Genomic DNA, 94,959 nt, shown 5'->3' with positions numbered 1-94,959 from the left:
TTAGTTGGCGCCGTTGGCGGTGTCACGTCTGGCACACTTCCACTGTCGGTAGTCACTTGTATCGTAACTGCTGGGGAGACGTTACCTGCCGCATCCTTCGCTGCAATTGCAAATGTATAAGCTGTATTGGCGCTTAAACCTGTTATGGCTGCGCTTGTTCCAGCAGCAGTCACAGTAGTCGGGCCATATGTGACCGTGTACCCTGTCACGCCTACATTGTCTGTCGATGCCGTCCAGCTCAAATTCACGCTATTTGACGTCTTGGATATGACGGTGACATTAGTTGGCGCCGTTGGCGGTGTCACATCCGGTGGTGTAACTCCTCCACTTAAGTCATTTATTAATTTATTTTGCAGCGTCTTATTCCGGTCGCCGCTTAAATCCCAGATCATCGCTCCCCCAAGGCCCTTCGACTTCAGGAAGCTAACTTTGTAACCAAATGACTCCACATCATCGTACGAAATATAGGTTTTATTTGATTTGTTGTACAGATAGGGAACTTTGGAAGCATCATTCCAATAACGCACATACCCATTTTTATTGATATAGTTCGCCTCAAGATCGTAGAAATCAAACGACCCCTTCTCCCATGTGCCTACCTGAGCAGCTCCCGTACATTGCTGATATTGGCCGTTAGCTGCATCTGTACATCCGCTCATCCCACGTCCATAAAGAGGCATGCCCAGCACAATCTTGCTCGCAGGGACACCTGCATTCAAGTGCCCTTGAACGCCTTGCTCTACGTTAAAAGTTTGCGCATTAGGCAGACCCGCTGCAGTTGCAAGCGGATCATAATAAAGAGGCGCGTTATGCCCGCTCATCTTCTGCCATCCACCATTGAAGTCATAAGTCATAATGTTGATCCAGTCTACGACGTTGGCAATCTGCCCAAGCTCAGTATTGCTTGCATAGGTTGGGCTTGCACCTGAAGCAATCGTGAGCAGATACTGTTTACCATCGACTGTACCCGCGGCGTCCAGCTTCTCACGAATTGCCTGTAAGAGCAGGGTATAATTATGTTTATCTTCAGGCCGAGCGCTGTTGCCGATCAAGCCTCCCCCAACAGGGTATTCCCAGTCCAGATCCACCCCGTCAAAGTTGTAAGTGCGTATGAAGTTAACAGCAGAATTAGCAAACACTTCTCGTGTCGCAGCGGTTGCCGCTACATCAGAGAAACGGTTCGACCACGACCACCCGCCTACAGAAATGATCGTCTTCAAGTTCGGATTGGCCTGCTTGAGCAGCTTTAATTGTTTAATATTTCCACGTATAGGTTCATCCCATTTATCTCCGGGAAAGCTCTTCTGCACGTCAATCCACGGATCACCCAAAACAATCGTTCCATTAGGTACGTTAATATTGCTGTTAGCATCTTGGCAAGCCCAAGTTTGTGTATTCGGACTTGTCGGATCTGGATTGCCGTGACGTCCATTCCAGCAAATGTCCGCAAAGGCATAGTTAATATGCGTGACTTTAGTGGTATCAATAGAACTCACTTGATAATTCCGGCCATACGCTCCCCATGAAGGATAGTAACCGATAACCTTGTACGATGAAGCAGCCGCAGCCACCGTCTGTGCAGGGACAAACGAAACTACCAATACGGATAACATCATGGCAAATGCGAGTAGAGTAACGGCAGATTTACGAATCAAAGCCGTTCGAGCAAACATCATTAAATTCCTCCTTTGTAGTTGTAATGCACGCTGTTGTCCCTCTTGGAACAACTGCAAAATAGTGTAGAGTTAGTCAAAATCACCTCCAATTTTGAGTGGGCGGCACAAGCAGCCTGCCGCTTATATGCAGCAGCCTGCTCACTCAGACGAACCTATTAACTGAGATCGTCTGGCAAACGGGCTGATCAGCATCAGATGTGAAAAGCACAAAAAAGAATAACTGGGACAAGCGGTTGTAAGCGATTACAAAGATACTTAGAAGAAGTCGCATTTTTAACAGGAGTGTCAACACATTAATGTATTTATTGAGGGATTTAGCTTTCTTGCGAGAAGAAGCTGAGTTACGGTTTACACCTTCATTTTCAATGAATATCGGTCTCAGCGAAAGGGATAACATTATATAAACAGGGGTAACTTTATCCAGTTCCGGTTTTTTATCGACATGTCAAAAAACCTTTCTTGCATGCACCAAGACGATGCCTTGCAGAAAGGTTATTAGATGACAGCCTATCCGTGACAGGAAGGTTATAGAATGATTTATTTATTGCTTGAGGTCAAATTGTCCAGACGTCGTCTTTACGTAGAATAAAGCTGCACCTGCTGGTGCGTTGTTCAGTATACCTTCAACTTGTCGCTTTTCTTTGTTCGTAATGGTAAATGGAACGTCTATTTTCATATTGTCCCACTTGGTATCAGCTTTCAATTTCGCTTTGGCGTCTTTTGGCACAGTTATTGTAACGTTACCAGAACTCGTCTCCGCTGACAACGGTTTATCTAGCTTTGCTAAAGTGATCATGACGTTGCCTGATGTGGCTTTGATGGCAGCATCGGCGGCTAACTGATTTACTTCGATATTACCGGAACTCGACTCAGCCTCGAATTTATCCCCTTCAAACTGGTCAATCTTGATGTTACCTGAGGATACATGCGTACTTAAATGATCGGTTTCCAACCGCTGCAAGTCAATGTTGCCTGAAGAAGCCTGAACTGACAATTGCTTGTAGCGACGACTTGGCAGCTCGATATCCAGCGTAAGATCATTAGCTGTAACTAGCATGCTGTTTGAACGTTTCAACTGGATATTCAGATTAGACCCTTCGGCATCCACACGAAGCAGCTTCTCCATTTCTTTCTCGTCTCCACTTAATTTCCCAGTTAGGTGCACCTTTGCTTCCTCTACATTCGCAGCTGTAACCTTTATATTGGCACTAAACGCTTGGATAGACACAGCGCTAACATTTGTGACATTGGCATTCATTTGCACATCAACAGTAGTGCTGTTTAACATCGTGATGCCATCACAGGAGGACAAACTAAGCACGATAACAACAAACAAAATGAAATGACCTATTTTCTTAACAGCACTGGTCAATTTCATCCCCCTCTCCCATGTAATTTCCTTCATTTCAAGGATCAAGCATAAGACGACTGCCTTACATCTCGCCCCTTCAACCTGATCTGACAATTAGTAATGACTTATTACCTATACTATATGTCTAGACAAAATATATTTTCATTTCATAGTTGGATATTAATATAAAATTATAAGCACAAAAGAAACCCTATGAGTACCCATTAGGGTTAGTACGGTAATAACCCAAATGGTGAAGGGTATCTGCCTAAACCGAGACACTTGAACTTACATACACTGCTGTTAAAGGAGTGACCTGTATGCCGAACTACCGCATTATTATCGACTTATCCGATCGAAGTTTATATTTATTGGACAATAACATTGTTGTCCGCAGCTTTCCCGTAGGAATTGGCAGGATGGTGACAGCAACACCAGAAGGCGATTTTGTCATTATTAATAAGCAGCCGAATCCAGGCGGACCTTTTGGCGCATTTTGGATGGGGTTATCCAAGCCTCATTACGGCATCCATGGTACAAATGATCCTTCTTCCATCGGACACATGGTGTCTCACGGGTGTATCCGTATGTACAACCCCGACGTACTACTGTTGGCGAGTATCGTTCCTGTTGGGACCCGAGTTACCATTCGCCCCTGATAAACGGAAGGGGTCGCCTGTAAGCCTTGAACGCTTACCCAGGCAACCCCCTTATTCGTCACGACGTGCAGCAAACTTACTTATGCTTGCGCCAGTCCATGCTGCTGTTATTCAGCAAATACTCAAAGTTGTTATCTAGCTGCTTCTGCTCTGCTTTGCGGGCTTCTTCAAGCCGCTTCCGCTCGTCTTCCTTCTGCTTCACTTCTGTTGCCTTCAGTTCTTCAGACTGCGCCTTTAACTTGTTTAACACCTCGGGACTGAGCAAGTCTTTAAGTGTGGCCGGCTTCTCTTCCGAAACAGGTTTAGCATTCGGTGCTGGACGCTTACTCTTAGCCTTTGCCATTACGAAGTTCACCTCAATTCATATCTACTTATTATATCAGTATATACACGGCAATCGGAAGGTGCAGATTCTTTGCTTTTTCTTATATATTAAATAAAAAACCTTGGCAGCTCATGCTGACCAAGGTTATCTTTATTTAAAGGAAGATAGTCTGTGATTAGATGACTAAAACATGCGCAGTAATGCGATAAGCAGTACGCCTGTCACCATCGCCCAAAGCGGGCTCTTCGCAAGCCATGAAGTTATTGCGGCTACAATTACGGCGATGTAAAATGCCCATTCAATCTTGCCATCCACTGTTGGATGATAAAAAACAGAAGGAGCAACCAACGCGGCAAATACACCAATCGGTACATAACGGAAGCCTCTTTCGATGTCAGGCGACATCTTGATATAGCGGCTAAGCGCAAAACCTGGGTATCGGGTCAAATATGTAGCAGCAGCCGCTACGCAAATGACAACTAATAGAGTCGAGGATATCACTTCGATTTCACCCCTACTACAAACGCGGCAACGGCTCCGGCAAATACAGCGCCGGATGTTCCTACCCATTGGTAAGCAACCACTGAAGCAATAACTGCTAGCGCCGCAGCCAAGTAGTGGCTGCGCTGTTTTAACAGTGCAATAAGTAGACCTAGGAAGGCGGCAGTGAATGCAAAGTCAAGACCATATCGAGTCGGGTCTTGAATCAGACCACCCAGCTGATACCCTGCAACCGAACTTAATATCCATGACAGAAATACAATAATTCCTGCTCCAGCAAAGTAACTTACGCTAAGCTTGCTCTCCTGCGCTTGAATCGTTCCTACACTGTAGCTCTCGTCCGTAATGATATGTGACATCCATAAGAGGTGCCCTCGGCGGCAATCATCTAGATCCCGACCTAACGACAAGCCATAAATAACATAACGGGCATTAATAAGAAACGTGCTGATGGCAATCGCCCATAACGTAGCATCCTGCTGAAGCAAAGACAAAATGGTAAATTGTCCTGCCCCGGAAAACACAAACATAGACATTGCAACCGTTTCCCACAATGTGAAATGATTAGCATTGTTTGCAAGCGCTCCAAATGCCAGCCCATACGTAAACACGCTAAGAGCAAGCGGAAACACATCAAAAGACGCCTTCACAAACCCTTTTCGCGAGGGGACATCTTTTGTTATTCTAGATGATACATAGCCTGCCATCCGTGACTTCTCCCTTGATATGCTATAATAACTGCCAAGATATAATATAGCATACTTAAAGGAACGGTCAACCCATTTTATTGACTAAATATAATCATTTTTTCAGGTGCCTGTTTATTATTAATCATATCGTCATTTAATGGAGGTAATTATGGAAAAAGACCTTATTTCAGATCGAATTGGCAAGCGGCTCCGCCATTATCGACAACAGCTAAACATGACACTCGATGATCTAGCTGAACTTACCGGAGTGAGTAAGCCGATGCTGGGACAAATCGAACGCGGCACCTCCAATCCGACGGTAGCTACTCTTTGGAAGATTGCATCTGGACTACAGGTTCCATTAACGGCATTTATTCTTGAGAATCCTTCATTGAAGGTCGTGCGGGCAGATGATCAGCCTCAGTTTCGGGAAGACAACAAGCGCTTTGAAGCTCATAATACCTATGCGGCGCCTGGCATCTCAATGGAGACGTTTCGTGCACGATTGCTGCCAGGGTGCGCTTACGTTTCCGAACCGCATGGACTTGGTGTCATTGAGTCCATAACGGTGTTTACGGGTACGCTCACACTCGAAATTGGGCCAGAGACCAGTACATTAGAAAAGGGAGATGCAATCTCCTTCTCGGCGGACACGGGGCACGTGTATCAAAATAATACCAACGATGTGTGCGAAATATCGGTAGCTATACTGTATTCAAACGTCACGACTACAAAGACGTCCATCTAGCCCTTGTCTCTGCTCGACGGTTTGCACCCCCGTTCACACAACGAGCCCTTGGATGATCGCTATTGATCCTCCAAAGGCTTGTTTGTCATTTCGTGTAACTTGAGTATTACTTGATATCTCAGCCGTTATCACAATCTTTCACATCCGAATCATAACCTGCTATTAGATGACTACTGAATGCGGAATCGCCTCCAATGGATAATGACAAGCAACTTGGCGATCCGCTGTCATCGTGACAAGCTCGGGCGATAGGACACGACACTTGTCCTGCGCGTAAATACAGCGCGGATGGAACCGGCATCCCGACGGTGGGTTGGCAGGAGAAGGAACATCTCCTTGCAATACAATCCGTTCCTGCTTCCGGTGCGGAGAAGGTCGTGGAATAGCCGACAACAATGCAGCTGTGTAAGGATGCCTCGGATTAGCAAACAACTCCTCCGTACGGCCAACTTCTACCAGCCTGCCCAGATACATCACGCCGATGCGATCTGATATATGACGGACTACATTTAGTCCATGCGCAATAAAGAGGAACGTTAATCCGAGTTCCTTTTGGAGCTTCATCAATAGATTTAATACTTGCGACTGGACGGACACATCCAATGCTGACACCGCTTCATCCGCTACAATAAAGCGTGGATTTAACGCTATTGCCCTGGCGATGCCGATACGCTGCCGTTGTCCACCTGAGAACTCATGCGGATAACGATTGCGCCTTGTCGCATCCAAGCCTACCAGTTCCATAAGTTCCACTACTCTTTTATCAATCTCCGCAGCCGATACTTGTTGATGAACACGTAAAGGCTCACCGATAATATCCCGAATATGGAACCGTGGATTAAGCGATCCAAACGGATCTTGGAAAATAATTTGCATATCCTGCCGCAAATGACGCAATTCCTTCGCATTCATTTGCTGTACGCTTCGGCCATCAAAGAACACTTCCCCGCTCGTCGGCTTCTGCAGCTGTAAAATTGCCCGCCCCAGCGTTGACTTCCCGCAGCCGGATTCGCCAACAAGCCCGAAGGTCTCCCCCTGATGAATACCAAAGGTAACATCGTCCACTGCCTTCACATGACCGATTACCCGATTCAACAATCCTGTCTTGATTGGAAAATACTTTTTAAGATGTTGGACATCAATAAGCGGCTGTTGTGTCATGAGCGGTGCACCTCCGTAACGGAATCAACTGGATTCGTTGCTCCCTCAGAGCCATAAAGCAAGCAGGCGACGTAATGATCCGATCGATATTCATTTAGTCCTGGCTCTTGCTGGCGACATTTATCTTCCGCCTTTACGCATCGAGGGTTAAAGCGACATCCCGCAGGAAGGTTATTAATGCTGGGTATCGTTCCTGGGATCGTATACAACTCCTCGCCTCGTGTGCCCTCCAATCCCGGAATGGAATTAAGCAGGCCAATCGTGTAAGGATGGGACGGATGATCAAAAATATCCAGAACCGTCCCCTCTTCCACGATCTTGCCTGCGTACATTACCGCGATCCGGTCAGCCATTTCTGCCGCTACTCCCATATCGTGGGTAATGAGCACAATCGCCATACCTAGCTCATCCTGCAAGCGTCGCAGCAGCTCTAGAATCTGAGCTTGGACCGTTACATCTAGTGCGGTCGTAGGCTCATCGGCAATTAACAGCGCGGGCTTGCATACCAGCGCCATCGCTATCACAACCCGCTGCCGCATTCCGCCCGACATTTCATGCGGGTATTGCTTGGCGCGCAGCTCCGGGTCCGGTATCCCGACCATATGCAGCATATCAACGGCTTGCCGCCATGCCTCTGGGCGGCTAATCCGCTGATGCAGCTGTAGGCTCTCCGCGATCTGGTCGCCAATTGTAAAGACAGGATTAAGCGCAGACATCGGGTCCTGAAATATCATCGCAATTCGCTCGCCGCGAATCTGAATCATATCTTTCTGTGACTTGGCAGCCAGATCATCTCCATTAAAACGAATACTGCCCTCAAAGATCGTTCCGCCAGCATAATCGACGAGCCGCATAATGGATAGTGATGCGACACTTTTGCCGCTGCCGGATTCTCCTACGATACAGAGGGTCTTGCCCTTTTCCACGCTGAGGGATATTCGGTCCGTGGCTTTGGCAATCCCTTTCTCAGTTACAAATCCCGTGGTCAAATTTTGGATTTCAAGAAGTTTTCCCGCCATTGCTGTAACCTCCTGCGTGGAATTTTCACTTTCTTGCGCGGGTCAAATGCGTCGCGAATGCCATCCCCGATAAAGTTGACAGCTAGGACGACTAAAAAGATGCACAGCCCAGGATAAAGCGCTTGCATGGGATCTACCAACATAAATTGCTGTGCGTTGCTTAACATGAGTCCCCAACTCGTATCCGGAAGCTGGACACCTAATCCCAAATAAGATAATCCTGACTCGGCTAAAATGGCCCCCCCTACCATTAACGTAGCGTTAACGATAATTGGAGCTGTTGAATTACGGAGCAAATGCCGCCCAATAATAGACCAGCTTGATACACCAATTGCTCTCGCCGCCTCTACATACTGCATCTCACGAAGCTGCAGGAACGTACCACGAACGAGCCGCGCAGAACCCATCCAGCTTGTAAATCCCATGATTATGATCATGTAGCTGAACTTGGAACCAAAAATAGAAAGTACCAAAATATTTAGAAACAATGTTGGAATGGAATTCATCACATCTACGATTCGCATAAAAAAAGTGTCTACGAATCCGCCAAAATAGCCTGAAACCGATCCGATGATCGTTCCGATCACCACAGAGATGATTGCCACAGAAAAACCAACCAAGAGGGATACTTGACTGCTGTAGATGAGTCGCGTCAAGATGTCTCGTCCCAGTTCATCTGTTCCGAACAGATGATTGGGACTGCCTGCTGGCAGGTTCGCATTTAATAAATCGATGGCAGCCGGATCGTAAGGAGCGATAACACGAGCGGAGAGGGCAACGATCACGAAAAATAACAAAACAACTAGTCCTGACACGGCAAATGGATTGCTCATAAATTTCTTAAATGCCATTTGCCACAAGCCAATTGGTTTCTCAGAGGGAGGAACAGGGAGGACGGGTTGAAGATCTGTGTCACGTCCAGGCTCAGGCTGAAGCTCTTTGAGGTTGGCCACGCTCATGATGAGACGCCCCCTTTACGACCAATCTGTACACGAGGATCTACGATAGCATACAAAATATCTGCGATTAAATTTCCGATAACCACGATAACGGCTGTAATGAGAGTAATTGCCATCAAGACTGAGTATTCCCGGGCAACTGCCATTTCGATAAACAGTCGTCCCATGCCAGGCCAGTTAAATACACTTTCTGTAATAGCAGCACCCCCTACTAGAATAGGTAAATCCAGCCCTAAAATCGTAATAATCGGTATCATCGCATTTCGCAACGCATGACGGAACACGACTCTTCTTTCCTTCATTCCTTTAGCCCGTGCTGTTCGAATGTAGTCTTGATCGAGTACCTCCAACATGCTTGTGCGTGAATATTTAACATATGAAGCCAAAAATCCCAATGTCAGAACAGAAACGGGAAGAATTAAATGCATAAAAAGGTCGCCAATATTGCCTTCTTTCCCCATCGTGTACATGTCGGACAAAGGAAGCAGATCCCACTTGATAGAAATAAGCTCTTGCAGCATAATACCAAACCAAAATACAGGCATAGCAAATCCGATGTAGGAAATCATCGATGCTGACTGATCAGAGATTCCATATTCAGACGTACTATTATAAATTCCCCAAGGGATTGCAATTAACATTGCGAGCAGCCAAGCAACTCCCATTAAAATGACTGTATTCTGCACAGTGGGCCAGAGAATATCCGAGACGGGGAGATTGTTCTTAAATGTCTGTCCAAGATCTCCTTGCAGCATGTCGCCCAGCCATCGTGCATATTGAATATATACCGGCTGATCCAATCCCAGGTTATGTGCTTGAATTCTGCCCGCTTCCTGAGATAAGCCCGGTGATAGAAAGATCTGTGTCGGTCCCCCTGGGGCCGCATGTATGAGACCGAAGGTCACGATCGAGATCAGAAATATAACTAGCAGCGACTGAAGTACGCGGCGGATCAGGAATTCCGTCATGAAATAATCCTCCTAAACCATAAAGGGGAGGGAGTTGACTCCCCTCCCCTCGTCCGGTGTTGTCTAATGGTTGTTGACCTTATTCAACCCACCAGTTGATAATGCGGAACATATAACCGTATGCAAGTGAAGGTTCTGGTTTATCTTCTTCTGCATATTTGACTTTAGGACCTAAGCCTTGCGGTGTTCCGTATTGATATAGGAATACATAAGGAAGATTAGTAGAAATTTCTTTTCCAATTTCCTGATACACTTTCTTGCGCTCATTCTGATCAACGACAGAGTACCCTTTCACCCACAATTGATCCAGCTTATCATTTTTATACCAGCCTGCATTTTGTCCTGGCGGGAAATATTTTGAAGAGAAAATACTTTCCGAGTTCGGATCAGGATCTGTCAAAGACCAAGCAGCTAAAATAGCTTGATATTTCCCTGGATTAATGTTCTGTTCCTGCCATGCCGAAAAGTCGATTCCTCTTGGCTTGACCTCGATGCCTACATCTTTTAAGTTCTGTTGAATAACAGCAGCCACTTGTTCGCGGCGGTTGTTGCCTGTATTGTACTGCAGCTCAAAGGAGAAGCGATTGCCATCCTTCGTTAAAACACCATCGGCACCGACTTTCCAGCCGTCCTCTTCCAGCAGCTTCTTCGCTTGTGCCCCATCATAGCTATAATTGACGGCAGCCTCTCCAGGATCAGCCCACGAGCCTGGCAAGAACGGCGAATTCATCAGCTTGCCGGTTCCTTTCAAAATGTTGTCAACCATACCTTGGCGGTTAAGCGCATAGGCGATTGCCTGTCTAGTCTTCTCCCCCGTAAACAAGCTTACGTTGCCCGGGAAGTTCTCGCCCTTAAAGTTAAAGCCGAGGTATTCATACAGTGGCCCTGGGGCAAGCACGACATTCAGATTTTCTTTGCTCTGAACAGCGGCAAGCTGTGTAACCGGAATAGCCGAGACGCTATCAATGTCACCTTTAATCAGCGCCTGTACTTCCGTATTTTGATCGGCGTATATTTTGTACACGACCTTAGCGATATGAGGCTTCTTAGCCCCCCAATAGCTTGGATCGATATCAAAGCTTAAGTACTGTTTCTGTTTCCATTCGGTCCATTTCCAGGGTCCGTTGGTTACCGTCTTCGCTGGGTCTGCACCAAATGGGTGCTTTTTGAGTTCTTTTGCAGGGACATCTTTTAAGATGTGGTTAGGGATAAGACTGAGTCTAAGGGAGTAGAGGAATGGGGCATATACTTGCTTCAGCTTGATTTGAACCGTATTGGCATCCACTTTGGTCACAGTGTCTACCTTATCGAAGGAGCTAATACCTGGTGAGCCAACATCCGGGTTGCGGGTAGTATTAATGGAAAAGATAAGATCGTCGGCCGTAACCGGTTGGCCGTCGCTCCATTTGGCTTCCGGCTTTAATTTAATCGTATAAGTCTTGGAGTCCTCACTGATCTGCGGCAGTTCTGCCGCTAGCGACCAAGGCTCTGCTACAACATTGGCTTTACGATCAACATCGTACAAATTAGCAAAAATCAAGTTAATGGCATCGCCTGAAGAAGTGTCGCTGGCAAATAGCGGATTCGCTGTCACGATGTCTGTGAAGGTGCCTAGCGTAATGGCGCCTCCGTCTTTCGGTGTCTGCGCCGTATTTTCCTTTACTGGTTCGGTCTTGGTGTCGGATGGCTTAGGTTGTTCCTTAGGTGGGTTCGTAGTTGAATTTGAACTACTGCACGCGGATAACAAGCTCCCAATAAGTACCACAATCAGCATTAAGGACGTCCACTTCTTTTTTACCACATTATTTCCCCTCTCAAATTTGTACTTTGTGTGAAGGTTATATTTTCCTCAACATTGTACCACCTACTCTAGTGCACGGGTAGTAAAATGATGGAAAATATTTATAAATGATTAATATTATTTTAAAGATTGTTACGAGATCTATTTTTACAATGCGATAAAGCTGATGTTCCTTATACTAGAGCAGCATTCAACACAAGTCTGGTTCATCATATATGGACACTATTAACGCCCAAATACGCTAAATCGTGAGATATCGATACATATTCGCGTCATGGAAAGCGCATTCATAAAATTTGTTACAGCCAACAAATCCGTGCAGCTTCACCATTGCAGAAAGTAAATAAATGCATACTATCCACCTCTTGCGAACGATTTGCAGCGTCGTCGCTTTGCACTGTTTATGCGTAACACTGGTAAAATATTTATGAGAGTAAGTAACATGGATAGTATGATAGATGAAGAACGCGATTTACTCCTTTTTATGATATGCGCTTGCTAGTTTCATCACATCACGGGTGGTTACAACGTCTCCTTCACTATACAAATGCAGAAAAACTAGCTGAATCAGCTAGTTTTTCGCTCGTTCTAATTTGATATTGTCCGCATATGCTGTCCCAGTTGCCCCGCTATCTGCAACCACTCGTACGAGCACATGAACGGTTTTACTATTTGTCACGAATGCTACCGTGCCATGATTCCACTTATGCTGTTCCCCCGAATAATAGCCTGCATGATCCAGAACTACATTATTGCTTTCATCCAGTTCTAACATATCAACGTAAAAGCTGCCTTTCGTTAAACTGTTAAAAAGGCTTGCACTCAGGACGTACTTTTGCGAAGAGAGTACTGGGATAAGCACGGAATCTGATGTAGTACTGACGACTTCATTTTCTGCTGCAAACTTAATTGACTTACTGCCGTCAGTCGACTTTAACGAATCATAACTCATATGAGGGGATAATTGCCATAATTCTGACCGCTCAAAGCTGTGATTAGGAATGAGGTTACGACTGGTAGATGTAGAGCGCAGCCGACCTAATTCATCATATACATACTCTTTCTTCTGATTAGCCGATATTATATACGCCAATTGGTTATTGGGATCATAATAATACGTGCTTAATTTGTCTTTGTTTTCATTTACTTTCTCTCTTACCCTAACTTGCTTGGTCACCGTATTCCCGAACCAAGTTACTCCATCTTGCACCATACGCCAGTCCGTCGTATATACACCCGGTTTATCCGGTGCTTTCATTGGAAATGTAAAGGTATATGTATCCCCATACTTGATCTTTTGTCCTATAGGAATAAAATGTCTACCTAACGCAAATGGATCTCCATCGTCTACAGCACCTAAGCGCACACTCGTCGACTCTGACCACTCGTGAGTGCCCGTATTTTTCACCGTAATGCTTGCCGTATATTCTTCCCCTGCATATAGAATATCAGGTAATCTATACGCCGTTATCTCGGCATTTAAAGCTTCCCTCTCCTTCACTCTGACCTGCTTAGCTACCGTATCACCAAACCAACTCACTCCATCTTGAACCATACGCCAATCCGTCATATATACACCCGGCTTATCTGGTGCCTTCATTGGGAATGTAAAGGTATATGTATCACCATACTTAATCTTGTGTCCTGCAGGAATCACATGTCTCCCTAGCGCGAAAGAATCTCCATCGTCTACAGCACCTAAGCGAACGCTCATTGACTCCGACCATTCTTGAGAGCCCACGTTTTTAACAGTGATATTAGCCATATAATCTTCACCAGCGTATAGAACATCAGGCAACTGACTAGTCAAAATCTTGGCATCTAGCGCTTGTGATGGTCCAATATAAATATCATCTAAATAGGCTCGGAAGGAGCCTACTTCATCATTTGTGAGGTCATCATAGCCAACTAACACCTTTTTTATCTTCTTGCCGCTGAACATATCCAGCTTTATTTGCACAAAATGCCACTCATTTAAAGACATATTTCGAAATGCAGGATGAACTCTACTCCCAGTCTGGTCTGTTACACCTGAATCACGTAATGTCGTGTTATCGTCAAATATGAGGTCAATCGCGATTTTTTTACTTTGCTGCCCTCCGTGATGATAAATCCAATAACTAAGAACCATTCCCTGGTCTACCTTAAGATTCAGCCCATCATATAACTTATAATATATAAAACTATCTTTAATCGAGCTATTATCTGTACCTGCTATCCTGTAAAAATACTGTCCATTCTTCGCATAGACCCCCATATCCGGACTTGGAACTGTAGAACCCTCAGGCAATATGCCTGTCAAATATCCTCCAACCTCACTTTGTTGCTCAACTACCATCCCTAAGCTGTCATTGACATCTTTCTCAAATGTATTATGCAAAGTATTAGCAGATACTGTGGCATAGGCTGTATGATCAGCAACTAAGAACATAATACTCAAGACAAATACCATTACTATTTTTATATTTCTCATAGATCCCCCTATTTTTTACATAGTGCTCTATTCTAATATATAGTATGCTGATACGTTGTAACAGGTAATATTATCTAACTATTACATGAATTCAGGAGGAATAAATTTTGAAGAGATTTATATCAAGCTTCCAGGGAAAGAGCACAATACTATTTATCCTAGCACTATTTCTAATATGTAATTCCATAGTCTACGCCGGCCCAATTTATCAATACAAATACGATGCCAATGGCAATCTTCTCAAGGTGATCAAAGTGAATGAGGATCGCTCTGGCTATTCTCCTTCACCACAACTATATAAAACTTTTCGTCATGATCTCAAGCTTCCCATCTCGGTGCCCACGGTTAGTCAACAAGAAGGGGCCATGACAACCGTTCAGTTTTGGATGAAATGGAACGGTGTTGATGATGTCATGCCATTTACTTGGAACTCTGGATATAACATCTGGTTGAATAGCGGTGTTTTAGGATTTAATACTTCCAATGGAGATCTATATGGTGTCCCAGTTAGTAATATTGAAAACAAGTGGGTACTAGTTACCGCAGTATTTAGCAATGGAGATGTTAAAAAAAGTAGATTATTTATTAACGGCAATGAGCAAAAACTGCAGTCTTACGGGACACATGCTAAGATATCCGTGTCGCAAGAAGCTCTTGTTGGTGGATGGGAACGGAATGATGCGTATCGTTACGGAGGGAATCTCGCTGGGCTAAAAATTTGGAGTACAGAACTCTCAAAAGGCGATATATTAACTTATATGCAGGAGCTAAACACACCAATTCAGCAAGGCTATCTATTAGGTCAATGGGATATATTTGATGCCCCTAGCGCATCGCATTCCTTTAAAATGAACAGTAGATACATGCTGGACAATCTTCCTGTAAATAAAGAACCAACTGGTAAAACAACCGTACAGTTCTGGATGAAATGGGATGGAACTTCATCTCAAATGCCCTATAGCTGGGATTCCACCTATACTTTGTTTATACAGGGCCACTTATTCGGCTTCAATACTGGCAAAGGCGATGTATATGGAACTACTAGTGAACCTCTGCAGAACAAATGGGTCCATGTAACAGCTATTTTTTCTAATGACAATGTGTACGATAGTGAATTGTACATTAACGGAAAGAAGCAGAGCCTTACAAAGTATGGGGAGGCGGCAGCTCCAAAAGTATCCGATAGTGCCGTAATATCTGGCTGGATCCAAGACAGGAATTACCGGTTCAAGGGTAATTTATATCAGCTCAAAATCTGGGGTAGAGACTTGTCAGAATCAGAAATTAACAACGAAATGTTCACTGCAAATACAACTGCTGAGTACGTAGACTTTGAAATGAACGGAAGAGGATAATCATTGCGTAGTATTTAAGAGAAAAACATTAGATAATATTAAGGCCGATCATGAATGAAGCATTCAAGACGGCCTTTTGCAGTTTTGTACAGTTACTTCACTTCTCTACGCACGATATTACCATTTGCATCATAAATATATGTAATCTCCGATCTATAAGGAAACGAAACCGATTTAAGTCTATTGTTCGAATCATACTGATATTCATTCTTTTTGATGATAACATCGTCGACTGACAATGCCCCACCATTATGTATCCCCCATATTAAGAAATAATTTGCCTCATCTCCCGTCTTAAATTCAATGGTTTTGGTTCCTTTTTTTCCGGTTTTCTCGTTCCACTCTGTCCATCCTTTGTCACTTCTATAATCTGCTCCAACCCCTCGAGCTGTAAAATAAAAGTACCCGTTATTATCTTCAACTGGCTGTGTTATGGATTTATATGAAAATGTGACCGTATAAGTTGTATTTTTTTCAAATTGGACCTTATTCGAATCTGTATACATCATGTCTTTCCATTCAACTGTGGAATCTGCTTTCAGAAATGCAGAATTTTTTCCGCTTATGATTTGGTCTGGGTCAGTAGTTATTGAGCCCGCTCCCGCTAGAAATTTGGTACTGGTATAACTCCCTTGCTCAAATGATTCACTTCTTTTTTGGATGATAATATCGTCCACTGACAATGCTCCTCCATTATGTATCCCCCATATTAAGAAATAATTCGCCTCATCTCCAGTCTTAAATACAATGGTTTTGGTTCCTTTTTTTCCAGCTTTCTCGTTCCACTCTGTCCATCCTTTATCACTTCTATAATCTGCTCCTACTCCTCGAGCTGTAAAATAAAAGTACCCGTTATTGCCTTCAGCTGGCTGTGTTATTGATTTATATGAAAATGTGACTGCATAAGTTGTATTTCGTTCAAAGTGTATCTTGTTTGAATCTGTATACATTAAATCTTTCCATTCCTGTTGTGGATCAGCTTCTAGAAATGCAGAATAGTTACCATTAATGATTTGATTTGGATTATTAGTTATTAACCCTGCCCCTGCACTATAGTTTGTATGCAAATAACTTCCACTCTCAAATGATTCTATACCGTACTTATTATCATACAAGCTATCTGGGCTCTTGGATGTTAAAGAAGTTTTCATTTCTCCATATACAGTCCCTGAAAACATGAAGCACAGAAGAAGAGTTGCGTACAGTGATCTTTTAATTATTGTCATTATAAATCCCCCTACTAAAAATACTTTCATTTCTACGAATTAATAGAAGTATTGTCATAGCAATTGCCTTTGCTACTTATACTCCCAATTATTTCATAGTCCTCTATTTGGGTTTGGTAGTCCCAGGAAGCATATAGTGCAACGCCTTTTTTCAGTTCTCGTTCTCTTTGCTAACTATAATCCTGAGTTCACACGCCACTTTGGCTGCCAGTTTGCCACTCTCTTTCCGTTACTTGTGCAGGAGCTTACACTCGCAATTATAGCAATTTATAACTCCCTTTTCTCTTCTTATGGAATCCCCGTCCATCTGCTATAGGCCTTAAAATGCGATCCTTCCGATAAAGCTAAATACCATGAGCCCTTCATCGGAAAATAAACACCAGCATCCAGCTTTCCATTTACATCGCCAAGCAGCTGTTTAGCTGACATAACACCATGACCATCTACCCATTTTGAATAACTAGTAAAATAGATGCCATTGGATAAGGACGCATTCCAAGTACCGTTTCCTTCAAAATATACAATCGCATCCGACATACTGTCTCCATTGACATCAGCAATAAATTGAGTTTGCGAACCTACACCATGGCCTTCAAGCCACTTTGGGTATCCTCCAAATGAGTTACCCTCTGATCGTGAGATATACCATGAACCATTACCTTCAAAGTACACAATCGCATCGGCCCGCCCGTCTCCATTGACATCAGCGATAAATTGATTGTTAGAACCTACACCGTGACCGTCGCACCAGCGTATCGGCTGCCTAAAAGCATGTCCATCTGAAAGAGCAACATCCCAACTACCTAATGATATATCAAATGCGATCGAGTCCGCTTTATCGTCTCCGTTGACATCAGCAATAAATTGACTATGTGTATCCTTCCCATGCCCCTCCGCCCATTTCCGATAGGCTCCAAATGATACGCCATTCGAAAGCGAAACATACCATGAGCCTTGGTCTGAGAAAAACACTATCGCATCTGACATACCATCACCATTAACATCCTCAAGAAATTGCGTAGATGAGCCTACACCATGCCCCGTAAGCCACTTCGTATAAGATTGAAATCCCAAGCCACTTGAAAGTGATACATACCAACTACCATCATTCGAGTAATACATGACTGAGTCAGCCTTACCGTCCCCGTTTACGTCCTTTAAAAATTGATTATCACTTTCAGCTATTGCTGATTTTATAGAGTTCCTTTGCCATTACTATCATAGCTGTAAACTGTCATATAACCAGAAGATGGAATAATATGTGTCAGTTTATTATTAGCATCATACTTATAGGTTTTTGTATTTCCCTCATTATAATGAGCAGATGACATATCCGGTATCAAGAATATGACAGATAACATAGCTAAAAACAAAATACACCTATTTCATTTATACATGTTGCCTCCCCTTTCTGTAGAAAAATAGGTTTTTCATTCGATCCAGTCCTCCCAATCAAACTATTAGATTCAGTTAATCTGTGCCAGAAGCTTAATTTTTAGGAGAAAATGTTCTATTGGTCAGTGCCCCATTTTGTAGACATTGAAAAAAGACCCTAAGCCGAAAGCTTGAACTGTGACCATCTTACGGGTCACAGTTCACATCCCTAAGGCCTTAGATTGTTGTCTATATTTTCTTGCTTAATTGTGCAGAAGGATTCCAATTTACAGGAGATTTTCTACCTTCTGAGAACCATTTAAACCCATTTGTTATCCAGTTATCTCTCCACTTTCGATAGGAATCCTCATTATTGCAACAACAATCATCATCAAAACCGTATTGAAATCCACAGCAAGGACATATCTCGTCAGATGGTACACCTCTATCGTCATAAGGTGCTTCATACAGTTCTTGATAATTGCACACTACACAAATATTCTTCATAAATCCCCCTTTTAATTACCAGGTTGCCTATTCCAGTAAGCTAGTCCACCAGTCGGTTTATAAAATGTTCTCGTAGACCCATTAGCGTTATATGACCCGAATGTATTAGTTACCGGGTCAAACACTCTAATAGTACCATCTGAATCTGTTTTAACTCGATAATGACTTCTGTTATTATAAAAGCTATTAGCCCTCTGTGCATAATCATTCGCATCTGTCGCCCCCAAGTCCAAGTCAGATATCACTATTTTAATTATAAACTTTATATTCTTTAGCAATTACCCACCCATTAAGACCATATGAAGCTGAAATCACATAATAGTTATACTTTTCATTTTGTAAATATTCAAACAGATCCTCTATTTTTTCATAATACATCGGCCATGCGTAATCCTTCTCTTTCTCCAACAGTTCCTTGTTATGTTTAAAAAATAGGCTTACATCTAATGTACTAATGTCAAGAATAATACTTCCCCGTAGCTGTGTTTCGAACACATGAGCCAGTGCATCATTAAACTCGATTTTGGTGATCACTGAATCTCTTTTACCATCTGTTGTGTTTAATGTAATTCTAGACTTTTGGAAATCAACTTCATAGGATACAATTTTATTGTCGTGTATACTAAGCAATTTTCCTCTTACCTCCAAGCATAAATAATAGATGTTGTATTAGTGACCGCTTCTTTCTGGAGTACCACTACTCCAATTCCAAGTATGTCTATGTAGGAATGCGTGGCTATTATCCCCATTTGAGTGTTCATAATCAATGTCTTCTTTTGCCCGCCCATTTTTGTCATAATATTTTCTTTGTATCAGTTTGCTGTTTTCATCATAAAGATCCACTGAGGAATTAGGTGTACCAGTGGTTTTCAAACTTCTAAACGTTATCGTTTTCTGTACAGTTGTATGATTCACATATGGCTTTTCTTGAGAGCGTAGAGTAGAAGTATTACCCGTTCCCTTAGAATTAGCAATACCTCCAATACTTCCTACAATAGCATATGCTAAAACTTCATTATATTCATCTTGCTTATACTCAGCGTAACTATCTAGTAATTGTCCTTTAGCCCATTCTGCTCTTCCTGATGAATGATTTCCACTATTTGTCTGCGTAAGCAAGGAGTACAGATACTTAAATCTATTATTGTCCGCTTCATTAAATACTGGCGCAAACTCTGTCCCTAAATAACCTCTCCATCTCCACCAACCTTCCGACTTCGTTGATTGAAATTTCATGGCTTCATTTAGGACTAGTTCCAATACCATAACATCATAAGAATTAATTCGAGCATGTCCACTCGGATCGATAAACTTCAACGGGTTATTCTCTACATACGTATACAAATTCAAACTAAGTGGATTACCTTTATCCCCTTCATACGTATCCTAGTTAATAAACCGTTCATATCTATTAAAAGGGACGAGGACTGTATACGACCATCACCCATTTATTCCGAATTACATCTTCCTACCTGCTCATTCAATATAATAGGCTTTACATACATCGTCTTACGTTTCATAAGTGCATATACGACATCTACCAATTTCCGCATCGCACAAATAATAGCCTGCGACTTGGTCTTTCCTGCTGAAAGTTTCTGCTTATAATACGCATAGTAATAAGGATTGCTCATACACATACTTAGTATGCCAACATAAATAGGAAGCCACATGGAGCAAGTATCTCGCATGCGACTCGACTCTGTTACATTAATTAAATTGAATTACCTATTATTGATTGGAATCATCCAAACAGATCAATTTCAGAAAATAGAATGTTGATATCTGCATGCTCTGTTATAAACAATTCTTTTTCCTTCAAAAGATATCTCATCTTTTTTGTTCTTCAGTTGCAGATAAGTTATTTTTAATGGGCTGAGTATAGTCCCAACTTATCAGTTTTATTTTGTATTTATTAAGTAATTCATCAGCTACGACCGATCCACTAATAGTAGTCCCATCATCATCTTTTTCAACATAGTAAGCATTCGGAAAGCTGCTCTCATTCTCCTTAATGTTTAAATCATCCATATAGTATTCTGCACTCACGGGAGTAAAGTATTTTTTTTCGTATTCTTCACTTCTAGCAATATTATTTCTTCACTCCCACTAGCTAACCTTTTCTTCCATTCTCGATATTTTCCCCTGCCTTCATCTATGAAACGCTAAGCTATAGAGAGGACCATGCACGGCGTGAACTAGCCAGACTTACAGAGCTAAGACCTAATACGATTAGCCAATTATGTTCAAATGAAGTTGATAGAGTGCATCTAGGCACTTTTGAAGTTATCTGTACGCCACTCGATATACAACTTCATGATTTAATTATCATGGAAGATTGATCCAACGAAATTACGCTACTGGTACTTTACTCACAACAACAACTAGTATTGCATATGGTACTGCAATTGCATTTTCCCATTGCACCGCCGCAGCGCATTCAAAGTCAAGAGTAGGACGTGTACTCATTTCTTTTTCGATTTCCCTACGGTAATATCCAGTGACTTGTCGTTGCTCAAGTTCACCGTTCATTATCCCATTAATTCTTTCGAGTAATTTGGGTTTAAGCTTCTCAAATGAAACCAGATGAGAGCACAAATAGTACTTGTTAAACGAGGGAGGATACTGAACCAACATGTATATTCGAAAAATATCATAAGGGGTTGATGAGAGTTAGGTTCTTTCGTGACATGCCGCCCAATTCATTCGACACTGGGTGGGGCATCAACCAAAGAAAAAACCACAATACGATAGCAAGCCGCATTGTGGTTAAACAAAATTATTACTATTGGAGGCTAATTTAAAGATTTATTAACAGCCTTATTCATCACTCTAACTGTTTATCGCCATCTGTACCTTCTTTTAATTTATATACCTTTGGGTTAACAAAATAAGATAAAAATACAAATAACAAAATAAAAATTACTGTGATTATGGACAATAGAAACCTAGTAACAACGATACTGTTTACTTCATCCATAATGTATTTTTCTAGTTTATCACCATAGAAAGCATCCAGATAATAACTCAAAAATATACCAGTAATAAAACTAGTGTAAAAATAAACTTTTCTTTTCCAAGGCCATTCATACAACTGTGAACATTTACATTTATGCGCCTTCCATTGACCACTAAAAATTAGCCATTTCAATGGAAGCGGATTATTACATTGAAAGCATCTTAATTTTCGCAATTAGATAATCTATCCTCCTCTCATTTATCATTTTGTAATTTAGATTTAATTGTAGTGACATTTAGTTCTTTTTCTATGAAGTTTTTGATGTTTACTTGAAGTATTGCTTGTGCTCTATTTTACCTGACGGGGCAATATCAATCATAAACATAGAGCGTACACCTCCCTTATTATTGTAAAGCCAGTATACTTCTCTATTAAATGTGCCCGACTCTGTCTTTGGTGTGAATTCAGTTATCCCTGAATGTTCTGTTGCAGCCAGAGTAGTTGCCACCCAGAGACCCGCTTTCACCCCACCCGTAGTGATACCTAAAACAGTGTTTACATAAAATCCTGAAAGGAAGTTTTCAACCTTAGCTTCTGATTCTGACTTTTCAAATGAGTACCTAACCGCTTTAAATGAAGCACCCATCTTCTCATAAAATTCAGCACGCTCGGCATACATATTTCCATTTACTATTTTATTTTCATCATAGTAAAATCTTTGCGTGTCTCCAGTAATACTTATATCGGCATACTTTCTGAATATTGATTTATAAATAACTTGAGTATCTTTTGACACAAGATAATGTGGCATTGTATTACTATAGACTGTTTCATTTTTCGAAATACCATTGACAGATTTAAAGGTCACATTATATCCTATGGTTTCCTTTCCATGAACAATGGTTCCCCCGAAATCACTAACAAAATCAGAAACTCTACCATACTCATGACCTGTTGGATCACTATAGATCAGAGGATTATTTGCCACATACAAATACAAATTCAAACTCAGCGGATTCTTGATGTCCCCTTCATACGTATCCTAGTTAATAAACCGTTCATTTCTATAAAAATGGACGAGGACTCTTGAGAGCCACCGTCCATTTAACGCACTTATCGTTCCACCATTAAAACCAAGCCATATACCGGAATGAGATAACTATACATTTCATATTAATCTCACAGAATATTAGAAAATATAAAGATCAAAATCAAACTCTGCTTTTATTTTGTTTGCAAATGATACCACTTCACGTTCAATGCTTATGGCCGGGGTTTCATTATTCTCAATTCTGATTGAGAAACTAAAAGTAAAATTTAAACTATAGATATTTTGTAAATCCACTAGTTTTTTCTCTCTATTTTCTAGCACCTTTATTAATTTCTGCAATTGGTCATTAATGTCATAAGACTCCTCATAGTCAACAGTTAGAAACCAACAGCATTCTTGACGAATTACGTTTCGTCCCTCAACTTTATCACCATTTTTGTACTGTCCAGTTGGGGGTATTGCTAGCTCACGAGTGATTATATTCGGGTCAAATGCATCTCCTGTAATGATAAACTCCGCTTTTATATTAGTTTTCTCCATATTTAACTCACCTCAATCTGTAAAGTATCCAGTCGAAATACCTTCTCCCTTACCTCCTTTTTTAAAGATCATAATTTCTTTCGTTGCTTTATCTATATACAAATCGTACTGCGATATCTTCGCATTTTTACCTAAAAAGTCATACTTCAAATCATGTGCATCTATTCCCATTTTTTTTATGAATTTGTCGTCTAGCTTTTGAATGCTCTTACCAAACATCTGTAAATCTAATTTAATTAAATAATCGGTGGTTTTATCCACACTTTTTTTACCCATTGTTTTTACCGCTAATTTAGTAAGACCCTTATAGGCTAGTGCAAATGTACCATCAAAAGCATAGAATAAAGGATCATCTAGTAATGGTATTTCCTTAACATTTCCAAATAGCAGTTCGTTATACATATCTTTTGTAAGGTCTGTGTATACTATGCCGTCCTTAAAATAGTTTACCCTATCTACCCTAGATTCATATTTAAGTCTAAGGAAATTCGCTGCATCATGGGAAGACTGCATCATAAGCAAATTCTTTTCTTTCTGTCCGATAGAAAACACAGACTGATACCTGTACAATGCCTCCCTATCTGTCGCAGAAAACTGTTTGTGCCCAGTTGGATCTAAATACCTTAATGGATTATTCGTTACATAAGTATACAAATTCAAACTTAATGGATTCCCTTTATCCCCTTCTTACGTATCCTAGTTAATAAACCGTTCATATCTATTAAAAGGGACGATGACTCCATACGATCACCGCCCACCTATTTCCAATTATATCATCCTGCCTGCTCATTCAATATAATAGGCTTAACATACATCGTCTTATGTTTCATAAGCGCATATACGACATCTACCAACTTTCGCATCACACAAATAATAGCCTGCGTCTTGGTCTTTCCTGCTGAAAGCTTCTGTTTATAATACGCATAGTAATAAGGATTGTTAGGTTCCTTGCTCCCACGTTTCGTTCCAATTTGTCGACAAGCTAGCCGATAGAATAACTCGTGTAGTGTACGGTTACCCTGCTTGCATTTGTAGTACTTTCCCTTGTCACCTGAACCTCTAAAGACAGGGGCTATTCCTGCAAATCGTGCCAGCTTCTGAGCACTCGTGAATCGATGAATATTACCAATCTCCGCAACAAACCCTGCTGCTGTAACGATATCGATGCCATACATCGAGTCTAGCTGATATCCTGTATCCTGCATGATCAGTTTTAGATGCTGTTCAATAGCTTGCATTTCTTCCTTACAGTTACGTATACGACGAATATGACTTTGTATGATAAAGTCCCGTTCTGCTTGGTAATCCCGTGTTGTATCTCCATCTTCTTTAATCATGGACAATATCTTCTCCGCTGTCTTGATCGAACAGGCATAATTGCTCGGCTTTAACAGGAACTCTCTTAGTTCTTGGACAGTTGTCCCCTTTAACAAGTGAGGAGAGGGATATTGCTCAAAGAACGCCAGTGCTGTCTTCCCATCCAGTTCAGCAAAGAACTTCCGATAACTGGGGTAATGATGGCCTAATTGGGCATGAAGCTGATTAATGAGAACGGTTAAGTTCGTTGCCGCTGCTGTTCTTGTTGTTACGAGTTGAGCGATTACCCAATACTGATCCATAGGCTTCGCAGTCGGTAATGATTCGAATTTATCAATCAACACATGACCTACACATTCCGCATCCCATTCATCTGACTTCTGTACAATAGGATTGGCTTTACGAATGCCATTAGGCAGAGCAGGGTTTACTTCCTTAACAGTGTGCTTCTGTTCTACAAGATATACCGCCAAGGCTCTCCCGTAACCACCTGTATCTTCTAATCCATATACAGGAGAAATCCCTTTTCGAATATATTTCTTTGCCTCAGCAACAAGCTTAGGGAACTCGCTTGGCTTATTATCGAACTTAAACGATCCTAATTTTCGCTTAAAACCATTCAAAAACACAGCCGTATGGTGATTCTTATGTAAGTCGATTCCTATAAACACATGCTTGAGTCGTATTTCTTCTTCCAGTGCATAGTTCTCCATCTCATTCCCCCTGATGATTTCGTAATTCTACTCACGAATAAGAAGGTTAACATCCTCATTTCGAGTGGTCAGCGCCACAAAGATACCTTAGTTATATCCTTCTTCTTGTGTGTAGTTATATCATTAGATAATGGCCTGATGCAGGCCTATAGCTTCAATAGCTCCATAACGGTACAGACCTTGATACAGTTCCTTGCGGTCAAGTATCCGTTTGACTTGTACTTTCGTAAAGCACTTCCCTTGTTGTGTGGTATGGCCTTCTTGATTCAGTTGCAATGCTAATTCAGAGAGCGTCCAAGTCGGATTCTGTGCTCGCAAGTCAAAAAGTCTTCTAACTACTCGTGCTTGCTTATCATGTACTTCGATAACCTTATTCCCCTTTTGGGCTTTATAACCAAAGGCTGCTCTTCCTCCTGCATAGCCACCTTGCTGCGCTTTCTTGTTACGACCTCTGCCAAGCTTTAAAGCCACTTCAAGCCGCTGGTATTGGTCAAGCAACTCCATAAGACCATTAATTAAAAAATCGTTGGGGTCTTTCTTATAAATCGAGTATGTAGGCTGTTCGATACTTGTAATGTCAACACCGTACTTTTTAAACTCTCGATGTATCAATACCTTTACAATGTCAGACCGCCATAAACGGCTCGTATTGAGGACGATTACAGCATCTATACTTTGAGTGGATAGTGCTTCTAACATGTTCTGAAAGCCAATTCTGTCCACCTCTAGGGCTTCCTCATCAACCTTTGCTCCACTAATGCCTTCATCCGTGTAAATATGGATCAAGTTCCATTCATGTTCTTGACAGTAGGAACGGATTTCATCTTGCTGAAACGCTAAGCTATAGCCGTCCTTCGCTTGTCCACTCGTTGAGACTCTGACATAACCAATGACATTCTTCATGCTGTCGCCCCTTCAGCACAATGGATTTCACTTGATACCAAAGCTTGTGCAAGTTTAAGGTGACAATACTCAGTACGTAAATCCATCTCAATAAAATGAACGGCTAACGCAATCTTCTCTATCGCGGTGTGGTGATAACGAGTTCCTTCCTGAACAGTAAAATCTAACAATGCGGTTAAATAAGCTGTACAAGTTTCCATCTGGTCGTTAAGTATCGTTTCTTTTAGCTTCAACTGTTCCAGCTTTTCGAATAGATGATTCACGCAACTATTCCCCCTCCGTTACGATAATTGAGATTACTGTAACTCTTAAAAGATTCATAAGCTTATTATATAACCTTTAAGAGTTACGATCAATAATTTTGAGAGAGGTATATGATATAATAGCTCCATAATACCGCCTGTTCAGGAGGAAACATGAAAATTAAGATTCGATTGCAAGAAATATTGGATGAGAAAGGGATGTCTCAACGTGAGTTAGCCCGTCTAATGAACTTACGCCCTAATACAATCAATCATTTATGTTCAGATAAAGTAGATCGTGTCTATATCCGAACACTGGAATCTATATGCGAAGCCTTAAATATAAAAATTCACGAACTTATTGTTGAAGATGAGATTTAATCTATCACATGATATTTAAGCTTCATGTACCGATAGGTCTGTTAAGCCCTTTTTATCTATCAAAATGGCTATGCTGCTTTGTAAAATACCCCCTGTGATAGTACATCGTAAACTCGCATTTTTTTATCACAGGGATAGGATTCCTGAGTATTTTCAAGTATAATTAACGTGGTCTAGTTTAAATTCATCCATCATATTGGACTTTTTATCGTTATCGGCAAATAACGAAACTATCCATATGGATGTCTTATTTAATCATTAATAGCTAGAACACTCAGACAGTTTCCAGTGGGAATTGTCATTTTTTTCGCTGTTTTCTTACGATTGGCATAGGTTGATGAAGCATACAATTTGCGAAGCGTCGATTCATCAAACATACGTTGCAGCATCTGAAAGCCAAGCATCGTTTCTATCTTGGCTATGTCTGCTCTATTGTTCATTAACCACGTAAAGTCGATATCGCTAACCACATCTGGATACTCAATTTGCTCAAGTACTTTACCTGTTATATACATAAAGAATTTCTTACTTAGAAGCTCCTCAGCTTTCCTTGTTGAGGAATGCTTCTTCATGTCATACACACTAGATTTGACTTCAAGACGCAATATCCCCTTCGAACGTTCAACAACTGCAATGGCTTCCTTCTTCTTTGTTTGCTTCTGTTTATCATAGAACATAGTTCTGCTGCTCTTATTCCAATACTCCACCGTCTGGTCTTGGTTATATGTTGTTGTATTTTTAAATGGCATCTGTTGTTTGCTTAGCATACGTACATATTCGCTAACTTGGTTACCTACTTGAAAGTTCCACGATATATCACATCGAAGCACTGTCCAATCGGAATGCGGAATTTCTATATCGAGTAAATGCATAATTCTACTTTGTAAGCAATCAAAAAATAGTGGAATATCGACTTCATCAATAAGCGTTACATTATCTCCATACAGAAGCTTAGGCATAGAAACTTGTACAAAGAGAGTACGACTGCCTTCCATGTATTTGATATAAGGCAGTTTATCATCATATATCTCATATTTAGTATGTACTGCTCTCGTTTCTTTGTTGTAGTAAGTGACTGACTTAGGGCTATGACTATTCAGTATCTCGGGTTCAATATATACTGGTGAAACTTTCAACATAACTGTATCGAACATCTATAACCTTCTTTCTGTAAAATAATATGTTAAGATTTTGGATGAATTTAGACATGTTATAAGAATGTGTAGCAAAATGGCATCGTCTCACTACTCAGCAGTTAACAAGCCATACTCCACCAATAGGTGATTCAGCTTTTTAAAGAATCCTTTGTGATATAACTTGCTATAATCTGGAGATACTCCGCCCCACTCATCATACCGTTGAACGGTCAGCGCATGTAAGAGAACCTCAATTGTTCTCTTCTGAGACTCTGTACCTTCGGCCAATGTGAGAAATTGCTCAAGAAGCATCATATGGAACTTATTACTGTTTATTTCATCATCGTTACGAACAAACTGTTTAACCTGTTCAAGTAACTTCACTTCATCATATTGTTCATATAAATAATCAATAATGCCCCCTTTCTCAGAGTGTACTTCTTTAATCATGTATTCTTTGCCATCATCATCTTCATAGGGAACCTCAACTTCTTCGAAAACATCTGTTGACTGAAAATATAAAATTTGAAGGCTGATCTTTTCTGATCCGCTCAACTCTTTCTGAAACAATTCTGTATCCTTAATGCCAAATAGCTTAGAAAGCTGCTCTAATCGTTGCTGCGGGATTCTTCTTCTTTCTTTAATCCAATCCTGAAAGGTTTGTTTGGAAACACCTATTTTTTCAGCTACCTCCTTATACTCCATTTTAAAAATCTCAACAATGTGCTGTAAGCCAATCATCTGAACCACCACCATACCAAGTATGTCTAACAACTATAACTATACATTCACATACTTAGTATGTCAATATAATAAAAAAGAAGCCACATGCAGTATTTATCTCACATGCGGCTCGACTCTGTTACCTTAATAAAAATGACTTACCTATTGGAATTATCCAAACAGATAAATTCCAGAAAAATAGAATATTAACATCAGCACGCTCTGTAATAAACAATTCTTTTTCCTTAAAAAGATATCTCATCATCTTTGTTTCAGTTGCAAATAAGTTATTTTTAATGGGCTGAGTATAGTCCCAACTTATAAGTTTTATATTGTATTTATTAAGTAATTCATCTGGACGTATAATACCATCTCTGATTCTTCCATCCTCATACAAATGTTAGGGTCTATTCATAATTAACATTTACATTTTATAATTTTCTCAGTAGGGATCTCTGGGGACGGTAGCTTTTTCAGAGTTTCGATTGTTTCTTCTTTAAGTGCTTGAATAGTAGATTTTAATTTATATGGTAACAAGCTTTCAACATCCTCTAATTCACAACCCTGCTTAATCACATCAATTACTTCTTTCTTCAAAGCTAAGTTTTCTAAATACTCGACCGTATATGGATTGAACAAATATCCTTCAATTTCATCAATTCTAACTACTCCATTTTCAAGAGCAGTTAATATTCCTAGTTCTAATATTGAAAGAACTCGTTCTATCTGACTTTTTCCACAAATAGTTAATTTTAATTCCATTTTTTGATTTACCTCCGTCAATTGTTACTCCACCCCGATTTAACTTTTACATCAAATACTTTGCCTGATGAACTTTCAAAATAGTGGATTGATATTTTTTTCTTACTTGCATCATAGCCATCTTTATAAACTTTTTTCCATTGCCCAGATTCTACACTTCGCAATTCATCAATGACATCCTTGTTATTAATGTTTACTTTCTTTGTTCCATTTTGTACACCTTGAAACCCATCAGGATATTTAGGCGCCTTTTTTATTGAATCATAGACATTTTTAATTACTCCCTTCCCCTTGGAATTTTCAAAACCGCCAATACTTCCAATCATGGCATATGCTAAAACTTCATTATATTCATCCTGCTTATACTCAGCGTAACTATCTAGTAATTGTCCTTTAGCCCATTCTGCTCTTCCTAAGGAATGCTTTCCACTATTTGTCTGCGTAAGCAAGGAGTACAGATACTTAAATCTATTATTGTCCGCTTCATTAAATACTGGCGCAAACTCTGTCCCTAAATAACCTCTCCATCTCCACCAACCTTCTGACTTCGTTGATTGAAATTTCATGGCTTCATTTAGGACTAGTTCCAATTCCATAACATCATAAGAATTGATTCGAGCATGTCCACTTGGATCAATAAACTTCAACGGATTATTCTCCACATACGTATACAAATTCAAACTTAGTGGATTGCCTTTATCCCCTTCATACGTATCCTCATTAATAAACCGCCCCATGCTTGGATCGTACCATCTGGCTCGCAAATACTGGAGTCCCGTTGTCTTATCCCAGTACTCACCTGAGTACTTCAAGATATTCGGTACAGTCTCCTTCTCTTCGAGCGGCTGGCCCCAAATGTCATAGCGATATTCATTCAGTTTCTGCCCTTGCTCGTCTACCAACGCGACCACATCACCATGCCCGTTTAGTTGGTAATATTGCATTTTACCGTTGGCAGCATCCTGACGTCCGACTAACTTGCCGTTCAAATCATGGATATATACGTACTTCATCTGGGCCTTGCCGTCCGCACCAACTGATGCTTCCGCCAACAATAAGCTCTTTGCATCATAGTAATAACGGGTCTTGGACTGATTCTCCGTCCGTTCGTACAGCAGGCCCTCCCCTGTGTAAGAATACGTGACTGGATTGTGAGCACCTGTCGCCTTTACAAGCCGATTCTTTACATCATATTCATACTGCGCTTCTTGAATTGGCAGCTCACGGGAGCTTTCCAGCGTTAATCGATTGTAACGTGCATCGTAGGAATAACGTTCGTCGAATTCACTAGACGTCTTGATCTGGTTCAACGGTGTGTATGTAAAGCTTGACCCCACGTTATTCTCGTTCCGACTTGTAATGTTGCTATTGGCATCATAACCGTACTGGAACGTATTCATCACAGCGTTATTTCTCGTATACGATAATTGGAACAGCTTCACATCAGTATACTGCAACTGCGATACAAAAGCCGTGCCATAGCTTTGCTGCGCTAACTGCCCGTTGCTGAGATAATCGTAGCCAAACGTGTTGGCAGCGGAACCGCCGCTCGTTACGCCTAACGTTTTCAACCGGTTCATGTTGTCGTAGCCTGCATCCACTTTCACGTTTGTCTGTGGAGCTTGAAGCTCATAACCTGTCTGTTTGTTCAAATCATAGCTATTCGTCAACCGTACGCCATCCGGGTATTGAATCTCCGTCAGGAATCCGGATATCGGCTGATATTTATAGCTTGTTGTGCCGCGATGGTCTGTCATACTCAGGCGTCTGCCCTCGGAATCATACGCGTATTGCACATTGTCATTCCCTGTTACCGTCTGCACCAGTTGATTCATATTGTTAAAACGGTTATCCGTCGCAATTCCACTTCGATCAATGGAGCGCACCGGGTTGCTGTTGGCATCGTAATAGAACTTCTGTATTTGGCCCGTACCATTAATACTCTTAATGACTTGTCCCAATTCATCGAACTCTTTCTTGGTACTTTGCTGGTTGCCATAGGTTGTTGTCACCAAGTTCCCGAGCATATCGTACTGGTAGCTAGTCTGCTGGTTGTCTGCATCCACAACGGCTAGCAGTTGACCTAACGTATCGTACTTGTATGTCGTTCGGTTCCCATTTCCATCCGTAGAGGCTACAACAGCTCCCGCCAAGTTGTACTCTTTCTTCTGAATCGGCACATAGTTCTGCTTGTTCTGCAAGGATTCGATCATCAGTTCACGACCGAGTATATCACTTGTGGAGCGTGTTCGGTTCTGTTCCGCATCAATAGTTGTTACGGTTGAACCGACCTCGTCATACTCCACCATGGATGACGTCTGATCCGCATAAGTCGTCTGCTTGATGCGACCAAAGGCGTCATAGCTGTACCACGTCCGATTGCCATAGGCATCGTCCTGCCACAACAAACGACTTGTGCGCTCGTCGTAGCCGTACTTCACTTCACCCAAGCCTTGTGTCTCTCTCACTTTGCGGCCAAGTGGATCAAACCAAACCTGTTGGACTTCACCTAACGTATTTTTAGCCATGATATGATTGGTGCTGTCGTTGTACACATAGCTAGCCTGCGCTTGGTTCGGCATCGTGACAGATGTTGTGCGGCCTAAGCGGTCGTAGGTGTACGACGTGGTCTGATTGAGACCATCCGTATACGCGAGCACACGTCCAGTCAACGGATCGTACTGCGCTTTCTCCACTATTACGCTTTTCTGCCCATCGGCATTGGTCACTTCCACATCCTGCTGCGTGAGGAACGCATGCTGATACTCAGGCCCATACTGATATCGGAATACCGTCGCCTTACCGTTATTATTGGCGATCACCTTCATCACATTGCCAAAGCCGTCATACTCAAAGTTCGTGTGACGCAGCAGCGGGCCGCCTTCGGCATTGGCATATGTTTTCGACTCGATCACTGAACCTTGCCCGTTCCGTACATACCGAGTCACGGACTGCTGGTTCGCATCGAACTTGGTCGTTACCGTTTGCGGTAAGGCAAAGGTTGGATCGTATGTCGTGACGGAGCTGGCCCCCATGCTGTTGGTCTCGCTCGTGATGTTGCCATCGCGATCATATTGGCGAGTGACTGTCAGGGCTGGACTTTCAGCGCCTCCGCTCCGCTTCTTGGTCACGATCTGGATCGGGTATGGGTTGCCACTATTTTCGTCATAGGTCTGCTGTGTAATGTGCTGTATTGTACCCGTGTCCTGGATCGTTTCCAAGTTGTAAAATCGCGGACTTCCATCATTCCATAGCTTTTTATACTTAACCGATGTATTCAGTTCACCATTAGATACGATTGTAGTGTGCTCTCCACTTTGATAGGAAGCATACGGATCAGATTCATAGCGAAATGTGTTTGTATTGCTTTCAATCACTACTTCGTTACTGTATTCCATTACATCTTTTCGTTCAGTTACCCGGTATTGCAATTGTTTTATTCCCGAGCTTAGGTTTCGTTCAAAAGAGTCATAATTAAATACAGTCTTTACCCCCGTGGGGTGATGGATACCCTTGATTAGAGCGTAATCATTGCGTTCATTAGGAATTCTATTATAAATAACTGAATACTTTGACTCCGCAAATTGGTAGGAATAATATGTAGTTCTACCCGCAATATCCTTAACAGACTCTAGAGAGCTAAAATTTGTATCTGGAATTGTTGCTCTTGTATATACAACAGAATCTGTTCCATTAGAAACAACTACTTGAGTACCTTTGTAATCAAACTTTAATTTGTTGCCTAGTGGATCACTTATCTCTTTCAGTATGAATTCGGAGTTAGAATATTTTTGTTCATACTTAAAATTAATATAGTTTCCATAACGATCTGTAATTTGAATCAAGTCACCATTTTTAGAGAAATAATAGGATCGTCCATTCTTATACTTCAACACGTAAGCTGAATTCTGACCAAGTACGTCTTTGCTTACATCCTCCGAGAAAATGGTATCTTCCCACGGGTATCCAACAATAGAATTACCGTGATCTAATTTATAAACTCCTCCCTCAGGCATTTTGATATATTGTGAATATTTATCGATTTGCAAGTACGGGATGTTCCATTCCCATCCCTTACCTAAAGTATTGCGCTTATCTATCGGATTGGGCATATTCTCATTATCATTACCCCATCCTGCAAAACCAATAGGTTCTACAGCATTTAGTGTTCCTTTTGGATATACTTCAGCAAAATACGGTCCCCCATGTGTATCGAAATCAAATGTATACCATACTTTAGAAGTATCTGGAAATGTTTGTTTAATATATTGATTTTCTGAATCTTTTCTCCCACTAAATTCACCCAAAATAACAGTAGGAATCTGGTGATAAAAAGTAAAGTATCTAAAATGTTTATTATCTAGTTCTATAGTATCATGATAAATTTTTTCATTAGTTGTATTTTTTTTATAAACAACAACCTTGACACGTGGAACAAAACGGGTTTCATAAATTATTTTTTCCTTATAACTTTTCTCGTAAAATTCGGAAGAATTGCTGTTATATGACCGAGTCAAATTAAACGCGAGACCATTTCGTCCCGGTAACCCAATATCGGTCACCTTTAAGTTCAGCGATCCGTCTTGAGTTGAGATATCCTCCACACCTGTTCTCACACTATACGGTGCCTGATCCAACCTCACGTGTTGATTTTTCAAACCTAACTCGTCGTAACTGCTGCTTGTAAGACTTCTCTTAGAACGTCCATACACCGAACTTGTTACGGTGTTTTTGACATCTGTACCGTCATAAATACCATAGACATTCCCCGTTACGTTTGCCAATGTATCCAGGTCAAGCAATGGATTTAATCCTTCTAACCCATAGGTCACATCCGTGACTGTCGGTGGCTCATACGGCTTCCCTTTACCCGGGAACAATTGCTGCAACGTCTCGAACAGCTTGGATACGTCTTCATTTTTGTCCAACCCTGTAGATATATCCTTTAAGCTGTAACCCGCATTCAGCATTTCAATAATGCTAGACGGTGACACCTTGTACTTTGCTGCTACGCTATCAATGGTCAGCAGTTCACTCTGCTGCTGTCCCTCCAATGCATTGACCGATTGCTGCACGCTTAGAATGCCAGGTGACAATATCTCCAGGCAAAGTGCCACGATTAGGACCCATGATATCTTTCTCACTACTCATTTCCCCTTTTTTTATATGTACTATATTAATCTTTCGCCTTGCTGCTTATTCTATGATTCTAGTTCGATTACTTACTCCATGTTCATGGATAAGAGCAGAACTCAATTGAAAACGAAAGCCTAAGCACGCTTAATTACGAATCAACTTCTACGCGCCCTCCATGATAGGACTTTTCATCCACATAAATATGAGTGATATAAGAGCCTATTTCTCCATTGTGTTTATCAAAAAATATCCTTCCCCGCCAAACCCCTTCACTTACACGCTCACCATTAATCCATTCAAGGTCATCTTGATCATTGGCTGATGTCCAAGTAGGAAACTGAACGTTTTTAGTTGCAGTCGGCAGACCATAAACGTAAACATCGTACCATTTCTCTATTAATTTAGATTTAGTAGGATACGAAGGGCTTGCAGCAACAGAAGTAATATGACCCCCGATCATTCGCTTGTTACCATGTTTGTCTTCTGTATAAACATGAGTGATATAATTACCCGCTTCATACTTATGATCACGATAATTCACGGTATATGTCCAATCCCCATTCACACTTTTGTTACCTTTAACATAAGGGATTTTTAAATCATCCTGCCAATTTTGTTCGGTCCAGGTTGGAAAATAGACGTTGCTCACCTTATCCGATAGACCTGATACCGTAACTTGATAAGGACCGTCTTTTAATTCAGCTTGCTTTGGAGCTGTGACAAGGGATTTATTTTCGACAGTCACATTTGCAATCTGGATCATGTTTTTGTCAGCGTAGACATGGGTCGTGTAAACACCTAGATCATCGTTGTGCTTCGCATATATAACTGTACCTCGCCATACTCCAGGTGCTTCTTTGATTCCTTGAATCCATTCCACATCATCTTGTCCATTATTTAACGACCAGGTGGGGAAATAAACCTGCTGTACCGACTCCGCTATGTCATAAACAACTAGATCGTAGGAAACATCTGAAATGTCCACCTTTGTAGGGGCCTTAATGCCTCCTTGTACTGTATACTCAACCCAACCAATTACACAGTTATTCCCATACTTATCAAAGGAATAAATATGAGTGATATAATTTCCAGTTTCATAGTTATGGTCACGATATGGAATTTTAATCTCCCATGTATCTATATCCTTCTTAGATCCTATAATCCAAGGAGATTTCAGGTCATCCTGACCATTAGCTTTCGTCCAAGTTGGAAATCTCACTTCTTTTACGGTCGGTGACACACCCGATATCCGAATCGTCACCTCGTCATCATTTAGGGAGAGATTAGGACTGAGCTCTATTTTCCCAGTATCTACAACTTGAAACTCAAGCTGACGTATATCTTTTCCATCAATCTGGATCATTGCGTGGTACTTTCCCGTACCTGGCGATAATTCGCTAAACTTAATAATTGCTTTCCATAATCCATTACTCATCTTCTCTGCAAGAACAAATGAAGAGTTATCTCTACTTACAGCATCTGACCAGTAAGCCACCTTCAACTCACGCAAATCAGGATTCTTTTGTTGAACAAATACCGTTAAAGAGGCATTGGATAAAGAATACACAGCATGCTCTCGTTGGAGATATGTTCTCTTTAAATTGCCTTGCAAATCATATTGTTTAATCAAGATCTTCCCGTTCTGGTGCACAGCCTGCAGCTTCTGATCAATATCATAAATGTTAACGCTCCCCTTAGAACCATCCAGATTAACGACCATGCTATCTCCCCACTGCACATGCTCGTCCAATGCAGCTTGTGCTGTGCTTGCCGGTAACTGCAAATACCATACACAAATCAATAACCCAACTGTTATCGTTACCTTACTGATATGCCATTTTAACATTCTCAACTAATATCTCTCCCTCCCCACCATCCGAAATGCCTCTAATTAATATATACACAAATGCATATGCTGCCTGCTCAGGCACCTTCCCTGCAGTTGTAAGTGTAGTTGGTGTAGTTCCTGTCACCTTATCCCCCTCAACAATACTTGCCCCTACAAATTGGTTATCTACATTAAAAAAGTCGATATAAAGCTGAACTTTGGCATTGTATAAATGACTTATTCTCACATCACTAGTAGCTTTGAAATTTCGTAATGGCACAATCACTGATTTTTGCACTACACCTACAATTCCATTTGCCTTGATGGCTTTGCTAGATATATATTGAGCAATCGCTTTGTCTTTTTGCTGACGCAGTTGAAAATCATATGAATCAGAGCTCCATACTACCTTATCCCAATAATCTGACTTCATATCTCCATTAGGGTATACATCAAATTCTTCATCTGCAGTTATACTTGATTCGTTGTATGCAAATCTCAAATTATCCACTAGAATGTGGCCTGCACTGTTATCTTTTTGACCTCTAATCAATGCATAAATGATTGCATGCGTCGCTGTTGCAGGGACTTGTCCGTATTCCGAAATCGTAATAGCGTTACCATTTGTATTGGTAAAATAAGGAGCAGAATACGCTCCCACAAAGCTCCCGTTGTCATCCTTAAAATCCACGTAGAGCTGCGCATAAGCGTCCTCCAGTCTCAGAACGTTAAAGCTAGCCGAGACTTTAAATGGAGTACCTTGTTTAGATGAGGGAATATGTACCGCCTGACTTATCCCCGAAAATCCATTTTCGCCAATTTGAGCTGAGAACACTTCTTGAATATTATTTTGATCATGTTCCCGCACAAGGCTATTACTCTGTTTCACATTCCATCCTACCCTCGTCCATAAATCAGCGATTTCCTGACCACTCGTTCCATCAACTGATCCGTTACTTAACAGGTTAGAATCCATCCCATACCGAAATTCCGCATTCCGTATATAGAAAGCAGCCTGCCCACTATCCGATTCGCTTCTCGACAAAACATAAACCCGTGCTGTTGAAGCATTAGCTGGAATGCTCCCCCTAAGGCTGAACGTAACATAACCTGTCTTAATTGGACCTTTAAGTTCTTGGACATTGACACTGATAAACTTCTGTGCTTGATCATAATAGTCCACATATAATTGCATTTTGCTTTCACGGAGTTCTTGAATATCCATCGACACACGCAATGTGTACGGTTGACTTGGATGTACAGCTACCACTTGGCTTATTCCACAATATCCATTGTTTTTCATCTCCGAGCATCGCACTGATTGCGCCTTTGCTCCGAGATGTTCAACTTCTTTAAATTCAGCTTTGGGGACATCCCACTTTGAAATTTCCCATTTTTCAACAACTCCATTTATAAAGCTGTTAAAGTTAGAGTTGCTCAGTCTATTAAATGCTGGAACCGGGGCGTCAACTCTATGCTTCTTTAACGTAACGTTTCCATTCGAACTATAGTTGTATTCTACTTTGCTTCGATTGTCATAATTATATGTAGACTTCATCTGTCCATTAGAGTCATATATATACTCGTTAACGGATAAAGCGTACGCTGACTCACACATACTTATTGCAAATAAACTTACGAGGAACCAAATGATCATTTTTCTCATGCTTTCACCTATTTCCATCATTTATATGTAACTTACAAAAAGACCCTGCACTCTAACACCATACGCCATGGTCAAAGAAGATTCCAAACAATATTTGGATATACAATTAAATAATGCCTAGAAAATCAAAAGGAAACTAACTTCAACAACTAGTTTCCTTTATCTCAACGAGTATACGGTTTTCAGATATACAGTTCCTTCCTATCAAACTCCTATTTCAAGTATTCTAACTCGAAATAGGGTGGTAGAATATCATTCTCCATACCACACTTCATACAACCGCTCCACTCCCTCTACAATCTGCTCCAGCTTAATGCCGCCAAAGCCCAAAAGAAATTCCTTGTGCGTATGTTGCGGCGGTTCCAGCCAAGTATAAGCAGCAGAAGCTATACGGATATCCGCCTGCTTGGCCAGCACGACCAGTTCCTGCTCCGTTTTGGTATGATCGATCCGCAGCAGGATGTGAAATCCGGCATCTTTACCGATAATTTGCGCCTTCCCTGCAAAGACACGTTGGATCGTTTCGATCACCAAATCGTGCTTTTGTCCGTACCATTTGCGCATCTTGCGAATATGGCGCTCCAAATGCCCCCCCTCCATGAAAAGTTGGAGCGTGTATTGATGAAGCCTGGATGAGGATTGCTCCAGCAGCGTATAATATTCCAAGCGCTGATAGGCATCTATCAATGAAGCAGGCAGCACCATGTAATGCACACACAAAGCAGGGGCAAGCACTTGAGAGAATCCACCCAAGTAGATGACATTGGCATCCGTCACCAAGCCTTGCAGCGCAGGCACTGCTCGACCATGATAGCGGAACTCACCATCATAATCGTCCTCAATGATATAGCCCCCCGCTTGGCGCGACCACTCCAACAATTGAATCCGCTTGCCGATCGGAATCGTCATGCCGCGAGGATACTGGTGTGATGGCGATACACAGACGGCTTGTACTTGACGGCTGACCAATTCCCCGATACAGATCCCATCCGCTTCCAAAGGGATGGCGGACACCTGAAACCCATTTTGCTTAAACGTCTCAGCATGAAGTAAATAACCCGGATTCTCCACACCGATATGTTGTACTGGTAGTTTTAACAAGCTGCTTAGCAAAGTTAATAAATGATGCTGGTCCGAGCCAACAACAATCTGATCTGGTGTACATTGGCAGCCACGGAAGCGATGCAAATAACGGCTAATTTGCACACGCAGTCCATATTCTCCTTGTGGGTCTCCATAGAACAACAAATGTTGATTTTCAGGACGCAGTGCTTGATTGGACATCTTTCGCCATAGCTGAAACGGAAATAGAGCGAAGTCATTTTGGGATAAGTGAAAATCGTATTGGTATGAGGCACCATCTCTTGCTGGATATGCCCTTGATGCAGCTCTTTTGGTTATATCTACAGGGGCACCTCCCCCCTTGTCCCGCACAATGTTCAATTCCAGATCACCTAGAGGCTGAACATAATACCCTCGCTTTGGCTTGCTCACCAAATAACCCTCTGCCTGGAGCTGACTATAGGCGGATTCTACTGTGGTTGGGCTGACTCCTAAGAAGTCCGCTAATGATCGAATAGAAGGCATGCGGGTATGCTCAGCCAAGCCGCCCGTCACCATTTCATGCTTGATATGCTCATAAAGCTGCACATACTGCGGCTTCGAGTGCTGCTTATCTAACTTAGAAATAAACATGGTACACTACACGCCTCTCATATCTGTCCTTTGTATTTATTCAAATCTGTATATTTTCAAGTATACAGATTATAGGTATAGTGAGTCTATATTTGGGTTTATTACGATAACTACAGGAGGCACTAACGATGTCAGCAGCAGAACAACCATACGAGCCGATACGTTTTTTGGAAGGACAGCACGTCTATTTAAGACCCGTCAATCAAGAAGATACAGAGTCCTATTATCATCTGTTATTTCATTCGGAAATGAGAAGATTAACCGGTACACAACGGCATTTTACTAAAGAGCAGATCCACAGCTACATTGAGAGTAAAGCACAAGATTCGACCACTGTGCTGCTGCTTATCGCCGAAGCCTCTTCCGACACGCTAATCGGTGATATCGCACTTCAAGATATCGATTCTATTAACCGCAACGCTAATCTACGAATCGCAATTGATGCCCCATCCCATCAGGGTAAAGGATATGGTTCAGAAGCAATCCGGCTAATGCTGGAGTACGGCTTTGGTATTTTGAATTTACATCGGATCGAGCTTAACGTATTTACGTACAATGACCGCGCCATGCACGTATATAAGAAATTAGGTTTCAAGCAGGAGGGTGTCCAACGGGAGATTATATTCTACAATCATCAGTACCACGATTCGATCTTAATGAGTATGTTGGCTAGTGAGTATCGTGCTTTGTACAAAGGGAACGAGTAACACAAACCATACAAAGAAGGAGAGAGCACCGATATGGTCTCCCTCCTTTTATTATTTCACAGCATAAGCTTTGTTATTTGTTACATCCAGCGCATTTAATTGCCCGCCATAGACAGCCCCGCCATCAATACCAATGATCCGATTCGTTCCATAGTATATTTCATGATTGTCAACGTCCCTATGAAGCCCATTCGTTGTGGTGTGGCCAAACACGACCGTCTTCTGTCCTTCATATCCCTGATGAAAATCCTCCCTGATCCACATTAACGTGTAAGGATCTGTCTTGTGAATAGGGATGGTAGGATGAACACCTGCATGTACAAATATGTAATCTTCCGTTTCAATATAATGATCCAATTCTTGTAAAAACGCTAAATCTGCCAATAATTCCACAGCACGTTCGGAGGGGGCAAGTTCATAAGTATCTTGCTCTGGCTTCTCAATCAAAAGCTCTTGACTAATCCCATAACTCAGCAGTGTTTTGTCGCCGCCATTCCGCTTGAACCAACGATTCCAAGCGTCATTCCCCGCTCCTGTCAACGCTTTGATCATCATATCCTCATGGTTCCCTTTAAGAGCAAGGGCGCCTGCAGCCTTTAACTCCATCACTTTCTTGATGACACCTCGCGGATCCGGGCCTCGATCCACATAATCCCCGAGCAATATTAATTGATCAAGCTGTGAATCATAATTCACCAATTCCAGAAGCCGATTCAGCTTGTCCAGTTCACCATGAATGTCACTTACAACGAGTGTACGTTTCATACTAACAACCTTCTTCCTTAAGTAACAAATTACTACCATTATACTAACGAGTCCGCATTTCCAACAAGTTTCGATCTGCTGTTTACTCTATTATTTCCCGAGGAATAATCCGAACACACAACTCTGATATGAACGTGCACTTATTCGACTATAATTTACTGCATTCTGAACAGATAGGCATATTTTATAATAGCGTCAATCGATTAGACACTCCATTCAGTCCCAGTCTGCTTCAGCTCAATCCTCCTAGTTACGTCCTACTTGGCTTGACGAGCATTTAGTAATAAAATAATGAAATACATGTTCTTCATTGCGACATCTAAACTGATTGAAACGTGAGGTCCATCATCTATGCCAAAGTCTTCTCCTTACAGTACGGTTGAAAGAGAACGGTGGGCCAGTCTAGGCAGCCGTATGCATACATCCGTGACACCGGAACAATTTGAACAATTAAAAGGACTTAATGATCAAGTGTCCATTCAAGAGGTAAACGACATTTACCTTCCGCTCGCTGAAATGATTCATCATCGTGTGATGGCGTCTATGCAATTGCATCATACCTTATCCTCATTCTTGCAGCTGGATGGGCCCAAAGCGCCCTTTATACTAGGCATCGCCGGCAGTGTTGCAGCAGGCAAGAGTACCACCGCAAGGCTGCTGCAGGTTCTGTTGTCGCAATATGACTCGCATCCGCAAGTCGACATGGTGACAACAGACGGTTTCTTATATCCAAATGCAGTTCTGCAATCTCAGGGAATGATGAATAAAAAGGGCTTTCCCCAAAGCTACGATACAAAGCGGCTGCTTCGCTTCTTGACGGATATCAAATCCGGTAAACCTAATGTCACAGCACCGATGTATTCCCATCTGGTCTACGATATTGTTCCTGATCAGGAGCAAACCATTAACAGTCCAGATATTCTCATTGTCGAAGGAATTAATGTGCTGCAGGTTAGTCGGGAAGGCAGTATTTTTGTAAGCGACTTCTTTGATTATTCCATCTTTGTTGATGCAAGTGAGCAGCATCTGGAGCAATGGTACATTGAGCGATTTAATTTGCTGAGAACAACCGCTTTTCAAAAACCAGAATCCTACTTCCATCGTTTTGCTGACCTGCAAGAAGAGGAAGCGCAGCAGCTTGCACAGCAAATATGGAGAGACATCAACCTGGTGAATCTTACGGAAAATATACTGCCAACCAAGCCTCGTGCTGAGCTGATTCTCGTAAAAGGAGAACGACACGGGGTCGAGAAAATATTAATGCGAAAATAGCGTTACGAGAAAAAGGTCGAATTCATTTCATAACGGGGAGAAATTATGGACAACCTTGCTGTTTTTGATTATTTGAGACCTATTTATATTTTTTTTATCATTATTCTCGCTATTTTATGGATAACTATTATTTTTCAGAACAATCGAATTAAGCTGTTTAATAGTTTATCAATCATAAGTATCTCATTTATATGCACAGCGGTATCTGTTTTTATGACATATCAAATGGGTTACATTGTAGACGAATTATCACTTAAAGGCGATTCTGTTTCCTTTTACCTGTTAATTGCTGTAACCTTGATGTCAATCATTAATATTGCTGCTTACTTTATAAAAAATGTACAAAAATGAAACAGTTTAACCATGCTTCAAGTAATCAGTGCAGCCCAGTTCAGATCTGTAAAATAAGAGTTGTCTTTAAGTTATTTACTGTACTTGCCAAGTTTCACTGTAATTTAATAAAAAAAGAGACGGCTCCTGTTGAATCGAACAGCCGTCTCTCTCCTATTATGATAATACCTAATTTGTATCTGGCACTTGATATCTATGAATTCCCTACTTCTCGCTGATGCTCGTGATCCAAGCAGCAAGCTCCTCTGTCTGCGATAACGTTGCAATTGGATCAAAGTACCATGATTTCTCATGCTTCCATATGTATACTCGATCTTGTTTAACAGCATCAAGTGTTTTCCAGACGGGATCCGCTTTCAGGTCTTCCATCGTAATGGTCTCTGAGCTTAAAATGATATAGTCACCTGCAAAGTCAGGTAGTACCTCTTGCGACACCTCCATGGATTGCTGCTCCATTATTTCCTTTGCTTTCTTTGCAGGCGGATGGAGACCCAGTGCACGGTATATCGCTTGCCCGCCCCTGCCAAAGTTGTCGCCAAATACGCCCGTGCTCTTGCCCCAGTCCTCCATGATGGAGAAGGTAGCCTCTTTCGGTACAGCTTGATTTACTCGCTCTTTTAATTCAGCTACTCGACGGTCATACTTTTCCAACCACGCCTTTGCCTCGGTCTCCTTGCCGAGTACCTTGCCAAAATACGTCACTTCCTCATGCGTATCTTTAAGCTCGCCAAACGGAACCAATATCGTAGGTGCTATCTTGCTGAACTGCTCGTACGCTTCCGCATTTCCTGTAATAATCGTGTCCGGCTGTAGCTCCATAATTTTTTCAAGCGAAATTTGTTCATATTCCCCTATATTTTCAACACCTGCAAGTGCCTTCGTAAAATATGGATTTTTTAAGTTAAGCTCTGGTGTGCCCACTGGCTTGACCTCTAATGCAATCAGACTTCCGAGATACAAATCCACAACAATGCGCTGTGGATGTGCAGGAATGACAACGTCACCCTTGATCGTGGACACTGTCCTCGTCTGTGCTGTGGCATTTGTGTGCTCGGAAGAAGAGACTTCATTTCCTGATGCAACTGGTGTAACGCCTGAATGGCTTGGCGATGCTGAAGAACACCCCGTCCATACGACGGTCATGAGCAGCATAACAAATGCCGCGTACAAATGTACATATTTACGCATATGATAAACTCCTTTATGTATACCGAAATCAGGGTAACGGCCGCTTCCCACAAATATTGCACAAGCGCGTGCAGTGATTCTACATCTGTACGATATGGCATAATGGTTTTATTCCAGTTCCATCTATGAGAATCATTATCAACCCGCTCTAAGCCTACTATAACAGCCACCCTCAACGCCGTATATTCACAAAAGGACATCGTTTCGTGTATGGATAAAAGTCAGATCAGGCTTGTAGCTGACAATATATCCTGTTGAACCTGCAGCTGCCGTTCCAATGCCAAGCCTTCACTGTGCCAGAAATCCTCCAGCCTAATAAAATATATACGTTGGTACTGATACGCGCTCAGTGTGCTCCATATCGGATGACGTGAGATCGATTGCTTCATTTTGTCCAGCCAGCCCTCCTCTTCTGGAACGACCACAAACATGTGATCAGCCGCATACTCCGCCAGCACCGACTCATGAATATAGAGATGGCGATGACATTCCAGTACCTCCTTGCGCACACGCTCAGGCGGTTTCAGACCGATCAGCTTATACAAATTGTAAGCCCCTCTTGTGGTATGATTCCATATATAGAGATGTTCATCATCACGAATCTCATACACCCCAACCGTGTCTCCAGCATGAATTAGAGGTGCCAATTGCCGCCTCGCCTGAGATCCTTTCTGCCTGTAATCCGCGATCCAGGCTTCCGCCTGTTTTTCCAACTTTAGTAATTTTCCGAATAGTCGAACCTCCTCTATCCGGTCCAGCTTGTCCGCTTCAATCGTAATTAACGGGCCTGCAGTTTCCAATAATTCGCTTAACTTTGGATCAACATAAGTCGGTGCAATGACCAGATCAGCTTGCAGTGCAGCCCAGTCATTCAAAGAAGGATGATCCAAATCTAACTCGATAACTCCTTCCCATTCCGGACTCAATAACAAAGAATTGCGCAAATAACTTTTATCCACGGCAACAGGTGTAATGCCAAGCGCCAACAAATCTCCAGCAAACTGCAAGCACACAATACGACGGGGAACTGGCATGTCCCTGAATTGACTAGGTGTCATACCCGTTACTTGCTTAAATTTGCGGCTAAGGTACAAGCCATCTGCATAACCAACTAGATGGGCGATGTGACTAATCGTATGTTCGCTTGTAAGCAACTGCTTTTTCACTTCATTAATACGGATGCGGCTCACATACTCTGTAAATGTCCAGCCCATCTGTTTTCGAAACCACACAGAAAAATAACGGGGGTTAAATCCCGTTAACTGGGCGATCTTTGTGCGCGAAATATCCCGATCAAAGTGTTCATGAATGTAGGCAAGCAGCTGTTCCAACGTAATATCCTGCCTCGCGCTGCCAGCTTGAATCGCTCCTTTAAAAATAGTGTTTGACAATAAGCGCAGCAGCTCGTTTGCATCATCCATCTCTCTCGTACCTATCCAGCACTCGCGTAGGTCACGAAACCAAGACATCACCTTCTTATTCACACCAACGGACAAGACTCCGTTTATTGGAAGCTCCGTATGGGCTAGTTCAAAGGTGACGGCATCTCCGTCCCAGCGACTGCACAGGTACATATCATACTGCACATACGGGAGTAGAAGTTTCTTCCTCTGCCCTGTGTAGGAGATCTCATACGTCGATTCCGGTCTCATAAATACGATACTACCCTTTCCCACTGGGAAGCACTTGCCATTGATAGAGAGTGCAACCTCTCTATCGTCTACCACGAGTAATGTCGGAGCACCGACCCTCGCGTTTATTGGCTCTTGATTGGATTGTAAGCACATTGTCCCTGCTTCTCTTAACATGTAGAGACGCTGCACACATTTGCTATTCAACTTGCCACCCCTCCTGCCTGAGCCTGTTCACCTTGTTCACCGGATAGCTCTGTTCCCTAAGCACATCTATTCCAGACTACTCTTATTCAACAGATGTTGATGTTGATTCTCATTATCAATGTTATTATAACGGCAACCTTTCCCCAGCTCTACCTTTATAGCTGTAAATGCATAAGTTTCATCTGGCGCCTGGCATTATTTAGGATGGATGCCATTCGACACGATGCTAGCTAATTGGCCGCAGCTCAAAATGGCAGCCAACCTAATTGACGGCAGATGGAATTATGATGGTCCGATTATGAATGATCGCTTGCTAAATGAACTGACCGCGCTCCTAACTTGTATATCATGACATACGGCTTGCTAAAACCATTTGGATGTCATTCCGTCCCCCTCCGTTTTCTTTATTGAAAATAGGTAAACACTAGTATGGAAGTCACATTCCAAGGAGGACACGATGAACAAGTTAGCAATGACGAGTCTACTATTGAGCGGATTACTGTTAAGCGCCTGTGCTAACAGTACAGCTCTAGCTGAAGCCAAGCAGCCCGAAATAACCGTGAATATGATCAACAACGAAGGAGCAGCAATCGGAACTGCTCGCCTTACGCAATCAGGGGATACCGTACATCTCTCCATCGAGGCTCGCAATCTGACGCCTGGCATACACGCGATCCATTTTCACGAGACAGGTCGATGTGATACTCCTGATTTCAAGACGGCCGGAGCCCATTTGAATCCCCAGCACAAAGAGCACGGATTTCACAATCCTAAAGGATTCCACAGCGGAGATCTGCCCAACATTGAAGTAGGGACTTATGGCACCGTAAAAGCAAGCCTCTCCACCAAAACGGTCACTTTAGTGAAAGATCAACCCAACTCTCTACTGAAGTCTGGGGGGACCTCTATTATTATTCATGCCAAAGCGGATGACTACATAACAGACCCTTCCGGAAACTCCGGTGATCGAATTGCGTGCGGGACTGTTCAAGAGCAGTAATATGTGACCAGTCAGTGCTTCTTAAACTTTACAGTGCAGCTGGATACAGCAAATACCGTGTCTTTCGAACTGATCGAAAGACACGGTATTCTGTATCCGTTATAGGTTGCATGTAGATACGGAGTCCGCTTCAAAGTAAAGATGTGAATGGTTCGCGCACTTCGGATTAAACTGAAACTGACACACAGGACAGCGATAATTGCTGTTAAGATACGTCTGGATCGTCAGCTCAGTCTGGCAATTACCGCAGTGTATCGCTTTACTGTCCCACTCTTGCTTAGGCCAGGTAACCGCAGGGTGATTCGCTGAATCCTCATGACAAAAATAACAACCATAATAGATGTTACAACATTTAAATTTAATAGCTACAACGTCCATTTCTTGATGATAATGCTTACATCTTCCTTGCTTATCAATAGCGCCTGTAACCTCAATCATTGTACATGCTCACTTTCCCATCCTTTACTTAGATAGATCGACTTTAAACGGATTAATACCTAGCATAACATCCAACGGCTTAGGCTTACCATATAGGCAGCGAAGAAGACGAGTTTTCCGCTTTACTTTGCAGTTCCCACTCATCAATTCTGTCGCTGCTCATTGTTCCTCCGTCAACGCAAGCGCAAGCTTCTACATGCGCACATTTCTTTTCACTTCAATTAATTGTACATGATCCCCTTTATTCTCTTCTATCCTTCACCTATTCGTTAATCTTCTGCTTGTATCTCAATCATCAATCCTTCCACATGCTTGCGGCTCATCAGTTTCCGCTTCTTACGGTTCTCCTTCGTATCCAGGACGATGCTCAAGTCATAATTGTCCGGGTAGAGATCCTTTGCCTCCACATGAAGCTCCAATCGCTTTTTGTTGATTTTACACTTCTGCTTCATAATCAACACGCCGACAATCCCTTTGCTGTCTTCCATCTCACATACGATTCCAGTCCTGCCCAGATAAGGAATGCGCACGCTGTCACCCAGTTGATAGCGAACCTCCTTTTGCATTTGAGCTTGCTTTTCCTGTTTCTGCTGGAGCTTGTTGCTGGCCTGTATATGCTTGCTGCCTGCTGGTGTTTTTGTGGCTTCACGTTCTGGCTTGGACACAGCATCCGATATAGCTGCTTCTAACTTTTCATGTGATTCTAAATTCTTGTGTATAACTTGTATTTCTTGTTTCATGTCTTGTACTACGTGTATTTCGTGCACATCTGGGTGATCTTCTGCTGTTGCTTCAACTCCTGTCTCTTGTGCAGCTCCTATTGCTTTTGACTCTGCTGAAGTGAGCTCACGTGACCGATTAATAATGCTTACAGGCAATCCTAATTTTAAGGCGATCAAGAAGGCGTAGCTTTGCCCCGCCTCGCCGATCACTAAACGATAGGCTGGCTGCAATGTATCGGGATCAAACGCCATGCGTGCATTCTCGAAACCTGGCGTCGTACCGGCAAAGTTTTTGATTTCTGTAAAATGAGTCGTTGCCACCACGGTGGCTCCTCTGCGATGCAGCTCTTCCAATATCGCAATCGATAGTCCTACCCCTTCGCCAGGATCAGTACCCGACGCCATTTCATCGATGAGCACTAACGTAGCGTGATTGGCAACCTGTAAAATGTCGATCACATTACGGATATGCGCTGAGAATGTACTGAGCGCATGTTCAATGCTCTGTCCATCCCCCATATCAACTGCAATATGATCAAATACGGCGAACATGCTGCCTTCTGCAACGGGAACTAGTAGACCCGACTGAACCATGACGGTCAATAAGCCTACCGTCTTAAGTGCAAGTGTCTTGCCACCAGTGTTAGGCCCCGTAATGATAAGCGACTGATAAGTGTCTCCGATCGCAAATTGAAGCGGAACCATACTTCCGAGCAAAGGATGCCTTGCTTCCTTCAAGAGTAAGCGGCCGGCCTCATTTAGTTGAACATTACTTCCCTGAATGGAGATTGCATATTTCGCTTTTGCAAATAAGTAATCATAAGCTCCTACCGTATCCACATTAATACGGATCTCATGTGCGTATTGCTCGGCGTAAGCCGTCAGTTCGCTCAGCACTTTAGCTTCAATTCGAGCTTCCTCCGCCCGATAGGCAGCAAGCTCCTGCTGGAGGTGCATAATATCTGCAGGTTCGATATATACGGTCTGGCCACTTGCCGATTCATCCAGCACCGTACCTTTCACTTGCTTCCGATGCTCCTTGCGGATCGGCAAGACATATCGTTCATTACGCATGCTAAAGATCCGTTCTTGCAATATAGAACTGTATCTGCTCATTAACGCTGCTAATCTGCCTTTTAATCGCTCTTCCATCGCTGCGATCCGTTTGCGCACCTTCATCAAGTCTTTACTGGCATAATCAGTAACACGACCATGATGAATACAACGCTCAATCTCGGACTTCAGTGCGGTTAGCTCAAACATCGCCATCGCATAGGCGCTAACATGCGGGGCAATCGCAGCTTTAGCCCTCATATACTTCATGAGCTGCGCACAGCTATGCAGAAACTGATGCATATGCATAAAGTCCTGTTCGCTGTACACATAGCCAGTGTCCAACAGACTTAAAATATGATCGATCCCCTCTAGTGAAGGAATCGGTACACTGGCCCCAGATTGCAGCATGAACTTAGCCTCAGCCGTTTCATCCAGTTGCTGCCGGATTACCTTCAGATTGGTAAGTGGCTTCATATCTGCAATATGCTGCCTGCCAAGATAAGAAGCTGCATGAGACTCAAGTGCCTCTTTGATCTTTCCGTATTCCAAGCGCTGCAAATGCGTGTTATTCATTGTCTATTCCTCCTTGTCAAAATAAAAAAAGGCAGAGAATGACATCGTCATTCCCTGCCGTAAATAGAGCTGCCTATCCTAAATAAACTGCCATAATAACAAAAAAATCCGCGCTGAACACAGCACGGATGATGGCGTCAATAAGATAGGTATACACCTAGGGCATTGTATGATATCCGCTGTTCTTAACTAATTCCGAGGTACTCTTCTGCGCAATAAAAATAAACGTTGTCATCTGTAAAAATTAGACAACATCAATATACAGAAGCCTCAATATGGAATTTGATTAGTTAAGAACGGTCACCAACATTAAAGTCTCTCCCTTAAGTGCAATATAATTGTTATTATAGCGAAGCTAACCTTCTAAAGCAATAACTATGCAATTTAACCTTATTGTAGCCCTTTTCACATATCGAATAGTCAAAATCATGCTACAGCACATCTGCTAACCACTTCTTGCTGCTCGGGCCTAATTCATCCATATTAGCAATCTCACACTGTCTCCCTTGAGCATCCGTTAACAGAAGACGAGAAGCTCCGTGCATTTGCATATGTTCATGCAGGTTAGGCATGATCAGCCGCAGCGGTCCTGCGTCCGTAACAAGCTGCCATATCCACATTTCATGGATATACCTCACACTTTGAATGCACGTTACATGCGGCATAAAATACCGCAATCGCATTTCCTTAGCAAGCTCAAACCGACTCTCCTCGTCCAATTCCTGGGGCTCCACGATAATACCCAGCTCAATTCCGTTACCGTCTCGAACCGACACATAATGGTCTGGGTCTGTAACTGGAAAAGTACGATACAAAATTAATTCGTCATACGCTCTACCTTCAATACAGCCGGATAATATACCGCCGATCGAACGTGTCAGCGACATGCTTGCGGGAGACAATTCCTTGATTTCACAATTCGCACGTTGTGATCTCACACCAGACGCCCCCTTGCGCTTGATAGTTCTTGTTGAGCTTGCACGAGGCTAAAATATTTCCCCCCAATGCTCATCAGTTCTTCATGCGTACCTATCTCAGCAATACGACCTTGGTCCAGTACGACTAACCGATCTGCATCTTTTAGTGTGGACAATCGGTGGGCGATGGCAAAAGTAGTTCGACCTTTGATCAACTGTGAAATGGCTTCTTGAATTTGCCGCTCTGTAGTCGTATCAACTGATGCCGTAGCTTCATCAAGAATCAGAATACGCGGATTATGTATAATGGCACGCGCAATCGCTACCCGCTGCTTTTCGCCTCCTGACAAGCGATGGCCTCGCTCACCGACTCGCGTATCGTAACCATGTGACAGACGTACGATAAAGTCATGTGCGTTGGCGATGCTGGCAGCGCGTATAATATCCATTGGTGAAGCGTCCGGTTTGGAATATGCGATATTTTCCGCAATCGTTCCGTCAAACAGAAACGTCTCCTGCAAGACAATACCGATGTGCCGACGCAAATCCTCCTGCCTAATATGCCGCAGATCCGTGCCGTCCAGCAGAATACGGCCGCTGCCAGGATCATAGAATCGACACAGCAAATGAATAAAGGTAGACTTGCCAGCTCCGGAATGGCCGACCAAACCAATCATCTCTCCTGCTTTGACGGTGAGATCAATCTCTTTCAACGCAGTACGGTTCGCTTCATATCCGTAGCTGACCTGCTCAAATCTCACTTCACCGCGTACTTGATGAAGTGCAAGCGCATGCGCTGTGTCAGCGACTTCTACAGGGGTATCCATGATCTCAAATACCCGATCTGCAGCCGATAATGCCTGATTCGTCCAATTTACAGCTTGACTGAACCACTGGAGCGGTCCAAGAAACATGCCTAAATACGCAATAAAAGCCATCAAGACACCGAGTGTCATCTGATTTCGCAGGACAGCGTCCCCTCCGAAGTACCACGTCAGCAGCACACCTGAGCCCGCAAGCCAAGCAAATATCGGAAATACAGCAGACCATAAACCATCTACCTTCACATTTTGCACAACCGCATCCTTATTAGCTGCTGCATACCGCTCCTTCTCCGCTTGTTCCTGGCCAAATGCTTTAACAACACGAATGCCAGAAAGAGAATCGCCAACCTGACCGTTAAGTCTAAAAATAGAACGCCACTGTCGATACCACATCCGCCTAACCTTAGGCCATATTCGCACAGAAAATAAAATAATCAACGGCACAGGCAGCACCGCCAACAAAGTTAATTTCCAGTCCAGCGTAAGCATAACCAGGATAATGGCGATAAGCTTTAATGCATTGCCTCCTACCCACATGAGACCATCCGTCAGAAATTGACGCATCGCTTCCGAATCGTTATTGACGCGGCCAATAAATTGGGACGTCTGTCGCCTGTCAAAAAAAGCGAGCGACATCCCCATTAACGCATTATAGATGTCGGTTCGTATTTCTCCCATCAGCTTAGCGCCGATCCTGACACCTATAAATCCACGAACAATTTGTCCTAGTGCCAGCACAAGCTCTGTACTCGCGAGCGCAATGACAAGCCATAATAAAGCACCACCTAAGTTCATAGGCTGAAGCACGTCGTCTACCATTATTTTAGTAATATAGGGCGGAATAAGCTCGATTAACGTTGTTACAACAAGCAATGAGGCCGCTACTGCCATTTGCTTCTTGTAGGTCTTGGCATATCCGAGCATTCGCGACAACACTCTGCGGTGGTCTCTACATGCTGGACAAGACCTGGCCCCACTTGACCATGTTGCGCTGCACACCGAACACACATGTGGTGAATCGTTCTCTGAGGCTTCGGGCAGCACGTCATCTTGAACGACTGCCATGATCAGCTTGGCTGCATAGCCAAACATGGCAGCAAGCCCTGCCGAATATCGCAGCAGCACCTGCGAGCCTGAATGCTGGTCAACGATAAATGAGCCGCCGCCTATAGCCTCAACCGTGCGCGCATTGATTATATCCGCTAGCTGGATCTGATTGGCCAGTGCTGCACTCGCTGACCATATTGTCACTTCGTCCGCTGTCACGGTTAACCATTGCTCACAAAAATGGTTATCCAGGCTTAAATCCGTCCATGCGTAATATAAAATAGTCGTCTTCACTTGCTCTTTAATCTTTGTCGGGAGCTGTCTTGTCGCTCGCATGTTGCGCTGCCTCCTTACTCACCCGGTTACAAGGTCAAGGTGCATGTATTACAAGGAGACTCCAGATGGATAATTGATGTACGGTTCCATCAGTTCATGGAGCTTACAGTAGACATTTAGCAGAAATTATTTTATTTAAACGTTATGCGTGATGAGTGATTTATAACACTATGGCATGTTACGCAGGCTTCCATTCACTTGCCAATAATCCATAAACGGCATGATCGATACAGCGATCATGCAACCATTCCGCTTGTCTAATGCTGCCTTCATAGGTAAATCCAAGCCGCTCGGGAACCGCTCTGCTTTTCGTATTATATTCCCCTGCTCTAATCTCAATCCGATTTAATCCATATTCCGCAAATGCATATGTAATCATTTCTCTGCACGCACTTGTTACAATACCCAAACCTTGATACTCCGCTGCCAGCCAGTATCCGATCGATGTTTTCCGATTCCGCCAATCCAATTCATGGAAGCCAATGCAACCTGCAAATTTATCGTTATAATACATACCACAATTAAATCCGTTGTTATTCGAAAACTTCTGCAGCTCACTTTCAATAAATTGTTTAGTGTCATCGGCACTTTTCATATTGTCAACCCATGGTAGCCATTCTCTTAAATGGTCACGGTTATGATTGGTAACTTCATAGATTTCTTCTGCGTAGACAGGTTGGAGCAGCTTTAGCTGTATCTCAGAGCTTACATTATAACTAAACATGTATATCCTCCTTTGACTAGACTAACTTAGGCTACCTTTACATCTGGACGTAAATATGTGTTTACACCTTAGTCAGACTAATTGTTTTACGCTATTATAACTTCCATTTATCATCATAGTCACCATAATATGCACTTCAATTAAAAAAATCCGTGCTGTGTTCAGCACGGATTTCTATTCAACTCCAAAAGGACCGTTTATAATTATTTATACACATTTAAGCGACTTTCCAACGGTTGGAATGCCTTTTCGCCAGGCTGCGCTGCCGGTTGACCAAATGGCATCTGTGCGATTAATTTCCAATCACCTGGAAGACCCCACTCTTGTCGTACTTGATCGTCTATTAAAGGATTGTAGTGTTGGAGCGAAGCGCCGAGGCCTTCTTGCTCTAATGCTGTCCATACGACAAACTGCAGCATCCCTGACGATTGCTGTGACCAAACCGGAAAGTTGTCGCTGTACGCGGCAAATTTCTCTTGCAAAGATTGGATGACAGCCTGATCTTCAAAAAATAGTACGGTTCCATAGCCACTGCGGAACCCCTTCATCTTATCTGCCGTCGGACCGAAGTTGTCTGCTGGCACGATCTTGCGCAGCGTCTCGGTTGTCAAATCCCACAACTTATCATGCTGTTCCTTTAGCAGGATAACTACTCTTGCGCTTTGCGAGTTAAAAGAAGAAGGAGTATGTAAGACTGCCTCTCCTACAAGCGCTTCAATCCGCTCGTCACTCACAGTTGTTTCTTTGCTGATCGCATAGAACGTTCGTCTTTGTTTGACCGCGGCCAAGAAATCGTTACTCATTGGTTATCGCTCCTTTTATGCTTTGCATAGGCGTTCCAATAACATAGCATGTCCATACTATATTATATATAACCTCAATTTCAGGCTCTTAATCTTAGACTGTCATTCTTTATTTAAGTTCTCGGACAAATATTTCACAATCCCGTCATCTGCATCCTGCGAATATTCCCATACCATAGCTCCTGCGAGATCTTTCTGCTTGATATAGGCCACTTTTGCCTTCAGCGCTTCCTTATCCTCATAGCTGATGAAGATATCACCATCGTACAAATAAGCAGCCTGTGCCTTCTCGTCAAAGTAGCGTTTGAATCCTTTTTTGTTCATATACTTGTCCATAAGCGTTTTGTAGCTGAGATCTGTTTTGACGATATCAATCGGTTTACCCAACTCGAATAATCCGTCTTTCTTGCTTTTAACGCCTTTCCAACCATATGAATAAGCTGGCACACCCAGCAGCAGCTTCTTGCTATCAATATCGTGTTCCAAGTATTTGGTGATGACCTTATCAATACTGAGCTTCGACTTATTTTGTTTGTCGATATACAAGTTGGAATTAAAGCCTGTCGTATCCGACCAGCGTCCTGTCATGTCATAGCTCATAACGTTAATGTAATCGACGTATTTCTCCACCTGCTTGACTTCTACATTTTTAAAATACCAATCCTGCGTTCCCGAAGCAAAGGTTAACAAATATTTCGATTTGTTTTTATGCGGCAGTCGATTAAGTTTTTCTCGAAGTTCTCTCATAAGACTTGTAAAGTTCTTAGTATCTTCGGGACGAGCTTTCTGTGTCTTCCATGCGTCAAATGCGGGATACTCCCAATCGATATCAACACCGTCCAAATCCAGTTCTTTTACCATGCTTATTATATTTTCTGTAAATAAATACCGATTTCCATCCATTGCCGCATCAGAGAAACCATCTACACCATAACCACCAACCGCCAGCACCATCTTTGTGCCCTGGTTATTAGCCTTTAGCTGTTTAATGTTTTCCTTGATCTGATTGTTGGCTGTAACATCCTTATGAAAATACAGATTGGTTCCGTCAATCTTTGCAAATGCTACAAAAGCGATATCTACTTTTTTCTCTGTTAAATGAACATCCTTTGGATCACGCCACGCTTCAATATAGACCGTTGTTACTTTTTTTTCTTCCGCATTAGCAATCTGAAAGAAATAGATCCCCATTCCAACCAGCAGCAGAGCTACAAAAACCTTGGTGTATATACTTATTTTCATCGTTGCTCTACCCTCTTCCGCCGAATAATATTTGCGTAATGAATTTATTCAGATTTAATACCTTAACCGTTACATAACTGATCGAGAATATCGCAAATATGTTAAAGATAAGGCTAGTACTCGTCTGAAGCATTGTAGCCTCCACTTCCACTCTGCGAGATACCAGAAGATCAACCAATAAATGAATGAGGTAAATACTGAAGCTTGCTTTGGATAAAGAGCTAATCATTTTTTTCACTTTATGATTTGTTTTTTCGCTAATTGATGTCTCTTTCTCTTTGAAGAAAACAAACATACCAACGGCCATGAAGAAAGTCGTAACAGAGTAGTTGCCGTAGAACATCTCATCTAGCACCCCACTGTGGAGTGAAGCAAAATAAGTCGCTACAGGAGTCAGGAAGAAGGATACGACACCTAGGTTGTACACAATATTTTTCCATTTATCCGAAAGATCAAAGTTAAACAAGTAATAGCCTAGAACGAAGTACCCGAGGAACCCTGTAAAAAAGGGAATATTTAAAATCGGAATATTAATGTACTGATCGGTCAGTCGGAATACGACATCTGACACAAACCGATACACCACACTCACAATAAACCATAAGAGCAAATAATAACGAATATCTTTTTGCGAACATACTTTAACCAATTTACTAATCAGAGGAACAGTCGCATAAATAGCGATAATAGCGTATAAGAACCATAAATGTACGTAGTTTCGATCCGTCAGTAATCTATACCCAAAGTCCAGTATAAACTCGCCAACTCCCATGTTGCTTTTGAGAATATAATACTGGCTGTACAGATCATAGATCAGGGACCAAGTGAATAAAGGGATAAGTAGGGGCACAACCCGCTTGAGATAAAAATCTTTATAGGACTTGACCTCAACACGCAAGATCATCGCGCCGCTTATCATAAAAAACACAGGTACCGCAAAGCGTGATACGGAATTAAACAGATTGCTAATCCACCAGGAACCCGTGTTAAAATCGTTGGTCCGAGTCAGTAAGTCGGCGGTGATGTGGAGAATAATTACGGCTGCGATCGATAAAATACGGAGTATATCCACATATACGATTCGTTTATTTTGAAATATGCTGTTCATAGTTGCCCCCTGAATAACTTATTGAGAACTAGCTGCCACGTTCTGGCTAATGGTTGCGACGCCTTTTCGTTCTACAAAGCCCCAACCCTCATCATTGTCAAAGTACTTAAACGTACCGACGATGTTAATGTACAATAGTATGTTACGATACGTGAGCAGCTCGTATTGACTGAATACAAACATCTTGACATAGTCGAAAAATGAATAATTACTGCCATATTTCTTGCATAGGAAAAGTGAGATCAGAATTTGAACTGCATTTACAACTAACGTTACGAGGAACAAGACTATAGCTTGCAGAAGATTATCTCCCGAGAGCAGTGCTTGTATGATATAAAATATCGTGGTAAACGCGGTGAACGTCCCTAATATAAAGCCGTCAATGGCGAAGAACAAACTTACACCCACCGTAAATTTTTGCGATAGCTTCGACCAGTAGATTAAAATGCAATCCACAAATGCTTTTTGCCAACGAATACGTTGCTTGTAGAAATTTTTAAGATTTTCGGGGCATTCCGTGTAGCATACGGCTTCCGGCGCATATACCAGCTTCTTTTTCAGCTTGTTGGCTTTCAAATATTTATGAATTTTGAGGGTTATATCGATATCCTCGCCAACCGTACTCCTGAAGCCATTTACCTCGACTAGAATATCTTTATAGAAGGCTCCGAACGCACCGGAGATTACCACAATAGAATTAAAGAAAGATTGCGTTAGCTTGCGGACATAGAACCCGTGGATGTAATTAATAATTTGACTTTTAATAAGTCCTTTACCTTTAAATTTCTCAAAGATGACACCATCTTTGCGTTCAGCGCCCTGTACAATCTTAACCGTTCCACCAAGTGCAATAATCTCATCGTCTTGAAAGTATTGATTGACATATTTTAATGAATTCACTTCCAGCATGCTGTCTGCATCTAAAGTAATCACAATGTCCGCATTGGCACAGTCAATACCCGCATTAAGCGAATCTGCTTTGCCGCCGTTAAGCTTATCGATCACAAATATATGCGGGTACAGCTGTGATCTGTATATTCCCTTGATCGATTTGTATGTAAGCTTGTTATCTGGCTTTCTGCTGTCCGGGACTAATTCTAATAATTCTTCTAATTTGGCAAGAGTGCTATCCTTGGAACCATCGTTAATGATAATGATCTCATGATTCTGATAGTTCAAACCCTCCATCGCATCTATACAATTCTTGATCGTAAGCTCCTCATTGTAAGCCGGAACAAGTACGGAAATTGATTTTTCATCAAAGGTTACATCTAACTTTCTCACTTTACTGAATAAAAGCGGAATGACCGTATAAAGAAGCTGAAAGACAAGGAACACAATCGTCGTTAAATACAAAAAGTATTGCATGGTATTCACTCCTTCTTCTCTATCTACTGCTCTTTGGCGTAACAAAATAGGTGTTGTTCATATGATCAAAGAACACACGTAAGATATCGCTATCTTAGTTTGTGTGCATAACAAGTATGATGAAATTGAACCTTGAACAACAGGGAAATGTAATGATACGAAATGAAGAAGACACTTACGAGAGATTGACGAAAAATGGATCTGAAATTGGGGAGATCTAGACAGGTATTTATGCGTATAACGTAGCCGACATATATGCATAAATTCGGATGTAGTGTTGCACCTACTCTCTGTGTAATTATGGTAGTTTATAATTTCTACTTACAAAATATCGCATTTAACGTCGAAAAGTAAAACCGCTCTAATTTTGAAGAAAACGAATACATTGCCATTTATCAGGTTCAATCTTCCAATTGATACGTTTTTCAGCCCTTTCAGAAATTAAAGCATAGTTTAGTTATATTCTCATAAATATACACTTTTTCTTTCATAGTCTTGCCCTTGATGGAGAAGCCGCATATAGAAAAAAAGGACTGCCGCGTTGAGCAGCAGACCTCTTTCTCTCATGGATTAACAGTTAAGTTCTATACTTTTTTTACCATGTGCTCATAATGTTCACCAGCAATTGTTATGACAAGGCCGTCTCCCTCATATCCCTGCACTTCATACAACTGCTTTGCCCTGTTATTTGCCACGTTCACCAGTAATGACGCCTTTGACAAACCTCGTGTTCTTGCTTCATCTTCAAAAGCGGCCATAAGCTGCTTGCCGATGCCTTGTCCACGCTGTGAAGCATCTACCGCTAGCGAATCCAAATAAAATTCCCCTGGCAGCGCTTCCTTAACAAGTTGAACTGGCTCCCCACGCAATTCAGATAAGCGTGCTTCCAACGGCTGGTCTAATGCGATCACATTGCTGCCCTCATAAAATAACGCGTAGCCGAGCGGTACCCCGTCTTGCTCCCATACGATGCTGTTATCCCAACTTAGACGATTGCCAGACTGTAAGAAATACTGTTCCAGTACATCTGCAGTCATTTCTATGTTTTCCGTCCCCGACAAATCAAATGCAATTGTACCTATTGCTTCCATCATAAGGGGAATAATATGTTTACTGTCCTCTGGCTTTGCTAATCTGATCATATCTGATTCCTCCCGACTATGTAATATTAGATATACTTATATCTTACCATAACTATAGGCTCCCTTTCATGTTGCCTAACAGAGATGCTCACCCCCAAGTGGGCATTCGCATATAATGCGCTGTGCCGCAAATACGATATGAATCTCGGAAAGGGTGTATGATCACCATGGCGACTCCAGATTTTCAGTCCCCCTCTTTGAATTTGTCTTTTGATGTAAACAGCAGCTCGTTTTTTAAAAAAGACGATAACAACTACATTAATGTATTGTCCAATGTCCAATTACCTTCTTTGGAAAATGTATCTTTACTTGACATCTTTCTCAGCGAGGGACAAACAGTTGAACCTCATTGGCATCCCAATGAAGCTGAATTAGTATATACAATTTCAGGCGAACTATTTATCGGAATTCTAAATGCGTTCACCAATCAAGTATTAAATTATCGGCTGAAGCCAGGTCAGGTCGTCAATATTCCTAAAGGATGGTGGCACTGGGAAACAGCGTTAACAGACCAAACTCATGCGCTTGCCATATTTGATCAGCCTGCGCCAACGGTTATATTTGGCTCAGATGTGCTTCGCCTTACGCCTAAAGAAGTATTGGCTCATACTTATTGTTTAAACGAGGAACAGATTACCTCTGCGCTCCAACCGATCACCAAAACAGTTGTGATTGGTCCTCCTGCCAACTGTATGCGGCCTGCTGGAACAAATGGGCAAAATGAACAACGGGCATATTCGCAATCTCATCCGCATCATCCATCTCATCAGCCGCAGGGTTACCATCCGCATACAGCTGTTCCGCAGCCTCAGTACGGTTATCCTGCTCCCTATCAGCCCTGTCCCCACCATCAACCAAGCCCATACGCTTATCATCGATTTTGAAATTACGCAGCTTACTTGCAGCTATAATTTACACCTACTCCACATCAACAAAAGGGCCGAGCAAGTTCGCTCGACCCTTTTATTGATGTTAAAGCATTCATCATACATTTATAATCTATACTATTTCCATACTCGATAAACCAGCGGCGCGACGTTGCTTAGTAGAACTTCACAACATCTTCAAGCGGCAAGAATGCTTTCTCTCCTGCCTGTTCCTTCGCTTCGCCAAATGGCATTTGCGCAACTAAGCTCCAGTCCTGCGGAATGTTCCACACGTTCTTTACTTCTTCATCGATGATCGGATTGTAATGCTGAACAGATGCACCGATACCTTCTGCGGACAATGTTAACCACACTGCATACTGGAGCATGGCACTGCCTTGATGCGACCAGAATGGAAACTGATCTTTGTAGGATGCAGCTTTCTCTTGCATCGTACGGATCGTTTCTTGGTTTTCAAAGAACAAAATTGTGCCTGCACCCTCACGGAAGCCTGTCAATCGTTCAACTGTCGCTTCGAAATTTTCTGCCGGAACACGGGAACGCAGCGTTTCTTTTACGATATCCCACAGTTTCTCATGTTCGCCATCCATCAAGACAACGATACGGCCACTTTGCATATTAAAAGAAGTAGGCGCATGCAGAGCTGTCTGTATCACTTCTTGAATTTTTTCTTTCGTAATTAAAGCGCTCTTTCCTACTTTACGAACAGAACGACGGTTAATTAAAACATCTTTTAAGTTAGTAGTAGCAGCTGACATGTAGAAAACCTCCAAATTTGTATGTTATATGTTGTCGTTTGTATTAGACCTTGGCTAGTTCGCGATCAATAATAGCGGCCAATCTTTCCTTGCTGGCCATACCTTTAACCACTTCATTACCAATTACAAACGTTGGTACGGCGTTAATACGAGCTTCTTCATACGCATGCTGCAAAGCAGCCTGATGCGCTTCGCTATATTGGCGTGACTCCAGTGCTTCTTTGAATTCCTCCATCGGTAGACCGACATCCCCAGCCAAGTTCGTTAATACTTCAACGTCCTCGATATTCTGCTCTTCTTGGAAAAAGGCCGTGAACACTCTGTGGTGAAATTCATTTCCTTTCCCGCGTTCCTTCGCAAATTGACAACCTTCAAAAGCCAAATGCGTATATGGATGCGGGGATAATCGCGGCAGTCGCATCTCGATGCCAAACTTCTTCGCAGTTGGGAGAATATAAGAATCCCAAGAACTCAACTTGTCAGGTTCCTGCCAAGGATCAATCTTTGGCTGTGGACTGCGTCGTAATTCAAAAGGCATCCACTCTACCTCGATGTCCTTTTCCTTTACAATTTCATCCAATGGCCCCTTGCCCAGAAAACAGAATGGACATATAAAGTCGGAATATACTTTAATTTTTAAAGTCATCTTTTCACGCCTTTCTAGTTGCACTTGGTTTTCGTCAAATATAATCCTTGCGTTTACAGCAATTGTGTGAAGATGGCTTGCGACCTTTACACTTCTGGATAAGATCCTGATTAAGAGAATTCCTTGATCAAATTATGTTATGGTGTGTAATGAACTCTCTGATGTAACTATTATAGTTACATCATAAAAGTAAGTCAACCTTTTCTTTGTTACTACAATAAAATAATTTACTTACTTTTTTAATATGAGTTTTAAATCCATATTTTTATTATGAAACTTTCGGTAAAACGATAAAACCGCCCCAATAATAGAAGCGGCTTGTTTGTATATTTTATTATACCTAGGAATCACAATGACTAGTCTAGTGCTTTGTGATCAGCTTTACACAGCTTTATCTTGTTCCAGACAACGTTATAAACATAATACACTGCAAATCCAGTGAGATATCCTACACTATTTAATATCACATCATCCACATCTACAACTCGAGTTGTTATTTTCAACACACTCAATACAAGTTGGATACATTCAATACTTACAGATGCAAGAACTCCAACAACAGCTAATTTAATTACCCTCATATTTTTGCATAGCACAGATAATAACAGACCCATCGGTATAAATATAACAATGTTCCCCAAGATGTTTCTGATTGATACATCAACAATAGCCTTATCATCTATGATATATGACCATATGGAATGAAACGGTACAATATTAATTGACGGTTCCCCCGTATATTGAAGTGGGAATAACGTGACAAATAATACTCCTAAACTATAACAGAAGAATAGGAGTTTTAAGACTTCTCTTTTTATACTTACTCTAGGTTTATAAATAGCTACCCTAATGCTCCATATGACACAATAACACAAAATTGCACTGAATATAGGTATTAAAGGTAATGATTGAATGTAACGCACAGTAACATATCTCCTTTGCCTACAATCTTATTCTTTATTTCTTAATTGTTTAGATATATTTGTTTTGCATAACAAATTAACTGGGAAAAAAGTTGCAATAACAACAATTACTGAAAGATAGATTATAGACATAAAATAAAATGACATATATTTTGTTATATCTTGGCTAGGCGGTGCGATGCTCATCAAATAGCCAAGAGTGACTCCACTAATAACAAATGCAAAAATGACGAGCACCAGCATCTCTAGTACTATCATGTAATTTAACCAACGAAGCTGTAAACCCATTACTCTAAAAATTGAAAATTCCTTTAATTTAACCAGAACTTGAGAATAAATAACAATAGTTATGCTCACCATTGAATATATAGAAACCATAAAAAACAATATGAATCCCATACTTTTTAATATCGATAATAATGTAAATTCATCCTCGGATTGTACTTTTTTAGATTGAAAAACATTGCCTGGATATGGAGCAACTAATTCTTTGGTGGAAAAATCAATATTATTAGCATGCTTGTTGCTAATAGTCGGTTCTAAATAAATTTCTATGCTCTCATAACCATCAAAAGCATCCGATTGTTCTATATTATTCTCATGTATAACAGCAATAACTTCGTTGTAAACCCTCTTTGTCTCGCCAAAGTCAATCATAAATGGGAGTGTTGATATACCATGTACATTATATTTCCAACTTTTATATATAAGATTATTGGGTTCGAGGTGATCAGTGGCTTCAATTCTGCCAACAACAACTTTATCATTGCTACTAATACCAAGTCTAATATTAGTACTACTTATTGGATAGAATAATAGAATTGAAGGTTCATTTTTGAATTTACTAATAGAAATTTCATTATTAAAATACTCCTTATTTATTTTATGAAACATAGTATCATCTACAGCCAAAAATTTTGAGTTTGATACAATGGTATCCTCCACAGATAAACCTTCTATAATTTGATTTTCACCCATCACTCCCCTGTATTTGGAATTCCAATCCAGAATAAAGGGATCGACCTGCTGTTTTGACAGTATGATTTGATTCCCTAATGAAAACGGTTTTTTAATTACAGATTGAACACCATCCATTTGTTCAATCTGTTTAATCTTATCGTTTTCAAAACTAAACTGTTGATTCAGTATAACCTCAAAATCATTTATCTGTTTTGAAACTGTCATCATTTTTGAAGATAAATAATAGTCGGGTCCATCAGGATTGCTTGCAGTTTCTCCTGCATACAGTTGAGCAAAAAACAATATAAATACTGATGAGGAAATGCAAAGTATAAACAACAATTTTTGTTTAAAATTAGCAATAAAGTTCAAACAAAAATATTTTGTACCGAAAGAAAACTTCTCAAATGCATTCGTTATTAAAACATTCTTGTTTACAAAGACTCCCTCACTTCCAATTAATCCAGATGAAATTGTAATATTCAATGTTTTCCGTAGCGTCAAAAATGAAGAAAGTACTAGTATTAGTATCATAATAAATAAACATATACCAACTGTTATTATCAGGTGACCATTCGTAATAAAAGTATGCAGTGCTTTCTTCATAAAATAATTGAACATTATAGTTCTAAGCAGTAATGCAGTAGGAACTGCAATTATGGAACTACAAGATACTAAAAACAAACATTGATAAATCATAATACAATAAATATGCCTAAAGGAAGCACCAGTAGACCTGAGAGTAGAAATGGTTTTTCTAAATCCACGATAAAATAATGTAAATATATGAATAGTACAAATAACGGTTCCTAAACAGAATATTATTATAAATAACTTAGATAAGTTAGATATTGTATAGTAATGTAACAGGCCTTGTTTATACATGTTAAAATTATAATAAGTATTGTCAGCGTTAGGGTTATTAATTAAATGTATATATTTATGAACTTCTTCCTCATTGCTTTTGTGAAGCTTTAATAATAAATTATAATTTATCTTTTCATTATTTATTTCATTAATATCAAAGTAGCTAATTAAGACATTCGGAAAGTCATTACTTCCTTTAATCACATGATTAGGAACAGTCCAATAAAAAGAATAATCATTAATAATTCCAACAAGTTTAAATTTCTTTATTTTTGAATTAATATTCATACTTATGTTTGTGTTCAGTTTAATTCCTAGCATTGCCGCATAGGAGGCTTCGATGGCAACTTCATTTTTGTTTTTGGGCAGTCGACCTGTTTGTAATTGAATATTCCCAATGGACAATGCTTCTTTATCAAAATAACCAACCGTACCAGAAAGATTACTATTATGGAATTTGTAATTACCAAACAAATGTACGCTTCCATATTCACTTACTTTATTATTGCTTACTATTTTATTAATTTCCTTTTTATTACTATTGTTATATACAAGATGATGGGTTCCGAATTTAGAAGCTTGTTGCTCATAAGTTGCAATCAATATATTCTGAATCGTGGTGTTAAATAATATAAGTAGGAGGATTGAAACAGTAGAAACAGAAAGAAGCAGATAAAACATTTTTGTTCTACCCATAAGGGTTCTTATTGATATTTTAAATAATCCCATTCTGAACTCCTTTATAAAGCCCTCAGTTCGCCATTCTCCATCCAATACTTATAATCTGGATCAGGTATCAGGTTCTGATCATGAGTGACTAATATTAGGGTCAAACCATCGTCTTTACAAAGGTTAACTAAAAGCTCTACAACATTATCCGTATTACTCTGATCTAAATTTCCTGTTGGTTCATCAGCAAAAATAATTTCAGGGCTGTTAATCATTGATCTTGCAATAGCCACCCTCTGTTGTTCTCCTCCTGACAACATGTCTGGTGATGTACCTAATTTATTTAAGATACCTAATCTATCGGCCAACTGCTTTACTTTGTAAGTGTCTATTTTTTGCTTAGTGAAAATAAGGGGCAACGTAATATTATCATATACTGTCATGCTTGGGACTAGATGGAAAAATTGGAATATAAAGCCGAATTTATTCCCTCTAATTTGTGCTATATCCGCATCCTTCAATTGATAAATACTCTGGCCTCTGTATGAAACATTTCCACCTGTAGGTACATCAATTCCCGCAAGCAGGTGAAGTAGCGTCGTTTTCCCTGATCCGCTTTTCCCCATAATCACATTTATAGATCCTACCTTTATCTTAATAGAAAGGGGGTGCAACGCTGTAACAGCGTTGGCACCCTCTCCATATACTTTAGTAAGAGAATTTGTGACAATAATATTATCCATATGTCTCCTCAATTCTACTGATTAATTGTTCCGCTCCCACTAACATATTGCAAGTTTCCATTACCAGTAGTTTTTCGTACATTTACAGCATAAGTCCCACTATCAACAGTCCCAAAGTTTTTAGTGTAATTTCTTCCATCTGCTTTAACGTCACCTGTATCATATGATGTCAAGGACCAATTTTTATCCAACTTCACAGCAAAATGCTCTTTATCACTTAGAACTTGTCCTGTGTAATGTGAAAATGTATCAGCTGATACCTTGGTAGAAGTGGAATAATTGCCAAGTTCTTTATCGTACTCCCCTGTCACTTGCCAACCTATTTCAAAAGAATAACTAGCGCTGTAAGCAAACGCCATCCCACTAGTCGCAACCATTAAGCCCACTAATAAAAATACAGTAAAACCAATTTTTTTACTTCTTAGAATATTCATTTTCATTTTGAGCACGCCTCCATTGATAATTTATATGATAGCCGGCCAGCTTATCAACAAATTAATATGTAATGTCGCTCTCGATGTAATGTAAATATATACATTATAATACTCGTAGATAGTGAGATACAAAAGAGACTTATGAACTATTATTTTACATTATTTAATAAATAATTACTAATTTAAATGATTATAACTAACTTGATATATAACTTGTATTTCTATTATTCCAAAAGAAAAACGCTCCCTACAGCTCATCCGTAAACACTACTGTGTTTTACTGATTTTCACTATACGAAGCATGTAGGTACTATGCGATTAAACTAATAAATTGGTTTTATCTGTGACCAGCGATTCGGAGCTGTGTTGTTCACAATTCGTGTTTCCACTGGAATAGGCTTACTTGGGTTAGTCACGTCATCTACTGTTACGTACAGCCGAGTGCCATACTCCGTACTGAACCTTCCCTCCCCTTCTGCTCTCACGCCATAACGTAATTTATCAAATATGGGGCGATCCTCTCGTTCCACACGAATTAATCCTTGTTTATCACTGGCATAGTTAAGGGCAATCCCTATCGATTCAGGTGAATCCCAGAAAATACTGTAGAAGGATAGTCCGAATATATCGGCCAACAAGGTATTTCTACCCGATACTTTCAATTTATCAAATACATAATTTACTCGATATGTTTTCCCTGCTGGAACAATCACGTTCTGAGGAGGTACAATAAGCGTTCTAGTAATAGACTTTTCTTTGGTCTGCGAAGTGGACATATTATAGTCTACACGGAAGGTATGTGAAGCCGTTGCGACGAGTACACTTAGAGAAGCATTATATTCATAGCCAAATGTCCACCCTGTTGTATTGGTCGTACTGGTTGTTTCCAGAAATTCATATTCAAATGAACTCGAGGTTAGAGTTTGCTCCTGAGCTGTATGGTTAGTAAGAAAAGAGTCACCTACCGTTAATGTTTCGACATTAGATACCGTTGTACCTTCGATATTGCTCCCCTGTAATATCGATTCTTCCACCGTATGCTTAACAAAATAATTACCCCACGACGGATCACTTTTTAACATCGTGTCGATTTTGTTCGAGATGCTCACAACGGCGTTGTTTCTCTGCTCTTCCGCTTTGACGGTCGGAGATGCCATTCCAGCTAGAAGCACCACACTCATTGTAGATACAAGTAACAGACTTAATAACTTTTTCATGTTCTCGATCTCCTTTATCGGTAATGCTACTTCCACATTATGATGAGCAGTTCGAATACAATCACTTTTCCACCTTATGTAGACCGCTGTTGTTTTATGCGCTTATATACGCTTCGCATCAGTTTCAAGCACCATTCGAGCCAAAACAAGCTGACACCGATTGCACACCGGTATAAGCTTGCTTATCGTGTCTTGAGTTGTAATTACCTAGGTTCAACTAATTGTCATATCATGGACTGATTTACAGCGAAGTTAACGGATATACATTTTCAATTCTTCTGCTCTGTTTAGTTTACTGGACAAGTTCATGTAATCTAATTGCTCAAATTGTTACTCTATGAAGGACAAAGATAAAATAGAAAAGACCTGGATATACGAAGAAGGATTATACTCAGCTTAGAATGCAGACATTAAAGAGGTTAACAGAAATCGAGGTAATCTAGCAGTTTTCACTCTGATAATTGATAGTAATTCAGGTTGACTCATTATTAAATTTTAGTAAAACTCAGTTTGAATTTGTTGATTTCAGTTTTCACCTGTTTTGGAACTGATATTATTCACTTACGGAACAGGACTCTACATAAAAAACATATAAAAATTTCCTGAGGTTTAATTTTGAAGCGGACGACTTGCTTGGTTCCTCCAGTTCTCGCATGCGCAGGCGGACTTCCTGAAAGTCAAACAACCGTGCAGCAAAATATTCAAATGTCGGGTGACCGTAATCGTTTAAGCCTAATGACGACAGATGAGTAAGCGTTTGCATAACTAATCGTCGTATTCTCTGCTCAATTGCACGCACATCCTTTTGCAGGTTTGCTCCGGGCTGTTGAGGGCTGCTGATCGCCAATTGTTCATAGATGGTTTTGAGTGGCGGCAAGTCAGGCAGAATTTGCTGCGCTTGCTCCTGCGTTTTTAGCCATTTCATAATACGAATGAGGTCAGAAGTGCCCGCCTCACCTGCAATTCCTAATTGCAGCAGCAAGGAGCGCGCTTGCTGTTCAATCGATCTCTCCTGCTTAAGGAGCCTTCCTGGCTTCATATCTGCGGTCCCTGACACCTCCAACAAACGAAGTGAGTTACGAATCGCCTGCATCGATTTCTCTAACATCAGGTGATCAGACACACGTCGCAGCACAGCTAGAACTTCCAAGCGATTAATGGGCTTCTGGATAAAAGTATCGACACCTTGCTGGTAAGCCTCGCCTATCATTTCCTTGTTCTCCACTTGGGAGATCATAATAAATCTGCCACTGTAATTTGCTTCCCGCAGCGCTTTGACGGTTTCAATGCCATCACGGCCCGACATCAACAGATCAATGATTACAACGTCCGCAGCTTGAACGGCTATTACAGACGCACAAGCTCCATCTTCGGCTTCGCCGATGACCTCGCCTAGGCCGCTTTCGGCCACGATGCGCGATAACATTTTGCGAACAGCAGGATCGTCTTCAACCACATAAAATTTGAGCACCTTCAACAGCCTCCCTTTGCGTTAAACGTTCCACAGGAATACGTACTTCGAAGCGCGTAAAGTCTGTATCGCTGCAAACGTTAAGATCTCCCCCCAGCAAGCGAACGATGTCCGCAGCGTGGGAAAGCCCAATGCCTGTTGATGCGTTTCCTGCAGCATCAAATTTGGTCGTAAATCCAGGATGAAAAATCATGTCCATTTCATCAGCACATATGCCTGGGCCATTGTCCGTGACGGAGAACAAAATGCAATCATCGCATAACTCTCCCTGCAACCGAATATGTCCTTGCTGTGTAATGGCTTCTACCGCATTCGATACGATGTTATTCAGTACGGAAAGCAGTGGATAAATCTCGTTTGTGGACACGTTGATGTCCGTACACGCTTTGATTTCGACCTGTTTGCCGAGCAGCAAGCTGTAATTGGCATTTGCGCGAACCACCATGGCACACAAATCTGAAATAACAATACGCTTTGACAGCATACGCTCCTGTTGGATGATCTTAAATAAACCGGCTAAAATCCGTTCCGAATCTTTTTTGACTTCATGCACATGCTCTGCAATATGAAGAGCTTGTGCTGAATACGGGTACGACTCCTTTTTGAGTGATTTGTATAACTGGTAGCTTTCACGTGTAATTTCTTCAATATGAGACATGGACTTCTTGAGATAAAAAGCCTCAGCAAACAAATCTGAATTAATCATCATTAAACGCTCCAATTCCAAGCGTCTTTGTTCCCCCAGCGCTCTTACCTGCCGAATGGCCAGCATGTTGCACAGCCCTACAACAAAAAAGCTGCGGAGCAAGCCAACTAAGATGATCAACATCATCTCTTGATACGTCATACCAGTAGACTCGCCTGAGGCCATACGGATCAACAGTTCTGCGCCATTGGATGCCATATCTGCAAAGGCGCCGAAAAAGGCAACTTTCAAGTGATATTCGACGTTCGTTTTAATCTTGAGCAGCGAAATTACTGCCGCGAACGTCACATAATAGAAAATTACGGGAGAATGCTGAACTAGCCTGTCATCCAAAGGGATACCCTGCAGCATCCCATCCATTGCAATTCGGAACGAAACTACAAATAGTCCAGCGGAAATACCCGTTACAAGTACAGGAACTGAAAACCATAACATTCCGAAAAAATAAGCCATAATTCCGAGCGAAAATCGAAACTCCCCTCCAAACGGAGTGATCTTTACCTCACCGAGTAGTCCTGTCGACAATAGAATGATGATCCAAATAAACAATCTATAGTCTCGCATTCCGATTTGCCGCTCCTTCCCACCTGTGATCCCCCTTTCCCTCTCCACTTATCGTACTGGAAAAGAGTGTATTTTGTCGCGTAAATCCTACATTTTTTAACTAAGCAGCTTGCATAAATCCAATTTGGCTAATAAGCAGTAGAAATGAAAACCGAATCAGCGACACCAAACTGTGCCTTGGTGCTAGCTGTTTTGTTGGCCCTGTGTACTGTAACGCTGCCATTTCAGATCTTCAGATGGATAGCTCTGGAGAAGGCAATCACTACAGCTCATGGATATTAAAAAGGCTCCCCCAATTACTCTGGGGGAGCCTGCTATTTAAAACTATCGGTTGTTACGAGCTAAAAGGCTAACAATCATACTGACAGCTTCGGCTCGTGTTGCATGCGCATTTGGTGCAAACCGATTTCCACTAATACCCTTAATGTAGCCTGCCTCCGCAGCTGCTGCCACATACGGAACAGCCCAAGCCGGAATCTGCTTCACATCGGCAAAGTTGAGCTTCGCTTGAGACTTCGGTTCAAGCCCTGCTGTCCGTACAATAATTACTGCCAATTCGGTTCTAGTTAAGGCACGGTTAGGCTGGAAGGTGTTATTGCTATAGCCAGTCACCCATCCCGCTTCAACCCCTTGTCTAATCGCCTGTACTGCCCATTGTTGAATCTGGTCTTGGTCCGCAAATGTTCGTGCAGCACCGTCGCCCGACCGTTGGAGGGCTCTCGTCAGCATCGCAACTAATTCTGCTCGCGACACCTGCTTATTAGGCTTAAAAGTACCATCCGCATACCCCGTAACAAAACCACGATTCACACTCTCACGAATAGCGTTCTCTGCCCAATGACCACTTACATCAGATAATGAAGGGGATGGCTTCCCATTTTCGGTGCTGCCGCTGCCAGTTTTCGAAGAATCCTTTTCGCTACTGGTGCCACCGGCATTACCTGTGCTTGTTCCTGTGCCACTTCCAGAATTCCCGCCAGAGCTGCTTCCGTTCCCATTTCCATTATTATTTCCGTTACCGTTGCCATTTCCGTTGTTATTTCCAGAACCACTGTCACTTAATACCGCAACAACACCATCGGCATTGACTTTTCCGCTAACGGCTTTAATCACAAATTGATAGCGCTTCGCTGCATCCAATCCTTGAACTATATAGCTGTAAGAGGCTTTGCCTTGCTCAGGTCGAATTTGAACGTTCCAGTTCGGTCCAAGCTGGTCGCTCTTCTCATAAATTCGATAATTTGTGATCTCTGGCCCACTTGAAGGTGCCAGCCAAGACACCGCAGCCGAGCCATTTTGAATCGCTCCAAGCTTCGCTTCGCGTACAAGGTTCGGCTTAGGTGATGTCTTCTTGATGCTGAATTGATCATAACGATCAGTAGATCCCGTCTCTGTCGTTGTGTACACGTCAAAGGAGATTTTGTCTTCGGTCACCGTTACACCTGTAAACATCTCCTTATTCGGCTGACCGTATTTTTCAGCAAACGGGAACGGTCCCTTCTTTGGTGAATACCGTTTGTCCCCTGCTGCATTGCTCACCAAATACAAGGTGCCCTTCGGATTAAGCAGACTTCCATTTCCATCTAAAGGCGTGTTCTTTTGCGGCTCATGGTTGTACATTGGATATGTCCGCGTGTAGGAGTGATCGTGTCCACTAAGCACAACATCAATACCAAGCTCGTCAAATAACGATGTCAGCTTATCACGGAAGAAAAGGGTATCGCTGTCATCTGTATGGCTGGCAACTGAATAAGGGGACTTATGGAACATGACGATCTTCCACTTCTGATTGCTTTTTGCAGCTTCCTTACGCAGCCACTCCTCCTGCTTCTTGTACACCACATCAACATCTTTCACTTCATTATATTCCGTATTAATGACCATAAAGTGAGCTGCTCCATAATCAAAGGAATAGACCGATCCGTCTGGCTTTGCTCCGGTATATGAAATATTAGGCAAGTTAAAATGATACCAATAGTTATTGTTCAGTTTGTTCTCGTGGTTACCCACTGTTGGAACTAACGGTATTTCTTTAAAAATGGATTTCGGCTTATTCAGCATCCACATCCACTGGTCTTCAATATCACCATGATCAACCAAATCACCTGTGACCGTTATGAAACGGGAGCTAGGGAACTTCTTCATCCCCTCCTCCAACGTATGATTCCATGTGACGTATTCGGGCTCTGTCGTCCCTTGCGGATCTGTTGTATACAGGAACGTATACGCCTCATCACTTGGCTTCGCCGTTGTAAAGGTGCTGATGCCACTCCAGTGCCCATCCTGCCCGTCACCTACTCGGTAGCTGTAGGTTGTATTCGGCTGCAATCCTTGAGCCAACACCTTATGACTTGCGTACACCGTACGCTTGCCTGCACTTTTATCAGAACGTGTCTGATAGACTTGAACGTCCATGGACGTTCCTTCAAATGTCAACGTATGTCCCGCTGGCAGCGTAGGCCCTGTCACGATAGCTGTTGGTGCAAGCTCCAGCTTTGTTCCTTGTACCTTCGGGTCGGTATACCAAGCAAAACCTTGAGTTGTGCTCGGATCACCATTAAATGTCATCGACAGTGCCGTTGGAATGAGGTTTCCGGAATTCCCCTGTCCCTCATCCTTAGGATTTGCGATCAACTGCATCGCCCAATATAAATCTGAGCTGCTGCCACTTCGTTGGTGAACCTCCGCAGCCAGCACATTACGCCCTTCTTTTAGCACACTCTTAAGCGCTTGTGTCAAATCTGCGGTTTCCGTCGTCGGGCTGCCTAACGTTGTAGCACTGTAAGTCTGGTAATCAGGTTCTCCCGCAGGCATGTTGTATCGATAGACTTCTGTACCATTGACATAGAGAATAACACCGTCATCAATTCCAAATTGACCGACAATTTTGTTGTATGCCGACAAGTTATTTACGTCCATCGTCGATCGAAAATAAGTGGTCGGATGCTTCTTCGCAGCATCCTTTCCATAGCTAATCACCTGCTGAATACTTCCAAAAGCGGTCGTTGATTCGTCTGCTGGATATCCAAGCGGCCCGCGACCTGAAGCCCAACCAGAGTCATTATAGCTCGTTGTCCGCCATGCTGTTCCTTGGTTAAATCCATCATCTAGATACTTCCAACTCGAATCTTTAGACAGCATCACAATGCCTTGTCCTTGATTGCCAGGATTGCCACCATTGCCGCCACCAGGATTCGTGCCACCACCATTGCTATCCTGCTCAGGCAGCGCAGTCAGCTTCATGTCGAAATACAAGTCTGAGCTCGACGGGCTTTGGTTGTGAACTTCGATCGTCAGTACATTCGGCCCTGGACGCAGCCATTTTTTTAATGCTTCATTCAAATCCGGAGTATAAATTACTGGCTTATCTTTATTTGAAGCTGCCAAGGTTGCGTATGTTACGAGTCCCTCCGGCATCCCGCCTCGAAACACCTCAATACCGTTTACATAGAAGATAAAGCCGTCATCTGCGCCAAACACACTTTCAAACGAGCCATAACCACGCAGATCAGCAATCGTTATCGTTTTGCTCAAATAGCTGGTCGTACGCTTGTTCTTGCGGTCTTGACCGAAGTCCAGCATTGTGGACACCTTGTCAAATACGGTATCCGGCATAACGTCATCAGTCGCTGCACCATTCTTTTCTTTATAGCCAAATGGGGCAAGGCCGCTCTTCCATGACGAATAATCATAAGTTACGTCCGTAACCGTCCGACTATGATCGATACCCTCATCATTGTAACGCCATAGTGAGCTTTGTGTGACAAGCGGCAGCGGCTTCAACGCAGGAACAGCTGTCAGCATCATATCGAAATAAAGGTCTGAGCTGGAAAGGCTTTGATTATGTACCTCAACGGTCAAAGTATTATTCCCTTTTTTCAGTGCAGCCTTAAGCTTTGCGCTCACATCCTCTTTATAAATAACCGGCTTGTCTTTTGAGGATGTGGATAAAGTCCCATACGTCACCTCGCCATCCGGCATTCCACCGCGGCTGATTTCTGCCCCATTCACATAGAACATATAGCCGTCGTCCACACCAAAAGTCGCCTCAAAGGAAGCATAGTCACGAACTTCATCAATCGTAATGACTTTGCTGAAATACGTTGTCGTATGCTTGTTCTTAGCATTCCCGCCAAAGCTAATGGTCGTGGCAACCTTATCGAATATAGAATCTGGAGCTACCTCATTGGTCGCGATGCCATTCTTCTCCTTGTATCCAAATGGAGCAAGGCCCAATTTCCATGACGAATAATCATAGACAGCCTGCTTCATCGCCTGACTATAGTCAATTCCTTCATCGTTGTAGCTCCAGTGCGAGCCTGCACTTACAAGCTCAACCGTTGCCTTTCCTTCGCTTCCTTTGCTCTCTTGCGCTTGCACGCTCGTTCCCATTGGAATCGAGCTCAGCGCAACAGCTAGCGTCAGCAACAAGAGTGACCATCTTCTCTTCATGTGATTCACCTCTATTCACCTCTTAACACAGTTGATAATTTATGTTAGCACTGAAATATCAGAGCGATGTTAGGAATAGGATAAGAGATTGTAAAGGCATAGTCTGAGGCTCAGGTCTATACAAAATGCTCAAACATGTTTATTTTCAAGCTTGCGCGAAGCGATCGAGAGTAAATAATTGATTGTAAAATACAGGAGGGCGGCAAACAAAAACGTCGGAATGACGTAATTAATATGATGACCGTTGATGATCTGTACATGGTTCATCAATTCCGGAAGCGCAATAACTACCGCAAGCGATGTATCTTTTAACAGCGAGATGAATTGGCTCACCATTGGCGGCACCATACGGCGCAGCGCGATTGGCAGCACAATGTGTGTAAGTGTCTGTACAGCTGTTAATCCGGAAGAACGACCTGCCTCTATTAGTCCCTTTTCGACGGAGTTTAGCCCCCCTCGTACGATTTCGGAAATCATGGCTGACTCGAAAATGACAAGCGCAATGACCGCTGCTGTAAATTTATCAAGTTTAATTCCGATCTCAGGCAGAGCAAAGTAAGTAAAAAAGATAATCAAGAGCAGTGGCAGGTTGCGGATTGTCTCTACGATAACCGCAAATAACTTCCCTAATACAGGCACTTGTGCGTATCGGACAGTACCCACAACCACGCTAATAAGAAAGCTAGCCGCAATGGAGATCAGCGCAACCTCTAACGTGATTAAAAAACCACTCAGCAAAAACTGTATATTTACCGGGGACAACGCGCCAATAAAATCCATTATGCCTCAACTCCTTTTACGTGTTGGAACCTGCGCTCCAAGTATCGGATACCGAAACTAAGCGGAATCGTCAAGATCAAGTAAAACAATGCGGCAAAAATGTAGGTGCTGAAGGTGTCAAACGTATCCGAATTAATTAAATCAGCCTGATACATTAAGTCCGATGCCGACAACACCGTAAATATCGATGAATTTTTCACCAGATTCAAAAATTGATTGCCTAACGGAGGAATAACTAATTTAATAGCTTGTGGCATAATGACATATCGCATAGCTTGAAGATAGGTTATTCCAGAAGAGCGGGCTGCTTCCATTTGACCCTTGGGAACAGATTGGATTCCAGCACGGATCACTTCCGCAATGAAAGCAGAAGTGTACACCGTCAAGGCTGTAAGTCCGGATATAAACGGCACCAAAATAGCACCCGTCAAGAGCGGAACGCCAACCAGCACAAAAAATGCGATGAGTATGAGGGGGATATTGCGGAAAAACTCAACGTAGGCGGTTCCAATCCATTGTAGTGGCTTCACAGGCGTAATGCAGATCACCGCGATAATGGCACCCAGCACAAAACTCGCAAGGAGGGAAATAACACTTGCGGCAACAGTCCCCCCCAATCCGATCAAGTAACGGTCGAGATGCTCCGTAAGAACCGAAAATTGAATCACTATATTTTGCCCTCCTAAACTTGTAGTCTTTGTTAAAAAGAAAGAGGAGAAGAGCGGCCTACGCTTATCCCCTCAACATTTAAGCTTAGTTCGGTTTTTTACCAATCCATTTTTCATAAATATGGACATACTGTCCGCTATCCTTTAGTTCTTTTAACGTATCGTTGATTAATTTCGCAAATTCTTCATCACCTTTACGGATGCCTATACCATACGGCTCTTTTGTAAAGGTCTCCTCCACCACTCGAAACTTACTATCTTGCTTAGCCATTCCATAGAGCAAGGCATTATCGGTTGTTAATGCAATGCCTTGGCCCGCTTTTAAGGCGGTAAACGCCTCCGCATAGTTTTCAAATTCCATGACTTGGGCGTCAGGCGCCGCCTCGCGAACATTTTTTGCGGATGTGGATCCCTTTGCAGTCAGCACTTTTGAATCCTTCGTTAAATCTTTGATAGAGTTGATTGCGCTGTCACTAGGCACTAGCAATGACTGGCCGGCCGTAAAGTATACATCCGAGAAATCAATTTCTTTTTTTCTCTCTTCTGTAATCGTCATCGTCGCCACAATCATATCAATGTCTCCGTTTTTAAGCATGGGGATCCGTGTTTTAGAGGTCACTTCCATAAATTCAATTGCATTTTCGTCCCCGAGAACTTTCTTGGCGATCTGCTTTGCGATATCGATGTCTAGACCCTGCACTTGTCCACTAGCGGGGTCCTTTAATCCGAATAAATTCAAATCGTACTTGACTCCTGCAATGATTTTGCCCTGCTTTTTAATTTTGGCAATCGAACCTTCGGCTTCAGATGCTTGTTTCACGCACCCTGCTAAAGCGCTTACAAGAAGTGCAACAACTAACGATAATCCGATAACTTTACCCCAACGTTTCATATCCAACTCTCCTTATGATTAGTGGTTTAATATCCGGCTGAGGAACAATCGAGCCCGCTCTTCGCATGGTTGCGTGAAAAATTGTGCTGGCTCCGCCTCTTCAATAATTCTGCCTTGATCCATAAATACAATCCGATCCGCCACTTCTTTGGCGAAACCCATCTCGTGAGTGACTACCACCATCGTCATGCCTTCCCGCGCCAGCTTTCGCATGACGTCCAGCACTTCGCCGATTGTTTCTGGATCTAGTGCCGAGGTAGGCTCGTCGAACAACATAATTTTAGGCTTCATTGCGAGTCCCCGTGCGATAGCGACCCGCTGCTGCTGACCGCCGGACAACTGGGACGGAAAAGCATTAGCTTTATCAGCGATGCCTACTTTCTCAAGGTTTAGCATTGCCGCTTCTTCTGCCTCAAACTTTGACATGCCTGCTACTTTTGTAGGAGCAAGGGTAATGTTTTGCAGTACCGTCTTGTGAGGGTACAAGTTGAAATGTTGGAACACCATCCCGATATTGCGCCGCAGATGGTTAATGTCGATAGATTTGTCATTTACACGCATACCGTCAACAATCAATTCACCGTCAGTAACCAACTCCAAGCGGTTAATACAGCGTACCAATGTACTTTTTCCAGATCCGCTCGGGCCGATCACGACGACAACCTCACCTTGTTTGATCGATAAATTAATATCTTTCAGCACATGATAAGGACCGTAATGCTTATTAATCTGATGGAAATGAATCATCCCTGTCCCCCTCTCCTTCGAATGAAATAGGTGGTTATTCAAAGTTAATCGGGTACCCACGAAAACCTACAGAATCCGACAGAATTAAATATTTAAAATTAGAATTTATCTACTAAACATTCGGACAAATAAAAAAAGCCCCCCGTATTCACCACTGTAGGCAGAAAAAATTGCATATGGATGGCTGTTAATATATTGCGAATTTACTTATCAAATTGATGATGTTAAATTTCATTGGCTGATATTAGACAAACAGGAACGTTTGTTCTATAATTAGAGAAGCCTATCTCGCTTGGTTTCCCCATTTTGACAGCAAGGAAGAGGAGAATACAGCGTCAGATAAGATAAATATAGGGGTCACCTTTTGTCTTTCACTGTAAATGAGACTACTACTAAATTTATACAGGTATCCTTTTCATCGCGAATGAACGACTATCTATGATAAGAGATGAAATTCAGAAATATTTAATAAGGAGCGATTGAGTTGGTAACGTTGTTTCAGTATAACTGGATGGTACGAGATGAATGGTTTGAGCTGTGCAAACAAATTCCAATGGAGGAATTGCTGCGTAATCGAATTGGTGGGGTAGGCAGCATTCTTCATACACTTTTCCATATTTCAGACGTGGAGTATAGTTGGATTCGTGGAATACAAGGGAAGCCAGACATTCAAGTGCAGTATGAGAACTATAATTCACTTCAACAAGTAAAGGAACTTTCCGATTCTTGGGTAAATGAAACACAGGTATTCCTGAATACATGGTCCAATGATTTTGATAACGAGGTTGTGACTGTTCCCTGGACTGAAGAATGTTATACCAAGGGTGAAATTTTGCGTCATGTCATTGCACATGAAATTCATCATATGGGTCAACTATCCATATGGGGCAGAGAGATTGGAATTAAACCAATATCAGCCAATGTAATCGGTAGAGGTTTGTTTCAAAATGTAAAATGAACGTTGAATGATAGTTAGATTTGCCGCCAATATTGTGAGCGGTTTTCTTTTGGTCAATCACCAACAATAAAAGAAAACATACCTTACAAAAAGAAAATCTCCCTATCAGAAAGGGAGATTTTCAGAAATGACTATTGGCTGATGGATGTTGACGGATACAACGTTGTTCCCCAAATCGAAACTTGTATATTGCTGGTTAACGGAACGTTCGTTTCATCTATAATGGTTCTCCACCATTCCCAGGCAAGACCCGTGCATTCTTTTGCAAAGATTTTTATGTTCTTGGCATTAGGCGGAAGTGGAATCTCTGTCGAGAAGTGAGCTGTTCTATTTCGGCCACTTCCTTCCCATGTTTTATGAGTAATGATTTCTTGTCCATTTTCGTCATACGTAAACTCATCCCAAGACACTTCAAATTGAGCTACATACGCGCCACTATGATCAAGTGTTATTTTACCTTTTGTATATTCTGTCGTTTTTGTTTCGATATACTCGGTATTGTTATGAACCGCTGCAATGGAATTGTCTTTCAAGAAGACACTAGTATAAGAAATAGGATAAGCTGGGTTGTTACTGCTGAACTGTGCATTGTCCTTGATGACACTTTGAATGACATTGAAGTCTTTAGTGACGACTTGGTTATGTGTTTGTGCATCGCCGCCTAATACAACAGCAGTAAACGAACTGTTTTCATAAATATCTTTGTACTGGCCACTGGTTTGAACGCTAGGATTGTTAAGCAATAATTTAAATGCGGTTTGAACATCACTGCTCTTTGAGGTCGTCTCTAATTTTACGTAGATGGTTCTGCCATAAGATACGTTAGACACCATGAGTGGCGGGGTCTCGTTGCTTACTCCTTTTCGGACCAATTCAGCAAACGTTACACTGTTGTCAAACAACTCCGATGGGTTGTTAGGAAGTGCTGCGCTGACAGTATAGAAGATTTGCTTATAAGCGGCAATCATCACTTTTTTCTCGCCGCTAGCGACCGCATTAAAGTCGATTCCAAGCGTGCCGTTAAGCACTTGAGCGTTCACATTTAGTGCACTCGAAATTTGATTTTTGCTATAAACCATAGATTCTGCATACTGTAATCTTGCAGGCAGTGTATGCGTACCAGAGTACTTCTCACCCCATGTCGACACGAGCTGATCAACGGCCCCAGATACGCTGCTGTAATTCGGATTTTGAACCGCGATTGTATTTTCATTCTTCAAACCGGGCAGATCAATGCTAATATCTAACGGTTGTCTCTTTGCCATAAGCAGACTAGGCTGGTTATCCGCAAAATCCTGATTTGCCAGCTGTATAGCACCTGGATAAGTTCGATTTGTGATGGAATCAATAATGGAGATATCTACGGGTGAAGTTGTGAGTGACTTTTTATCCCGTTCAACTACAATAAATTTACCATTGGATTGACGACCTTCTTTAGGAACAAAACTACTGATTTGATCCCCTTTTACAGCCAAGACTTCATTGCGATTGTAAGTAAGTCCCGCGATCCCACTGTCAATATCATGGAGTTCGTTTGGTGCTGCGAAGGAAATACTCGAATAAGTGAACACCTGTAAACTGACTAATAGACTGACAAGCCACTTTCTTCCTTTTCTCTTTTTCGGAATTGTCATAAAAACTTCCCCTTTTTTGTGTAAAATAGTCTTGCTGTACTAGTTTTATCGGTATTTTGATATCAAATTATTATATTTTTATATGAACATATGTAAGTAAATATACCCAATCCATTTCATTACAAATGATTGCGTCGCTAGCTTTTGTCTGAACTGGTCCTGGGCTAGCTTGTTGTCCACAATTTTTTTGAATTACACTATCAATACATAACTGCTCAACAATTATGAGTTCAATTTTCTAGCCTATACTGACGTGAGGTGTCAGTGACAAGAAATTGGGAGCATAAAACAAAAAAACCGCGATTTACGCGGCTTGTAATGTCTCCATGTTTTTATCATTCGCACAGAGCTGTATTATTGTTCATTTTCCTTTTACCCTTTCCCAAAAATAATGACTTATTGGTTTATATGACTATTCGAGGTTGTATTCAACATTCCTATCCGGTAGCTTAACAAAATGAGCAGGCTTCGACAGCCTGCTCAACAATATTAACCTTGGAATGGATCTGTGGGTCTTACTACCCCAAGTACAGCTTTGTAGTCTGAAGGTATATAAGTCACGGCTTTCAATTCAGTGATGACTTGCATGTACATTTTGTCAGGATCAGGCTGCACGACTCTATATTGAATAGTCGCTACACCTTTCGAGAATTGGATGCCCGTGATCTCGAGTCCATATCCAGAGTGAGGAGCTAGGGCGGATAACGTAACTCGGGTGACAGAATTCGTTTCTTTATCTGAAGTGATTTTTACTTGGTTGAGCTCGGAAGTATCAGGTGTTAGCGGTTTTGTATTTTTAATGAATTTTAACGTTTTGCGGATCATATCGGCAGCTTCTGCGCGGGTGATATAGCTTTTAGGGTAGAAGCGATGCTTGCTGTCTAGGGAGACGATCTTAGCAATGAGCAGCTTCTGAATACTATCCATGTATCCGTTTGTCACTTGGTCGGCATCCGAAACGCTTTGGAAAGTTTCGATCCATGCATAATTTCCTTGATAGCTCAGTTCCCCAAATAGCCATTTGGCGAATTGCTCCCGGGTGACTTTAGCGGAAGGATTAATATCTTTCGCAACACCAAGTCCGTTAAATTGAGCGATGATGAAGTATTCCGCGTATGAAGAGGTGTTTTTAATCTTCGTATAATAGTCGGCTGCCTCCGGTTTCTTGATAAATTTAATATTGTCGATGTTTAAATCCAAGCCTTTTACGATCATAGTCACTGCTGTTGCCGCGTTCAAGCTTTCTTTCCCGTCTTGTTTACTCTGATTGTTCCCTTTATGAGCAAAAGCAGATCCGCTAATGCCCATGCTGAAGATGGCGATTAACATGAGTAGAATCAGTGGTTTTTTCATTACATTTCTCATCTTTTTTCCCTCCGCATATCTTTTATTCTTCCCCTAGACGTGAATGTACTGAAAATGTTACAAAGATGGAAAAATAATAATTTAGCGTTTTGAGAGAAAGGCTCTGGATACACATATTGATTATGTACCTTAAAAACGATTCAACGCCTGGCGAAGGCAGTAATCTGGCGAATTGAGACAGCGACAGCCAAGGACTAGAAAATAAGGTCCTAGCCTGTCGCTATTTCATTGAACTAACGTGTCCCGTTAGCTTAAAAACAATTGGGACTTACTTATCCATTTTCATTTGCAAAAGTTGCTCTTCTTCGAACGTATTCATTTTCATCTTGCAAAAATTTATTTAAGAGTTCTTGTACTTCATCGTCCCTGTCCTTAATTTCCCCAAGTCCATACGCTACTTGCCATCATGCTTCGTAATCTTCATACGTGGGGGCTCTATATGCCAGATGTTTTAACGCCTCTGGGTAATTAATAAGTGACTGTAAAACATTTTCAACTTCATTGTCTCTTGCCAATGAATAAAGCAACAATTCGTAATCATCTTGCTCCAATTCATTAATGGGGACATTCCGTAATACTTCATTAATAGCGAGATAAATTCTATCCCATTGAAGATAATCCGTTTCCCATTCTTTACTCTTGTCATTTACTTCATTTGCCCATTTTTTAAACGAGTTGATTTCATAGGCAAGATTCTTTAAATGCTTATTCATCAAATCATTCCCTTTAATCGCATTATTCTGCTTGAAAGTTTGAAATAGGCAGCTGATTTTGGCCAGCTGCCTTTATACCATTATTCAACTATCGTTTCCCGTTAGCGTAATGGTTCAACTAACAAAAAGCATTTCTTAATGATTAGAGTAATGCTTTTTTGTTCGAGTTTGACTTTACGCGTTTGATTTTCTTATTGTAAAGAACTATATTTCCATCATGCAAATCCACAAAATGATTACTATCTGTTTCAATGTTATTACTTGTATTTCCCAATTCTAATTGTTTTTCAAACTCAATGAGCATTTTTGCAACTCCTATTCTATAGAAAATACAAATTTTCAAAACTATAAATACTTATTTTATTCAATCAATCCATCCATTCAATATATGAATGCTCATATGGCAAGTCCGTTTCTTTCATATCGTAATGTACAATGCCTGTCTTTCTATTTGTGTTATCCTTATTAGCATCTAAATATTTATCCCTAAATAAATATCGCTGATATTCAAGTTCAGCTTCTTCCCATTGTTTTTCCGATATAGTTGGGTGTTCTGACTTTAGAATAGCTAACTTTTTAAGCTCTCTTTCTCCACAGTAATCTGAACGGAAAAGGATGTCAGGATAATCATTCTCGCAACAATACCTATAATATTTTTCGCTTTCTATTTCAATAGTTAAAAATTCATTGCTCGCTGGAATAATTTCAAATACATGAGTGGTAGCATCTATAAAAGATATATGGTCAAAGTGAATCAACATATTATCATAATCTGCAAAACCGCTGTAATAGTGGCTGTATATTTCATAAATATAATAAATTCTATCCAAACACTCACCACCCGAAAATATTCACTTACTTCGTTATATTATACACCATTTAGAATTTGGAAAATTCCTGCCCTTTAGTTGAACGGCGGCGGAATTCTAAATGGGATCCGCCGCCATGAATACTTAAAAGAACCGTCGATAAAGCTCTCTCCGACGTTCGCTGCGGAGCTGTGCGTAAATTTGAGTGGTCGATGCTTTCTCATGACGAGCACGCCTTGGATGAAATCTAAGGGGGCACCGTTATCAAGGAGCTGGCATGCATAAGTATGCCGAAAGCGATGCGGGTATACGCTCGCTTCAATTTCTCCCCGGTCTGCAAGCCGTTTTAAGGCCCATCTAATCATAGGTATAGTCATTCGTTTTGTTGGATGCGTATCGGTAACAAACAAGGCTTTGCAGGAGTCCTCACGGCTGGCCAGGTACTTCTTTAACCATACTTTGCACTCTGTCGTAAAATAAACTTCTCTTTGCTTCGATCCCTTGCCATTAACAATTGCTGAACAGTTCTCCCAGTTAAGATCCTCGATGTTAATCTTCTCCACCTCTCCAACACGGCAGCCGGTGCTGTACAGAAACTCCAGCAGCGCTCTTTCCCTGAGTGACTGACAAGAGATCTTTAAGTGGATGACGTCTTCCTCAATCAAAAATTTTGGAATGCGCTTATCTAATTTCGGTTCTCTTAATTTTAGAGAAGGATTTGAAGTCAGATACGTCTCTTCATAAGCGTAACGGAAAAGACAACGAACAAACCGAATGCGATGACCCAGGCTGCTTGGCTTCAAACGATCAGCTTGTTTTGCCAAGTACTCCTTCAGCACGGTTAACGTTACCTCTGTGATATCGAGATTACCAAGCTCTTGCATCAACATTTTGTGCTGAAGGGCGTATGCTTTTAAAGTTCTCGTACTGAATCCTTGAATGCGCTTGTCAGCTTCATACAACCTCCACAGCTCATATAATTTCATAACAAAACCTCCCTATAGAAGCTATTAAATCTAGTTTGCTTCTAAGGAGAGGTTTTAATAATCAGCAGGGCGTGTTGAACTATCGTGTCCCGTTGGTTTAATCTTTCCTCCTCCATAATCCCCCAGAGCAGGGAGTGAACCCACTCCTTATATAAAAGGATGTATGTTTTGAATCGTATGTCAATGTTATAATCTCTAACCCAACACGTTCTGCCTCTTGAAGTAATTTCCTAACTAAGGATTCGCCAATTCCTTCTTTCTGAAACTCCGGATGTACAATTATGTCTTCCATGTACCCGTGTTGTAACCCCATCCCGGCAACATAGCCGAAGGCTATAAGCTGATTTTGTTCATCTCTGAGACCAGCCCAAAAGTTACAACGTTCGAATAATGTTGGATAGTCTGAATCTCTGCCGTCCCAACCAACAAGTTCCCTCAAATTAGGAACTTCATTCGCTGCTATTGGCAGATTAATTTTTATCTCATGCTTCAATTTATTAATCTCCCTTGTTTTTTCTAAAATTTATTCTACATGATCTTGAAACTATCCTGCTCGTTAGTTCGATACAATTAAACAACATTATTGCTGATCACCTTTAGAAATCCGTTCTTTTCGGCCGTATTTATCATCTGACGAATGGAATCTATTGCGGCATTGCTAAACATATACCATTGGTCTTCGGAAGCGTCATAAATCAATACGTCTGGGAATCCTGATAGCAACTCATCTGGGAATGCATTAACTAAACTATAGATATCATATTGTTTTACGCTATTTCCCTTTTCGTCCCCAAAATTATACTGCCCATTTTTATAATAAGAGCCAGGTGTATCAAGATTACCCCTCCAAGAGTAGCTGACAGGAGCTTTTATCTTTGCACCCTTGTTTCTTGAAATAAGTTGATAAATGGCTTCATTATACGCATTCCCATTTATTTGTTGGACTACGCCGCCCATCGCCATATGGTATTCATATTGCAATGCTTTTATTTTTGCACCATCAACGACCAATGGCTTGGTGTCTACAGTGACTATAGAGTTGTTGTAATCGACATTACACCCAAACGTTTCTGCGATAAAACGAAGGGGTACGATGACACGATTATTTTTTACATATGGTTTTACATCAAGAGTTATCTTTTCACCGTTCTTCTTCGCTGCAGTGCTGTTAGGAGTTATAATTACTTTCAGATTGTCTTTCGAAAGCGTAACTTCGGAATTCGACCAATCGACATTAGCCCCAAAATTTTCGCTAATAACACGTAGCGGTACCATTGTGCGGTTGTTCTTAAATTCGGGCTCCACATCAGATACGACAGAAATACCATCAACTTTTATTTGAGTATCTGCTGCATAAGTAGTCAATGCACTACATAAGAGAATGGCAAGAACAGCACCAAAGATAAGCTTTTTCAAAATTTATATCACCTTTCTTGGATCTATTAGTATTAAATATTAAACATCAATTCGCACTGGAAGTTTGGAGAGTCAATTTATCTTTGTTCCACTGCGTTATCCTGCCCGTTAACGCAAAGCGGCTGCCGATCTATTGCCGGCAGCCGCTTCTTAGTTATTTATTAACCAACGTGTCCCGTTAGTTGAACAACTGCGATTTTTCATTTTACCCTTAATTATATATATTTGGTATTACAACCCTTTATATAAATGCTTTTCTCGCTTCTATTTTCTTCTTATTTGTCCTCTTTTGGCATTGGCAAAGGTACTTTCCAATTCAGTTCATAACTCTTTTCTGCCAATTCTGAAGTAAGACTGAGCTTTTGAGGGAGTTCTCTCATTTCATAACTTTGCAATTTTATTCGGATATGGTTTCTACCTTGTTCATCCTTTCCTATCATTTTAAAATCTCCACCTGTTACATTGTATACTTTGCCCTGTTCATCTTTTATAGTCCAACCAAAACGATTAATAATTGTATTTGTGTCATCATCCATTAAAATCGTATCTGCTAGTCTAATATATGATATATCCTTTAAATAAGCCTCTAGTAAAATAGTAGCGTGCTTCTCATTCTTTGGAGATGCTTCATTTAACGGTTCGTCAAAGGTTACTGACATGATCTCTATCGTTTTGCCATCCTTATCTACTCTTACAGGTTTATCGGCAAGCTGTTTTGGTTCAAATGATACGCCTAGCTCATACGGTTCTATTTTTTCTAAAGAATCCAATACGAGCATATATTGATGATCTGGAGACAATGGAGCAAATCCATATTTACGATTAGAATGACCGTATTCCCCCACGGTCTTGCGTGGAGTATCAAGCGCCCTAGTTAGATCGTTTACTTTCTCTCCTTGTTCATTTTCAACATGAAAATTCAGTTTAAAATCATCATAGCGAACATAAGGATCAATTGAATCTACTTTTCCTTTCACCTGTTTACTTTCCTGTACTAATTTTTTCTTTGCCTCTTCCGTCCATTTCGTTTCATAATCCACACGAGCAGCAGTCGGTGAATGCATAATGCTGTTTAGTTTGATTTGCAATCCCTGTGGTGTGGTATACGTCTTATCGATTGCTAGCACCTTTGAAGCCTTAGTTGTTTTTTCTAAATCAAATGGAACCTTTAAGGCCCAATTTCCCTTAACAGAGTCAATCTGAGTTCCCTCGAACTGTAATAAAAGCTTCTGTTCTTCTGTTTCCCCGGGTTTATTTAGAGTGAGATATCCATAATTTTCATGTTTTTGTACCCCATACGTTTTAGTTTCTTTAATTACATTCCCTTTCAAATCTGTTACCTCTACGTTACTTATCTGAAGCTTATCTGGATGAATAAAGTTCTTTTGCTGATCCTTGATCGAATAAACGGCCACAATTCTCATTGGATCAGCCAATACCTCCTCTATTTCAAGAGTATAGCCCTGATCAGTAACAAAGGCATTTACCTTCTGTGAAAAACCCTCCTGTGCTGCATATTGCAGTTCTTTATCAGAACCATCAAATAACGATTTAACGTAGGCCGCAAAGGTAGGACTCACCGAAATCGTTAAAAGCAAAGCGCAGCTAATTGAGACTGGAAGTACAAAATTTCCTAGTAAACGCGACCTTTTTCTTTCATAGGTTACCACTTGGTCTGGCATCACAAAATCAGGCTGATCTAATTCGCCAGCTACCTTTTTTAGAGTTTGTGTAATCTGTTTATCAAGATTATTCATGCATAATCACTCCCAGCTCGGTAAATACCTGTTTTTCATTCCTAACTTGTATTTGTTCAGCAATTATCTTTCTGGCCTTATGCAGCCTTGATTTTACCGTACCCTCGAACACACCCAGGATTTTTGCAATTTCAGCTATACTAAACTCCTCATAATAGTAAAGAATAACTGCAGAGCGATGCTTCGGCGTCATCAACTGGATCGCTCGCCAAATCTGTTGCTCTTTCTCCTTTTGAAGGATAGTCTCCAATGGGTTTTGCCCAGGATCAATAGAGTCCATATATTCTTCCGTTTTTTTCTTTCTACGCACCATATTAAGTGCACGATGTGTCACAATTTTTATAAACCAAGCTCGAAACGATGTCCCTTTTCGCTTATCATATCGATTAAGTGATTTATACGCTTCCAATAGTGCTTCTTGCACGGCATCCTGAGCTAGATGGTAATCATGGACGATCAAATAAGCGACTCGAAATGCACTAGTTAAGTGAGGTTGAACAAGTGTTTCAAAATCAACGGGATCTCCCTCCTTGAATATTGGAAGATGATTACTTTCTTTCACTTCAAAGACCTCCTTGTTTATCCTTTCACTACTTATTCACCAGTTCTCGGGTTTTGGTTCATAAAAAGAGATAAAAACTTTTCCCTCACTTGGGTGAACTGCTACTTGCGAGGTTATCAATAAATTTCCCCATTAAATCACATATACTTTGCGAGTGGTGTCAGCCAAATAAAAGGTTATCTTCTCAACATCTGAGCTTCGATTCATCGTGTGCCCCTAGTTTGAAGAAGGAGGCTTTCCCTAGACATAAGTCCAGTTCTTGTTCAAACCAAAGGCCGTTACCAAATCTTTCTGACCACTGTACGATTAATATACAAACGGATGAAATGATTACGATCTGTTTAACATACGCAGAAGAAAGGAAGATAAACGTTTGAACAACAATATGAAAATAGCTATGATTCTCCTGGCCACTGCCAGTATCGGACTCGCCGGATGTACGAAAGAATCCTCCGTCAATAGTACACCAAGTTTGTTCCAGCAAAACTCTTCTATATCGACAAACACAATTGTAAATTCAGAAACATCGGACATTAAAAATGTTTCGCATGCAGTAAAAGGAGATATTTCTCCAATAGATGTAACTAACATTCATTCCCTAAAAATTCAGAGTAGCGCTGCCATAGTTACAGTCAAAGGCGACAAACAAATCAATCAAGCAGAATTGGAATTATTCAAGGACAATTCACAAGGTATGGATACCAACGTGACTACGTCCATCCAAGATGGAGCATTACAGATTATACTTGAAAATAAACAAAAGATCATAAATACGGGGCCATTACCATCTTTAACGATTCGTCTTCCGTATAAAGAATTCAAGTCTCTTGAGATAGACAATAAATTTGGCAACATATCCGTTGAGTCAGAATTGTCGGTCCAACACTTAAATGTGAGCAGCAGTGCCGGCGACATTACTGTAACTGACGTGATTGGTATGGAAAGCAGTAACATATCTACTGACGTTGGTAACGTCGAATTCGCTTTACCTGATCAACCAGCACCTCTATATGTAAATCTATCAACAAAAATAGGAACTATTGATAATCAGGTTGCTCTTGAAAAAGCAACAAATACCAAAAAGGTTGTTTCCAAAGAACTCCATGGATATGTTGGTAAGGCTCAGTCTGAAAGTGCAACGCTCAACATTTCCACACAGGTGGGCGAAATTCTGTTCAAAAATTAAGTGTCATCATCCTACCAGGCTTGCCTAATCATGATCAGGCGGCCTGGTATTGTTAGCTAAGGTTCTTCATATATTGCAATACACGATATACATAGTATTTATATAATAATAGATAAGTTACATTGCTAAATCTTTTTGTCGAGTATCTTCAAATCAATTTCAACATACATATCCAACATAAAAATCACCTCTAAGAAAAACTAACGAGGTGATTTTTATCAAACCTTATTTTTAACAATCAATCTTTTTTACGAAGCTACAGTAAGATCCACAGTAAGTTTTAATTGACAATTCTGCTTATCTGCACAAAATGTATATTCACACATCTTAATGTAAAATAAATTTGTACTTTTATTGATCTAACTCTAGCAGTAGTTATGATCATTTTTGCAGATCTAGTGATTCCTCACATCCAATGAGATTCGATTAAGCATGTTCACACTTAATTACAGCGACTGTACCCACAATTCGTGCACGTCTTGCAGCCCTCGACGTTTAACAGCGAGGCCGATCCGCACGAAGGGCAGAGATCACGCGTCTCCACGCGTACCTGCGTATTCGTTGCGAGTGCCTCTGTCGGCAATATTTTCGCTGCAGCCTGCGACGAAGCCACAGGTGCTTCAATCGTAGCAGCTATAGGCGCAGTCGTAATCACTGCGGCTGTGACGCTGCTCTCAGCAAGGTGCGTTTCCAGCGCCTTCGCCACTGCGTCGGCAATAGACTCGACGCGGTTTACACCGAAGCCAATTGCACCGGAACCGCCGATGCCTTTTAAGTGCTTAATCAGCAGCTCAACCTTATTGCCATGGTCGCCATAACGCAAGAACAAGGAGCAGACGCGCCCAAGTGCTTCTGCCATTGCAAACACATCGGAGCCGGCTTTGCCTACATTTAAGAAGATTTCTACAGGTGTATCTTCATAATCGTTAATCGTAATATACGCCATGCCGAATGGCGTGTTGATTTTGTACGTCGCACCGCGAAGCACTTGTGGACGACGCATGTAGCCTACAGTGCCTGTAGCCACTTCCGCAATGGTCGCATCAACTGGAGCCTCTGCCGACACAGCAATAGACTTGTCATCCGACAAGAGTTCTGCATCTGCCGTCTTCTCTTCCTTCTTCTGTGTCGTCAACACCTGAACATCACGACTGCCGTCGCGGTAAATCGTTACCCCTTTGCAGCCGAGGTCAAATGCGAGCTCATATAAGCGTTTTGTCTCCTCCACAGTAAAGTCATGCGGACAGTTCGCCGTCTTCGAGATTGAACTGTCGACCCAGCGCTGAATCGCTGCTTGTGCACGAATATGGTCTTCCGCAGACAGATCCATCGCTGTAATGAAGTAATCCGGCAGTTCTTGTCCCGGATTAGCATCGAGCCATTGCTGTGCAATTGGCACAAACTGCTCGTCAAATCCAAGCCGGCTTTGACGGAAATATTTAAATGCAAAGTAAGGCTCGATACCTGTAGAAGTCCCCACCATAGTACCGGTAGAACCTGTTGGCGCTTGTGTAATGACGGTTACGTTGCGCATTCCCTTATCCTTAATCGCCTGCCCCACTTCAGGGAAGGAATCGATCATGGTCTTCATAAATCCGCTTTGTACATACAAATCCGCGTCAAAGGCCTTAAATGAACCTTTCTCTTCTGCAATCTCGGCCGATGCCAAGTACGATTCACGGGCAATAAAGCCATATATCCGATCGAGAAACTCTAGTGATTCCGCACTGCCATAACGAATGCCGAGTTTGATCATTAGCTCTGCAAGTCCCATAGAGCCAAGGCCAACACGCCGCTCTGTCTGCTGATTCTCGCGGTTCTTCTCAAAATGATATGGTGTCTTGTCGATTACATTATCCAAGAATCGAACGGCATCCCGTGTAACCCGTGCCAGCTCATCCCAAGCAACATCGTGATGTTTTTCGTCATAGAACTTCGACAAGTTAAGAGCCGACAAGTTGCAAACTCCCCAAGCCGGCAGGCCTTGTTCCCCGCATGGATTCGTACAGATGATTGGGTTAAAATACCAACTGTTTGACATTTGGTTGTAGTATTCCATAAATACGACTCCCGGCTCGGCCGATTTCCAAGCGGATTCAATAATCGTATGCCAGATCTCCCTGGCCCGTACAGTGCGATAAGGAATAACGGGCTTGCCCGCTTGCTTCCATTTATCGAGATCGCCGTCCCAGATCTCATCATAGTCAGGATCAGACGTATCCGGAAATACCAATTCCCAATCTAGATCTTCCTTTACAGCCTTCATAAAAGCGTTGCTGACACAGACAGACAAGTTGGCATTCGTGACTTGACCAGCCGTCTGCTTTACGGTAATAAAATCGAGGACATCCGGGTGCCAATCATTAATCATAAGCATCAGCGCACCGCGGCGACTGCCGCCCTGTTCGATCAAGCCTGTCGTATAGCTGAACAAGCCTCCCCAGGATACCGAGCCGCTAGAAGAGCCATTTACTCCGCGAACAATGGCACGGTGCGGACGTAAAGAACTCAAATTAATTCCAACGCCACCTCCACGTGCCATAATCTCTGTCATCTCCGACAGTGTCTCCATAATGCCCCCGCGGCTGTCTTTAGGCGATGGAATCACATAACAATTAAATAACGTCAGTTCCTCGCTAGCCCCGGCACCAGCCGCAATTCGGCCTCCAGGAACCAGCTTCCAATCATCCAGCATATATCTGAAACGATCCGTCCACTCTGCTTGTTTCTCCGGTGTTGCTTCTACTGATGCCATCGCAGCCGCTAACCGATCCCACATTTCTTCAGGTGTCTTCTCGATTGTAAGCGTTAATTTCTCCACCGTTGTGTGCACAATTTCGCCGCTCCGTGTCTTCACGGACACGTGCCGTCCATCGCGGGCTATGACCTCACCGACTTCCTTCGCGGGAAACTTGGGATCATCCTTTGTTAATACAAGAACGATGTCTCCGATCTGTGTATGATTCGTATCCGCATCTTTCCAAGCATATCGATCCAAAAATATTTTCTCGCTTAGCCCTTCCAAGCGCTGTGTTTTCTTTATAGATTCCAATAAAAACAACCTCCTGTACCATGAATTTCACGAATTGAACACACATCATTCTTATCTGACAACGTATGTAAAATACACAACATATAGTATGCGTTGATCATTTTACTACACAACATATAGAAATACGAATTCTAAAACGAGGATATTCTTGAAAGAAACCACTTCGTCTCCCCCTTCGCTTATCCTCTCTCTATCATTCTCTTTTATTCGACAGTTTTGGGATTTGACATGCACGGTGACAACTTGGCATCTATTGTGTATTTATACTTCGCCAAAGATGTCAAAAGTTATGATTTGTATAAATATAGACCATACTAAACGTACACTACACCGCACCAAAGCAAGGAGGTCCACCTCATGAACAATGAAAAAATGCCATTAAGCGCGGATGAACACGTACCGTTTCACTTTGACCGCAGTTGGATGGAGACGATGCAGTCACGTATCGATCGCAATGGCCCGTGGGATGACTGGACATTGTTCCAACTTGCTTATGAAGCGGAGCAAGCTAAGCTTATCCGATCTTTTGACGAACTGCAGTGCTTAACACACTTGACGAATGTCGAACCTTTGCCACACCAACTCTCTACCGCTCGTAAAGTGCTTCACGAGATGCGCGGACGTGCGATTCTTGCAGACGAAGTGGGCCTTGGCAAGACAATTGAAGCAGGGCTTGTTATTAAGGAATATATGATCCGAGGACTCGTAAAACGTGCCCTTATTCTGGTACCCGCTTCACTGGTGCTGCAATGGGTACGCGAGCTTAACCATAAGTTTGGCATACCTGCCGTAGCCCAGAAGAAAGAGTATCATTGGCATTCCGGTGTCGTAGTTGCATCCATGGATACGGCTAAACGCGATCCACACCGTTCCATCTTGCTGGAGCAGGAATATGACATGCTTGTGATCGATGAAGCTCACAAACTAAAAAATCGCAAGACAACTAACTATCAATTTATTACTCAGCTGCGAAAAAAATATTGCCTGCTGCTTACGGCTACACCAGTGCAGAACGATATGAATGAGTTATACAATCTCATTACGCTCCTGAAGCCTGGCCAATTAGGCGCCCAAGGAGATTTTAGCACCAACTATGTGACCGATAAACGTGTTCCTAAGAACGAGACGGTGCTTCAATCCGAGCTGTCAAAAGTGATGATCCGCAACAGGCGCGGAGAAGGCAATGTTCATTTTACGAAACGTATCGTTAAAAATGTACCCTTGACACTCTCAGCGGACGAGAAAGCATTATACGATGGCGTAACGCAGTTTATTCGGGAACAATACCAGACCAATGCTGGCGACTTTGGCAGCATGTTCTCTTTGATCACGTTGCAACGTGAAGTCTGCTCCAGCAGAGACGCCGTATTTTTAACATTAGTCAATCTGTCTAAGAAATTAGCAGAGGATTCCCCGGTTCGCGAACGAATATGGGATCTAGTAGACCTCATAAAACGAATCAAATCCAACACAAAAGCCGAAACTGCGATGGAATTAATCCGTGGCATGAACGATAAGGTCATCCTATTTACGGAATATCGTGCTACGCAAGAATACTTGCTGCAATATTTCCGTGAACGAGGACTCGTCGCTGTACCCTATCGAGGTGGAATGAACCGCGGCAAAAAGGATTGGATGATGGACCTGTTTCGAGGACGCGCTCAAGTGATGATCGCTACAGAAGCCGGTGGAGAAGGCATTAATCTGCAATTTTGCCACCATATGATTAACTTTGATCTACCCTGGAATCCGATGCGGGTGGAACAGCGCATTGGCCGAGTCCATCGACTTGGACAGACACACGACGTCAAGATTTATAATTTGTCTACCCAAGGTACGATTGAGGAACATATTTTGAACTTGCTGCACGAGAAGATCAATATGTTTGAAATGGTTATTGGCAGTTTGGACATGATCTTGGAACGGTTCGAGGAGCAGGATAGTTTGGAACGAAGTTTGTCCCGTATTTTGCTGGAAGCTGACAATGAAGAAGAGGTTCGCAAGCAGGTTAATTCACTTGGCCAATCCCTTAATGATATCCGAACACGGCTGCATAATGAGGCCGATACAACTGACAGCGGAAAGCAGCAGCGTGAAGTACAGTCATTTCTACAACGATTTGGCACGGAAGCGGAGGCATAGTTAGCATATGGATACGGAACAGATTACCCGCTTCGTCATGAGGTATTTGGAATCAACGGAGTGTCATATTCTTGAGAAAACGCCGGCTTATGTCACGGTAAAGCTGTCCGAACAGGCAGATCGTGTATTAACGAACAGGCCCTATTATTGGGGCTTTGTGGACCGTACTGGGGCTGAGGCAGAGACGATGCGCTTTACGTTTGTGTTTGATCCAACACAAATGCCGCCAGAGACAAATCGCGGCCCAATCAGTTATGTCACCTCCCCCGTAACCGAGCCAACTCCGCTGCCACCAGCAGCGAATAACAACGGTTTACAAGACGTGGGACTCTGGGAAGCAAGCCTCCCCCTCACAGGTGAACAAGCGCAGATTGACACTGACGTTAATGCGGCTAATGTATCAGCACGCCCTGTGGGGCATCCTGGCAGCAGCCAAACTCCGAATCAGACGAGTACGTCGCAAGCTGTCGGTGAAGGAACTGGTGACACCATTATGCAGCGCTACTTTGGGGTTGCGCCTGCATTTACGGGAGGTGGGGGCGGAATCGGTCGTATCCCTAAAGATAATGTGAACTTTGGCAGCCAACGACTGGAACAGATTATGCAAGCCGCACTACAGGGCGGCCGTTACCTCTCTTTGTTCGAAGAAAGCAGCGAAGCTTATACTGGGCGCGGGCAGCGCCGCTCTGCGGCTTATGAGCCTTATTTGCTGCTAAATGTAAAGTTGGAA

At 41.9% G+C, this 94,959-nt stretch carries 83 protein-coding genes (1 of these 83 running past the window's edge); 14 read left to right on the top strand and 69 right to left on the bottom strand.

The window, feature by feature from the left end:
- Together QP775_RS17500 and QP775_RS17495 are read right to left on the bottom strand one after the other, a co-directional pair.
- On the bottom strand, window positions 1-1,673 hold a 1,673-nt coding region (locus QP775_RS17500; protein WP_483312022.1), incomplete at its 3' end, for a glycosyl hydrolase family 18 protein.
- 544 nt (window positions 1,674-2,217) lie between these two features.
- Window positions 2,218-3,054 carry a DUF4097 family beta strand repeat-containing protein gene (locus tag QP775_RS17495; protein ID WP_285107937.1) on the bottom strand — a complete coding sequence of 279 codons (837 nt, stop codon included), beginning with the start codon at window positions 3,052-3,054 and terminating at the stop codon, window positions 2,218-2,220.
- A 293-nt stretch (window positions 3,055-3,347) separates the two neighbouring features.
- On the opposite strand from QP775_RS17495, the gene QP775_RS17490 reads away from it, so the two are divergent.
- Window positions 3,348-3,686, top strand: a complete 339-nt coding sequence (locus QP775_RS17490; protein ID WP_285107935.1) for a L,D-transpeptidase — start codon at window positions 3,348-3,350, stop codon at window positions 3,684-3,686.
- Window positions 3,687-3,762: 76 nt separating this feature from the next.
- Here QP775_RS17490 and QP775_RS17485 read toward each other — a convergent pair whose 3' ends face one another.
- The 3 genes from QP775_RS17485 to QP775_RS17475 form a co-directional block, all read right to left on the bottom strand.
- Entirely contained in the window at window positions 3,763-4,029 is a 267-nt protein-coding gene (locus QP775_RS17485; RefSeq protein ID WP_285107932.1) for a YqkE family protein, read from the bottom strand.
- Window positions 4,030-4,194: 165 nt separating this feature from the next.
- Entirely contained in the window at window positions 4,195-4,512 is a 318-nt protein-coding gene (locus QP775_RS17480) for an AzlD domain-containing protein (RefSeq protein WP_239326864.1), read from the bottom strand.
- Window positions 4,509-5,219 (bottom strand): AzlC family ABC transporter permease, encoded by a 711-nt coding sequence (locus tag QP775_RS17475; RefSeq protein ID WP_028544033.1) that lies wholly within the window; start codon window positions 5,217-5,219, stop codon window positions 4,509-4,511. The genes QP775_RS17480 and QP775_RS17475 overlap by 4 nt, the downstream gene beginning before the upstream one ends.
- A gap of 151 nt (window positions 5,220-5,370) precedes the next feature.
- Here QP775_RS17475 and QP775_RS17470 point away from each other — a divergent pair, with 151 nt between their 5' ends.
- Window positions 5,371-5,949, top strand: coding sequence for a helix-turn-helix domain-containing protein (locus tag QP775_RS17470; protein WP_285107928.1), 579 nt, complete (start codon window positions 5,371-5,373; stop codon window positions 5,947-5,949).
- Between the two features lie 162 nt (window positions 5,950-6,111).
- On the opposite strand, the gene QP775_RS17465 is transcribed toward QP775_RS17470, so the two are convergent.
- The 6 genes from QP775_RS17465 to QP775_RS17440 all read right to left on the bottom strand — a co-directional run bounded on the left by QP775_RS17465 (window position 6,112) and on the right by QP775_RS17440 (window position 14,330).
- Window positions 6,112-7,110 carry an ABC transporter ATP-binding protein gene (locus tag QP775_RS17465; protein WP_285107926.1) on the bottom strand — a complete coding sequence of 333 codons (999 nt, stop codon included), beginning with the start codon at window positions 7,108-7,110 and terminating at the stop codon, window positions 6,112-6,114.
- Complete coding sequence (locus QP775_RS17460; protein ID WP_285107924.1) at window positions 7,107-8,129, bottom strand: ABC transporter ATP-binding protein; 1,023 nt, start codon at window positions 8,127-8,129, stop codon at window positions 7,107-7,109. The genes QP775_RS17465 and QP775_RS17460 overlap by 4 nt, the downstream gene beginning before the upstream one ends.
- On the bottom strand, window positions 8,096-9,088 hold the full coding sequence (locus QP775_RS17455) for an ABC transporter permease (protein ID WP_285107921.1): 993 nt from the start codon (window positions 9,086-9,088) through the stop codon (window positions 8,096-8,098). The genes QP775_RS17460 and QP775_RS17455 overlap by 34 nt, the downstream gene beginning before the upstream one ends.
- On the bottom strand, window positions 9,085-10,056 hold the full coding sequence (locus QP775_RS17450) for an ABC transporter permease (RefSeq protein WP_285107919.1): 972 nt from the start codon (window positions 10,054-10,056) through the stop codon (window positions 9,085-9,087). Before QP775_RS17450 ends, QP775_RS17455 begins: the two co-directional genes overlap by 4 nt.
- 79 nt (window positions 10,057-10,135) lie before the next feature.
- The gene (locus tag QP775_RS17445) at window positions 10,136-11,830 is read right to left on the bottom strand and encodes an ABC transporter substrate-binding protein (RefSeq protein WP_285107986.1); all 1,695 of its coding nucleotides are present in this window, start codon (window positions 11,828-11,830) and stop codon (window positions 10,136-10,138) included.
- A 598-nt stretch (window positions 11,831-12,428) separates the two neighbouring features.
- Window positions 12,429-14,330 carry an NBR1-Ig-like domain-containing protein gene (locus QP775_RS17440; protein WP_285107917.1) on the bottom strand — a complete coding sequence of 634 codons (1,902 nt, stop codon included), beginning with the start codon at window positions 14,328-14,330 and terminating at the stop codon, window positions 12,429-12,431.
- Window positions 14,331-14,437: 107 nt separating this feature from the next.
- Here QP775_RS17440 and QP775_RS17435 point away from each other — a divergent pair, with 107 nt between their 5' ends.
- Window positions 14,438-15,685 (top strand): LamG domain-containing protein, encoded by a 1,248-nt coding sequence (locus QP775_RS17435; RefSeq protein ID WP_285107915.1) that lies wholly within the window; start codon window positions 14,438-14,440, stop codon window positions 15,683-15,685.
- A gap of 92 nt (window positions 15,686-15,777) precedes the next feature.
- Here the strand turns inward: QP775_RS17435 and QP775_RS17430 are convergent, their stop codons facing one another.
- The 6 genes from QP775_RS17430 to QP775_RS17405 all read right to left on the bottom strand — a co-directional run bounded on the left by QP775_RS17430 (window position 15,778) and on the right by QP775_RS17405 (window position 20,823).
- Window positions 15,778-16,941, bottom strand: a complete 1,164-nt coding sequence (locus tag QP775_RS17430) for a hypothetical protein (protein WP_285107913.1) — start codon at window positions 16,939-16,941, stop codon at window positions 15,778-15,780.
- 258 nt (window positions 16,942-17,199) lie between these two features.
- Window positions 17,200-18,096, bottom strand: a complete 897-nt coding sequence (locus QP775_RS17425; protein WP_350338984.1) for an FG-GAP repeat domain-containing protein — start codon at window positions 18,094-18,096, stop codon at window positions 17,200-17,202.
- Between the two features lie 945 nt (window positions 18,097-19,041).
- The gene (locus QP775_RS17420; RefSeq protein WP_285107909.1) at window positions 19,042-19,422 is read right to left on the bottom strand and encodes a hypothetical protein; all 381 of its coding nucleotides are present in this window, start codon (window positions 19,420-19,422) and stop codon (window positions 19,042-19,044) included.
- 39 nt (window positions 19,423-19,461) lie between these two features.
- Window positions 19,462-20,142, bottom strand: a complete 681-nt coding sequence (locus QP775_RS17415) for an RHS repeat-associated core domain-containing protein (protein ID WP_285107907.1) — start codon at window positions 20,140-20,142, stop codon at window positions 19,462-19,464.
- Between the two features lie 98 nt (window positions 20,143-20,240).
- On the bottom strand, window positions 20,241-20,465 hold the full coding sequence (locus tag QP775_RS17410) for a hypothetical protein (RefSeq protein ID WP_285107905.1): 225 nt from the start codon (window positions 20,463-20,465) through the stop codon (window positions 20,241-20,243).
- 157 nt (window positions 20,466-20,622) lie between these two features.
- Window positions 20,623-20,823 (bottom strand): hypothetical protein, encoded by a 201-nt coding sequence (locus tag QP775_RS17405; protein WP_285107903.1) that lies wholly within the window; start codon window positions 20,821-20,823, stop codon window positions 20,623-20,625.
- A gap of 104 nt (window positions 20,824-20,927) precedes the next feature.
- Between QP775_RS17405 and QP775_RS17400 the strand changes: the two genes are divergently transcribed.
- The gene (locus tag QP775_RS17400) at window positions 20,928-21,134 is read left to right on the top strand and encodes a helix-turn-helix domain-containing protein (protein WP_350338983.1); all 207 of its coding nucleotides are present in this window, start codon (window positions 20,928-20,930) and stop codon (window positions 21,132-21,134) included.
- 485 nt (window positions 21,135-21,619) lie between these two features.
- Here QP775_RS17400 and QP775_RS17395 read toward each other — a convergent pair whose 3' ends face one another.
- The 7 genes from QP775_RS17395 to QP775_RS17365 all read right to left on the bottom strand — a co-directional run bounded on the left by QP775_RS17395 (window position 21,620) and on the right by QP775_RS17365 (window position 26,538).
- Window positions 21,620-21,886 carry a hypothetical protein gene (locus QP775_RS17395; protein WP_285107901.1) on the bottom strand — a complete coding sequence of 89 codons (267 nt, stop codon included), beginning with the start codon at window positions 21,884-21,886 and terminating at the stop codon, window positions 21,620-21,622.
- Window positions 21,887-22,076: 190 nt separating this feature from the next.
- A complete protein-coding gene (locus QP775_RS17390; RefSeq protein WP_285107899.1) occupies window positions 22,077-22,757 on the bottom strand; it encodes an RHS repeat-associated core domain-containing protein in 681 nt (226 codons plus the stop codon).
- A gap of 183 nt (window positions 22,758-22,940) precedes the next feature.
- Window positions 22,941-23,342: a DUF4279 domain-containing protein gene (locus QP775_RS17385; RefSeq protein WP_285107897.1), complete on the bottom strand. Its 402-nt coding sequence runs from the start codon at window positions 23,340-23,342 to the stop codon at window positions 22,941-22,943.
- Window positions 23,343-23,354: 12 nt separating this feature from the next.
- Complete coding sequence (locus QP775_RS25885) at window positions 23,355-23,561, bottom strand: polymorphic toxin type 33 domain-containing protein (protein WP_483312027.1); 207 nt, start codon at window positions 23,559-23,561, stop codon at window positions 23,355-23,357.
- A 554-nt stretch (window positions 23,562-24,115) separates the two neighbouring features.
- Window positions 24,116-25,372, bottom strand: coding sequence for an IS110 family RNA-guided transposase (locus tag QP775_RS17375; RefSeq protein ID WP_285107893.1), 1,257 nt, complete (start codon window positions 25,370-25,372; stop codon window positions 24,116-24,118).
- 123 nt (window positions 25,373-25,495) lie between these two features.
- Window positions 25,496-26,275: a recombinase family protein gene (locus QP775_RS17370; RefSeq protein WP_285107891.1), complete on the bottom strand. Its 780-nt coding sequence runs from the start codon at window positions 26,273-26,275 to the stop codon at window positions 25,496-25,498.
- Window positions 26,272-26,538 carry a hypothetical protein gene (locus tag QP775_RS17365; protein ID WP_285107889.1) on the bottom strand — a complete coding sequence of 89 codons (267 nt, stop codon included), beginning with the start codon at window positions 26,536-26,538 and terminating at the stop codon, window positions 26,272-26,274. The genes QP775_RS17370 and QP775_RS17365 overlap by 4 nt, the downstream gene beginning before the upstream one ends.
- A 153-nt stretch (window positions 26,539-26,691) precedes the next feature.
- Here QP775_RS17365 and QP775_RS17360 point away from each other — a divergent pair, with 153 nt between their 5' ends.
- Window positions 26,692-26,898 carry a helix-turn-helix domain-containing protein gene (locus QP775_RS17360; protein WP_285107887.1) on the top strand — a complete coding sequence of 69 codons (207 nt, stop codon included), beginning with the start codon at window positions 26,692-26,694 and terminating at the stop codon, window positions 26,896-26,898.
- A 251-nt stretch (window positions 26,899-27,149) separates the two neighbouring features.
- Here QP775_RS17360 and QP775_RS17355 read toward each other — a convergent pair whose 3' ends face one another.
- From QP775_RS17355 to pdxR, 7 genes are all read right to left on the bottom strand, one after another.
- Window positions 27,150-28,052, bottom strand: a complete 903-nt coding sequence (locus QP775_RS17355; RefSeq protein ID WP_285107885.1) for a hypothetical protein — start codon at window positions 28,050-28,052, stop codon at window positions 27,150-27,152.
- 90 nt (window positions 28,053-28,142) lie between these two features.
- Window positions 28,143-28,775 carry a helix-turn-helix domain-containing protein gene (locus QP775_RS17350; protein ID WP_285107883.1) on the bottom strand — a complete coding sequence of 211 codons (633 nt, stop codon included), beginning with the start codon at window positions 28,773-28,775 and terminating at the stop codon, window positions 28,143-28,145.
- Window positions 28,776-29,174: 399 nt separating this feature from the next.
- Complete coding sequence (locus tag QP775_RS17345) at window positions 29,175-29,519, bottom strand: DUF3969 family protein (RefSeq protein WP_285107881.1); 345 nt, start codon at window positions 29,517-29,519, stop codon at window positions 29,175-29,177.
- A gap of 17 nt (window positions 29,520-29,536) precedes the next feature.
- Window positions 29,537-34,663 (bottom strand): RHS repeat domain-containing protein, encoded by a 5,127-nt coding sequence (locus tag QP775_RS17340; RefSeq protein WP_285107879.1) that lies wholly within the window; start codon window positions 34,661-34,663, stop codon window positions 29,537-29,539.
- Window positions 34,664-34,803: 140 nt separating this feature from the next.
- Window positions 34,804-36,501 carry a GBS Bsp-like repeat-containing protein gene (locus QP775_RS17335; RefSeq protein WP_285107982.1) on the bottom strand — a complete coding sequence of 566 codons (1,698 nt, stop codon included), beginning with the start codon at window positions 36,499-36,501 and terminating at the stop codon, window positions 34,804-34,806.
- Window positions 36,479-38,149, bottom strand: a complete 1,671-nt coding sequence (locus QP775_RS17330; protein ID WP_285107877.1) for a hypothetical protein — start codon at window positions 38,147-38,149, stop codon at window positions 36,479-36,481. The genes QP775_RS17335 and QP775_RS17330 overlap by 23 nt, the downstream gene beginning before the upstream one ends.
- Window positions 38,150-38,401: 252 nt before the next feature.
- On the bottom strand, window positions 38,402-39,844 hold the full coding sequence (gene pdxR / locus QP775_RS17325) for a MocR-like pyridoxine biosynthesis transcription factor PdxR (RefSeq protein ID WP_285107875.1): 1,443 nt from the start codon (window positions 39,842-39,844) through the stop codon (window positions 38,402-38,404).
- A gap of 128 nt (window positions 39,845-39,972) precedes the next feature.
- Between pdxR and QP775_RS17320 the strand changes: the two genes are divergently transcribed.
- Window positions 39,973-40,551 (top strand): GNAT family N-acetyltransferase, encoded by a 579-nt coding sequence (locus QP775_RS17320; protein WP_285107873.1) that lies wholly within the window; start codon window positions 39,973-39,975, stop codon window positions 40,549-40,551.
- A 51-nt stretch (window positions 40,552-40,602) separates the two neighbouring features.
- Here QP775_RS17320 and QP775_RS17315 read toward each other — a convergent pair whose 3' ends face one another.
- Window positions 40,603-41,316, bottom strand: a complete 714-nt coding sequence (locus QP775_RS17315; RefSeq protein WP_285107872.1) for a metallophosphoesterase family protein — start codon at window positions 41,314-41,316, stop codon at window positions 40,603-40,605.
- 351 nt (window positions 41,317-41,667) lie between these two features.
- Between QP775_RS17315 and coaA the strand changes: the two genes are divergently transcribed.
- Window positions 41,668-42,588, top strand: a complete 921-nt coding sequence (gene coaA, locus QP775_RS17310) for a type I pantothenate kinase (protein WP_285107870.1) — start codon at window positions 41,668-41,670, stop codon at window positions 42,586-42,588.
- Between the two features lie 555 nt (window positions 42,589-43,143).
- Here coaA and QP775_RS17305 read toward each other — a convergent pair.
- Both QP775_RS17305 and QP775_RS17300 read right to left on the bottom strand, forming a co-directional pair.
- On the bottom strand, window positions 43,144-44,127 hold the full coding sequence (locus tag QP775_RS17305) for an ABC transporter substrate-binding protein (protein ID WP_239326822.1): 984 nt from the start codon (window positions 44,125-44,127) through the stop codon (window positions 43,144-43,146).
- Between the two features lie 221 nt (window positions 44,128-44,348).
- Entirely contained in the window at window positions 44,349-45,965 is a 1,617-nt protein-coding gene (locus tag QP775_RS17300) for a helix-turn-helix domain-containing protein (protein WP_285107867.1), read from the bottom strand.
- Window positions 45,966-46,173: 208 nt separating this feature from the next.
- Here QP775_RS17300 and QP775_RS17295 point away from each other — a divergent pair, with 208 nt between their 5' ends.
- Together QP775_RS17295 and QP775_RS17290 are read left to right on the top strand one after the other, a co-directional pair.
- A complete protein-coding gene (locus QP775_RS17295; protein ID WP_285107865.1) occupies window positions 46,174-46,317 on the top strand; it encodes a hypothetical protein in 144 nt (47 codons plus the stop codon).
- Between the two features lie 105 nt (window positions 46,318-46,422).
- Window positions 46,423-46,965 carry a superoxide dismutase family protein gene (locus QP775_RS17290; protein ID WP_285107862.1) on the top strand — a complete coding sequence of 181 codons (543 nt, stop codon included), beginning with the start codon at window positions 46,423-46,425 and terminating at the stop codon, window positions 46,963-46,965.
- A 99-nt stretch (window positions 46,966-47,064) separates the two neighbouring features.
- Here the strand turns inward: QP775_RS17290 and QP775_RS17285 are convergent, their stop codons facing one another.
- The 10 genes from QP775_RS17285 to QP775_RS17240 form a co-directional block, all read right to left on the bottom strand.
- Window positions 47,065-47,403, bottom strand: a complete 339-nt coding sequence (locus tag QP775_RS17285; protein WP_239326816.1) for a CHY zinc finger protein — start codon at window positions 47,401-47,403, stop codon at window positions 47,065-47,067.
- Window positions 47,404-47,672: 269 nt separating this feature from the next.
- Complete coding sequence (locus QP775_RS17280; RefSeq protein ID WP_285107860.1) at window positions 47,673-49,754, bottom strand: endonuclease MutS2; 2,082 nt, start codon at window positions 49,752-49,754, stop codon at window positions 47,673-47,675.
- 431 nt (window positions 49,755-50,185) lie between these two features.
- Complete coding sequence (locus QP775_RS17275; protein ID WP_239326812.1) at window positions 50,186-50,692, bottom strand: DUF1854 domain-containing protein; 507 nt, start codon at window positions 50,690-50,692, stop codon at window positions 50,186-50,188.
- Window positions 50,689-52,878 (bottom strand): ABC transporter ATP-binding protein, encoded by a 2,190-nt coding sequence (locus QP775_RS17270; RefSeq protein ID WP_285107857.1) that lies wholly within the window; start codon window positions 52,876-52,878, stop codon window positions 50,689-50,691. Before QP775_RS17270 ends, QP775_RS17275 begins: the two co-directional genes overlap by 4 nt.
- A 178-nt stretch (window positions 52,879-53,056) precedes the next feature.
- Window positions 53,057-53,602 (bottom strand): GNAT family N-acetyltransferase, encoded by a 546-nt coding sequence (locus QP775_RS17265; RefSeq protein ID WP_285107855.1) that lies wholly within the window; start codon window positions 53,600-53,602, stop codon window positions 53,057-53,059.
- A 203-nt stretch (window positions 53,603-53,805) separates the two neighbouring features.
- Entirely contained in the window at window positions 53,806-54,405 is a 600-nt protein-coding gene (locus tag QP775_RS17260) for a nitroreductase family protein (protein WP_285107853.1), read from the bottom strand.
- A 102-nt stretch (window positions 54,406-54,507) separates the two neighbouring features.
- A complete protein-coding gene (locus tag QP775_RS17255; protein ID WP_239326804.1) occupies window positions 54,508-55,647 on the bottom strand; it encodes a glycoside hydrolase family 18 protein in 1,140 nt (379 codons plus the stop codon).
- A 7-nt stretch (window positions 55,648-55,654) separates the two neighbouring features.
- Window positions 55,655-56,755, bottom strand: coding sequence for an acyltransferase (locus QP775_RS17250; RefSeq protein WP_285107850.1), 1,101 nt, complete (start codon window positions 56,753-56,755; stop codon window positions 55,655-55,657).
- 18 nt (window positions 56,756-56,773) lie between these two features.
- Entirely contained in the window at window positions 56,774-58,123 is a 1,350-nt protein-coding gene (locus QP775_RS17245; protein WP_285107848.1) for a glycosyltransferase family 2 protein, read from the bottom strand.
- A 584-nt stretch (window positions 58,124-58,707) separates the two neighbouring features.
- Window positions 58,708-59,265 (bottom strand): GNAT family N-acetyltransferase, encoded by a 558-nt coding sequence (locus QP775_RS17240; protein ID WP_285107846.1) that lies wholly within the window; start codon window positions 59,263-59,265, stop codon window positions 58,708-58,710.
- 167 nt (window positions 59,266-59,432) lie between these two features.
- On the opposite strand from QP775_RS17240, the gene QP775_RS17235 reads away from it, so the two are divergent.
- Window positions 59,433-60,149, top strand: a complete 717-nt coding sequence (locus tag QP775_RS17235; RefSeq protein WP_285107844.1) for a cupin domain-containing protein — start codon at window positions 59,433-59,435, stop codon at window positions 60,147-60,149.
- Window positions 60,150-60,307: 158 nt separating this feature from the next.
- Here the strand turns inward: QP775_RS17235 and QP775_RS17230 are convergent, their stop codons facing one another.
- The 14 genes from QP775_RS17230 to QP775_RS17165 form a co-directional block, all read right to left on the bottom strand.
- A complete protein-coding gene (locus QP775_RS17230; protein WP_285107842.1) occupies window positions 60,308-60,910 on the bottom strand; it encodes a nitroreductase family protein in 603 nt (200 codons plus the stop codon).
- A gap of 43 nt (window positions 60,911-60,953) precedes the next feature.
- Window positions 60,954-61,556, bottom strand: coding sequence for a DsbA family oxidoreductase (locus tag QP775_RS17225; RefSeq protein ID WP_285107840.1), 603 nt, complete (start codon window positions 61,554-61,556; stop codon window positions 60,954-60,956).
- 356 nt (window positions 61,557-61,912) lie between these two features.
- Entirely contained in the window at window positions 61,913-62,479 is a 567-nt protein-coding gene (locus QP775_RS17220) for a VanZ family protein (protein WP_285107838.1), read from the bottom strand.
- 27 nt (window positions 62,480-62,506) lie between these two features.
- A complete protein-coding gene (locus QP775_RS17215) occupies window positions 62,507-65,035 on the bottom strand; it encodes an ABC transporter permease (protein ID WP_285107836.1) in 2,529 nt (842 codons plus the stop codon).
- Window positions 65,036-65,046: 11 nt separating this feature from the next.
- Complete coding sequence (locus QP775_RS17210; protein ID WP_285107834.1) at window positions 65,047-65,718, bottom strand: ABC transporter ATP-binding protein; 672 nt, start codon at window positions 65,716-65,718, stop codon at window positions 65,047-65,049.
- A 14-nt stretch (window positions 65,719-65,732) separates the two neighbouring features.
- Window positions 65,733-66,158, bottom strand: coding sequence for a hypothetical protein (locus QP775_RS17205; RefSeq protein WP_285107832.1), 426 nt, complete (start codon window positions 66,156-66,158; stop codon window positions 65,733-65,735).
- 317 nt (window positions 66,159-66,475) lie between these two features.
- Window positions 66,476-67,369, bottom strand: a complete 894-nt coding sequence (locus tag QP775_RS17200; RefSeq protein WP_285107830.1) for an ETX/MTX2 family pore-forming toxin — start codon at window positions 67,367-67,369, stop codon at window positions 66,476-66,478.
- Window positions 67,370-67,922: 553 nt separating this feature from the next.
- The gene (locus QP775_RS17195; RefSeq protein ID WP_285107828.1) at window positions 67,923-68,840 is read right to left on the bottom strand and encodes a response regulator; all 918 of its coding nucleotides are present in this window, start codon (window positions 68,838-68,840) and stop codon (window positions 67,923-67,925) included.
- Window positions 68,818-70,110, bottom strand: a complete 1,293-nt coding sequence (locus QP775_RS17190) for a sensor histidine kinase (protein ID WP_285107826.1) — start codon at window positions 70,108-70,110, stop codon at window positions 68,818-68,820. Before QP775_RS17190 ends, QP775_RS17195 begins: the two co-directional genes overlap by 23 nt.
- Window positions 70,111-70,434: 324 nt before the next feature.
- A complete protein-coding gene (locus QP775_RS17185) occupies window positions 70,435-74,562 on the bottom strand; it encodes an S-layer homology domain-containing protein (protein WP_285107824.1) in 4,128 nt (1,375 codons plus the stop codon).
- Between the two features lie 129 nt (window positions 74,563-74,691).
- A complete protein-coding gene (locus tag QP775_RS17180) occupies window positions 74,692-75,342 on the bottom strand; it encodes an amino acid ABC transporter permease (RefSeq protein WP_285107822.1) in 651 nt (216 codons plus the stop codon).
- Window positions 75,342-76,010 carry an amino acid ABC transporter permease gene (locus tag QP775_RS17175; RefSeq protein WP_285107819.1) on the bottom strand — a complete coding sequence of 223 codons (669 nt, stop codon included), beginning with the start codon at window positions 76,008-76,010 and terminating at the stop codon, window positions 75,342-75,344. Before QP775_RS17175 ends, QP775_RS17180 begins: the two co-directional genes overlap by 1 nt.
- 85 nt (window positions 76,011-76,095) lie before the next feature.
- A complete protein-coding gene (locus QP775_RS17170; protein WP_285107817.1) occupies window positions 76,096-76,902 on the bottom strand; it encodes a transporter substrate-binding domain-containing protein in 807 nt (268 codons plus the stop codon).
- Window positions 76,903-76,920: 18 nt separating this feature from the next.
- Window positions 76,921-77,649, bottom strand: a complete 729-nt coding sequence (locus QP775_RS17165) for an amino acid ABC transporter ATP-binding protein (protein ID WP_285107815.1) — start codon at window positions 77,647-77,649, stop codon at window positions 76,921-76,923.
- A gap of 484 nt (window positions 77,650-78,133) precedes the next feature.
- Between QP775_RS17165 and QP775_RS17160 the strand changes: the two genes are divergently transcribed.
- Window positions 78,134-78,607 (top strand): DinB family protein, encoded by a 474-nt coding sequence (locus QP775_RS17160; protein ID WP_239326775.1) that lies wholly within the window; start codon window positions 78,134-78,136, stop codon window positions 78,605-78,607.
- 131 nt (window positions 78,608-78,738) lie between these two features.
- On the opposite strand, the gene QP775_RS17155 is transcribed toward QP775_RS17160, so the two are convergent.
- From QP775_RS17155 to QP775_RS17110, 10 genes are all read right to left on the bottom strand, one after another.
- A complete protein-coding gene (locus QP775_RS17155) occupies window positions 78,739-80,241 on the bottom strand; it encodes a thiol-activated cytolysin family protein (protein WP_285107812.1) in 1,503 nt (500 codons plus the stop codon).
- A 489-nt stretch (window positions 80,242-80,730) separates the two neighbouring features.
- On the bottom strand, window positions 80,731-81,606 hold the full coding sequence (locus tag QP775_RS17150; RefSeq protein ID WP_285107810.1) for an S-layer homology domain-containing protein: 876 nt from the start codon (window positions 81,604-81,606) through the stop codon (window positions 80,731-80,733).
- Between the two features lie 404 nt (window positions 81,607-82,010).
- Window positions 82,011-82,319 carry a hypothetical protein gene (locus tag QP775_RS17145; protein WP_285107808.1) on the bottom strand — a complete coding sequence of 103 codons (309 nt, stop codon included), beginning with the start codon at window positions 82,317-82,319 and terminating at the stop codon, window positions 82,011-82,013.
- A gap of 142 nt (window positions 82,320-82,461) precedes the next feature.
- On the bottom strand, window positions 82,462-82,623 hold the full coding sequence (locus QP775_RS17140; protein WP_285107806.1) for a hypothetical protein: 162 nt from the start codon (window positions 82,621-82,623) through the stop codon (window positions 82,462-82,464).
- Window positions 82,624-82,687: 64 nt separating this feature from the next.
- Window positions 82,688-83,149, bottom strand: a complete 462-nt coding sequence (locus QP775_RS17135; protein ID WP_209074155.1) for a hypothetical protein — start codon at window positions 83,147-83,149, stop codon at window positions 82,688-82,690.
- Window positions 83,150-83,223: 74 nt separating this feature from the next.
- On the bottom strand, window positions 83,224-84,114 hold the full coding sequence (locus tag QP775_RS17130) for a tyrosine-type recombinase/integrase (protein WP_285107800.1): 891 nt from the start codon (window positions 84,112-84,114) through the stop codon (window positions 83,224-83,226).
- A 97-nt stretch (window positions 84,115-84,211) separates the two neighbouring features.
- A complete protein-coding gene (locus QP775_RS17125) occupies window positions 84,212-84,607 on the bottom strand; it encodes a GNAT family N-acetyltransferase (protein ID WP_285107798.1) in 396 nt (131 codons plus the stop codon).
- Between the two features lie 77 nt (window positions 84,608-84,684).
- Complete coding sequence (locus tag QP775_RS17120; RefSeq protein ID WP_285107796.1) at window positions 84,685-85,530, bottom strand: copper amine oxidase N-terminal domain-containing protein; 846 nt, start codon at window positions 85,528-85,530, stop codon at window positions 84,685-84,687.
- Window positions 85,531-85,805: 275 nt separating this feature from the next.
- Complete coding sequence (locus QP775_RS17115) at window positions 85,806-87,287, bottom strand: DUF4179 domain-containing protein (RefSeq protein ID WP_285107794.1); 1,482 nt, start codon at window positions 87,285-87,287, stop codon at window positions 85,806-85,808.
- Window positions 87,280-87,849, bottom strand: a complete 570-nt coding sequence (locus QP775_RS17110; RefSeq protein WP_285107792.1) for an RNA polymerase sigma factor — start codon at window positions 87,847-87,849, stop codon at window positions 87,280-87,282. The genes QP775_RS17115 and QP775_RS17110 overlap by 8 nt, the downstream gene beginning before the upstream one ends.
- Before the next feature lie 373 nt (window positions 87,850-88,222).
- Between QP775_RS17110 and QP775_RS17105 the strand changes: the two genes are divergently transcribed.
- Window positions 88,223-89,035: a DUF4097 family beta strand repeat-containing protein gene (locus tag QP775_RS17105; protein ID WP_285107790.1), complete on the top strand. Its 813-nt coding sequence runs from the start codon at window positions 88,223-88,225 to the stop codon at window positions 89,033-89,035.
- Window positions 89,036-89,477: 442 nt separating this feature from the next.
- Here QP775_RS17105 and QP775_RS17100 read toward each other — a convergent pair whose 3' ends face one another.
- Window positions 89,478-92,087, bottom strand: a complete 2,610-nt coding sequence (locus tag QP775_RS17100; RefSeq protein WP_239326745.1) for an adenosylcobalamin-dependent ribonucleoside-diphosphate reductase — start codon at window positions 92,085-92,087, stop codon at window positions 89,478-89,480.
- 357 nt (window positions 92,088-92,444) lie between these two features.
- Here QP775_RS17100 and QP775_RS17095 point away from each other — a divergent pair, with 357 nt between their 5' ends.
- The gene (locus QP775_RS17095; RefSeq protein ID WP_285107787.1) at window positions 92,445-94,229 is read left to right on the top strand and encodes a DEAD/DEAH box helicase; all 1,785 of its coding nucleotides are present in this window, start codon (window positions 92,445-92,447) and stop codon (window positions 94,227-94,229) included.
- A 7-nt stretch (window positions 94,230-94,236) separates the two neighbouring features.
- A protein-coding gene (locus QP775_RS17090) for a YqhG family protein (RefSeq protein ID WP_239326741.1) crosses the window boundary here: on the top strand, window positions 94,237-94,959 show its 5' portion. 594 nt of this gene lie beyond the right edge of the window; the window shows 723 of its 1,317 coding nt (coding positions 1-723); its start codon is at window positions 94,237-94,239; its stop codon lies beyond the right edge, outside the window.

It is taken from the genome of Paenibacillus sp. UMB4589-SE434, from assembly GCF_030226685.1.
Taxonomy (GTDB): Bacteria; Bacillota; Bacilli; order Paenibacillales; family Paenibacillaceae; genus Paenibacillus_B.
Note: the sequence above shows the minus strand (reverse complement) of the source record. Positions and strands in the feature narration are given on the sequence as shown.

Bases quoted from the DNA above. Each gene is read 5' to 3' on its own strand.
- QP775_RS17210 (WP_285107834.1), bottom strand. From the start codon at position 65,718: ATGGATAATATTATTGTCACAAATTCTCTTACTAAAGTATATGGAGAG.
- QP775_RS17355 (WP_285107885.1), bottom strand. From the start codon at position 28,052: ATGTTCGATACAGTTATGTTGAAAGTTTCACCAGTATATATTGAACCC.
- QP775_RS17370 (WP_285107891.1), bottom strand. From the start codon at position 26,275: ATGAAGAATGTCATTGGTTATGTCAGAGTCTCAACGAGTGGACAAGCG.
- QP775_RS17430 (WP_285107913.1), bottom strand. From the start codon at position 16,941: ATGAAAGTATTTTTAGTAGGGGGATTTATAATGACAATAATTAAAAGA.
- QP775_RS17170 (WP_285107817.1), bottom strand. From the start codon at position 76,902: ATGAAACGTTGGGGTAAAGTTATCGGATTATCGTTAGTTGTTGCACTT.
- QP775_RS17330 (WP_285107877.1), bottom strand. From the start codon at position 38,149: ATGAGAAAAATGATCATTTGGTTCCTCGTAAGTTTATTTGCAATAAGT.
- QP775_RS17215 (WP_285107836.1), bottom strand. From the start codon at position 65,035: ATGGGATTATTTAAAATATCAATAAGAACCCTTATGGGTAGAACAAAA.
- QP775_RS17495 (WP_285107937.1), bottom strand. From the start codon at position 3,054: ATGAAATTGACCAGTGCTGTTAAGAAAATAGGTCATTTCATTTTGTTT.
- QP775_RS17490 (WP_285107935.1), top strand. From the start codon at position 3,348: ATGCCGAACTACCGCATTATTATCGACTTATCCGATCGAAGTTTATAT.
- QP775_RS17460 (WP_285107924.1), bottom strand. From the start codon at position 8,129: ATGGCGGGAAAACTTCTTGAAATCCAAAATTTGACCACGGGATTTGTA.
- QP775_RS17385 (WP_285107897.1), bottom strand. From the start codon at position 23,342: ATGGAGAAAACTAATATAAAAGCGGAGTTTATCATTACAGGAGATGCA.
- QP775_RS17470 (WP_285107928.1), top strand. From the start codon at position 5,371: ATGGAAAAAGACCTTATTTCAGATCGAATTGGCAAGCGGCTCCGCCAT.
- QP775_RS17260 (WP_285107853.1), bottom strand. From the start codon at position 54,405: ATGAGTAACGATTTCTTGGCCGCGGTCAAACAAAGACGAACGTTCTAT.
- QP775_RS17295 (WP_285107865.1), top strand. From the start codon at position 46,174: ATGCCATTCGACACGATGCTAGCTAATTGGCCGCAGCTCAAAATGGCA.
- QP775_RS17290 (WP_285107862.1), top strand. From the start codon at position 46,423: ATGAACAAGTTAGCAATGACGAGTCTACTATTGAGCGGATTACTGTTA.
- QP775_RS17200 (WP_285107830.1), bottom strand. From the start codon at position 67,369: ATGAAAAAGTTATTAAGTCTGTTACTTGTATCTACAATGAGTGTGGTG.
- QP775_RS17185 (WP_285107824.1), bottom strand. From the start codon at position 74,562: ATGAAGAGAAGATGGTCACTCTTGTTGCTGACGCTAGCTGTTGCGCTG.
- QP775_RS17305 (WP_239326822.1), bottom strand. From the start codon at position 44,127: ATGCGTAAATATGTACATTTGTACGCGGCATTTGTTATGCTGCTCATG.
- QP775_RS17095 (WP_285107787.1), top strand. From the start codon at position 92,445: ATGAACAATGAAAAAATGCCATTAAGCGCGGATGAACACGTACCGTTT.
- QP775_RS17405 (WP_285107903.1), bottom strand. From the start codon at position 20,823: ATGGATGATTTAAACATTAAGGAGAATGAGAGCAGCTTTCCGAATGCT.
- QP775_RS17270 (WP_285107857.1), bottom strand. From the start codon at position 52,878: ATGCGAGCGACAAGACAGCTCCCGACAAAGATTAAAGAGCAAGTGAAG.
- QP775_RS17315 (WP_285107872.1), bottom strand. From the start codon at position 41,316: ATGAAACGTACACTCGTTGTAAGTGACATTCATGGTGAACTGGACAAG.
- QP775_RS25885 (WP_483312027.1), bottom strand. From the start codon at position 23,561: ATGTTTGGTAAGAGCATTCAAAAGCTAGACGACAAATTCATAAAAAAA.
- QP775_RS17465 (WP_285107926.1), bottom strand. From the start codon at position 7,110: ATGACACAACAGCCGCTTATTGATGTCCAACATCTTAAAAAGTATTTT.
- QP775_RS17345 (WP_285107881.1), bottom strand. From the start codon at position 29,519: ATGGAATTAAAATTAACTATTTGTGGAAAAAGTCAGATAGAACGAGTT.
- QP775_RS17225 (WP_285107840.1), bottom strand. From the start codon at position 61,556: ATGACTTTAAAAATTAAAGTATATTCCGACTTTATATGTCCATTCTGT.
- QP775_RS17150 (WP_285107810.1), bottom strand. From the start codon at position 81,606: ATGAGAAATGTAATGAAAAAACCACTGATTCTACTCATGTTAATCGCC.
- QP775_RS17445 (WP_285107986.1), bottom strand. From the start codon at position 11,830: ATGCTGATTGTGGTACTTATTGGGAGCTTGTTATCCGCGTGCAGTAGT.
- QP775_RS17235 (WP_285107844.1), top strand. From the start codon at position 59,433: ATGGCGACTCCAGATTTTCAGTCCCCCTCTTTGAATTTGTCTTTTGAT.
- QP775_RS17455 (WP_285107921.1), bottom strand. From the start codon at position 9,088: ATGAGCGTGGCCAACCTCAAAGAGCTTCAGCCTGAGCCTGGACGTGAC.
- QP775_RS17245 (WP_285107848.1), bottom strand. From the start codon at position 58,123: ATGCAATACTTTTTGTATTTAACGACGATTGTGTTCCTTGTCTTTCAG.
- QP775_RS17140 (WP_285107806.1), bottom strand. From the start codon at position 82,623: ATGCTCATTGAGTTTGAAAAACAATTAGAATTGGGAAATACAAGTAAT.
- QP775_RS17375 (WP_285107893.1), bottom strand. From the start codon at position 25,372: ATGGAGAACTATGCACTGGAAGAAGAAATACGACTCAAGCATGTGTTT.
- QP775_RS17265 (WP_285107855.1), bottom strand. From the start codon at position 53,602: ATGTTTAGTTATAATGTAAGCTCTGAGATACAGCTAAAGCTGCTCCAA.
- QP775_RS17250 (WP_285107850.1), bottom strand. From the start codon at position 56,755: ATGAACAGCATATTTCAAAATAAACGAATCGTATATGTGGATATACTC.
- QP775_RS17230 (WP_285107842.1), bottom strand. From the start codon at position 60,910: ATGTCAGCTGCTACTACTAACTTAAAAGATGTTTTAATTAACCGTCGT.
- pdxR (WP_285107875.1), bottom strand. From the start codon at position 39,844: ATGTTTATTTCTAAGTTAGATAAGCAGCACTCGAAGCCGCAGTATGTG.
- QP775_RS17165 (WP_285107815.1), bottom strand. From the start codon at position 77,649: ATGATTCATTTCCATCAGATTAATAAGCATTACGGTCCTTATCATGTG.
- QP775_RS17350 (WP_285107883.1), bottom strand. From the start codon at position 28,775: ATGATTGGCTTACAGCACATTGTTGAGATTTTTAAAATGGAGTATAAG.
- QP775_RS17410 (WP_285107905.1), bottom strand. From the start codon at position 20,465: ATGTGGCTTCCTATTTATGTTGGCATACTAAGTATGTGTATGAGCAAT.
- QP775_RS17205 (WP_285107832.1), bottom strand. From the start codon at position 66,158: ATGAAAATGAATATTCTAAGAAGTAAAAAAATTGGTTTTACTGTATTT.
- QP775_RS17180 (WP_285107822.1), bottom strand. From the start codon at position 75,342: ATGGATTTTATTGGCGCGTTGTCCCCGGTAAATATACAGTTTTTGCTG.
- QP775_RS17155 (WP_285107812.1), bottom strand. From the start codon at position 80,241: ATGACAATTCCGAAAAAGAGAAAAGGAAGAAAGTGGCTTGTCAGTCTA.
- QP775_RS17335 (WP_285107982.1), bottom strand. From the start codon at position 36,501: ATGTTAAAATGGCATATCAGTAAGGTAACGATAACAGTTGGGTTATTG.
- QP775_RS17360 (WP_285107887.1), top strand. From the start codon at position 26,692: ATGAAAATTAAGATTCGATTGCAAGAAATATTGGATGAGAAAGGGATG.
- QP775_RS17115 (WP_285107794.1), bottom strand. From the start codon at position 87,287: ATGAATAATCTTGATAAACAGATTACACAAACTCTAAAAAAGGTAGCT.
- QP775_RS17280 (WP_285107860.1), bottom strand. From the start codon at position 49,754: ATGAATAACACGCATTTGCAGCGCTTGGAATACGGAAAGATCAAAGAG.
- QP775_RS17475 (WP_028544033.1), bottom strand. From the start codon at position 5,219: ATGGCAGGCTATGTATCATCTAGAATAACAAAAGATGTCCCCTCGCGA.
- QP775_RS17485 (WP_285107932.1), bottom strand. From the start codon at position 4,029: ATGGCAAAGGCTAAGAGTAAGCGTCCAGCACCGAATGCTAAACCTGTT.
- QP775_RS17450 (WP_285107919.1), bottom strand. From the start codon at position 10,056: ATGACGGAATTCCTGATCCGCCGCGTACTTCAGTCGCTGCTAGTTATA.
- QP775_RS17320 (WP_285107873.1), top strand. From the start codon at position 39,973: ATGTCAGCAGCAGAACAACCATACGAGCCGATACGTTTTTTGGAAGGA.
- QP775_RS17130 (WP_285107800.1), bottom strand. From the start codon at position 84,114: ATGAAATTATATGAGCTGTGGAGGTTGTATGAAGCTGACAAGCGCATT.
- QP775_RS17255 (WP_239326804.1), bottom strand. From the start codon at position 55,647: ATGAAAATAAGTATATACACCAAGGTTTTTGTAGCTCTGCTGCTGGTT.
- QP775_RS17240 (WP_285107846.1), bottom strand. From the start codon at position 59,265: ATGATCAGATTAGCAAAGCCAGAGGACAGTAAACATATTATTCCCCTT.
- QP775_RS17440 (WP_285107917.1), bottom strand. From the start codon at position 14,330: ATGAGAAATATAAAAATAGTAATGGTATTTGTCTTGAGTATTATGTTC.
- QP775_RS17190 (WP_285107826.1), bottom strand. From the start codon at position 70,110: ATGCGAGACTATAGATTGTTTATTTGGATCATCATTCTATTGTCGACA.
- QP775_RS17285 (WP_239326816.1), bottom strand. From the start codon at position 47,403: ATGATTGAGGTTACAGGCGCTATTGATAAGCAAGGAAGATGTAAGCAT.
- coaA (WP_285107870.1), top strand. From the start codon at position 41,668: ATGCCAAAGTCTTCTCCTTACAGTACGGTTGAAAGAGAACGGTGGGCC.
- QP775_RS17145 (WP_285107808.1), bottom strand. From the start codon at position 82,319: ATGAATAAGCATTTAAAGAATCTTGCCTATGAAATCAACTCGTTTAAA.